Genomic DNA, 115,343 nt, shown 5'->3' with positions numbered 1-115,343 from the left:
CGCCGGCACCAGGTAGTCGAACGGCCGGTCCAGGTGCGCCAGTCCGACATCCACGCAGACGCGCGCGACCGGCGACCCGTCCGCGGGTCGCCGGTCGCTGCGCTTGGTGGCGGTCAGGCTCCCGCGGCCGACTTGAGGTCGGCGGCCCGGTCGGTGCTCTCCCAGGTCAGGTCCGGCAGCTCCCGGCCGAAGTGGCCGTACGCGGCGGTCTGCTGGTAGATCGGGCGGAGCAGGTTGAGGTCCCGGATGATCGCGGCCGGACGAAGGTCGAACACCTCGGTGACGGCCTTCTCGATCGAGGAGACGGGTACGGTCTCGGTGCCGAACGTCTCGATGAACAGGCTCACCGGGTGCGCCTTGCCAATGGCGTAGGCGACCTGCGCCTCGCACCGCTCGGCCAGGCCGGCGGCGACCACGTTCTTGGCAACCCAGCGCATCGCGTACGCGGCCGAGCGGTCCACCTTGGACGGGTCCTTGCCGGAGAACGCGCCGCCACCGTGGCGGGCGTACCCGCCGTAGGTGTCGACGATGATCTTGCGGCCGGTCAGCCCGGCGTCGCCCATCGGGCCACCGATCTCGAACCGGCCGGTCGGGTTGACCAGCAGCCGGTAGCCGTCGGTGTCCAGGCCGAGGCTCTCCAACTCCGGGGCGATCACGTGGTCGCGCACGTCCGGAGTGAGCAGCGAGTCCAGCGAGATGTCGGCGGCGTGCTGGCTGGACACCACCACGGTGTTCAGCCGGACCGGGCGCAGCCCCTCGTACTCGATGGTGACCTGGGTCTTGCCGTCCGGCCGCAGGTACGGGATCGTGCCGTCCTTGCGCACCGCCGAGAGGCGGCGGGCCAGCCGGTGGGCGAGCGCGATCGGCAGCGGCATCAGCTCGGGCGTCTCCGAGCAGGCGAAGCCGAACATCATGCCCTGGTCGCCGGCGCCCTGCGCGTCCAGCGCGCTCTCCGACGCCCCGGTGCGCAGCTCGAAGGCGTTGTCCACACCCTGCGCGATGTCCTCGGACTGCGCGCCGATGGAAACGCTGACCCCGCAGGAGGCGCCGTCGAAGCCCTTCTTCGACGAGTCGTAGCCGATGTCGAGGATGGTCCTGCGGACGATCGTCGGGATGTCGGCGTACGCCTTGGTGGTCACCTCACCGGCGATGTGCACCTGACCGGTGGTGATCATGGTCTCCACCGCCACGCGGCTGTGGGGGTCCTCGGCCAGCAGCGCGTCGAGGATGCCATCGCTGATCTGGTCAGCGATCTTGTCCGGGTGGCCTTCCGTGACCGATTCGGACGTGAAGAGACGGCGTGTCACGGCACTCCTAAGCGTGTGAGGTCGTTCCGCGGCAGTCTAATCACCACTGCGGCCGGTGTCGGGATCGGTCGCGCCCTGTTCCACCCGTCAGGAGTGGCCGGGCAGCCGCGCCACGACGAGATCCCAGACGGCGTCGGCCACAGCTTCCTTGGCCTGCTCGGGCAGCCGGCTGACCGAACCGTCCGCGCCGATGACCGTCACCGTGTTGGTGTCGGCGCCGAAGACCAGGTCCGGACCGACCTCGTTGATCACGATCAGGTCGGCCCGTTTCCGGGCGAGTTTCGCCCGGCCGTTGGCCTCGGCATCGCCGGTCTCGGCGGCGAACACCACCAGCACCTGTCCTGGTCGTTTGCGCTGGCCAAGCTCCGCCGCGATGTCCGGGTTCGTGATGAGCTCGATGGTGGGTGCGACACCGTCGTCCGACTTCTTGATTTTGCCAGTCGCGTACGTCGCGGGCCGGAAATCGGCCGGAGCCGCCGCCATCACCACCGCGTCGGCCTCGACGGCGGCCTTGACGGTCGCCTCCCGCAGCTCGGCGGTGGTGCCCACCCGGACCAGGTCGACGCCGGCCGGGTCGGCGAGGCCGACGTTGGCCGCGATCACTGTGACCCGGGCACCCCGGGCGACCGCCGCGCGGGCGAACGCGTACCCCTGCTTGCCCGACGAGCGGTTGCCCAGGAAACGCACCGGGTCGAGGGGCTCGCGGGTGCCACCGGCGGTGACGACCACCCGGCGACCGGCCAGATCGGCGGGGGCGGAGTCGCCGCGGGCCAGGAGCCGAGCGGCGACGGCGAAGATCTCCGCCGGGTCCGGCAGTCGACCCTTGCCGGTGTCGGCGCCGGTGAGCCGGCCGACGGCGGGCTCGATGACCCGGACCCCCCGGGAGCGCAACGTGGCGACGTTGGCCACGGTGGCGGGGTGCTCCCACATCTCGGTGTGCATGGCCGGGGCCAGCAGGACCGGGCAGCGGGCGGTCAGCAGGGTGTTGGTCAGCAGGTCGTCGGCCAGGCCGTGGGCGGCCTTGGCGAGCAGGTCGGTGGTGGTCGGCGCGACCACCACCAGGTCGGCCTGCTTACCGAGCCGGACGTGCGGCACCTCATGGACGTCGGTCCAGACGTCGTCGGCGACCGGTTGACCGGAGAGCGCGGCCCAGGTCGGCGCTCCAACGAAGCGGAGCGCCGACGCGGTTGGCACGACCCGAACCCGGTGACCCGATTCGGTGAAGAGTCGCAGCAGCTCGCACGCCTTGTAGGCGGCGATGCCGCCACCGACCCCGAGGACGATCGAGGCGGACATCGGCCAGCGGGGGCTTACGGCTGGTCGGTCGGCTCGGCGGTGAGCAGGCCCGAGTTGATCTCGCGCATGGCGATCGAGAGGGGCTTCTCCTGCGGAGTGGTCTCGACGAGCGGGCCGACGTACTCCAGCAGACCCTCACCGAGCTGGCTGTAGTAGGCGTTGACCTGGCGCGCGCGCTTGGCGGCGAAGATGACCAGCGCGTACTTCGACGTCGTCTTCTCGAGGAGCTCGTCGATCGGCGGGTTGGTGATGCCTTCGGGGTTGGCGATGGATCCCACGAATTAACCTCTGCGTCTTTCGAGCCGCGCGGACGCGGTGCTGAGTCTCAACGGCGGCCGACCGTCAGCCACGCACGCGCGACCAGGCCGGATCCGGATAAGAAGAACCGAGTAAGCCTACCAGCTCCTCGACCACCCGTTCGGTGTGGTCGTGGGTCAGCGCGTGCTCGACGGTGGCGGCCACCGTGGCGTCGGGCGCGTACCCGGGTGGGCTCAGCAACACCAGCCGGGCATCGGGCAGTCGCGCCCGGACCAGTGGGACGCCGCGCAGGTCGAGCGGGAGCAGCACCGGCTGCCCGGCGTCGAGCCGGGACCGCAGCGGCGGGTACGGGGTGCCCCGGCGGTGCGAACCGATCCGGGACCACTCCAGCAGCTCGCCGTCGACGATCCGCCGATCGAACTCGGCGGGGGCGAGGAAGACGCGGTCCACCCCGTCGATCTCCGACTCCCGGCGCGGCCTGGTGGTTGCCGCGACCGGGATCCACACGGACGGAGAACGCGCCCGGACGAGCTCGACGACACTCTCCCTGCCGGAACCCGAAGGTCCAGCCAGGACAGTGAGCCGAGCCGCCGGGCGCGCCTCGTCATCCGTGCTCACTGCTTGTTTCTACACGCTGCCAGGTTCAGTTGGCGGCGAACTCTCCAAGCAGTGCCTTGCGCTGCTGCTCGCCGAGGCCACGCAGGCGACGGCTGTCGGCGATCTTGAGCTTCTCCATGATCTGGGTAGCCCGGATCTTGCCGATGCCCGGCATGGCCTGCAGGACGGCCGACACCTTGAGCTTGCCAACGACGTCGTCGCTCTCGGCCCGCTCGAGGACGGCACCGAGGGTGGTCTTGCCCTGCTTGAGCTGCTCCTTCAGCTGAGCACGGGCCTTGCGGATCTCCGCGGCCTTCTCGAGCGCGGCAGCGCGTTGTTCGGGGGTCAGTGACGGGAGCGGCACCAGTTCTCCTCAGGTCCCTATCGCGGCGGGCGGGGCGCACCGCCGCATCTGTGAAACGTGGTGTCGCTGTGAACCAAGGGGTCCATGGTTCCCAGCGCGGGGAAAACTAGCGGCCAACGGAGCTTTCGGCAACGTGGGGGCCGCATGATCACCGTAGAGTGACCGACCCGTCAGTCAGTCACCGGGCAGGCAGAACGGCCCGGCAGTCGACCAACACGCGGTCCGCGGCGGCCCGCAGCGCGGCCACGTCAGGGCCTGCCGAGAGCACTTCCCGGGAGTACGACGGGAGCACCGAGGCGAGGCTCGAACCGAAGACGGTACGCAGATCGGCTGCGCCGGCACCCTGCGCGCCGAGCCCCGGAGCGAGCAGTGGGCCGCCCACACCGGAGAGGTCGTGACCGGTGTCACCGATGGTCGCGCCGACCACCAGACCGAAGCTCCCGAGCGGGGACGCACCCCTGTTGAGCTGGGAAATCTTGTCGATCACGGTTTGCGCCACGGTGCGGCCGTCGGCCGTGACGGCACGCTGCACGGCCGCGCCCTCGGGGTTGGAGGTGAGGGCCAGCACGAAAACCCCGCCGCCGTGCTCGGCGGCCAGCTCGAACATCGGCGCCAGCGAACCGACCCCGAGGTAGGGGCTCGCGGTGACCGCGTCGACATACACGGGGCTGGATGGATCAAGGTACGCGGCGGCGTACGCGCTCATCGTCGAGCCGATGTCGCCGCGCTTGACGTCGAGCAGAACGAGCGAGCCGGCATCTCGTAACTGTCGGATAGTTGACTCAAGAACCGCCACACCTCGGGACCCGAACCGCTCGAAAAAGGCCGACTGAGGCTTGACTACCGCAACCCGGTCACCGAGGGCTTCCACCACGGTCCGGCTGAACCGGTCGAGCCCCTGAACGTCGTCCGGGAGGCCCCACTGGGCCAGCAGACCGGGGTGCGGGTCGATGCCCACACAGAGTGGGCCCCGCTCGGTGATCGCCCGGTGCAGCCGGGTACCGAAGCTCTCCATCGGAGTGTTCCCCTCTTCTCGTCCGGGCGGCTGACCCGCCCGGGTAACCCGTCGACCCGGTGGCCGGGCCGACTCAGCCAGCCGCCACCGCCGCCGCCACCCCGGTCGCGATCCGGGCCAGGTCGACGTCGTCGGTGACGTACGGCGGCATCGTGTAGATCAGGTCGCGGAACGGACGCAGCCACACCCCCTGGGCGACCGCGGCCGCCGTCGCCGCGCCGAGGTCGACCTCGTGATCGAGCTGGACCACGCCGATCGCGCCGAGGACCCGTACGTCGGCCACGCCCGGCGTGCCGCGCAGCGGCTCCAGACCGGCACGCAGGCCGGCGCCGACCCTGGCGACCTGGCCGGCCCAGTCACCGGCCCGCAGCAGCCCGATCGAGGCGTTCGCCACCGCGCAGGCCAACGGGTTGCCCATGAACGTGGGCCCGTGCGCCAGCACGCCGGTCGCCGAGATGCCCCGGGCGACCTCCGCGGTGCACACTGTCGCCGCGAGGGTCAGGTACCCGCCGGTCAGCGCCTTGCCCACGCAGAGCACGTCCGGCGTCACCCCGGCGTGCTCGGCGGCGAACATCTCGCCGGTACGGCCGAACCCGGTGGCGATCTCGTCGAAGATCAGCAGGATCCCGTGCGCGCGGGTCACCTCGCGCAGCACCCGCAGGTAACCCGGGTGGTGAAAGCGCATCCCGCCGGCGCCCTGGACGACGGGCTCGACGATCACGGCGGCCAACTCGTCGGCGTGCCGCTCGACCGTCTCCACCAGCGCTGCCACGTACGCGTCGTCGGGCGGGTCGGTGAAGCCGCCCGGCGGCACCGGGGCGAACACCTGCCGGGGCAGCACGTCGCCCCACAGGTGGTGCATCCCGCCCTCCGGGTCGCAGACGCTCATCGGGTGGAACGTGTCACCGTGGTAGCCGCCCCGCCAGGTCGCCAGCCGGCGCCGCTGCGGCCGCCCGACGGCCCGCTGGTACTGCAGGCACATCTTCACCGCCACCTCGACGCTGACCGAGCCGGAGTCGGCCAGGAACACGTGCTCCAGGCCGTCCGGGGTCAGCTCGACCAGCGTCCGGGCCAGCTGCACCGCCGGCTCGTGGGTGAGCCCGCCGAACATCACGTGGCTCATCCGGCCGAGCTGGTCGGTCACCGCCGCGTCCAGTACCGGGTGCCGGTATCCGTGGATCGCCGCCCACCAGGACGACATCCCGTCCACCAACTCCCGCCCGTCGGCCAGGGTGAGCCGTACCCCCTCGGCGCTGCGCACCACGTACGGCGGGTTGGCCGGCGGCAGCGCGGCGTACGGGTGCCAGACGTGCGCCCGGTCAGCGGCCAGGATCTCCTCGGGTGTCACGCGTACTCCTCTGTCCGGCACGGACGTGCCGGGCCGTGGTGGTCAGGCGGCCGGGTCGGGCGGTTCCCTCTCCGCCTTTGCTCTGCTTCATCGGACGCAACGCCCAGTGTCCGGATATCGGACGCCGACCCGTGCGTGGGTTGAAGCAGAGCAAAGGTGACGCGAAGGGGGTGGGCACCCCGGCCTGGATCCGGCTCGGCCCAGAGCCGGCCCGGCGCGGTCCGGCTCGGCACTGAGGGCCGGGCCGGCACCGGGCCGGGGCCGATCACCGGCCGGCGACCGGATCCGGTGCCGCCGTTGCGGCCGCCGCGCGGGCGGCGGCCCGGACCAGGGCCGGTCCTCGGTAGATGAAGCCCGTGTAGAGCTGCACCAGGGCGGCGCCGGCATCGAACATCCGCGCCGCGTCGTCCGGGTCCAGCACCCCGCCGACGCCGATGATCGGCAGCCGGCCGCCGGTCTCGGAGTGGACGAAGGCGACCACGTCGCGGGCCCGCCCGGTGAGCGGCCGACCGGAGAGGCCACCGGCCTGCCCGCCACGCTCGACGTCGACGCCGGCCAGCCCGTCCCGGGACAGCGTGGTGTTGGTGGCGATCACCCCGGCGGCGCCCCGGGCCAGGCAGACCTCCAGCAGCTCGGCGATCGCCGCCTCGGTCAGGTCTGGTGCGATCTTGACCAGCACCGGCTTCTCCCCCACCAGCGCGCCGAGCAGCGCGTCCAGGTGGGCACGGTCCTGCAACGACCGCAGACCCGGGGTGTTCGGCGAGGACACGTTCACCGCGAAGTAGTCGCCGTGCCCGCGCAACGCCCGGTACGAGGCGAGGTAGTCCTCGACCGCCTCGTCCAGCGGGGTCACCTTGGACTTGCCCAGCGAGATGCCCAGCGGCACCCCGAGCGGGCGCGGCAGCGCCGCCAACCGGGCGGCCAGCGCGGCGGCCCCGGCGTTGTTGAAGCCCATCCGGTTGACCACCGCCTCGCTGGCCGGCAGCCGGAACAGCCGCGGCCGGGGGTTGCCCGGCTGGGCGTGCGCGGTGACCGTGCCGACCTCCACGAAACCGAAGCCGAGCGCCGGCCAGGCCGGCAACGCCGCGCCGTCCTTGTCCATACCCGCGGCCAACCCGACCGGGTTGGGGAACCGCACCCCGAACACAGTGCGCGGCGCGTCGACCGCGTAGCGGGCCCGCAGCGCGGCGAGCGCGGCCGGCCGCCGCGACAGGGCCGCCAACCGCCGCAGCGTCCACTCGTGCGCCGCCTCGGCGTCCCCGCCACCGAGCCGGAACAACCACGGCCGTACCGCCTGCTCGAACAGGGTCACCGGGCCGCCCGCAGGATGGCGTGCAGGTCCTGCAGCGGGCGGACCTGCATGTCGCCGCGGATCCGCGCCTCGATGCCCATCACCGCCGCGGCGGCGCCGGGGACCGTGGTGATGCAGGGGATGTCCGCGGTGACGGCCGCGCTGCGGATCTCGTAGCCGTCGGAGCGGGCGCTGGCACCCGAGCCCTGCGGCGTGTTGATCACCAGCGCCACGTGGCCGCCGCCGATCAGCGACACCGCGTCGTCTCCCGCACCGGCCTGGTAGTGCTTACGGATCTGCTCACAGGCGATGCCGTGCCGGCGCAGCACCTCGGCAGTGCCCGCGGTGGCGACGATCTCGAAGCCCAGATCGGCCAGCCGCTTGATCGGGAAGATCATGCCGCGCTTGTCCCGGTTGGCCACCGAGACGAAGATCTTCCCGGCAGTCGGCAGCGACCCGTACGCGGCCGACTGGCTCTTGGCGAAGGCGTGCCCGAAGTTGGTGTCGATGCCCATCACCTCGCCGGTCGACTTCATCTCCGGCCCGAGCAGCGAGTCGATCCCCTTGCCCGCGCGGGTCCGGAAACGCTTGAACGGCAGCACCGCCTCCTTGACCGCGACCGGCGCGTCGGCGGGCATCGTGCCCCCGTCCCCCGTCGCCGGCAGCAGACCCTCGGCGCGCAGCTCGGCGATGCTCGCACCGAGCGCGATCCGGGCCGCCGCCTTGGCCAGCGGCACCGCCGTGGCCTTGGAGACGAACGGGACGGTCCGCGACGCGCGCGGGTTGGCCTCCAGCACGTAGAGCACGTCGTCCTTGAGGGCGTACTGCACGTTGAGCAGGCCACGGACCCCGACGCCACGCGCGATGGCCTCGGTGTAGCGGCGGACCTCGACCAGGTGCGAGCCCGCGAGGGTGATCGGCGGGAGCGCGCAGGACGAGTCGCCGGAGTGGATGCCCGCCTCCTCGATGTGCTCCATCACGCCACCGATGTAGACCTCGCCGTCGGCGTCGCACAGCGCGTCCACGTCGATCTCGATGGCGTCGTCGAGGAACCGGTCCACCAGCACCGGGTGGTCCGGGGAGATGTCGGTGGCCCGGCCGATGTAGTCGCGCAGCGTCGGGTCGTCGTAGACGATCTCCATGCCCCGCCCGCCCAGCACGTACGACGGCCGGACCAGCACCGGGTAGCCGATCTCGTCGGCGATCGTCTTGGCCTCGTCGTACGAGGTGGCCATGCCGTGCGCCGGCGCGCGCAGTCCGGCGCGGGCCAGCACCGCGCCGAACGCGCCGCGCTCCTCGGCCAGGTGGATCGACTCCGGGGAGGTGCCGACGATCGGCACACCGGCGTTCTTGAGCCGCTGCGCCAGCCCCAGCGGAGTCTGCCCGCCGAGCTGGACGACCACCCCGACCACACCCGGCCCGCCGGCTGCCCGGCCGGACGAGTCCTCGGCGTGCCAGACCTCCAGGACGTCCTCGAAGGTCAACGGCTCGAAGTAGAGCCGGTCGGCGGTGTCGTAGTCGGTGGAGACCGTCTCCGGGTTGCAGTTGACCATGACGGTCTCGTAACCGGCCGACCGCAACGCCTGGACGGCGTGCACACAGGAGTAGTCGAACTCGATGCCCTGCCCGATCCGGTTCGGGCCGGAGCCCAGGATCAGCACCTTCGGCCGGTCCGACGGCACGACCTCGGTCTCCAGGTCGTACGTCGAGTAGTGGTACGGCGTGGTCGCCTCGAACTCGGCCGCGCAGGTGTCCACTGTCTTGTAGACCGGACGCACGTCGAGGCGGTGCCGCAGGGTCCGGACGCCGTCCTCGGCGGCCAGCTCCGGGCGCAGCGCGGCGAGCTGCCGGTCGGACAGACCGGCCCGCTTGGCGCGGCGCAGCAGCTCGGCGTCGAGCACCGGCGCGTCGACGATCTCGCCGCGCAGCTCGATCAGCGCGGCGATCTGGTCCAGGAACCACGGGTCGATCCCGCCGGACGCCTCGGCCACCTCCGCGATCGACGCCCCGAGGCGCAGCGCCCGCTCCACCGTGTACAGCCGGCCGTCGTGCGGGATCCGCAGCGCGGCGAGGGTGTCCGCCAGGGTGACGCCCGCCGGGTCCGGCACACTCCAGAAACCGGCCGACTTGGTTTCCATCGAGCGCATCGCCTTGTTCAGCGCCTCGGTGAAGTTGCGCCCGAGGCTCATCGCCTCGCCCACCGACTTCATCGTGGTGGTCAGCTCCGGGTCCGCGCCGGGGAACTTCTCGAACGCGAACCGGGGGATCTTCACCACCACGTAGTCGAGGGTCGGCTCGAACGCCGCCGGGGTCTTCAGGGTGATGTCGTTGGGGATCTCGTCGAGGGTGTAGCCGATGGCCAGCTTCGCGGCGATCTTCGCGATCGGGAAGCCGGTCGCCTTGGAGGCCAGCGCCGAGGACCGCGACACCCGGGGGTTCATCTCGATCACGACGATCCGGCCGTCGACCGGGTTGACCGCGAACTGGATGTTGCAGCCGCCGGTGTCCACCCCGACCTCGCGCAGCACGGCGATGCCCAGGTCACGCAGGCGCTGGTACTCCCGGTCGGTGAGCGTCATGGCCGGGGCCACTGTGACGCTGTCGCCGGTGTGCACACCCATCGGGTCGATGTTCTCGATCGAGCAGACCACCACCACGTTGTCGTGCCGGTCGCGCATCAGCTCGAGCTCGTACTCCTTCCAGCCGAGCACGCTCTCCTCGATGAGCACCTCGTGCACCGGGCTGGCGGACAGGCCGTCACCGGCGATGCGGGCCAGGTCCTCCGGGGTGTGCGCCATGCCGGAGCCCAGGCCACCCATTGTGAACGACGGCCGGATCACCACCGGCAGGCCCAGCTCGGCGACGGTCGCCTCGACCTCGTCCATCGAGTGGCAGACCCGCGAGCGGGGCACCAGCCCGGTCGGGTCGTCGACACCCAGCCGTACGCCGGCCTTCGCCACGATCTCCTTGAACAGCTGCCGGTCCTCGCCGCGGTTGATGGCGTCGATGTTCGCGCCGATCAGCTCCACGCCGTACTTCTCCAGGACGCCGGCCTCGTGCAGGGCGACGGCCGTGTTCAGCGCGGTCTGCCCACCGAGGGTCGCGAGGATCGCGTCCGGGCGCTCCTTGGCGATGACCAGCTCCACGAACTCCGGGGTGATCGGCTCGACGTAGGTCGCGTCGGCGAACTCCGGGTCCGTCATGATCGTCGCCGGGTTGGAGTTGACCAGGCTGACCCGGATCCCCTCGCTGCGCAGCACCCGGCACGCCTGGGTGCCGGAGTAGTCGAACTCGCAGGCCTGTCCGATGACGATCGGCCCGGAGCCGATCACGAGGATGTGCTTGAGATCGGTCCGCTTAGGCATTGCTGCGCCCCTTGCTGTGGGTCCGGCCCTCGATGAGATCAGCGAATCGGTCGAAGAGGTAGTCCGCGTCGTGCGGGCCGGCCGCCGCCTCCGGGTGGTACTGGACGGTGAACGCGGGCAGGTCCACGGCCCGCAGCCCCTCGACCACGTTGTCATTGAGGCAGACGTGCGACACCCGTACGCCACCGAAGTCGGTGTCGATCACCTGGTCGGGGACGACCGCGCCGTCGCCCGAGCCGGGGACCTGCACGGCGAAGCCGTGGTTGTGGCTGGTCACCTCGACCTTGCCGGTGACCCGGTCGAGCACCGGCTGGTTGATCCCCCGGTGGCCGTAACCCAGCTTGTAGGTGCCGAAGCCGAGCGCCCGACCGAGGATCTGGCTGCCGAAGCAGATGCCGAACAGCGGCACCTCCCGCCGCAGCGCCTCCCGTGCCAGCGCCACCGGGGCGTCGGCGGTGGCCGGGTCGCCCGGGCCGGGCGACAGGAAGATCGCGTCGGCGCCGGTGGCGAGCATCTGGTCGATGCTCGAAGACGCCGGCAGCACGTGGGTGGTCACCCCTCGGGTGGCCAGCCGACGCGGCACGTTGCGCTTGATGCCCAGGTCCAGGGCGGCCACTGTGAACCGGTGCTCGCCCAGGGCCTCGACGACGTACGGCTCGGCGGTGCTCACCTCGGCGGACAGGTCAGCGCCGACCATCTGCGGCGCCTGGCGGACCCGGGTCAGCAGGCTCTGCGGGTCGTTGTCGATGCTGGAGATGCCCACCCGCATGGCGCCCCGCTCGCGCAGGTGCCGGGTCAGCGCCCGGGTGTCCACCCCGCTGATGCCCACCACGCCCTCGGTGGCGAGGCGGTCCTCAAGGCCACCGGTGGCCCGCCAGTTCGAGCCGATCCGGGCCGGGTCGCGCACCACGTAGCCGGCCACCCAGATGCGACCGGACTCGTCGTCCTCGCCGTTGACGCCGGTGTTGCCGATGTGCGGCGCGGTCTGCACCACCACCTGACGGTGGTAGGACGGGTCGGTCAGGGTCTCCTGGTAACCGGTCATGCCGGTGTTGAAGACCGCCTCGCCGAAGGTCTCTCCGACGCTGCCGTACGCCTCGCCGGGGAACGTGCGCCCGTCCTCCAGGACCAGGATTGCGGGTCTGCGCTTGACCATTACTTGACTGCCTTTCCGTCCAGGACCGTCGGCTCGCCACGCAGGAAGGTCGCCACGATGCGACCTGGCAGCGTCATGCGGGCGTACGGGGTGTTGCGACTGCGACTGGCCAACTCCGCCGGCTCGATGGTGCGGCGGGCGGCCGGGTCGATCAGGGTCAGGTTGGCCGGCACACCCGGCGCGGGGTCGACGCCGTGCCCGGTGAGGCCGGCGATCCGTGCGGGGGTGCGCGACATCCGCTCGGCGATCAGGTCCCACTCGGGGCCGAGCACGTCCAGCGCGATGGAGAGGGCCGTCTCCAGACCGAGCATCCCCGGCCGGGCGTACGCCCATTCGCACTCCTTGTCCTCCACCGCGTGCGGGGCGTGGTCGGTGGCGATCACGTCGATCACCCCGTCGGCGAGGGCGGCACGCAGCGCGGCGATGTCCGCGGCGGTGCGCAGCGGCGGGTTCACCTTGAAGACCGGGTCGTAGGTTTCCGCCCGTTCGTCGGTGAGCAGCAGGTGGTGCGGGGTCACCTCGGCGGTCACGCGTACCCCGCGTGACTTTGCCTGGCGCAGCACCTCGACGCTGCCGGCGGTGGAGACGTGGCAGACGTGCAGTCGGCTGCCCACGTGCTCGGCGAGCAGCACGTCCCGGGCGATGATCGCCTCCTCGGCGACCGCCGGCCAGCCGATCAGGCCGAGCCGGGTCGAGACCTCGCCCTCGTGCATCTGGGCGCCCTCGGTGAGCCGGGGCTCCTCGGCGTGCTGGGCGATGATCCCGTCGAACGCCTTGACGTACTCCAGGGCTCGGCGCATCAGCTTCGGGTCGGCGACGCAGTGCCCGTCGTCGGAGAAGATCCGCACCCGGGCCGCCGAGTCGGCCATCGCGCCCAGCTCGGCCAGCCGCTCGCCGGCCAGCCCGACGGTGACAGCGCCGATCGGCTGCACGTCGACCAGGCCGGCCTCCCGGCCGAGCCGCCAGACCTGCTCGACCACGCCGGCGGTGTCCGCCACCGGGGAGGTGTTGGCCATCGCGCAGACCGCCGTGTAGCCGCCCAGCGCCGCCGCCCGGGAACCGGACTCGACGGTCTCGGCGTCCTCCCGACCGGGTTCACGCAGGTGGGTGTGTAGGTCGACGAGGCCGGGCAGGGCGACCAGGCCGGTGCCGTCGACGACTGTGGCGTCCGGTGCGGTAAGGCCGGGACCGACCTCGGCGATCACGCCGTCGCGGATCAGCAGGTCGGTCGGCGCGGCGCCGACGACACTCACGCTGGTGATCAGGTACGCGGTCACCGGTTGTTCCCTCCGAGCAGCAGGTAAAGGACAGCCATCCGTACGGAGACCCCGTTGGTGACCTGTTCGACGATGGTGGAGCGGGGTGAGTCGGCGACCTCGGGGGTGATCTCCATCCCCCGGTTCATCGGGCCGGGGTGCATGACGATCGCGTGCTCGGGCAGCCGGCGCATCCGCGGGCCGTCCAGCCCGTAGCGGCGGGCGTACTCGCGCGCGGAGGGGAAGTAGGAGTCGTTCATCCGCTCCCGCTGCACGCGCAGCATCATCACCACGTCGACGTTCGGCAGGACGGAGTCGAGGTCGTAGGAGACGTCGGTGCCGGGCGCGAGGGCGCCCGCGATGTCGACCGGGATGAGGGTCGGCGGGCCGACCAGGGTGACCTTGGCGCCGAGGGTGGAAAGCAGCAGCACGTTGGAGCGGGCCACCCGGGAGTGCAGCACGTCCCCGACCACCGCTACCGACAGGCCGGCGAGCCGGCCCAGCCGGGCCCGCATGGTGTACGCGTCCAGCAGCGCCTGGGTGGGGTGCTCGTGGGTGCCGTCGCCGGCGTTGACCACCGACCCGTCCACCCAGTTGGCCAGGCGGTGCGGCGCTCCGGAGGCGGGGTGTCGGATGACCACGGCGTCCGCGCCCATGGCCTGCAGGGTCAACGCGGTGTCCTTCAGGCTCTCACCCTTGGTGACGCTGGACCCCTTCGCGGAAAAGTTGATCACGTCGGCGCTGAGCCGCTTCGCCGCCGCCTCGAAGGAGATCCGGGTACGCGTGGAGTCCTCGTAGAAGAGGTTCACCACGGTCCGTCCGCGCAGCGCGGGAAGCTTCTTGATCTCCCGGCCGGCGACGGTGGCCATCTCGGCGGCGGTGTCCAGGATCTCGGTGGCGGTGTCGGCGTCCAGGTCCCCGCCGGAGAGCAAGTGTTTGATCATGAGGCAGTTCCCCCGTAGAGCTTGACCTCGTCCGTCCCGTCGATCTCGGCGAGCGTCACCTTGACGCTCTCGGCGAGCGAGGTCGGGATGTTCTTGCCGACGTAGTCGGCGCGGATCGGCAACTCCCGGTGGCCCCGGTCGACCAGGACGGCGAGCTGCACCGAGGCCGGGCGGCCCACGTCGTTGAGCGCGTCGAGCGCGGCCCGGACGGTGCGGCCGGAGAAGAGCACGTCGTCGACCAGGATGACCCGTTTGCCGTCGATCCCGCCGGGCGGCAGCTCGGTCGGACCCACCGCGCGGGTGGCGTGCCGTCGGAGGTCGTCGCGGTACAGGGTGATGTCGAGCACACCGACCGGAACGGCGACATCCTCGAAGGTGCTGATCCGGTCGGCGAGCCGCCGGGCGAGGGGGGTGCCCCGGGTGGGAATCCCGAGCAGCACCGTGTTGGCGGCGCCCTGGGTCTTCTCCAGGATCTGGTGGGCGATGCGGTCGACCACGCGTTGCACGTCGGCGCTGGCGAGGATCACCTTCACCGAGGGTTGTCGCGGTGGTGACGAACGGGCAGCCGGTGGGTATGCCACGGCGGACCTCCTTCCCCGCCTCACGGGACGGGTCGTTAAAGGATGTCGGGCACCTCCGGCCGGACCGCTCAGCAGACCTGGGCCGGGGCTTCCGCCACGTTACCAGTGGTCACCGGGGTGATGGACGGCGGCCGCTGACCACCGGGTCAGGCGCCGGAAAAGGGGAAAACTCCCCGGACGCTCCGCAACGGTAGGGGCACGACCACTTGACCACGTGTCGCATTCCCCGTACCGTCACGCTCCGTAGCGATCGACGGGAGAACCCCGAGCAGCACTGGGAGTGTCCGAATGCCCTCTGAATACGCCAAGTCTCTGGGCGCCCGCCTGCGCTCCATCCGCCAGCAGCAGGGTCTCTCCCTGCAGGGTGTGGAGGAGAAGTCGAACGGGCGGTGGAAGGCCGTGGTGGTCGGCTCGTACGAGCGTGGCGACCGGGCCGTGACGGTGTCCCGTCTGGCCGAGTTGGCCGAGTTCTACCGCGTACCCGTCTCGGAGTTGCTGCCTGACGGCAGTGGCGTCCGTCACGAGCCCACCAGCAAGATTGTCCTGGACCTGGAGCGGCTCTACGACGAGGCCTCCGAGGACCTGGCCTACGTCGCCCGCTACGCCCGCGCCATCCAGCAGCAGCGCGGCGACTACAACGGCCGGGTGCTCTCCATCCGCGCCGACGACCTGCGGGCGCTCGCGATCGTCTACGACGCCTCACCGTCGGGGCTGATCGAGCGGCTCACCGAGCACGGCGTGCTGGTGGCCGACCCCCGGGCGTTCTTCGCCTCCTGATCTGCCGCTCCACCTGATCTGCCGCTTCACCGAAAGGGCCCGTGCCAGTCGGCACGGGCCCTTTCGGATTGCGGTGTTCGGTGCGGACGCTCAGCGGGTGGCGTACTCGGCGATCCGGCCGAGCACCCCGTTGAGGAAGCGCGGCGAATCGTCGGTCGACATCTGCCGGGCCAACTCCACCGCCTCGCTGATCGCCACCGCGTCGTCGATCTCATCGACGTAGAGCAACTCGTAGACGGCGATCCGGGCGAGATTACGGTCGACGACCGGCATCCGCTCCAGCGTCCAACCCTCGGCGTAGCTGGCGATCAGCTCGTCGATCCGGTTGAGATGCTCGGCAACCCCCTCGACCAGGCCCACCGCGTAGCCGAGATGCTCCGGTCGGGGCTGCTCGATCCGCTGCACGTAGCCGGCGAGCACCTCCACCGGAGGCTTGTCCCGCAGGTCGGCCTCGTAGAGGACATCCAGCGCCCGCTTGCGCGCCTTGCGGCGCGCCGGCATCTGCTGCTTGGAACCCTCAGCCATCAGGCGCGGCCGAGGTAACGGCCGTCGCGGGTGTCGACCTTGATCTTCTCGCCGGTGGTGATGAACAGCGGAACCGGCACCGTGGCGCCGGTCTCCACGGTCGCCGGCTTGGTGCCGCCGGTCGAACGGTCGCCCTGCAGGCCCGGCTCGGTGTAGGTGACCTCCAGCACGACGCTGGTGGGCAGCTCGATGTAGAGCGGAACACCCTCGTGCTGGGCGACGGTCGCCTCCGCCTCGGGCAGCAGGTAGTTGGCTGCCTCACCGACGGTGCCACCGGGCACGGTGATCTGGTCGAAGGTCTCCAGATCCATGAAGACGAAGTCCTCGCCGTCGGCGTACAGGTACTGCATCGTGCGCTTGTCAACGGTCGCGGTTTCGACCTTGGTGCCCGCGTTGAAGGTCTTGTCGACCACCTTCCCGGACAGCACGTTCTTCAGCGTGGTGCGCACGAAGGCACCACCCTTACCGGGCTTGACGTGCTGGAACTCGACGACGGCCCAGAGCTCGCCGTCCAGGTTGAGTACCAGGCCGTTTTTGAGGTCGTTGGTGGAGGCCATTTCCTGCCTTGATCATCAATTGGCGGACAGACCTGGCAAGTCTACAAGCTGCGTCGAATCGGACGGCCCCCCGTTCGGAGCGCCCTATCGACGGGCCCTCAACGGGTGGCCAGATGGTGCAGAGCGAGACGATAGCCGTCGATGCCCAGACCGCAGATCACTCCGGTCGCCACCGCCGAGACCACCGAGTGGTGGCGGAACTCCTCACGGGTGTGGATGTTGGTGATGTGCACCTCCACCAGCGGCCCCCGCAGCATGGCGCAGGCGTCCCGCACCGCGTACGAGTAGTGCGACCAGGCAGCCGGGTTGAGCACCACGGCGGCAGCCTCGTCAGCGGCGGTGTACAGCCAACCGAGCAGTTCGTGCTCGGCGTCGGTCTGCCGGACCGTCACGTCCAACCCCAACTGCTTGCCGGTGTGCTCGCAGACCGCCACCAGGTCGGCGTAGGTGGTCGCGCCGTACACGTCGGGCTCGCGGGTGCCCAGCCGGCCCAGGTTCGGCCCGTTCAACACGTAGACCTTCACGGGCTCGCCACCTCCCGATAGGCGGCCTCCAGCAACCCGTCGTCCGGGCCCTCCAACATCGCCGGGCGGGCCAACCCGTCGAGCACCACGAAGCGCAGCCGAATGCCCCGGGCCTTCTTGTCCACCCGCATCGCGGCCAACAGCTGCGGCCAGGCGTCGACCGGGTAGCTCACCGGCAGGCCCAGCGCGCTCAACGTGACCCGGTGCCGGTCGGCGGTCGGAGCGTCCAGCCGGCCGGCGAGCCGGGCCAGCGTGGCCGCGTACACCAGACCGACGGCGACGGCGTGGCCGTGCCGCCAGCGGTAGCCCTCGTTCTGCTCGATGGCGTGGGCCAGGGTGTGACCGTAGTTGAGCACCTCCCGCAGGCCCGACTCGCGCAGGTCGCCGGCGACCACGTCGGCCTTGACCCGGATGGCCCGTTCGATCAGCTCCCGGCTCACCGGCCCCCGGGGGTCGGTGGCGGCCTCCGGATCATTCTCGATGAGGTCCAGGATCGTCGGGTCGGCGATGAAACCGCACTTGACGACCTCGGCCAATCCGGCCGCCAGGTCGACCGCCGGCAGGCTGTCCAGAGTGGCCAGGTCGGCCAACACCCCGACCGGCGGGTGGAACGCGCCCACCAGGTTCTTGCCGGCGGCCGTGTTGATGCCCGTCTTGCCGCCCACCGCGGCGTCGACCATGCCCAGCAGCGAGGTCGCCACCGGCACCCAGCGCACTCCCCGCAACCAGCAGGCCGCGACGAAGCCGGCCAGGTCGGTAACCGCGCCGCCGCCCACCCCGACCACCGCGTCGGTACGGGTGAAGCCGGCCGCTCCGAGCCGGTCCCAGCAGGCGGCGGCCACCTCGATGTGCTTGCCCGACTCGGCGTCGGGCACCTCGATCGGCAGTGGCTCGACGCCGGCGGCGCGCAGGCGCTCACCGAGCGCGTCCGCGAGGGACTTGAGCGGAGGCGCGTGCAGCACCGCCACCCGGGTCGCGCCGGGCAGCAGGCCAGGCAGCGCGCCCAGCAGGTCACGTCCCACCAAGACGTCGTACGGCCGCTCGCCGCCGACCGGAATCCGGGTCACCTCGTCCATCGCCGGCAGCCTAGTCCAGCGGGCGGCGCGGCGAGGGCGGCTGTCCACCTGCTGGCCGAGCGGCCCAGTCCGCCAACCGGCGGGCGTGTTCGGCCACCGCGGCGCGCAGCGCGTCCGGGTGCCGCACGGTGAACGGACAGCCCAGCCCGGCGAGCAGCGCCGCCATACCCGGCAGGCTCTCCGCTCGGGCCCGCAGCAGCACCCCGTCGGTGGTGGCGGTCAACTCGGCCACGCTCGGGGGGATGCGGCGGCGGGCGGCGACCAGGTCGGTCTCCAGCACGACCTCCACCTCGTGCGTGTACGGCACGCCGGCCAGCGACCGGGTCACCCACGCCACCGCCTCGAAGCCGTCCGGCACGGTGAACGTCGCCACGCCGGGCGTCACCGCGCCGATCCGGTCCAGTCGGAAGGTGCGGATCTCCCCGCGCCGGTGGTCGTGGCCGGTGACATACCAACGGCCGGCGTGGAAGACCAGCCCGTACGGGTCGAGCTCGCGGTGTGACTGCTCGCCCCGCCAGGAGCGGTAGCCCAGCGCCACCCGCTGCCGGTGTCGGGTGGCCGAGGCCAGCGCGAGCAGGGTGCCCGACGCCGGTCCGCGCTCCGGCTCCGGGCGACGCAGGGTGAACCCCAGGTGCTCCTGGACGGCGGCGAGCCGGTCGCCGAGCGTCGCCGGCAGCACCCGGCGGATCTTCGCCAGCGCGGTGGCGGTGGCGGGCTGCTCGGTGGCGAGCCCGACCCGTTCGGCGACGACGAGGCCGAGCAGCACGGCCACCGCCTCGTCGTCGGTGAGCATCAGCGGAGGCAGCTTGTAACCGGAGTGCAGCCGGTAGCCGCCGTAGCGGCCCCGGTCGGCGGTGACGGGGATGCCCAGCTCGACCAGCGTGGTCGCGTACCGGCGCACGGTGCGCTCGTCCACGCCGAGGTGGCCGGCGAGTTCGGCGGCCGTCGAACGGTGCCGGGTCTGCAGCAGTTCGAGCAGGGCCAGCACCCGTCCCGCGGGATGTGACACGGGCCACTCCTTCAAACCGGGCGGATCCTGTCCGGAATCGATCGTACGGTCTGTCGGTAACCGAGAGAAGGAGCCACAGATGGCGACATTCGTGCTGGTGCCGGGATTCTGGCTGGGTGCCTGGGCGTGGCGGGACGTGACCGTCGCGCTGCGGTCGCAGGGGCACGAGGTCTATCCGATGACGCTGACCGGGGTGGCCGAACGCGACCACCTCGCCGGGCCGGAGGTCAGCCTGGACACGCACACCACCGACATCGTCCGGCTGATCGAGGTCGAGGACCTGCGCGACGTACTGCTGGTCGGGCACTCCGGCGCGGGGATGCCGGCCGCCCAGGCGGCGGACCGCGTCCCGGACCGGATCGCCCGGATCGTCTATGTGGAGAGTGGGCCGTTGCCGGACGGCACTGCGCAGTTCGACACGGTGCCGCCGGAGGAGCAGCAGCGGCTGCGGGCCGCGATCGGCAATGGGCACCTGCTGCCGCCGCCGGCCTGGGACCCGGCCGCCGACCCGACCAACCTGGCCGGCCTGGACGAACCGACGCTCGCGCTGCTGCGCACCCGGGCCACCCCGCAGCCGCTGCGGGCCGCCACCGACCCGGTCCGACGCACCGGTGGGCGCCCGGTGCCGACCGCGCTGGTCGCCAGCACCTTCCCGCTCAGCGTGGTGCAGCAGATGATCCGGGAGGAGCATCCGTTCTTCACCGGCCTGGCCGACGGCCCGCTGCATGAGCTGCCCACCGGGCACTGGCCGATGCTCAGCGAGCCGAAGGCTCTGGCCGACGTCCTCGACCTGATCGCCCGCAGCTGAGGACCACCCCGCTGCGCCGATCTTGCAGTTTCCGGTTGCCGAGATGCGGGGAATGCCCCCTACGTCGAGGCAGCGACTGCAAGATCGGCGGGGCGGGGCGACGTCAGCGCGGGAGCAGGGCGGCGATCTCGGCGACGACCTGCGCCGGGGCCCGGCCGTCGGTGACCACCGTCTCGGTGGCCACCTCGGCGTAGAGCGGCCGGCGCTGGTCCATCAGGTGCTTGAGGGTGGCCCGTGGGTTGATCGCCAGCAGCGGCCGGCCGGCGCCGAGCCCGACCCGCCGCACCGCGTCGGGCAGCTCGACCGAGAGGTGCACCACCCGGTGCCCGATCAGGGCCGCCCGGGTCTCCTCGGCCAGCACCGCGCCGCCGCCCAGGGCGAGCACGCCCGTGCCGCCGGCAAGCGCCGCAGCCACGGCGGCCCGTTCCAAGGTACGGAAGTGCGCCTCACCCTCGTCGATGAAGATCTCCGGGATCGGCTTCCCGGCCATCTGCTCGATGTCGGTGTCGGTGTCGCGGAACTCCACTCCGAGGGTGGCGGCGAGCGCCCGCCCGACGGTGGTCTTGCCGCAGCCGGGCGCGCCGACCAGCACGACGACCGGTGCCATCAGCGGATGACCAGCGCGTCGAGGTACCCGGCCAGGTTGCGGCGGATCTCGGCGATCGAGTCTCCGCCGAACTTCTCGGTGGCCGCCTCGGCCAGCACCAGCGCCACCATCGCCTCGGCGACCACCGCCGCGGCGGGCACCGCGCAGACGTCGGAGCGCTGGTTGATCGCGGTGGCCGGCTCACCGGTGGTGACGTCCACGGTGGCCAGCGCCCGGTTCAGCGAGGAGATCGGCTTCATCGCGGCGCGGACCCGTAGCGGCTCGCCGGTGGTGATGCCACCCTCCAGCCCGCCGGCCCGGTCGGTGACCCGGCGGACGCCGGTGGCCGACGGGATGATCTCGTCGTGCGCCTCCGAGCCGCGGGACCGGGCCTGCTGCCAGCCGTCGCCGATCTCCACGCCCTTGATCGCCTGAATGGACATCAGCGCGGTGGCCAGCCGGGCGTCGAGCTTGCGGTCCCACTGCACGTGGCTGCCCAACCCCGGTGGCACCCCGTACGCCAGCACCTCGACCACACCGCCGAGGGTGTCGGCGGCCTTCTTCGCGGCATCGACCTCGGCGACCATCAGGGCGCTGGCCTCCGGGTCGAGGCAGCGCAGCGGGTCGGCGTCGATCCGGGCCGTGTCGGACGGAGTGGGACGCAGCCCGGGCTTCGCGGCCACCGGGCCCAGCTCGACGACGTGCGAGACGATCTCGATGCCGAGCGCCTGACGGATCAGCGCCTTGGCGACCGTGCCGACGGCCACCCGGGCTGCGGTCTCCCGTGCGCTGGCGCGTTCCAGGATCGGCCGGGCGTCGGTGTGGCCGTACTTCTGCATGCCGGCCAGGTCCGCGTGGCCCGGCCGGGGTCGGGTCAGCGGGGCGTTGCGGGCCTGCCGGGCCAGCTCGTCGGGGTCGACCGGGTCGGCGGCCATCACGGTCTGCCACTTCGGCCACTCGGAGTTGCCGACCCGGATCGCCACCGGGCTGCCCAGGGTCACGCCGTGTCGCAGGCCGCCGAGCAGCTCGACCTCGTCCCGCTCGAACGCCATCCGGGCACCCCGGCCGTAGCCCAGCCGTCGACGGGCCAGCTCGTCGGCGATCTCGGTGGTGGTCACCTCGATACCGGCCGGCACCCCCTCCAACATCGCGACGAGGGCGGGACCATGCGATTCACCTGCAGTCAACCAGCGCAACACAGCGATCAGTCTGTCACGGCCGGTGGCCGGCCCGCCGCACCGCCCGCCGCGTCCCGCCCTGCGGACGCGAAGCTCTTTTCAAACAAAGTGGATCTGCTCTTGTCTCTATTGAGCCATGCCAATAAGTTGTTCAACAGCAAGTAACGGCGGCCGCACGGGGAGTTTGGTCGTCCACCTTGCCCGCCGTCCATGAGGGTGCCCGCGCGTCGGCCCCTCATCTCTTTGTCCGCTCCCAATTCCCGCCCGGCCCCCGGTCTGGCGGCGAACCTACCTGCGCGTTTCACGAAGGTGTGGCTCGGCTCGATGTTCGGCGGGACCTGCCCGTCGAATGACCATAGGGAGAGTATGTGAGATCTACCGCGGTACGTATGGGGGTGGCGTTGGCGGTCACCGCCTCGTCAGTGCTGGTAGCAGTGCCGACGCAAGCGGCTCCGGCCGCCGCGACGTCGGCTCGGACCGCAGTCGCGCCGGTGGTGTCGCCGCGCTCCGGCTCGAACGTGTGGTTGTTCAAGGCGGGGGCCACTCCGGCCGCCGCGGCGGCGGCGCCGTCGGTGCCGAAGGGCACCGGCCCGGTCCGCAACGGCACCTTCCTCGACTTCTCGCTGACCGACCGCCTCCAGGCAAAGGTCAACGTCGGCTCCGGCAACCTGGTGCTGACCAGCACCGAACTGACCCTGCCGGGCATCGCCGAGAACGTCACGCTGGGCGCCTCGTTCAACAGTCTCCTGCTCGGCAGCGGCATCGCCAACGGTGCCCACGGGCCGGGGTGGCGGACCCGGTCCGGCATCGACGTCCGGGTGTTCCCCGCCGACGACGGCTCGGTGACCTACGCGGCGGCCGACGGCGTGGTCGGAAAGTTCACCGCCTCCGGCTCCGCCTACACCTCGCCGGGCGAGTTCAAGGCCAAGCTGGCCAAGAACGGCACCGGGTGGATCCTCACCGAGAACGACAGCGGCAAGGAGCTGTTCTTCACCTCCGACGGTCTGCTGGACAAGACCGAGGACCGCAACGGCAACGTCGTGGACTTCGCCTACAGCAGCGGCAAGATGACGACAGTGACGTCCAACCGGGGCGTCGGGTCGGTGCGGTCGGCCGCGGTCACCTACACCGGCGACCGACTGACCCGTTACCGGCACACCGGCAGCGACGGCAACTGGCGGGACGTGTCCTACGAGTACGACTCCGCCAACCGGCTGAAGACCATCCAGAGCGCCACCTGGCGCAAGGTGCAGTTCGAGTACAACTCGGCCGGTGACCTGACGAAGATCGTGATGGAGGACAACACCTTCGCCACCATCACCTACGACGGTCAGCACCGGGTCACGTCGTTCACGCAGGTGACGGACAACGCCACCATGCAGGGCGCGACCACGCGCCTGGCGTACACCAGCTCGACGGTGACCGACGTCGCGGACCCGCGCCAGGACCTCTCCCAGCCGGTCACCTCGGTGCCGCACACCACCTACACGGTGAACTCCGAGAAGCGGATCACCAAGGTCACCGACCCGGCGGGCAACAGCCGCAGCAAGACGTACACACCGTTCAGTGACGTCGCGACAAGCGTCTCGGCCGAGGGCGGCACCAGCACCAACACGTACGGCGCCAACGGTGGTCAGTCCCAGACGAAATCGGAGGCCCCCACCGGCGCCAGCGGATCGGCCGCCTACGCCAACACGCCGACGTCGACCAACCCGACCGCGAACTTCCAGCCGTCGTCGTCGATCAACGCGCAGGGCAACAGTTCGACGTACACCTACAACGGTGCCGGCAACAAAACGTCCAGCAAGGACGCCCTGGCCGCCGAGGCGAAGGTCGACTACAACAGCGACGGCACGCTCAAGTCGTCCACCGACCCGGGCAACGGCACCAACGCCACCACCTACTCGTACGACTCGAACAAGCAGCTCACCACGCTGACCCCGCCCACCGGCAACAGCCTGTCGGCGAAGACCTTCACCTACGACAGTTACGGCCGGCTGCGCACCGAGGTCAACGGCGGCTGCACCACCACCTACGAGTACAGCCTCGAGGACCGGTTGATGAAGACCAGCTACTCCGGCTGTGCCGCCACGACCGCGGTCACCTACGAGTACGGCGGCTCCGGCAACCTGCTCATCCGCACCGACGCCACCGGCACCACCACCTACGAGTACGACCAGCTCAACCGGCTGCACAAGCGCAACCCGCCCACCGGGCCGCAGCAGATCTACCGGCACGACACGGCGGGCAACCTGGACGAGCTGGTCGACGGCCGGGGCACCACGAAGTACTACTACAACACGCGCAACTGGCTCGTCCGCATGGACACCGCCGGAGGCACCCGCTACAACTTCGAGTACGACAAGGACGGCAATCGCACCAACACGTGGTTCGCCGCCAGCGCCACCAACAGCACCTGGGCGCTGAAGACCACCACCACGTACGACAAGTCCGACCGGCCGCTGCGCATCACCGCCACCCGCAACTCGGCGAGCCCGGCGACCGTCTTCGACGTGACCTACTGCCACGCGAAGTACGTCTCCGGCCAGGCATGCTCGACGGCAAAGGCCGACGACACCGGGCTGCGTCAGTGGCAGAAGAACGAGATCAACGGGCAGATCACCCAGTACACCTACGACAAGGGTGACCGGCTCACCAAGGCCGCCAACCACAACGGCAAGACCTACGACTACACGTACAACACGAACGGCAACCGCGAGACGGTCAAGGTCGACGGCACCACGACCCAGACCCTGGCCTACAACAGCGCCAACCAGGTCACCACCACCAACAACACCTACGACACCCGGGGCAACCAGACGAAGACCAGCGTCCCGGCCGTCAGCGGCATCGGCTACAACGCCGCCAAGCAGATGACCACCGCCACCACCAGCGGCACCACCACCTACGGCTACGCCGGCACCGATCAGGTGGAGTTGGCTCAGGCGGGCGGCATCAGCCTCACGTACGGCCGCGACGACCAGCACGGCATGCCCTGGCTGCAGTCGTGGAAGAACGGCGCCAACGCCAATGTCTACGTGGAACGTGACGGGCTCGGTACCCCGCTCGGCGTGCGCATCGGCACCACCGATCACGCGTACGTCCTGGACGGGCTCGGCTCTGTCGTCGCGCTGGTGAAGGCGGACGGTTCCGCCTCGGCCAGCTACACCTATGACCCGTACGGCAACGCGCTCACGGCGTCCGAGACGGGCCTGGGGCAGACCAACCTCATCCGCTACGCCAGCGGCACGTACGACTCGGCGACGAAGTTCACGAAGTTCGGGCAGCGGTGGTACAACTCGGACCAGGGCCGCTTCACCCAGCAGGACAACCTGAGCTTCATTGGGAACCCGCGCAACGGCAACCGCTACGCTTATGCCGGCAACAGCCCAATTAACTACATCGATCCCACCGGCATGGATGACGAGGATCCCTTCCTCGATGCAATCGACGTGGGAGGAAAGTTTGGTGGAGCCGGCGTTCTCATAGGCGGCGGAGTGGGTTGCGCCATCGGCGCTCTCGCCGCCGGTATCGGATGCCTGGCCGGCGGCGCCTTCGGCGGCATCTTCCTCGGGTTCTTTGGGTTCTTTTTCGGCGTAGGATATGCACTAGGTTCCGATTAGGAGGTCTAATGTTGCGACGTCGGCCGTCGGCAAAAGCATTCGGGGTTCTGGTGATCCTGTTTGCATTACTCTTCATCGCCGCCGGGTATCTGAGCGGAGCCGTTGGCCTAGGGCAGGTGGGAGCGCTGGCCGTCATGGCCGGCATCGGACTGGTGGCTCTTCCGACGTTACTGATCGTAGCCCCACAGATATCTAGGAGATCGGACCGATAGTCCCAACGGGGTGGAAGAGGGGCAAGCGCAGTGCCCTTCTTCCACCCCTACGCCGGATGCGATTCGCCAATTGGATCGACCCACTGTCCAGAGCATCTGCCCTCGACCATCAGGCAGCGGTCTACGCCCTCTACGCGGTGGCTTTCAATGCCCTCTCGGCGCACGGAGGGATTTGACCCTCAGTGCAGCGTCTTCCGCGTTCCGGCCATGCCGCCGGACGAACCAACGAGGCTCGCATGCAGGATTTTCCTAGGATCGACTCTCAAACTGGTTAGCGTCGGGCTGGTGTGCAGCACCCGTGCGTTTCGACGTAGTCGAGCAGGCGGACACTGTACACATCGGCGCATTCGCCCCGCGGCCGTACTGCTCGTGCAAGTAGCAGCTTCCCCCGGCGGAAATGACGACAACGCCTGCTGAACGGTAAGACAAGCCGGGCTGCCCGTCCCGATACCGTCGGGCAGGCCCATCCGCTCAGCGGTTCCGAATCGCGATGATCGATTTCGTCAGGCCCGCTAGACGCTCATTACGAATGGTTGCGTCAGGGAACAGGTACTTGAGTTCGGCGCGACCAATCAGTTCGGTAGTCAGGACCTGCCTCATGGCCGCCTCGTACGACTTGCCGGGGTTGTACGCCAGCGGCCACCGGCGCGCCATCACCACTCGTGCCGACACCGGCAGGAACTGCATCCCCGGGGCCACCCAGTGTGGCTCGACCGGGAAGTACCGGTACGGGGTCTGCACCCAGTACGCGCGCCCCAGCTCACGGACCGCGTCGGCCATCCGCTGACGGCGCTCGTGGCCACCGACGTGTTCGAGGACGCTGTTGCTGAAGACGAGGTCGTACTTGCGGCTGAGGATGCTCTTGGGCAGTTCGCAGGCGTCGGCGTGGTCGGCCTCGGCCCACTCGGGCAGTTCCGTGGGCAGCGGCTCCAGGTTGACCACGTGCACGTGGGCCGGCCGGACGGGGACGCGCGCCCAACTGTCCACCCGACCGCCCAGGTCCAGGACGGTCATGTCGGCCAGGTCCGGGAAGGTGTCCGACAGCCAGGCCGCGCGCCGCGCACGCCGTTTCGCGCCGAGCGAGGTCGGCGAGTCGACGAGACGGAACCTGAGCGAGTGAAGTCCCATGAATGGTTGTCCTTTGATCAGCTGTTGGCTCGTTGGGGGATGCGGTGCGTCGTCCGGGCTCGGTCAGATGCCCCGGCCACGCTTGTGCAGCGTGCGCAGCACCGCGTCGGCCCGGACCACCCGCCCGGCCACCGCGAGTGCGAGGTAGGCGCGCGGCTCCCGGGGGTTCCGCCGCAGCGTCCGCCGGGCCCAGCGCAGCGCACCCCGGCGGTCACCGGAGGCGGCCCGTGCGAACGCGATCTGCCCGGTCACCCGGGCCTCGCCGGCCGGCTGGCTGGCGAACTCCGGGTAGCGCTCCAGCAACCACTGCAACGCCTCGGAGATGGTGTCCCAGCGTTGCGCGAAGTAGGACCGCTTGTGCCACCGCACCAGCACCGACGGGGTACGCAGGCTGAGCAGCGGCGCGCTGCGCGCGGCCCGCAGCAGGAACTCGTAGTCCTCGGCGTAGCTGCCGGGGATCTCCTCGTCGACCAGCCCGAACCCGTCGCGCAGCGCGCCGGCGCGGATCAGGAACGTGGACGGGTGCAGCTCGGTCATCCGGTCGCGCAGCAGGTCGTCGAGGGTGATCCGGTCCTTGTCCAGCACCCGGTCGACTGTGGTGCCGTCGTAGCTGACCCGGATGCCGCAGCAGACGAACTCCGCGTCCGGGTCGGCGGCGAGCGCTCTCACCTGCGCGGCCAGTTTGCCGGGCAGCCACTCGTCGTCGTCGTCGCAAAAGGCGATCAACTCGCCACCGCTGGCGAGGGTGCCGCTGTTGCGGGCCCCGGCCAGGCCCGGTGTACGCGTGTTGCGGATGACCCGGACCACGCGGTCCGGGTCATCCGACTCGGCCAGGGACTCGTCGGGCACCGACTGGTCATGGACCACCACCACCTCGAGCGGCCCGGCGTACTCCTGGGTCAGAATCGCGCGCACCGCGGCCCGCAGGAGTTCCGGGCGGTCCCGGGTGGGCACCACGACGCTGACGCTCGGCTGCCGGGTCAACGGGTCTCCTCCGCACCGCGGCGGAGCCGCGCCCACACCCGCCGACGCGGCGGGCGCCGCGCCGATCGGGCCACCAACTCCTCGACGATCGCCCCTACCCGGGCCACCGCCGCGACCTGCGCCCGGTGCGCCTGCGGGTCCGCCGCCACCGCGTACCGGGACGGGTCGTTCAGCCCGGCGTCCAGCGCGTCGTACAACTGCTCCCGGGTCTCGCAGAGCACCACCACGCCGGCCGCGCCGAGCCGGCGGGCGAAGAGCTGCTGGTGGTCGTCCACGTGCTCGCCGCGCTCCGGGTCGCGGGGCACCACGATCGGCAGGTGGCCGTGCCGGCGGGCCTCCAGGATGGTCGCCGGGCCGCCGTGGCAGACCACCAGGTCGGCGCGGGACATCGCCTCCTGCAGGGCGGCGTGGTCGAGGAACGACACCGCGCCGGGCACCGCCGGCGCCCGGGTGTGCCCGTGTTGCAGGGTCAGGTCCACCGGTCCGGCAGTCTCCGCGTGCCACTGCGTCAACCAGTCGACGAGCCGACCGAAGGGATGCTTGTCGGTGCCGACGGCGACCAGCACCCGCAGCTGGTCGGTCGACGCCGTGTCACGTTGCCGCGGCAGGCGACCGTGCTCGGCGTCGGTGCTCGGCTGGGGTTCGGGGGGCAGCGGACGCCGGGCGGTGCCGGTCGTCGCCTCCCCGCTCACAACAGCGTCCCGACGACTGTGGCCTCCGGGTACTGCCGCCGCTGCTCATCCCACTGCACGAGCATGGCGGACAGGAACGGACGACACAGTCGGGCGGTCAGCGTCGGGGTGTCGATCCGGTCGTACACCTCGATGTAAATGGTCGGGATGCGCCGCAGCCGGGCCAGCACCACGAACGGCACGGCCACTCCGGCACCCGTGGTGACGACCGCCTCCACCCGCCGCTCGCGCAGCACCCGCCAGGCGAGCACCGCGTTGCGTAACAGGTTCGGCACGTTACGGGTGGTCGGATGGTGCGCCGGCACCAGGTCCTCACCAGCGAGCAGCGACACCGCCTCCGGTGTGTCGAAGGTGACCCAACAGCGCCGCCGGCTCTCGTACCAGGGCCGTAGGGCCAACAGTTGAGCCAGGTGCCCGCCGCTGGATCCGACCAGTAACAGAACCGGCGGTTCTTCCGCCTCGATTTTCGTGTCCACGCGACTCCCCACAAGTCCGCTTGGAATTACGGTCCACGCCACGCATGAGCAGATCACACGTTTGCCGGTCGCTGAATAGCGCGACCGGTCGTTTACCTGCTCACACGCGAGGTGGTCGGTCTCACCAGCCGCCCGAATCCATCGACGATCGTCACGACCTGCGTCTTTCTCGTCACTCTGCGGTGCCGCCCCCAGCACCACCCTCAGCGATTTCCCCCGATCAGCCGCTATGTCGTTTTTCGATGACGTCCAACAGCGCGGGGTGCAGCGCGGCGTTCCAGCCCGCGCCCGCGTCCGCCAGCCGCCAGGTCCGCAGCCACATCTCGACCAGGTAGCCGTCGGCCACCAACCGACGCTGCGCCGGGCCCAGCCCGAGCCGGTCACCGTGCCGGTCCAGGTACGCGTCGACGGCACCGGCGGCCACCGCGGCCGGATCGCCGCGCAGCACCAGGGCCCGCTGGAACGCGTCGTGCGCCAGGTCGAACCCGACCGGCACGTCCGGGCCACTGTGCTCCCAGTCCCAGGCGACCAACCGTCCGGCGTGCTCGCCCAGGTTCCACGGCACCCAGTCACCGTGCCAGTGCCCGAACTCCACCTTGGTGCCACAGTGCCGCCGGGCCAACGCCCGGACCGCGTCGACGGCCCGAGCACCGGCGGCCCCGCTGGCGGCGGCGCGCCGGGCCTGCGCGGTCAGGCGTGCCAGGAACGCCGACCCGGCAAGCGGTCGCAGCGGCGTCCCCGGCCCGCCGCGTCGGGCGACCGCGAGCAGCGCCGCGATCCGGGGCGGGTCGTCGACCGGCACCCCGCGTACCGCCGGTGGTAGCGGCTCGATCACCGCGACCACCTGGTCGGCCCAGGTCAGCTCGGCCAGCAGGCCCGGTGGTACCGGATGGTCGGCCGCGCCGGCAATGGTCCGCAGCGCCCGCAGCGCGTCCGCCTCCGCGCTGACCAGCGCGCGGGTCGCGTCGTTCCAGCCGATCTTGGCGTACCCGCGCGGGCGGCCGTCGGCGCTGAACAGTTGCAGGGTGGGCTTGTGGTTGGGATCCGGTGGGCGGACGCCGAAGGCGGCCAGCAGCGGGGTGCCACCGAGCGCCTCGGCGAGCCGTTCGGTCAGCAGCAGCTCGGCCGCGGGCACCCCGGCGGGCACCGAGACTGTCAGGGTCGGGAACGGGGCCAGGCCCACCGCGCCGAACCGGGCCAGCCCGCCGACCGCGGCCCGCAACGCCCGCACCTTCGGAGGTCGCAGCGCGTTGTACGCCAGCAGGGACGCGGCCGCGGCGCGGGGCGCGCCCAGCGGCACCAGGAACCGGGCCCGGGCCGGTGAGGGTACGACGGCGTAGTGGGCCACCGCGCGATGGCCGACCGGCGGGTCGCCGCCCACCGTCAACGCGACCCGACGGTCGGGGAAGACGGCCCGGCTCACCCAGCCCAGGCCGTCCGTCCGTGACCGGGGATCCGCCGTCGCGTCGACCTGCGCAGTCACGCCGCCCGGTCCGCCCAGTCGAGTTCCAACCCGAGCCGCTGGCGCAGCGCGTCGTTGTACGGCCGGTAGTACTCGGTCAGCTCGGCACGTACGGCCGGATCCAGCGCTGCCGAGCGCCGGTCGTTGTAGACCTTGAAGTCGGGCAGGTCGTACGCCGGCAGCCCCAGGAAGTCCAGGGTCCGCCGGTAGGTGCCACGCGCGTCGCGGTAGAGGTCCTCGCTGGGCAGGAAGAGAATCTGGTCGGAGTCGAAGCGCTCCAGCCACGGCTCCAGGTGCTCCAGGTAGCGCCCCCGGGCCCGGTAGGTGTACCAGTCGTACGGCTCGCTGAACGACTCCGGCTCGGCGATCAACCGTTCTCGCTCCCCCGCCGTACGCTCCGGCTCGGCGGCCAGCGCGGCGGCGAAGTCCAGTGGCTCGATGCCGTGGGTGCGGCGCTCCTTCCAGTGCGAGTACGCCCGCTCCACCGGGTCGCGCAGCAGCACGATCAGCTTCACGGCCGGCATCAGCCCCGCGACCCGCTGCGCGGCGAGCGGGTGGAACATGTACAGCGGCGCGGCCTCGCCGACCCGGACCGGCCCGCCGTGCCGCTTGGTCAGGGCCGCGCGCTGGCGTTCGGTCGGGAAGTGCGAGCGGTACCACGCCTCGCCGCGACCCCAGTGCTCCTCGAAGTAGTGCGCCGACTTGGTGTTCCAGGCCGGAAAGAGTCGGGGCACCAGCGGGTGCTGGACGAGGTAGTTCCACAGCGAGGTGGTGCCGCCCCGCTTGGTGCCGATGATGAGGAAGTCCGGCAGCGCCCGACGGTCGCTGGTCCGTACCCCGTAGTCGACCAGGGAGTCCTTCAACCGGTTCGTCACCTGGGTCGGCACGAGCTGTTTCACCCGATCTCGGATGGACGACACAGCGTTCTCACCTGTCCTTCGTCGACGTCGCGGCGGCGGCGACCGGCGCCGCCGTCCGACCGCTACGGAACTGCCTCATGGTCACCCGGATGCGCCGTCGTACCCCGGGCACCGTCAACAAGCCGACGCAGCCGGTGACCAGCACGATCAGCGCCACCACCAGGCCGGCGATCCCCCGACCGCCGGTGAACACTCCGGCCAGCGCCGCGAACCCCACCCCGACGACGACCGCCGCCGCCGCCCGTGCCAGCGCCGCGTCGACGAGCGGGTGGCCGATCACCACCCGGGCGCAGACGAAGGAGATCAGGTTCTCGGTGACGATGCCGACCGCCCAGGCCGTTGCGGCACCCGTCACCCCGTACTGCGGGATCAGCCACAGTCCGAGCGAGACGGTGACCGCCAGCCCGGCCACCGTCGCGACCAGGTGCAGGCCACTGCGCCCGCTCATCAGCAGCAGGGTCTGGACGTTGCCCACACCGGTGTTGACCAGCATGGCCAGGGCCAGCACGGTGATCGCGGTGGCTCCTGCGGTGAAGCCCGGTCCGAAGAGTTGCAGGAACGCCAGCCCGAACACCGCGAGCAGGAGGTAGACCGGCCACGACAACACCAGTGCCCAGGTGGTCATCTGCCGGTGCACGGCCGCGGCCGCGGCCCGCTCACCACCACCGAGCAGGCGGGAGAGCTGGGGCGACACCGCCACCCGCAAGCCCTGCATGGCGAGTTGTCCGGCCAGGATGTACCGCCCGACCGCGCCGAACACGCCGGCGTCGGCCTGCCCGGCGAGCACCGAGGTGAGCAGCACGCCCACCCACACGGCGCTGGCGTCGATCGCGGCAGAGGCGGCGCGGGGCAGCGCGAAACGCCAGAACGCCGACCAGTCGGCCCGCTCGGGGCGCAACGCCGAACCCCGGCCGACGCCCAGCGGGCCGGTCACCAGCACGAGGCAGACCACGACGGCGATCGCCGCCGGGACCACCCAACTGATCATGCCGGCCAGCACGCCACCGCTGCCAACGGCAGCCACGGCGACCAGCAGCGGCCGGGCCACCGGCACCAGGACGGACTGCACCCCGACGTACGCGCGGATCGGACGGACGCAGCGCAGGACGGCCAGCAGCAGCGTCATCGCCACCACCACCGGCACCGCGGCGAAGCTGACAGCGAGCAGGGTCGTGTCGGTGCCGCTGCGCCCATCCAGGAGGTGGGGTGCGAGTGCGCCGGCGGCGAACACCCCGCCGACGGCGACGACGGCGGCGGCCACCAGCGGAGGCAGCAGCGCCACCGGGAGCACCCGTGCCGCGTCGCCTCCTCGGCCGACACGCCGCCGGGGCAGCGTCCAGATGAGCCCGGTCTCCGCACCCAGGGTGCAGACGGCGGCGGTCACCGTGACAACCCCGATCGCCGCGAAGAACGCGCCCGAGCCGACGGTGCCGTAGCTGCGGGTGATCACCACCGCGAGCAGGAAACCGAAGAGCCCGTTGGTCGCGGCCCCGGCAAGCCCCGCCAGGCCGGTACGGGCGCTGCGCCGCACCTCCGCCGTACCGTCGGCACCGGTGCCTACGGTGGCGCGGGTCCCGGTGGTCATGCCGCCAACGCCTTCGGGCCGCGGACGGGGTGCTTTGGACTGGTTCCCGCCTCCCGCTCGGCGAGCGCCATCGCGGCGGCGATCCCGAAGTACGCGATGGTGATGGTGGGGTCGGCCATGCCGTAGAACGGGATCTGCACCAGGCAGATCACCGGGACCACCGCCAGCCACTGCCCGGGCGCCGAACGGGCCCTGGCACTCTTCAGCGTGACGATCACGAACCAGGCGAGGAACAGGAGCAACGCCGGTATCCCGTGACTGAACAACACCGTCCAGAGCTGCCCCTGGGTGCCCACCGGCACCTCTGCCGTGACCGTGTCCACTGTGACGGGAGCGCCGTACCCGAGCCACGGTGAGTCCGCGATGCGACGGAGGACCTCGGCGTAGAGGGAGAACCGATCCGTGTTCGTGTCGGTCGACTCGACCCGATTGTTGATCAACTCGGCCACCGGGATCAGCAGGCTGGTCAGCCCGCCGATGACCAGAACCCCGACGACCGACGCGCCCACCCGGACGTTCCCGCGCACCGCGGCCCGCACCCCGAGCACGGCCAGGCCCACGCCCAGGCTCGCGAACATGGTCCGGTTCAGGGTGAGGAAGGCCGGCACCAGCGACAACGGCAGCGACACCAGCAGCGCCCAGCGCAGGATCCCGCGTCGGCGCAACATGGTGAACGCCACCACGCAGGGCAACGTCATCGCCCACGCGCTGCCATAGTTGTTGGTGTAGGGAAAGGGCGCCGCCGGCCGATAGATCGGGGTGAGCGCCACCTTGCTGTACTCGCTGGCGGTGCTGTGCACCAGGTCCTGCATGTACGGGTGGCCGGCCACACCCCCGGGCAGCAGCATCTCCACCGGAGTGGTCAGCGCGAAGCGCGGCGCCAGCACACCCAGCCACCCCAGCGCGACCAGGCCGAACCAGAACGCGCACATCGGGACCAGCGCGGCGGCCACGTCGGCCCGCTCGCGCACGTACACGTACACGTAGACGCCGAGGACGAGCGCGGTGACGTAGTAGCCCAGCCGCAGGCCGAACGGTATGAGCGAGACCGGCGAGGGCAGTTGGGTGGCGCTGAGCACCACGAGGGCGAGAAACAGCAGCCAGGTGCCGCTGGCCGGCGGCAGCGGCACCCGCCCCCGGACGATCAGCAACGCCAGCAGCACCGCGCCGAACAGCGGCCAGATCAGGTAGAACGCACCGGCCAGCCACCACAGCGGAACCAGACCGAACATGATCAGCAGCGGCCAGCGGGGCAGCCGAGGTGGTGGCGGCGCGGAGACGGCCGACGGTCCGCGCCTGTCCGGCTCGCTGCTGGCCAGGGCAACAGCGACGGACACCGTCAGCCCCGTCCGCTGCGGGTGAGAACGAAGCCCAGCGGGGTAACGCCGGCCGCGATCAGCCGCTCGGTGAGCCGACGCAAATCGATCTGCCGGGTCCGGTCCTGTTCCACCACCACGACCGCGGTGCCCTGACGAGCCGCGGCGACGCCACGCTCGTCGGCCTCGGAGGGGGGCGCGTTGAAAAGCACGACGCCGGTGGCGGTGCGCTGGCGCCACGTGCCGAAACGCACCCCGCCGGCGCCCACCGGCACCTTCTCCGCGCTGTTCGCGACCATGTTCATGTCGCTCGAGGCCGCGCTCAGGCTCGTTCGCGGCAGGGTCATGGTGGCGTCCGGGTCTGCCGACGGGTAACTGCCGACCGGGTACGGAGAAGGACGCCGGGCCGGGATCGGCTCGGCGGCGTCGGTGCCGCTGACCGAATCGGCACCTCGGGGCTTCGGGACGATTGGGCGTGCCGGGTTGGCCGTCGCGGGCAGTTGCTCACGGTCCGCCAGCACCGCGGCACGAAGCCGCTCAAGGCGCCCACTGTCGTCGGCCACGTAGACGTCCCGGCCGGTCGCGGCGAGCGCCACCGCCAGACCGGCGGTGACGGCGGTCTGGTCCTCGCGAGTGGTCAGCAAAGCCACCCGGGCCGGTTCACGGACCCGCTCGGCGATGGCCATCGCCGCGTACCGGATGTCGGCGTCCACCGCCTTTCTTCGGCCGCGAACTCGCCGGCCACGCACCGTACCGAGCAGCGGCAGGCCGGTGACATCGCGTCCGTCGTGAACCGAGCGGACCCGGCGGTCCGCGGACTCCCAGGCGTACGCCAGCACCACCCCCAGCAGTACGCCGCCGAGCAACCCGGCCAGAACGTAGAGCAGGAGGTGTCCGCCGGAGGAGACCAGAACTTTCTCCGCGCTCTGCGTGATCCAACCCGGATTGACGTCGACGGCCGCGATCTCGGTACGCGACGACTTCAACTGGGTCAGCTGATTGTTGATACCGCCCAGTTCGGCGATGCCGGCGTCCAACGAACCGTCCCGGGCGCTGGCGATTCGCCGCTGCAACAGATCCTGCTGCCGCTCCACCTCCGCGACGGTCTCGTCGTACCGCTTCAGCATCTCGGCCCGCTGCTTCTCGTACATCATCCGGCGTACGTCGAGGTAGGTCTGGGCGGCGAGATTGGCGTTGTTCACCGCCTCGTTGGCGGAGCGACCGGTGTAGGAGAAGCGCAGGATCTGACCGCCGGTCGGCACCTCCACCTCGAGGGCGTCCCGCACGTCGCGCGGGTCCCCGCCCTCGTCGGCCAGCCGCTGCACCACCTCCGTCCCGGTGGCGATGCCGCTCTCCACGTTCATGTTCACCGCTCGGTCGGCGGCGGCGCCGCTCGGGGTGAACGCGTCGGTGACGACCGGACGGACCGCCACCACGGCGCTCGCGGTGAAGGCGCTCGGCATGACCAGGACGTACCCGAGGGCGGCGAGTAGACCGAAGGCGGCGACCGCCCCCACCAGCCGGATCCGGTGCAGAGGGACGCGGAGCAGGTCCATCAGTGTGACTGTCCGGGCCGGCGTGCCTCCACCGCCGAGTGCGTCGGCGGACCAGGAACCGGGAGGTGCATCAGCCATGAAACTTCACCGTCTGTTGTGAGTTGCCTGGACGTGACGACGCCTGCCGCGACAGGTGCCTACGTCTCCGTTGACGCTTCGGGCCGACGACGTGGTCCGCCGCCGGCCCGATGGTGAGCTATCGATTCTCCGTGACGACAGGGCCCGTCGTCACTGCACGGAGAAGAACATCCGCGGCGTGGACCAGGTCAGGTCACCGCTCGCCGGTGCGATCACCGTGCTTGTCGCACCGTCGACGACCAGGTCAGCGGTGGGATCGAACGACACGCTCCGTAGCGTACCGTCGGTCGCGCCGTACACGATCCGGCCGTTGACCCAGGCTATGCCTCGCACCGACGACCAGGTGACTCCGCTCGTCGGCAGAGCGAACTCGGTGGCGCCGAGATAGTTGCCGTCGATCTCGAAGTAACGGTAGTAGAGCGCGTTCGCGCCGCTGCGGGTGTAGTAGAGCCGACCGTTGAGGTAGAACGCGCCGGTCAAGCTCGCCGCGTTGAACCAGTCGTTGAACCCGGACGACTCCCACGGGACACCGATGGCACCACCGTTGAACATCGAGATGTCGAGCCGACTGCCGGTGGGAGTACCGGCCACCGTGTGCGCCCAGTAGATGCGGTCACTCACCCGCCAGGTCGCCCCGGCGTTTGTGTAGTTGGGCTGACTGACAGTGGTGGGGGCACCGACCGCCGAACCGTTGAACGTGGCTTTGGCCAGCTGGCCCTCACCGGTGCCGAGGTACAGGTTGCCGGTGGCCGCGGTCGGCGGGTTCTTCGGGGCGAAGGTGCGACCGCCGGCAAGCGGGAACATGCCGAGCCGGCCGTGATACTCGCTGCCCATCCCGTCGGAGTTGTGCCCGAAGTAGAGCCCGTCGCTGCCCCGCCAGAGCACCGGGACCTGCGAGCCCCAGTTGCTGGTGCCGGCGGGCATGGACGCGCTGCCGCGACGGCCGGGGTTCCAGGCGACCGGCAGACCGGTCGCCGGGGTGACCGCGGCGACGCCGAGCCGATCGATCGCGCCGTTGCCGGCCGCGTCGCTGGCATTCGGGTTGTTCAGCCACCGGAAGTGGCCGCCCAGGTAGATGACGTTGTCCGCCACCTCCACCGAGGTGATGGTGTCGTTACCGGTGTAGTCGACCCAGGTGCCCAGCTTGCCGCTGCCCCGGTCCGCGGTCTCGAACCTGATCAGTGCGTCGCAGTAGGCCGCCGGCCAGCCGGCGCCGCCGTTGGTGCCGACGACGAACCAGCTGCCGTCCGCGCCGAACTTCAGGTCCTGCACGTAGTGCACGAAGGTCTCCGGCGCGGCGCACGGCGCGACGAACTTCTCGGTGCTCCAGTCCAGCACCGTCGGCGTGCCCGACAGGTCGATCATCGCCATCTGGTTACGGGACAGCCCGTTCACCAGGGTGAAGTTCCCACCGGCGATCATCGTCTGCCCGTCCGGGGTGACATCGATCGTCCAGCCGTACGAGCCGGTGCCGTGCCGCCCGACGGTGGCGTTGATGTTGAAGGTCGGATCGATCGCGCCGGTGGTGGCGTTAAGTCGACCAAGTCCCGAGTGCGAGGTGCCGTTCAACCAGTTGAAGGCGCCGGCGACGTAGAGCCAGTTGTCGCGCAGCACCATGTCCCGAATCATGCCGCCGTCCGACCGACCGGCCCAGCTGCCGATGGTCGCGCCGGTCGCGGGGTCCAGGGCCACCAGGTTCAACCGGGCCACGCCATTGACGTTCTTGAACCCGCCGCCGACGATGAGGGTGCCATTCGGGCCGGCGATCAGGGAGTTGACCGGGCCGTCGAGAACCGGCAGGAACGTGGTCGAGATGGTTCCGGTGGTCCGGTCGTACGCGAACAGGTAACTCCGAGTGACCCAGGCGGCGCTGGCATTCTGCCGGATCTGGGTGAAGCTGCCTCCCACATACACCTGCGAGCCGACCTGGGCGAAGGCACGGGTCTCACCGTCGCGGCCGTGCGGGGTGTTGTCGGCGGGATTGGTCGACACCAGGGTCGCCGTCTCCGGGGCCGGCACCACGGCGGCCGAGGTGGCGGAGGGAGCAATCAACACCGCGGCGACGGTCATCAGACCGATCGCGGCCACGCGGACACGGAATCCGGCAGACGACCGAGAGAGCGGAACTTTGGGCACGCTGCGCCTCCAAGTTGGACGAGAACCCGCGTAGCGTGCCTCGCCGATCATATTTTGCGATATCCGCCGAGTGGGCTGTCGCCAGCCCCACGCGGCGACGATGGACGGCTTTTGTATCAGGTGTCAGACCACCTCGGCGTACCGCTGTCGAACTGCGATGCGGAAACCGATCAGGTGGTGCTGGTCACCGCGACGGGAGTCTCGTCCGCGGACCGAACCGGCGGACGCACCCGACTCTCGGCCACCAGCAGGGTCAGCACCATCACACCGAGCAGCAGGACGGCGAAGATCCAACCACCGATCACGTCGGTGAACCAGTGCCGCTCGGCGTAGATCCGGGTGTAGCCCTCCACGGAGACCAACACGGTCAACGCCGTCGCCATGGCGATCCGGCCGCGTCTCGGGATGTTCCAGGTCAACCCCGCCAACACCGCGATGATGCCAAAGGTGAGCATGACCCGGGCGCAACCGCCGGAGGGGTAGGTTCCCAGGTCGGTGGGCGGGTGGCCGCGGTTGACGGTCAGCGCCAGGATCTGCTGGGTGTACTGCTCGACGACGAACTGCAACGGCATCGCGACCAGCGGAATCCACCATCGGCGGCGTCGCCAGGCGATGGCGAAGCCGATCGCCGCGACCACCGTCACCCACTTGAGCGGGTAACGGTCCCCGATCGCGGTGATGAACGAGTTGATGTCGGCCCACGTGTCGACACGACGGGCGTGCACGTAGTCGAAGACCGCGTGGTCGACGGAGGGTTCCAATTTGGACAGCAATTCGCCGAGAGGCCAGCAGATCGCCACCACCGCCGCGCACCCGGCGAGCAGGACGACCAGGGCGGCCCCCAGCCGGCCGAAAGCCTCGGTGAGCCCGGCCACCGCGACCCACAGTCGGTCGGCCATCCGGCTGGCCCGCACGGCCGGCACCCAACGGGTCGCCACCACCGGCACCAGCAACATCGGTACCAGCACCGACAACGCCCCAAGAGCATAGATCAGGGCCACAGCCGGACACCGCCGTCCGGTCGACCGACGGCTGGGCCCGCCACGTCCGTGGCGCACAGCCCCCTGATGTTCGCCGACGTCATCGGTCCCCCTTCACCCGGGCACCGAGCACCGACCCCGTTCAGGATCCGCTGGCACCACCGCATGGCGTTCGAGGTGACACGTTAGGGGACTGGGACGCTCCGCGAAAGCCGCCGTTCTGTCTGCTCCCCGTCAACCCTCCGTTCTGATCTCGGCAATCTTCGGGGCCGCGCCATCGACCGAACTTCACCATTGGGTTCGAGTCACAGTTACGACAGTGGCGAATTTCGGCCGGCAGCATCTGGGATGAAGAATCGTCGCCACTCCGGCGGTCGTCAGCGACTCCCCCCGGTCGGCTGCCGCAGGTAAGGGTCCTGGCCCGCCTGCGCGAAGCCGGCCACCGCCGAGGAGTCGTGATTCATCGTCATGTCGCAGGTCGACGTGCGGCTGGTCATACCAGCCGAGTTGAAGTAGATCGCCGCCTTGATCTTCGGGTGCGCCTTCAGCGCCGCCGGGAACTCCTGGAACCAGCGCTGCTTGGCACCCAGGTCGGCCGAGTTGAAGTTGGTGCCGAACTCGGCGAGCATGCGGGGCTTATTGGCGCCGATGCCGTTGTCGTCCAACCAGCGGTAGAAATCGCCAATTGTCGTTTTCGGGCTCTTCCACACAGTGCTGCCATTGCAGACGTGGAAGTTGTACGGGTCGTAGGCCACCCAGTCGACGTACTGGTCACCGGGGTACAGGCCGGCGTACCGGGAGTGGTGCCCGGACCAGCCCATCATCGTCCAGACCCAGACCGCGTTTGTCGCGCCGGCGCTGGCGAACCGATCGTGGACGTAGCGCCAGGCCCGGACGAAGTCGGCGTCGCTGCCCTTGGCCGGCTCGTCCTCCGGCTCATGGTCGAAGCCCATGAAGACCGGCACACCGGCGGCGCGGATCCGGCCCGCGACTTCGTCGATGGTCTTGTCGTGCCGGCCGCTGTAGACATCCGACCACTTGAGGGTGGTGCCGGCGGAGAAGTCACGGGACTCCCAGGCGAAGAACATCAGCCGGCCCTCTCGCATCTGCTGCTGCTCGTACACGTCGGGGAAGGCGCCGTTGCTGCCGGCGTTGGAGAAGTCGTGGTAGCGGTGCACAATGTCGAACTTGCGCCCCACCTGCGCCTCCACGTCCGCGACGGCCTTGCCGTGGTTCCAGCCGCCGGCCGCGGCGGTGGGCGTGTACATGCCCCACCAGGCGCCACAGGACGGAACGAGCTTGTCCGAGACGGACCCACACTTGCCGGACGGGAGGGTGCCGCTGGCGCTCGGGGTCGCCGTCCGGGTCGGGGCGATCGTCGGCGACGGCTTCGGCGCGGCGGTGGTCGGCGATCCGCTCGGCGACGGCGGCGGTGCCGGCCGGGTTGGCGCCACCGTCGGCGGGGTCCCGAGGTCGTAGCTGATCACCAGGCTGGGACGCAGGTCCGGGTTGCGGTTCTCGACCGACGCCCAGTAGATCCGGCTCTCCAGGCCGCTCTGCGCCAACGAGACCGTCCAGGTGCCGTTGCCGGTGACCAGCTTGGAGACGTCCCACTCGTTGAAGCCCTTGGACACAGCGGTCACGCTGTCCAGTGCGGCGCCGGCCGACGTCACAGGAGGCCGCGACTCGCGGGCGCTCAACGGCGACGCGTGCGCCGTCACCGTGGCGGCGAACTGCTGCCAGGCGTGCACCCGCAGCGTCGCCCGGATGTTGACCGCGCTGGCCGGCACCGTGGTCACCGCGAACTCGATGACCGCCTCGCGGCCACCGCGCGGGTTGCCGTCGCAGCGCGTGGCGCAGGTGGCCAGCGTCGACTTGGCCGCGTTGTCGCCGTCCTGCGACACCGCGGTGGCGGTGGTGTCGGCCGCCGCCCGGATCGACAGGTCGTCACTGGCCAGCAGCGGCATCATGGTCGCCACGATGCCGGCCACCACCGAACCACCGACAACGCCGATGGCGATCGCCTTGCGTCGCGGGCTGTTGCGGAGCCGGGTGATGCGGTGCAGTCCGTGCCTGGTCAAGGAAACTCCCTGTGTCTGCGGCCGTAACGGTGAGCAGCGTATCGATGACCAGGGCACGTCGCGGGTAGGACAGTTTTCCGTAAGCGCGTCTTAACCGTCAGCTAAGAAACCGCCTCGGGGAAATCAGAGGGCTCTGGCCGCAGGTGCGACCGAAGCCCGCCACACACCTTGCCCGGGGAGCACGCGCGGAGTCAACGGGACGCGTTGGAAGCCGCTTCCGGAGCCTGTCGCGGCTACCGGCAACCGCGTCGGGTCCATCTGTCCGGACCGTCCGTTCGGTCGGTCAGCCGGCGCGAGCGGCAGCCAGCGCGGCGGCCATCGCCGCCCTCGGCGCGGTCACGCCGGTGAACTGCTCGAACTGCCCGACCGCCTGGGCCAGCAGCAGGTCCAGACCGGAGACGATCCGGCAACCGGCCGCGTCGGCGGCCGTCGCCAACGGCGTCGGCCACGGGTCGTAGAGCGCGTCGAAGAACACCGCGCCCGGCTGCCAGGTCACCGCGCCGGCCAGCGGGTCGGCGACCCCCTTCGGCACCGTGGAGACGACCACGTCGACGGTGGAGAGTTGCCGGGGCGCATCGGCCCATGGGGCGGACGTCAGCGCGACACCCAGCGCGCCGGCCACCGGACGCAACTCGTCGACCGCCTCGGGTCGGCGGGCCACCACCGTCACTGACGAGCAGGCGAGCTGCGCGGCGGCCGCGAGCGCGGCGCGGGCCGTCCCGCCGGCGCCGAGCACCGTCACGGCGGCACCGGCGGTCACACCGGCGTCGGTGAGCACCCGCACCATGCCGGCGACGTCGGTGTTGTCCGCGTACCAGGAGCCGTCGAGACGGCGTACCAACGTGTTGGCGGCCCCGACGGCGGCGGCGACCGGCGACGCGGCGTCGGCCACGGCGAGCGCCGCCTCCTTGCCCGGCATGGTCACCGACAACCCGGCCCACTCCGGGCCCAGGCCGGCGACCAGATCCGGCAGCTCCGCCGCCGCGCACTCGATCCGGGTGTACGACCACCCGGTCAGCCCGGCGGCGACGTAACCCGCAGTGTGGATCACCGGGGAGAGGGAGTGGGCGATCGGCTTGCCCAGCACCGCGGCCCTACGGGTCGACACGATCACCGCCGATTGCCCTCGCCACGGTCGACACCATCTCCCCGCTCCCCGACGCACGTAGGAATCGACCCTACCCAGCATCCCGGCCTGGACACCAGAGAAACGAAACGCAGCCACCTTGGACGATCGGGCTGCCATTCGACGCTTCTCGATGCGAGGAGAGGCCACTCCGGGACGGTACGGCCGAATTTGTGGTCGCCCTCGCCGCCACGAAGCAGCGCCACTTCCGCGGCGGCGACCCAACGCCGTTGAGAGAGGTGGCAATCTCGGCCCACCTGCGACCCTAAAGAGAGGCTGCAACCACCTCTGCCATCATCCCGCATATATCAAGTCCAGGAGGATCGCAACCCTTGATCCACGTCAATGATATCGGTAAATTTGTAGCACGGTCGGCCAACCGAGGGGCTGCGGCACAAACCGCTGTCCCTAAACAATGCGCTGCTCATCTCGGCAGAAGGGGCAACATGACTCTCAAGCGGCGAATGATAACCGCCTTATGTGTCGCCATAGCACTTCTGATTCCCGGCTCGCCCAGCATGGCAAAGGCTGAACCCGCGGGCATGGAAATTACGGTTACGGCCGCCGCCGCCTGGGACTGCCCGGTCGGCGACTTGTGCATCTGGTCCAACGATGATGGGACGGGCTCGCGCTGCAATTGGGCCAACAGCGACAGTGACTGGCGCTCGACCCCCGTCACATGCTCCTGGTCAGCCACCAAGCCCGTGAAATCCATGTTGAACCGTGGAACCAGCTCTAGCTACGCGGCGGTCGCGCTCTATAGAAACTCTGGTTACGGCAGCCTCTGGGGCTGTCTTGGGCAGAATGGTGGCAACTGGACGGGACTCGGCGTCTATCTTCGTTCACACCGATGGGTTTCGAACACCTGCCACTGAGGCACTGCCGACTAGAGAACCTTAGCTGTCACAGATACTGACGTCACCCTCGCACCCCTTGCGCACCTTGACGGACATCCGTCAGCGCAAGGGGTGCGATTTGTCATGTACTTAGGAGCTCGTTCGCGCTTGAGCGAGGGAGCGCTACCTTTCACACAGGTGTCACCCTGCACGAGCCAGTGACCGCGGCCGGGTGGCAGTCCAACGCGACCCAACCGGTCAGATGATGCCGGCCTCCTTGGCCTTGTTCTCGTTGCGCTTGTGCTGCTCGTACGTCTCGGCGAACTCCGAGTGGCCCTCCTTGTCGATGGCCACGAAGTAGAGCCACTTGCCGGTCGGCGTGTCCATCGCCCCTTCCAGGGCCTGCTTGCCCGGGTTGTTGATCGGGGTGGGGATCATGCCGGGCAGCTTGCGGTTGTACGGGTTCTTCGGGTCGTCCAGCTCCGCTGCGGTCATCTGCTTGGACGACTTGGTCGGCTTGCCGATCGACTCCAGGTAGTAGTTGACAGTGACGTCCATCTCCAGGCAATTGCACGGGAACTCGCCGTACACACGGTTGTAGGCCACCCGAGCGACCTTGCCCAGGTCGTCCTTGTTGCCGGCCTCGGCCTGGGCCAGCGACGCCACGATCAGCGCCTCGTACGGGCTGACCTTGCGTTCCTCCTGCACCCGGTCGGCGAACTTCATCTCCCCGGTCACCGAGAGGAAGCGGTTCACCATCAGCTTGAGGATGCTCTCGGCCGTGGACTTCGGCGGGATCTCGTACGTGTCCGGGAAGAGGAAGCCTTCGACGGACTTGACGACCTTCTTGCCGTCGGCGCGCTTGAACCACCAGTCCGGGACGCCGAGCCCCTCCGGGTCCTTCGCGGCGGCCTGGAAGTCCTTGACCGGGATCTTGGTCTTCTCGGAGAGCAGCTTGTAGATGTTGAAGCTCGTGCGGCCCTCGGGGATGGTCAGCCCGTTGACGATCTTGTTCTTCAGGTCGAGCATCGCCGTCACGGCGCTCGCGCCGCTCATCTGCTTGCGCAGCTTGTACGTGCCCGGCTGGATGTTCTTGCTGCGCGAGTTGGCCTCGGCCGCTTCGATGAAAGCCTTCTGGCTCTTCACCACGTCGGCCGCCACCAGGGCGTCGGCCATGTCGGCGAGCAGCGCGCCGCTCTTGATCTCGACGGTGATCTCACCGGCCCCGCCGCCGTCGTAGTCGGGGGTGACGAAGTAGTTCTGGATGCGGTCGAAGCCGTAGAACGCGCCGCCGCCGATGCCGCCCAACAGGAGCAGGGCCATCAGCAGAGCCAGGAAGGTCTTGCCCCGGCCGCCGCCGGACCCGCCCTTTCGCTTGCGGAAGCCGCGCCGGTGCCGACCCTTCTCCCCCCGCTCCGGCTCGTCGAACCCAAGGTCCAGATCGTCGATCATTACGTCCGCCTCCGCTGCGCGTCCAGCCAGCTCTGCAGGATCTCCACCGCGGCCGCCTGATCGACAACCGCACGTTGACGTTTACCTCGGACGCCACGCTCGGCAAGCCTACGAGAAGCGACCACGGTCGACATCCTCTCGTCAGTGAGCGTTACCGGGACAGGCGCTATCACATCGACCAGTCGGTCAGCGTACGCCTTCACATGGACGGCCGCAGGACCGTGCTTGCCGGCGAGATTGACCGGAAGACCGACGACAACCCCGACGGCCTCGTGCTCGGCCACCAACGCGGCCAGCTCGGCGAGGTCGCTCGGCACCGCGTCCGGCGCCGCAGTGAGGTCGCGAGCCAGGGTGACCAGCGGCGTTGCCAAGATCCCGTCCGGATCCGAGCGGGACACGCCCACCCGCACCTGACCGACATCCACACCGATCCGCACACCACGCGTCAACTCAGCCACCGACGGTCACCACCGGCCGGGTACGAACCAGGGCGGACCAGACGGCCCGCCCTGACTCACAGTAATGATCTATCACGCCTCGGTGATCGCCTTCTCGACGGTGAGCAGCAGGTTCGGCGCCTCGGCCGCCGGCAGACCGCCGCCCTGGGCCAGATCGGGGCTGCCACCGCCGCGCCCGGAGAACGCCGCCTTCACCAGATCCGACGCGGCCAGGCCTCGGCTGCGCGCCGCCGCGTTGACCGCCACCACCAGGGACGCCTTGCCGTTCGACCGCGCCGCCACCGCGACGACCGCCGGCCGCGCCGGATCGATCTTGCCGCGGATCTCCTGGGCCAGGGTGCGCACGTCGTTGCCGGCCGCGCCCTCCGGCGCCTCAGTGCCCACGTACGCGACCCCGCGCACGTCCTTGGCCTGCGCCGCGAGCGCCGCCGCGCCACCCAGCACCAGCTGGGCGCGCAGCTTCTCCAACTCCTTCTCGGCGTCCCGAAGCTGGGTGACGGTCTGTTCCACCCGGTCGGCGACCTGATCGTTGGGCACCCGGTACAGCTCGGCCAGCCGGGAGACCAACAGGTGCTCCTTGGCCAGGAAGCCGAAGGCGTCCATGCCGACCAGCGCCTCGACCCGGCGGACACCGGAGCCGATCGACGACTCGGAGAGGATCTTCACGAGGCCGAGCTGGGCCGAGCGGGCCACGTGCGTGCCGCCGCACAGCTCCCGGGCGTAGTCACCCACCTCGACGACCCGCACCTCCTCGCCGTACTTCTCGCCGAAGAGCGCCATCGCGCCGATGCGCCGCGCCTCCTCCAGCGAGGTGATGAAGGCGTGCACCTCCAGGTCGGCCAGGAGCACCTCGTTGACCTGCTGCTCCACGTCGCGCAGGACGCTCGGCGACACCCCGGTCGGGGTGTTGAAGTCGAACCGGAGCCGACCGGGGGCGTTCAGCGACCCCGCCTGCGTGGCCGACTCACCGAGGAAGTTGCGCATCGTCTGGTGCACCAGGTGCGTGGCGGTGTGCGACCGGGAGATCGCCCGACGCCGGGTCGTGTCGATCTCGGCGAAGCCGGCCTCACCGGCGCGTACCTCACCCCGGATCACCCGGGCGCGGTGCACGATCAGACCGGGCACCGGCTGCTGCACGTCAAGCACCTCGACCTGCCCGCCACCAACCGTGATCATGCCCTGGTCGGGCTGCTGCCCACCGCCCTCGGCGTAGAACGGGGTGGTGTCCAGCACCAGCTCGATGGTGTCGCCCTCGGTCGCCGCCTGGCGCGGGCCGTCGGCGCCGAGCAGCGCCCGCACCGTCGACTCGCGGGACACCTCGCTGTACCCGGTGAACGTCACCGGACCACCCGCGTCGAGCACCGACCGGTACGCCGACAGGTCGACGTGCCCCGTCTTGCGGGCCTGCGCGTCCGCCTTCGCCCGGGTCCGCTGGTCGGCCATCAGCCGCCGGAACCCCTCGTCGTCGACCGCGAGGCCCTGCTCCGCGGCGATCTCCAGGGTCAGATCGATCGGGAAGCCGTAGGTGTCGTGCAGCTGGAACGCCTTCGCCCCGGACAGCGCCGAGCCGCCCGCCGTGCGGGTCTCCGCGATCGCCGTGTCCAGGATCGTGGTGCCGGCCCGCAGGGTGGACAGGAACGCCTCCTCCTCCGCGTACGCGTAATCCGCGATCCGGTCGAAGTCGGTCGCCAGCTCCGGGTACGACGGCGCCATGCAGTCCCGGGCCACCGGCAGCAGCTCGGGCAGCGCCCGGTCCTGCCAGCCCAGCAGCCGGATCGACCGGATCGCCCGGCGCATGATCCGGCGCAGCACGTACCCGCGACCCTCGTTCGACGGGGTCACGCCGTCGCCGATCAGCATCAGCGCCGTGCGCACGTGATCCGCGATCACCCGCAGCCGGACGTCGTCCGGGTGCGACTCGCTGGCCACATGCCCGGAGTGCGCGCCGTAGCGCTTACCGGTCAGCTCCGCCGCCCGGGCCAGGATCGGCCGGACCTCGTCGATCTCGTACAGGTTGTCGACGCCCTGCAGGATCGAGGCCATCCGCTCCAGGCCCATGCCGGTGTCGATGTTCTTCGCCGGCAGGTCACCCAGGATCGGGTAGTCCTCCTTGGTCGTGCCCGGACCCCGCTCGAACTGCATGAAGACGAGGTTCCAATACTCCATGTACCGGTCCTCGTCGACCGCCGGGCCGCCCTCCCGGCCGTACTCCGGGCCCCGGTCGTAGAACAGCTCCGACGACGGACCGCACGGCCCGGGAATGCCCATCGACCAGAAGTTGTCCGCCTTGCCCCGGCGGACGATCCGCTCGGCCGGCACGCCCACCGACCGCCAGATCTCGTACGCCTCGTCGTCGTCGAGGTAGATCGTCGGCCAGATCCGCTCCGGGTCCAGCCCGTAACCACCCTCGGCGATCGGCTTCGTGGACAGTTCCCAGGCCAGCGGGATCGCGCCGGCCTTGAAGTAGTCCCCGAAGGAGAAGTTGCCGTTCATCTGGAAGAACGTGCCGTGCCGGCTGGTCTTGCCGACCTCGTCGATGTCCGGGGTGCGGATGCACTTCTGCACGCTGACCGCCCGTTGGTACGCGGGCGTCTGCTGACCCAGGAAGTACGGGACGAACTGCACCATGCCGGCGTTGACGAACAGCAGGTTCGGGTCGCTGATGGCGGGCAGCGGAGCGGACGGCACCACGGTGTGGCCATTCGCCTCGAAGTGCGCGAGGTACCGCCGCTTGATCTCCGCCGTCTTCATCGCTGGTGTTCCTCCGGAAAGATTTCTCGATCGCCGATCCGCGGGTCTTCCCGCAGGTCGGCGAACTTATCGTCGAACGCCTCACCCTGGGCGAACGCGTGGTGGATCTCCTGCTCGCGTTCGGCCATCCCGACCCGGACGTCCTCCACGAAACTACGCAGCGACTCGACGAGCCCGCCAGCGGATTCCGTCAGCGAGCTGGCGATGCCCGCCGGCGTGTACGCCTGCGCGGTCCGGGTCGCCTTGCGGACCACGATCACACCGACGGCCACCCCGATGCCGAGCCAGAACAAGCGCCTCATGTCCCGCTACCTCCTGGTGCGCCGGGCGGTCAGCTGTTGCCGCGTCGCGCGGCCCGTCGCTGCTGCTTGATGGTGTCGCGTACCTCGCGCTCGGTCTCGGCGTGCCGGCGGCCGGCGGCGGCCTTACGCACGCCGTAGCCGAACGCGGCCACCTTGACCAGCGGGTTGGCGGCCGCGGCGGAGACGACGGTGGCCAGGTTGGCGACGTTGGCGGTGACGTTCTGTGCGTGGCTGGTCATGGTGTCGACCTTCGCCAGCTGGAGGTTCACACCGTCGAGCGAGGTCTGCACCTGCTCCAGCGCGGTGTTGACGTTCTTCACAGTGGTGTTCACGTCACCGAGTAGCGGTGCGGTCCGATCGTTCAGGTCGTTGATCATGCGGGTGGTGGCGTCAACCGTGTGCCGCAGCCGCAGGATGGGCAGCGTCAGGATGAGCACCAGCACCGCGAACGCGGATGCCGCGATCAGCGCCGCGATCGCTCCAATGTCGCCCACGCCTGTCCTCCTCAAGCAGAGTTCCGCAGGACCCGACGTCCCCGGAACGCACAACCATGCCACCCGTACCGGCCGCCGAGCCGTCGGCGGTCACCGGTAGCGGGCGTGCCCGCCAGCCCCAGACCCTACCGTCCGTGATGGAGACCGGCTCAGGACGGTGAGGGTGTCAGCTCACCCAGCGGATCCGCGCTGACCGTCGGGAACGGATCCTCACCGGTCAGTGACGGGTCGGTGGTCGGCTGCGGCCTGGTCCGCTCGTCGTCGATCGCGTTGCGCACCTTCACCGACACCAACGAGCCGGTGCACTCGGTCGCAGCGGCCGACGGGTCGGCGGACGGCACGACTGCCGGCTCGCCGTCCACCGGCGGCGGCACACAGGTCGGCTCGCGTACCCACAGGTCGAGGGTCAACTCGTCGCGACGCCAGCAGGTGTAGCTGCCCTTCGTCTGCTGCTCCGGGCAGCGGCTCACCTTCCACGGCTGCCACCCGTCCCGGCGCAGCGCGTCCTCGTAGACCTGCGCCGTCTCCTTGGGCGCCTTCTCCGAGGTCACGGTGCGCTCACGCAGCCGGCAGTCGAGCAGACACCAGCGGCTGCCGCTGACGTCGTCGACCGTCTTCGCGGCCGCCCAGGCGGGCACGCCGAGCTGGTCCAGGTTGTCGAAGACCGGGTCACGGCTCAGCGTCCGGATCCCGAAGAAGAGCGGCACCGCGCCGAGCAGCACGACGCTGACCAGCACCAACACCGCCGCGCGCAGTCGGCGTCGTTCACGGGTCTGCCGGCGTTCCTCGGAACGGGCACCCGGTGCGGCGTCGTCGTCCGGCGCGTCCTGGCCGGCCGGGCGCAGCGCCGGCCCGTCGGAGGGCTCCGGTTCCGGCCGGTCCATCGGGCCGGACACGGAGGGCACCACGGCGGCGGCGCGGGCCACGCCGACGGGCTCGCCGGCGCGTCCGGGCGGCGGCACGGGCGCGACACCGCTCGGCTCGGGACGACCGGGTTCCCGATTCGGAGGCAGGGCACGTCCGGCGGCACGGTCGGCAGGCGCGGGTCGGCCGGCCGGCGCAGCGCCACGGGCCGGTCCGGCCGGCCCCGGGTCAACGGTCGTCCGGTCGTCGGTGGGCAGCGGCCCGCCGGGTGGGCGGACGGCGGCACGAGCCGGACCATCCGGACGCGAACGTGGCGGACCATCCACGCCCGGCGGCACCGCCGCACGAGCCGGACCATCCGGACGGGTCGCGTCCCGGGGTGCCGCCTCGCCACCCGGGCCGGGGCGCAGTGGCCCGTCAGCGCCACGGCGCCCGGTGCCGGGTGCCGGGGCGTCGCCGGGGATGGGTCGGGCCCGGCCGGGTGGGGCGGAGCGGGCGGCGCCCCGCGCCGCGGGACCGGCGCCGGGTCGACCACCGGAGTAGGGGTCGTCGCCGTGGTCGCCCGCGGGCCCGGGTCGACCGGGGACAGCCGGACCGTCGGGGCCCTGCTCAGCCGGTGGACGACGTCGTCGGCCGGTCGGGTCCGGGGCGGGCGGTGCGTCCGCGCCGGGCCCCGCCACGGCACGGCCGCGCTGGCCGGTGGGGTCAGGTGTGGGTACCGCCGCAGCGCCCCGCCCACGGGCGGGCCGGTCACCGGGCGGCGGCGGGTAGGTCAGCGCCTGCTCTCCAGTGGATCCCGACGCGTCGGGCCGGACGGCGCGACGACCGGTCGGTGCGTCCGCGCCCGGGTCGACCGGCGGGCCGGCGGGCCGGCGGGCGGCGGTGCGCTCCGCGGCCGGGTCGGGCACGGCGAGCCGACCGGACGCCTGGTCGGTGAGGTCTCCCGGCCCGGTGGGCGGCGCCGGACGGCGACCCCCGGCCGGCGGGCTGCCGTCTCGGCGGTTGACCACCGGCAGGCCAGGGTCGGTGTGTGGCAGGCGGCCGGCCTGGCGGAGCCAGTCCGCGGGCCGCTCCGGCCGGTCCAGGCGGGGTTCGCCGCCGGGTGGCGTTCGGCGTTCCGGTTCACCGGAGACGACCCGGCGGCGACCGGTGCCGTCGGCGGGGCCGGTGGTGGGCAGGGCGCCGCTGTGCGCGCCGGTCGCCTGGGGCACCGACGACGCGTTCCCCGAGCGGGGCACGGGTGGCGCGTTGCCGGAGCGCGGCACCACCGGCTCGTCGGGTTCCGCGGCCCGGCGACGCCCGCCCGCTGCCGGACGGGGAGCCTCGGCGGCGCGCCGCCCGGTGGGCTCGGGTGCGCCGGGGTCGGCCGGGCCGGGACGACGCCGGGCGGTACGCGGGTCACCGTCGATGGCGGGGTCGGGACGAAGGCCATCCGCGGTCGGCGGCACGACGCCAGCCGGTGCGCCGTCGAAGCGGGCCGGCCCGGGGGCGGCGGCTGCTCCGGCGGCCCGCGCCGGGTCGGAGGTCGGGCCGGCGGCGCGTCGACCGACGGGGGCGCCGTCGGCGGGGGGCCGGGCACGGCCGGGCTCGACCGGCTGCTCCGGGCCGGGTCGGTGGGTCGGCGGGCCAGCGTCCGGACGGCGCAGCGGCGGCATGGCGTCGGGATGACCGCCGGGCGCGGCGGGGTCCTGATGACGGCCCGGCGGAACAGCGGCGTCCGGCCGACGGCCCGGCGCAGCGGCGGCCTCCGGACGACGACCGGCCGGGGGGCCTGAGGTCGGTGGGCCCACGGGTGGGCCGGGAGGTGCCGCAGCACCGCGAGCACGGGCCGGGCCGCCGGGCGCGTCGGGTGCCGGGCGCGGCCCCTGCGGGCCGGCCGGGTCACCCCCGCCCGGGCGAGCGGCGGGCGGCGACGGCGGCACGGCAGCGCGGGCGCCGGGCACCGGCTGCACGCCGCGGCGCGGCGGCTGCCCCGGAGCGCCGGGGCCGGCGGTGGGTGGCCGGTCATCCGGGCGACGACCCGCTGGTGGCGTCTCCCCCGGCCAGGGGCCGTCGACCGGTCGACGGGCGGCGGCGCCGCCCGGTTCACTCTGGCGCGGGGCCGGTGGCGCCGAGGACTCCGGCCCGCTGCCGCGCACACCGGCCGGCTCTGCCGGCGTACGCGGGGCGGGTTGTGCCGGCGGTCCAGCCGGGTCTGCCGGCGGCATGCCCCCACGGGGCCGGTTCGGCTCCGCCGGTGCACCGTCCGGGCCCAGCTCGGTGCGTTGCTGCTTCGCCGAGCGCAGGTCGTCGATCCAGCCGAACTCCTCGCCGGCGACCGGCTCCTCCGGCTCGGGCTCAGCCGCCCGGCCGCGACCCCAACGGCGGGTCTTGGCGCGGGGATCGCGCCGCTCGTCCGGGCCCTCGTCCGGGCGGTCCCCACCACGCGATCTCACTGTTGACCCTCTCCTGCGGCGTCGGTGCCGCTGTCCTGCATCGTGCCGGGGGCACCCGTGCCCGTCGTCGGACGGGCGGCCCCCGGGGATAGCGCTGGCGCGGTCTGCGCCGTTACGGACGGCTCGGCTGTCCGCGTCTCCGGGCGGGCGGCCGGCGCCGGCAGACCACGCACGATCCGGCGCAGCAGCGGCAGGCGGCTGGCCACCGACCGCTCCGCGCCGTGCGGGCTGGGCTGGTAGTAGTCGGTGCCCACCAGGTCGTCCGGGACGTACTGCTGGGTGACCACGCCGCGCTGGTCGTCGTGCGGGTAGCGGTAGCCGGTCCCGTGGCCCAACCCACGGGCGCCGGCGTAGTGCGCGTCGCGCAGCCCTCGCGGCACCGGGCCACCGCGACCGGCCCGGACGTCGGCGATCGCGGCGCCGATGGCGGTGGTGGCCGAGTTCGACTTGGGCGCGGTGGCCAGGTGAATCACCGCCTGGGCGAGGTTGAGCTGCGCTTCGGGCAGCCCGACGTACTCGACCGCGTGCGCGGCGGCGGTCGCCACGCTCAGCGCCCCGGGATCGGCCATGCCCACGTCCTCGCTGGCGAAGATGACCAGACGACGGGCGATGAACCGGGCGTCCTCACCGGCGACCAGCATGCGGGCCAGCCAGTGCACCGCCGCGTCCACGTCCGAGCCGCGCATGCTCTTGATGAAGGCGCTGACCACGTCGTAGTGGGCGTCGCCGTCACGGTCGTAGCGCACCGCCGCCACGTCGACCGCCTGCTCGGCGGTGGCAAGGTCGATCCGCCCGCCGCCGAGAGCCGTGGCGGAGGCCGCCGCCGCCTCCAGGGCGGTGAGTGCCTTACGGACGTCACCGGCGGCCAGCCGGACCAGGTGATCCTCGGCCTCGGTGGTCAGGGCCAGTGCGCCGTCCAGGCCACGCTTGTCGGCGACCGCGCGGCGCAGCAGGCCCCGCACCGCCTCGTCGTCCAACGGTTGCAGGGTGAGCAGCACGCACCGCGACAGCAGCGGTGAGATGACCGAGAAGTACGGGTTCTCGGTGGTCGCCGCCAGCAGGGTGACCGTACGGTCCTCGACGGCGGCGAGCAGGGAATCCTGTTGGGTCTTGCTGAACCGGTGCACCTCGTCGATGAAGAGCACGGTCTGCGGGCCGCCGGAACGGCGCTGGCGGCGCGCCGCCTCGATCACCGCCCGGACGTCCTTCACGCCGGCGGAGAGCGCCGACATGGCGACGAAGCGGCGGTCGGTCGCCCCGGCCACCAGGTGCGCGATGGTGGTCTTGCCGCTGCCCGGCGGGCCCCAGAGGATCACCGACATCGGAGCCCCGCCGGAGACCAGTTGCCGCAGGGGTGCGCCGGGGGCGAGCAGGTGCTCCTGCCCGACCAGCTCGTCGAGGGTCACCGGGCGCATCCGGACGGGCAGGGGCGAATCGTCGGCCACCGCGGTGAAGCCGTCGACACCGGCGGGACCGTCGGGCGCGCTGCGCGACCCGGCGGGTTCACCGAGGGAGAAGAGGGCGTCGGACTCCATCACGAAGACAGTACCGGGCCGGGCCCACGACGCCGGAATCGCGCCGCGGGCCCGCCACCGGTGATCGGTTCCGGTCAGCCACGCCCGGGGCGACGGCCCCGGTACCAACGGCCGCCGCCACCGCCGCCGCCGCCGCGCGGGCCGCTGCCCACGCCGGCCAGGTAGAGCGAGAGGAGGAGCAACCCGATGAGTACGAGGGTGTTCCAGTTGAACAGGTCGGGTGCGCCGAAGTTGGTGTCGAGCAGGTCGAGCAGCAGGGCAAAGCCAAAGACGATGGCCGCGAGAATGGCGAGCATGTCGGTCCTCCGGTGGGGGTTCCCAGTAGGTCGGCGCGTGATGTACCCAATCGGTCGACTCGCCAATCTCCACCGTGGAGACGGCCACGCCGCGACGGCCCGGCGGAGGCATTCGACCCCCGGCTCCTAGGCTGGACGCATGATCATCGACGACCAGGTGCTCCAGGACCGGAGCGCCATCCTGGCCGCCGTCGGCCATCACCCGTTCGCCCGGCACGCGCTCGGGCGGGCCGTGCCGGCGCGCGCGTACCGGCGCGATGGCGCCGTGCTGTGGCTGGTTCCGCCCGAGTACGGCCCGGCCGGTTGCGCGATCGGCCCGGCCGAAGCGGCGCTGGAGATCGGTGTCGCGCTCGCCGCCGACGGGATGCTCCAGCCCGGACAGCGGCTGCACCTGCCTCGACACGATCGCGGTCGGCTGGTCGACCGGTTGGCGGTGGCCGAGCACAGCGACTGGGACTTCCACTGGACCGACACGGCGCCACCGGCCCAGCCGGACGAGCAGCCGGTGGTACGCCTCACCGACGCCGACCAACCGGCGCTGGCGGCGCTGGTCGAAGAGTCGTTCCCCAGCAGCACCTCCCGCCCGGGCGACCCACGGGTGGTGGACTGGTACGGCATCCGGGCCGGCGACCGGTTGGTGGCGTGCGGCGCGGACCGAAGCCAGGGTGACATCGGCTTCCTCGCCGGCCTGACCGTCGCCCCCGACCAACGAGGTCGGGGGCTGGGCGCGTCCCTGACCGCGGGGATGACCCGGGCGCTGCTGACGCGCCACGACATGGTTGGGCTCGGCGTCTACACGCACAATGTCGGTGCGGCACGGCTCTACCGTCGGCTCGGGTACACCAACACCCTCCCGCTCAGCTCGATCCGCCTCGCCTGACCGCCGGGAGAGGGCCCCTTGCGCACCAGGGGCCCCCTCCTCAACGATCGGCGGCGGACACCGGGACCGCGGTCGGCTCGACGGCCGGGACGGCCCGACGGCCGGCCAGCCAGGCGGGCAGGTAGAGCGGTGCGGCGACGGCCAACACCACCGCGCCGACCACCATCGCGGTGCTGACGCTGGTGGCGGCGGCGAGCGCGGTGAGCACCACCCCGCCGAGCGCGCCGGCCGGCTGCGCCATCATCGAGTTCAGCGAGAGCACGCTGGTCCGGTACGGGCCGTCGACCTGCCGGTGCAGCAGCCCACTGTGCAACGGGTTGGACGCGCCGTGCACGGCGTAGCAGGCCAGATACGCCACCAGGACGCCGACCGGCCCGGCGAACAACCCCATCCCGACCACCGTCACGCCCTGGAGGATGCGAAGCAGGGCCGCACCCGGCGCGGCGCCGAACCAGCGCAGCAGCAGTGGGGTCAGTGCCGCGCCGGCGGCCGAGGCGAGCCAGGCGGCCGAGTTCGCCGGCCCGAGCAGCGCCGCGGCGCGTTCCGGGTCGCCGATCACCTCGGCGAGCCGTACCGGCAGCAGCGACTCGAAGGTGACCATGCCGAAGCCCCAGAACAGCTCGACGGCCACCAACGCCAGCAGCACCCGGGAGCGACGCAGCAGCCCGACGGCCTGGCCGATCATCCGGGGTGCCTGGACCACCGAAGCCCGCAGCGCCGCGACCCCGGTGGCCGGCCGCTCTTCGACCAGCAGCACGACCAGCGCGACGAGCGCCGCCGCCTGCGCGACGATGGCGGCCAGCACGGGGACGGTGAGCGCGGTGACCGGCCCGATCGGGCCGAGCGCGATGAGACCGCCGCTGAGCAGCGCGCCGGCGCCGATGGCCCCACCGACGACGGTGCCGGCATACCCGAGGCCGCGCTCGTACTCGGCCTCCGCGTCGGCGGCCAGGGTCGCGTCGACGTACCAGGACTCCAACGGGCCGCTGTCCAACGCCCGGTAGATGCCTTGCAAGGCCCAGACCAGGAAGAACAGCCAGAACGAGTCGGCCACCGCGAACAGCGCCAGCGAGGCGAGGTTGAGCACTCCGGCGGCGAGCAGCACGGGTCGGCGGCCGAGGGCGTCGGCGAGCCCGCCGGTGGGCAACTCCAGCGCCAGCACCAGCAGCCCCTGCGCCGTGCCGACCAGCCCGATCTGCGGCAACGACAGGCCGCGCTCCTGCATCAGCAGGACCATCACCGGGATCATCAGACCCGTGGGCAGCCAGCGCAGGCCGTAGAGCGTGAGGTAACGACGCCGGACCTGGCGTACGGTCAGCGCGCTCACGATGCCACCTCCGTTCGCGACTGCGGGGCTCGCAGACCCGGCTCACTCCTCGCGCTCACTGGAGGCCCTCGCGCAACGGGTAGGCGGCCAGGAACACCTGCACCGGGCGGGCCTCCGGGTCGGTGGGGGCAGCGGGCTCGGCCTCGCCGTGATACCGCTCCAGCACCTGCCACACCTCCGCCTTGAGCTCCTCCAGCCGGGCCGGCGGGATGGTCATGAAGATGTCGCTCATGCCGAACCCGTCCCGCCAGGCGGCCGACCACTCGTGCTGGGTGGCGAACCAGCGATCGGCGGTCTCGGCGAGGAGACGCACCTGGTCGCCCTGAATCCACTCGATCGCGGCCCGGGCGTCGGGGTCGTCGTCGAAGTCGCTCGGATCCCAGTTGGTCACGTCGTGCGCCGCCTGCCACCAGCGCTGCCGCCCGCTGCCCCGGTCGGGATCCTCGATGACCAGCCCTACCTCGGCGAGTTGTCGCAGGTGGTAGCTGGTCGCGCCGGTGTTGGTGCCGAGCAGTTCGGCGAGGGTGGTCGCGGTAGCGGGCCCCTTCACCCGCAGCGCTCCGACCAACCGCATCCGCAGCGGGTGCGCCAGCACCCGGACCTGTCGTTTGTCGATCCGCACCTCACGCGGCGCCGGCCGCGAGACTCCTTCGTCGTTCTCCATGGCTGCACACTATCTCTGCACACTTCCTGTGCACAAGAGTTGTGCATAGGAAGTGTGCATGTGCCGTGCTCAGCGGGCGAGGACTTCGCGTACTCCGCGCAGCCGGGTGCGCAGCAGGGCGGTGGCGCGCGCGGAGTCGAGGCGTACGTCCGTGGGGCGGACCAGGCCGGCGGCCGCGCTGGTGGTGGTCTTCAACCCGGCCGCGTCCAGGCCGTACCGCTCGGCGACCAGCAGACCCAGCTCAGCCCGGCTGACCGCGTCCGGGCCGGCCACGTTCAACAGACCGGCGTACGTCGAGGCGACCAGCTCCAGCACGGCGTCGGCCAGGTCGGTGACGTCGATCGGGCAGCGCAGTTCGTCGCTGAACAGGGTGGCCCGGCCGTCGAGCGCGTCCCGGCAGAGCTGGATCTGCTTGCTGCCCTCCCCCATGACCAGGGAGGTCCGCACCAGCGCCGCGCCCGGGTCGATCGCCCGCACGGCGGTCTCGGCCGCGGCCTTCGCGGCACCGTACGCGTGCACCGGCGTGGGTGGTTCGTCGTCGGCGTACGGCACGGGTCGTCCCGCGTGCAGCGCGTCGCTGGACACGTGCACCAGCCGGGCACCCGCCTCGGCTGCGGCGAGCGCCACGTGCGCTGCCCCGTCGGCGGTGACCGCCCAGTCCCCGTACCGATAGGGGGTCCCTACCACGGCGTCCGGCCGCACCTCGGCGACCAGGGCGCGCACGGCGGACCGGTCGGTCACGTCCAGCCGCCGTGCCGCGACTCCCGGCACGGCGATCTCACCGGAGTGGAACGTCCCGACAACCGACCAACCAAGCCCGAGGCCCCGCCGACAAACCGACCGCCCCAGTAACCCACTACCCCCGACAACAAGCACCCGCATCCCAGCCCACTCCCCTGCCACCGCCGCCGCCGATCATGAGGTTAACGAGCGACACGCCGTGGCGCGGGCCCGTCAACCTCATGATCGACGGCGCGAAAGGGGTCAGACCGGGTCTGCTACCGGGGCTGCGGGGCCGGCCGTTCCCGTGTGGGCCGTCGCGGCGGGCTTGGGCTTGGCGTCGATGCCGGCCTCGGTGCGCTGCTGGGCGGTGATCGGGGTGGGGGCACTGGTCAGCGGGTCGAAGCCACCCCGGGTCTTCGGGAAGGCGATGACCTCACGGATGGAGTCGGCACCGGCGAGCAGCATGCAGACCCGGTCCCAGCCGAAGGCGATGCCGCCGTGCGGCGGGGCGCCGTACTTGAACGCCTCCAGCAGGAAGCCGAACTTGTCCTGCGCCTCCTCGGGAGTGATGCCGAGCAGGTCGAAGACCCGCTTCTGCACGTCACCCCGGTGGATACGGATCGACCCGCCGCCGATCTCGTTGCCGTTGCAGACGATGTCGTACGCGTACGCCAGGGCCCGGTCCGGAGCCTCCTCGAACCGGTCGACCCAGTCGGCGTTCGGCGAGGTGAACGGGTGGTGCACTGCCGTCCAACCGCCCTCGTCCGTTCGCTCGAACATCGGCGCGTCGACCACCCAGCAGAACGCCCAGGCGCTCTCGTCGATCAGGCCGGACCGCTTGGCGATCTCGACGCGGGCCGCCCCGAGCAGCTCCTGTGCCTCCCGGCTGGTGGCGCTCGCGGCAAAGAAGACCGCGTCACCCGGCTTGGCGCCGACCGCGTCGGCGAGCCCACCCAGGTGCTCGGCGGAGAGGTTCTTCGCCACCGGACCGCGCGCCTCGCCGGTCTCGGCGTCCAGCACCACGTACGCCAGGCCACGGGCGCCACGCGCCTTCGCCCAGTCCTGCCAGCCGTCCAGCTCCTTGCGGCTCTGCGCCGCGCCACCCGGCATCACCACCGCGCCGACGTAGCCGCCCGCGTCGATCGCCCCGGCGAAGACCCGGAACTCGGTCCCGCGCAGGTACTCGGTCAGCTCGGTCAACTCGACGCCGTAGCGCAGGTCCGGCTTGTCCGAGCCGTAACGGGCCATCGCGTCGTGCCAGGTGATCCGCGGGATCGGTCGGGTGATCTCGTGCCCGGCCAGGTTCTTCCACAGCGTCGAGACGATCGCCTCGCCGAGGTCGATCACGTCGTCCTCGGTGACGAACGACATCTCGATGTCGAGCTGGGTGAACTCCGGCTGCCGGTCGGCGCGGAAGTCCTCGTCGCGGTAGCAGCGGGCGATCTGGTAGTACCGCTCCATGCCGCCGACCATCAGCAGCTGCTTGAACAGCTGCGGCGACTGCGGCAGCGCGTACCAGCTGCCGGGCTGAAGCCGCACCGGCACCAGGAAGTCGCGGGCGCCCTCCGGCGTCGAGCGGGTCAGCGTCGGCGTCTCGATCTCCAGGAAGTCCCGCTCGTGCAGCACGCCCCGGGCGAGGTGGCTGGCGCGCGAACGCAGCCGCAGCGCGTTCGCCGGGCCGCTGCGGCGCAGGTCCAGGTAGCGGTACCGGAGTCGGATGTCGTCGCCGGCCTCGATCTGGTCGTCCACCGGCAGCGGCAGCGGCGCCGCCTCGGAGAGCACCTCCAGCTCGACGACGGTCACCTCGACCTCGCCGGTGGGCAGCTCCGGGTTCTCGTTGCCGGCCGGGCGGCGGGTCACCTCGCCGACGACCTTCACGCAGAACTCGTTGCGCAGCGCGTGCGCATCTTCCTCGCGGAACACCACCTGGACAACACCGGAACCGTCGCGCAGGTCGACGAAGATGACCCCGCCGTGGTCGCGGCGGCGGGCCACCCAGCCGGCGAGCGTCACCGTCGAGCCGGCGTCCGCGGCGCGCAGGCTTCCGGCATTGTGGGTACGGATCACGGCTGGCAACTCCTCATCGTGGAACAGTCCTCACCCCGCATTCTGTCAGGGGTGGCCGCCCCGCCTCCGGGCACCCGTCGGGTCGGCCGCGCTGGGCGAACCCGACTCAATCGGCCATCTCGCCGGTTAACGTGGCGAAATGCGCGCCGTACCGAACTGGGCCGTCGCCACGGCGGCGACGGCGCCCGTGCTGCTGGTGGGCGGTTGGACGGTGGCCCAGGCCCGACAGCCCGTCGGGTACGACCCGGTCCGGGACACCATCAGCGAGCTGGCAGGGCAGGACGCCACCGACGCCTGGATCATGGTGGTGGCCCTGGTGCTGCTCGGCTGCTGCTACCTGTCGGTCGCCGCCGTCCTGCACGCGGCCGGGCTGCCCAGCCGATTCCTGCTCGCGATCGGTGGCGTGGCCACCATCGCGCTGGTCGCCTTTCCCCGGCCGCCGGTCGGCGGCTCGCTCAGCCACGGCATCGCGGCGACGGTGGCCGTCCTCGCCCTGGTGCTCTGGCCGGCCGGCTCGGCGCTGCGGCTGCCCCGCGGCCACGACACCGAGCACCCCACCCGACCGGAGCCGCCCTGGGCGTTCCGCCGGGCGGTGGGGCTGAGCGCCACGCTCGTGCTGCTCGCGCTCTTCGGCTGGTGCGCGTTCGAGGTGACCAGTGGGTCCCGCACCGGGCTGGCCGAGCGGGTGACGGCGGTGGCGGTCTCCCTCTGGCCGCTGTTGGCGGTCCTCTCCGCCCGGCGGGCGCACCTCGCCTGGTCGGCCGGCGGCACCGTACGCGTCGGCCCGGACCTGCCGACCATCGGCGTCGTACCCCCGGATCCCCTCGGACCACCGAGCGGGCCCACTCCCGGGCGACCCGACCGGCTGTCATGAGTCGTCGCCCCGCCTGATCTGGCCGCGTCGTCCCCGCCTGCTCCGGCGTCCGCGCCGTCGGTGCGTCGGCCCCTGGCGCGCGGCCCGGGAACTCCGCCGGTCGCACCGCTACGATCGCCCGATGTCAGCCGTTCCCCGTTGGGCCCTGCTGTCGGCCGGTGGCGCACCGCTGTTCCTCGTCGGTGGCTGGACACTGGCGCAGGCCGCCCAGTCCGACGGATTCGACCCGGTGCGGCAGACCATCAGCGCACTTGCCGCCGCGGGCGCGGACCATCGCTGGATCATGACGATTGGGCTGGCCGGCCTGGGCCTCTGTCATCTGACGACCGCGCTCGGCCTGGTCAGCGCCGCGCCGACGGGCCGAGGGCTGCTCGCGCTGGGTGGGCTGGCGACCCTGGTGCTGGTCGCGTTCCCGCAGAACCCGGACGGTGACTCGACGACACATGCCGTGGCCGCCGGGGTGGCGTTCGGGGCGTTGGCCGTCTGGCCGGCCTTGGCGGTGCCCCGTCGAGCCGCGCCGTCCCTCGGCCGGGAGCACCGGCACCCGCCGGCTGCCGTACGCCGGGTGGCGCTCGCGGCGGCGGTGGTCCTCCTCGGGCTGGTCGGCTGGTTCGCCGTCGAGTTCTTCACCGACGGGGCGTGGATCGGGCTGACGGAGCGGCTGGCGGCGGCGGCCGAGGCGGGCGTACCGCTGGCCGCTGTGCTGGTCTCCCGGCGGCGGCCGCGACCGTCCGGGCCCGGCTGAGCGCCGTCGCATTCGCCCGCTGTCGGCGGGGTTCGGTGGCCGTCAACGCGACGCGGGCCGCCGGAGTGTTCCGGCGGCCCGCGAGCGGTGCGTGGATCAGAAGACGCTGACGCCGTAGCGGCTGAGCGCCTCGGTCACCGGCTGGAAGAAGGTCGTGCCACCGGTGCGGCAGTTGCCGCTACCACCGGAGGTCAGACCCAGGGCGGTGCCGCCCGCGAAGAGCGAGCCGCCGCTGTCGCCCGGCTCGGCGCAGACGTTGGTGCGGATCAGACCGGAGACCGAACCCTCGGCGTAGTTCACCGTGGCGTTGGTCGCGTTCACCGAGCCGCTACGCAGGCCGGTGGTGCTGCCGGAGCGCTGCACCGACTGGCCGACGGAGGCGTTGCCGGAACCGGTGATGTCCCGGAAGCTGCCGTTGTAGAGGGAGACGTTGCCGGCGGCGTTGGCCGAGTTGTTGTGCCGCACGATGCCGTAGTCGTTGCCCGGGAAGCTGGTGCCGGTACGGGTACCGAGCAGCGAGGTCTGGGCGGAGTTCGAGTACCAGCTGGCCGAGATGTTGGTGCAGTGCCCGGCCGTCAGGAAGTAGTAGGTGCTGCCACTGCGCACGTTGAAGCCGAGCGAGCAACGCCCGCCCCCGCCGGCGTAGATGGCCTGGCCGCCGGAGATCCGGGTGCTCAGCACGCCGGCCTCGGCCTCGACCCGGACCGCGCCGTTGGCCCGCGCGGCGGCGGCCTTGACCCGCTCCAGCTTGGCACCGGTGACGGTGCTGTCGACGGAGACGACGACCTGGTTGGTGACCGGGTCACTCCACCAGGCGGTACCCGGGATCTTGGCGGAACGCTCCAGCTCGGCCGTGGCCCGGTTGAGCTCGGCGGCGCCGCGGGTGACGTAGCGGACGACGGCGCCGGCCTTGCTCGCCTTGCTGGCGGCGGCCGCGTCGGTCACGGTGACGACGGATTTGCCGCTGGCGTCGATGTACGAGCCGGCGGAGCGGTCGCCGAGTTCCGCGGAGATCGCGGCGGCGGCGTCGGGCGACGCGGCAGGAGCGGCCTGGGCGGGCGCGCCGATGAGCGAGCCGACGACCAGGGTTCCGGAAACGGCGACTGTGGCCGCAACGCGGAATGAGGACCTCGTGGGTCGCATGTAACAAACCTCCTGGGCGGGGGAGCGGGTCTGCCGGGGGCGGCTGACCCGAGGGCAACCCGGCCGATCTGGGGAAACCGGCCGGATGAGACTGAAGTATTCACATACTTAAGATCATTAACAAGGCTTGAATTCGCCCGGATTCACCGACCTCGGTTGGTCGCACGGCCGCAACACCCCCGACACGCTGGCGAACAGCCACCGTCACACCCCACCGACATCCGACCCACTTTTGACGCGCACGATCATCGATGTCTCCCCGCGCCGGGTGTCGGGTGCACCGCGCGCCGGGACGGCACGGCGCCGCCCGCCGGGCACCATGCGACGGGCGCCGGACGTCAGGGTGCGGCGTGCGACGTTCGACGGGCGGCAGGGGTGCGGCGGGCGACGGGTCAGGGGGTACGACGACGAGCGCCGGGGCCCGGGCTGGGCACCACGTCGCGTGGCCGGCCCACGTCGTGCCCGCCGGCGCAGCGCAGTTCGGCGCGCACCTCGGCGCCGCAGTCGCGGTGCGTGACACTGAGCGGCGGGCCCTCCGCGTCGGCGAGGTACCGGTCGCCCCAACCGAGGACGGCGACCAGCACCGGCCACAGATCCAGGCCCTTCTCCGTGAGCCGGTACTCGTGGCGCAGCCGACTGCCGGGCTCCCGGTAGGGCTCGCGACTCAGCACGCCCTGCTCCACCAGGCTCGCGAGGCGATTGGTCAGCACCTGGCGCGGAATGCCGGTGCGTACCCGCATGTCGTCGAAGCGGCGTACGCCGGTGAACACCTCGCGGAGGACCACCAGGGTCCATCGCTCACCGAGGATCTCCATCGCGCGGGCGATGGTGCAGTTCTCCACTGACCAGTCCAGAGCCGCGGGTCGCATCGGATCAGGCTAGATCTCGTTGACAGACTCAGCAACCTGCTGCCAGGCTGCGTCCATGACGCAGACGCAGGAACCAGTGCGCAGCCGTACCTTCACCTGGGCGGACCCGTCGGTCAACGCCGCCCAGGTCGGTCGACGCGGCGGCCTGGACATGCTCCGGGCGATGATCGCCGGCGAGTTGGCCGCGCCGCCGGTGATGCACCTTCTCGACATGACCCGGATGGAAGCCGACGAGGGTCGGGTCGTCGTCGAGCTGATCCCGCAGGAGTTCCACTACAACCCGCTCGGCAGCGTCCACGGTGGCGTGCTCTCCACCCTGCTGGACACCGCCGCGGGGTGCGCCGTGCACACCACCCTGCCCGCCGGCGTCGGCTACACCTCGCTGGACCTCAACGTGAAGTTCCTCCGCCCGGTCACCGTCGACAGTGGCACCCTGCGCTGCGAGGGCACCGTGCTGCAACGCGGCCGCCGTACGGCCCTGGCCGAGGCCCGCATCACCGACGCCACCGACCGCCTGATAGCCCACGCCACCAGCACCTGCCTCCTCCTCCCCCTCCCCTAACCCCGCCCCCCACTCCCTCTCCCTCTCCCACTCCCACCCATCCACCCACTGCGTTGATCATGGGGTTAGCGGGCGATTCGAAGATCGATCGACCCGCCAACATCATGATCAACAAGGGCTAGAGGGGTGGGGTGGGGATGGGGTGGGACGGGGCAGGGGTGGGGTTTAGCGGAGGGCTAGGCGGGCGGCTCGGGCGTCGCGCTTTTCCTCGAAGCGGCTCGCGGCGCGGTCCAGGTCCTCCAGCTGGGCGGCGAGCTGCTCGCGGGCGGCTTCGCCGTCGGCGTTGAGGCCGGTCACGTTGAAGACGTCCCACTGACGCAGGACCGGCTGAAGCACCTCGTCGCGGTGCTGGCGCAGGTCGTAGATGCCGGCCAGGGCGATCGCCACCGACTTGCGGGCGAATCCGTCGATGCCGCTGCCCGGCATCTGGAAGTCGGCCACCACGTCGGCGACGGCCCGCATGGCCTGGCTCGGGGCCAGCTCGAACGCGGCCGCGAGAAGGTTGCGGTAGAAGACCATGTGCAGGTTCTCGTCGGCGGCCACCCGGGCCAGCAGCGCCTCGCAGGTGGGGTCGCCGGTGGCCTTACCGGTGTTGCGGTGCGAGATCCGAGTGGCCAGCTCCTGGAACGAGACGTACGCCAGCGAGTGCAGCACCTCGTCGCCGTGGGCGTTGGTGTAGCCCTCCGACATGTGCGTCATCCGGGCCCGCTCCAGCGCCACCGGGTCGACCGCCCGGCTGACGGTCAGGTAGTCGCGGATCGCGACGCCGTGCCGACCCTCCTCGGCGGTCCACCGGTGCACCCAGGTGCCCCACGCGCCGTCGCGACCGAACAGGGTGGCGATCTCGTGGTGGTACGAGGGCAGGTTGTCCTCGGTCAGCAGGTTCACGATCAGCGCGGTGCGTGCCACGTCCGGGATGGTGGAGTCGGTCGGTGACCACGCCTCGCCGCCGAGCGGCCCGTCGAAGGTCCGCCCTTCGCTCCACGGCACGTACTCGTGCGGGAACCACTCCTTGGCGAGCGAGAGGTGGCGGTCCAGGTTGCGTGCGACAACCGGCTCCAACTCGACGAGCAGCGCGGTCTGGCTCACTGTGGTGCTGACGGTCACGAGAAACTCCCTACGGTGGCGTAACTTACGCTACCGTAGGTCCCCGCGGCCGTCAGCGCCAGTGGGGACACTCAACCGACAGTGGGTTTGAGGTCTCCCAGGGGTGGCGTCCACTCCCCCGCACCGGCCGTGACCTGCTCACCGGAGCGGATGTCCTTCACCTCGTCCGGCGCTCCCTCGGCACCGGGGAACCAGACGTACGGGATGCCGCGCCGCTCGGCGTAGCGGATCTGCTTGCCGAACTTCGCCGCGCTCGGCGACACCTCGGTCGCCACCCCGCGCCGCCGCAGCGCCTCGGCAACCCGGTTGCTGGCCGTACGCTGCTCCTCGCTGGTCACCGCGACGAGCACGGCGGTCGGCACCTCCCGCGAGACCGACAGCTCCCCCGCGCCGAAGAGCAGACCGAGCAGCCGGGTCACGCCGATCGAGATCCCCACGCCCGGGTACGAGACAGCGCCGGCGCTGGCCAGGTTGTCGTACCGGCCGCCGGAGCAGATCGAGCCGAAGCGCTCGTAGCCGCGCAGCTGGGTCTCGTAGACGGTGCCCGTGTAGTAATCCAGGCCACGGGCGATGCGCAGGTCCGCCACGCAGAGGCCGGGCGAGTGTTCGGCGGCGGTGTCCACCACCCGGACCAGCTCCTCGATGCCCTCGTCGAGCAGAGGGTCGCTCACCCCGAGCGCCCGGACGGCGTCGGCGAACGAGGCGTCCGGGGCGGAGATCTCGGCCAGCGCCAGGCACGCCTTGGCCTGCGCCTCGCTCGCCCCGGCGGTCTGGGCCAGCAGCTCGGCCACCTTCGCCGGGCCGATCTTGTCGAGCTTGTCCACGGCGCGCAGCGCCGCCTCCGGGTCGGTCAGCCCGATGCCCCGGTAGAAACCCTCGCAGATCTTGCGATTGTTGACCTGAATCGTCACCGGTGGGATCGGCAGCGAGCGCAGCGCGTCCCCGATGACCAGCGGCATCTCCGCCTCGTGGTGCGCGGCCAGGGTGTCCCGGTCGACGATGTCGATGTCGGCCTGGACGAACTCCCGGTAGCGGCCCTCCTGCGGCCGCTCGCCCCGCCACACCTTCTGGATCTGGTAGCGGCGGAACGGGAAGCTCAGCTTGCCGGCGTTCTCCAACACGTACCGGGCGAACGGCACGGTCAGGTCGAAGTGCAGGCCGAGCTGATCGTCGCCACCGGCACCCTCGGCGTCGGCGTGCAGCCGCCGGATCACGTAGACCTCCTTCGAGGTCTCGCCCTTGCGCAGCAACTGGTCCAGCGGCTCCACGGCGCGGGTCTCCAGCGGCGCGAAGCCGTACAGCTCGAAGGTGGCCCGGATCTTGTCGAGCACGAACTGCTCGATCATCCGCTGGCCGGGGGTCCACTCCGGGAAGCCGGAGATGGGCGTGGGCTTGCTCATCGGCGTACTCCTTGCGGTTCCGCGCCGGTGGCGCGGTGGTGTCGTGGGTCCGCGCGCGGCGCGGACGAAAGATCTAGAGGCCCCGGGTGGGAGCGGCCGGCGACGTGCCAGCCACCTCGATGAGGTACGGGTTGCTGGCGCGCTCGCGGCCGATGGTGGTGCTGGGGCCGTGGCCGGGCAGCACGACGGTGTCGTCGGCCAGCGGAAGGACCTTGTCGCGCAGGCTGGTGAGCATGGCCGGCATGCTCCCGCCCGGCAGGTCGGTGCGGCCGATCGACCCGGCGAAGAGAACGTCGCCGGAGAGGCACAGCTCGTCAGCCTCCCAGCCCGACCCGGCGCCCGGCAGCCGGAACAGCACCGACCCGCCGGTATGGCCCGGGGCGTGGTCGACGGCGATCTCCAGGCCGGCGAGCGTGAGGGTGGCGCCGTCGGTCAACTCCGCCACGTCCTCCGGCTCCGTGTAGCTCAGCCGGCCGCCGAAGAGCGACGTCAGGTCGGTCGACAGGCCCTTGGACGGGTCGGCCAGCATCTCCCGGTCACCGGGGTGCACGTACGCGGTGATGCCGCGCGCACCACAGACCGGCGCGACCGAGAAGGTGTGATCGAGGTGGCCGTGGGTGAGCAGCACGGCGGCCGGATGCAGGCGGTGCTCGGCGAGCAGCGCGTCGAGCTGGTCGAGCACCCCGATGCCGGGGTCGACCACCACGCACTGCTCCCCCGGCGCGGTGGCAACCACGTAGCAGTTGGTGCCGAAGGCGTCCGCGGGAAAGCCGGCCACGAGCACGGGCGCTGTCCTTTCCGTCGAGCAGCTGTCGTCCTGCACAGCAGCCTATCGGGCGGGCCGAGCGAGTTTGCCGCGTCCGTCCCACGGGCCCCGTGGAGCACAGTGACAACCTCCGATAAGCGCTGCTCGGGACGGGGTGGACCTCGTACACCACATTCCCAGTCACTAGCCGTACACTCTGGCGGGCGTGTGGCGCGGCACACGTGACGCCCGGACGGGCCGGGGCGACCGGCCGCCGGCGACGACCAGGTAGAGGAAAGGGGAGCACGGGTGGCTTCCAGCAGGGACCGGCAGCGCAAACTGGCGCGGGCCAAGCTCGACCGGCAGTTGGCTCGCCGGGCCGCCTCTACGCGGCGCCGACGGCAGATCCAGGCCGGAGTTGGCGCCGCTCTGATCCTCGTGTTGGTCGTGGCCGGCTCAGCCTGGGCGCTCGGTGCGTTCGACTCCGACCCGAAGCAGAACACGGCCGCGGAGGACACCTGCCTCTGGACGCCGCAGGACGCGACGGCCAACACCAACCTCAAGGACGTCGGCACGCCGGCCACCAAGGATCTGCCCACCGACGGCACCCGGGCGATGACCGTGACCACCAACCAGGGCGCGCCGATCACCGCAGAGCTGAACCTGACCAACTCCCCGTGCGCGGCGGCGAGCATCGCCCACCTGGCGAGCCGGTCGTTCTACGACAACACCAAGTGCCACGAGATCACCGCCGAGGGCGCGCTGCGCTGCGGCGACCCCAGCGGCACGGGTCTTGGTGGGCCGACCTACTCGTTCTACGACGAGGAGCTGCCGACCGTGCCGTCGGCGTCGCCGTCGGCCACCCCGGCCCCCGGCCAGCCGCCGACGTACCCCAAGGGCACGGTCGCGATGGTCTCCAACCCGCCGGGCAGCAACGGCAGCCAGTTCCTGGTCTTCTTCAAGGACTTCACCACCGCCGACCCGAAGTACCCGGTCATCGGCCGGGTCACCGGCGGGCTGGACGTGGTGGAGAAGATCGGTGCCCTCCCGACCGTGGACAATGGGACCGGGGCGAAGGTCAAGCCCAGCACCGATGTGACGATCCAGAGCCTCACGGTCGGTGAGCCGGTCACCGGTGCCGCACCGGCGCCGTCGGCCTCCGGCACCCCGGCCAGCAGCCCGAGCGCCGGCTGACCGGTCGCCCTACCCATTCACGCGGCACCCAGCAGCAGATAGCCAGGAGGATCCAGGCGTGACGTCCACCAGAGAGCGGCAGCAAGCGGCGGCACGACGCGCCCGGCTTGAGAAGGAGATGGCCGAGCGCGCGGCCAAGGCCCGCAAGCGCCGGCAGACGACGGCGATCATCAGCGCGGGTGCCGCGCTGGTGCTCGTGGTCGCCGGCACCGTCTGGCTGGCGGTGAGCCTCGGCGGCGACGACGACAAGCCCGACACCACCACCGCGGCGCCCGGTGCGTCCGAGTGCGTGTACAACGCGCTGCCCACCGAGCAGCGGCCCCCGCAGATCAAGGATGTGGGGCTGCCGAGCAACCAGCAGTCCGGCACCGGCGTGCAGACCATGACGATGGACACCAACCTCGGCCCGATCACCGCCAAGGTCGACCGGTCGTTGGTGCCGTGCACGGCGGGCAGCTTCACCTACCTCGCGGAGAAGAACTTCTTCGACAACACCAAGTGCCACCGCCTGGTGACCGAGGGCATCAAGGTGTTGCAGTGCGGTGACCCCAGCGCCACCGGCAACGGCTGGCGCCCCACCGACGGCCAGGGCGGCCCGAGCTACCGCCTGCCCGAGGAGAACCTGCCCACCGACAAGCGCCCGCCGTACCCGGAGGGTGTCATCGCGATGGCCAACTCCGGCCAGCCGGGCAGCACCGGCAGCCAGTTCTTCATCGTCTACGGCGACTCGCCGCTGGACCCGGCGTACACCGTGCTGGGCACCATCACCGGCGGCCTGGACCTGGTCAAGGACGTGGCCAAGGCCGGCGACGACGGGGCGTTCGCCCAGCAGGCCGGCGGCGGCCACCCGAAGAAGGAGGTCATCATCAAGGACCTCACGATGAGCAACCCGCAGGGCTGACCCCCGCACGCACGACGAAGCGCCCGCCGGCTGAGCCGGCGGGCGCTGTCGTGTTCTGGGGTACGCGTCGAGCCTCGGAACTGATCCGGTGGGTGCTCAGGCCCCGGAGGTGACCCGGTAGGCGTCGAAGACGCCGTCGACCTTGCGGACCGTGGCCAGCAGGTGGCCCAGGTGCTTCGGGTCGGCCATCTCGAAGCTGAACCGGCTCACCGCCACCCGGTCGCGGGTGGTGGTGACGGTGGCGGAGAGGATGTTGACCCGCTCGTCGGAGAGCACCCGGGTGACGTCGGCCAGCAGCTTGTGCCGGTCCAGAGCCTCGACCTGGATGGCGACCAGGAACGTCGAGGCGGAGGTGAGCTTCCAACTCACCTCGACGACCCGCTCGGCCTGCGCGCGCAGGTCCTCGGCGTTGGCGCAGTCGTCGCGGTGCACGCTCACCCCGCCGGAGCGGGTGACGAAGCCGAACACCGAGTCCGGTGGGACCGGGGTGCAGCAGCGGGCCAGCTTGATCCAGACGTCGCTGACGCCCCGGACCACCACGCCCGGGTCGCTGCTGCTCTGCCGGCTGCGCGGCGGCCGGGTGGCGACGGCGGTCTCGGCGATGTCCTCCGCCGCGCCCTCCTCGCCGCCGTACGCGGCCATCAGCTTCTGCACCACCGACTGCGCGGAGACCTGGCTGTCGCCGACCGCCGCGTAGAGCGAGGCCACGTCGGCCAGGTGCAGGTCCCGGGCGATCGCCATCAGCGCGTCGGAGGTGAGCATCCGCTGCAACGGCATGCCCTGCTTGCGCATCGCCTTGACGATCGCGTCCTTGCCGGCCTCGATCGCCTCCTCGCGCCGCTCCTTGTTGAAGTACTGCCGGATCTTCGTCCGGGCGCGCGGGCTCTTGACGAAGCCCAGCCAGTCCTGCGTCGGGCCGGCCGTCTCGGACTTCGACGTGAAGATTTCGATCACGTCGCCGTTGGACAGCGTCGACTCGAGGGGCACCAGCTTGCCGTTGACCCGCGCCCCGATGCACTTGTGCCCCACCTCGGTGTGCACCGCGTACGCGAAGTCCACGGGTGTCGACCCGGTCGGCAGCGGGATGACGTCACCCTTGGGGGTGAAGACGTACACCTCCTGGCTGGACAGGTCGAAGCGCAGCGCGTCCAGGAACTCGCTCGGGTCGGCCGCCTCACGCTGCCAGTCGAGCAGCTGCCGCAGCCAGGTCATCTCGTCGATGTGCGCGGGCGGGCCGACGATCTGGGTGCCCTTGTGCTCCTTGTACTTCCAGTGCGCGGCGATGCCGAACTCCGCGGTGCGGTGCATCGCGTACGTGCGGATCTGCATCTCCACCGGCTTGCCGGTGGGCCCGATGACCGTCGTGTGCAACGACTGGTACATGTTGAACTTGGGCATCGCGATGTAGTCCTTGAACCGGCCCGGCACCGGCTGCCAGTTGGCGTGGATCACACCCAGCGCCGCGTAGCAATCCCGAACCGTGTCGACCAGGATCCGAACGCCGACCAGGTCGTAGATGTCGTTGAAGTCGCGACCCCGCACGATCATCTTTTGGTAGATCGAGTAGAGGTGCTTCGGCCGCCCGGTGGTCTCCGCCTTGATCTTGGCGGCCTTCAGGTCGGTGCCGACCTTCTGCGTCACCTGCCGCAACAGCGACTCGCGCTGCGGCTGGTGCTCCCCGATCAGCCGGTTGATCTCCTCGTAGCGCTTCGGGAACAGCGTGCCGAAGGACAGATCCTCCAGCTCCCACTTGATCGTGTTCATACCGAGCCGGTGCGCCAGCGGCGCCAGGATCTCCAGCGTCTCCTTGGCCTTCTGCTCCTGCTTGGGGCGGGGCAGGAAGGTCAGGGTGCGCATGTTGTGCAGCCGGTCGGCCAGCTTGATCACCAGCACCCGCGGGTCCTTGGCCATGGCCACGACCATCTTGCGGATCGTCTCGGCCTTCGCCGCGTCGCCCAGCTTGACCTTGTCGAGCTTGGTGACGCCGTCGACCAGCAGGGCGACCTCGCCACCGAAGTCGGCTCGCATCTGGTCGAGGGTGTACTCGGTGTCCTCGATGGTGTCGTGCAGCAGCGCGGCGACCAGCGTGGTGGTGTCCATTCCCAGGTTGCCGAGGATCGTCGCCACCGCGAGCGGGTGGGTGATGTAGGGGTCACCGGACTTGCGGTACTGCCCGGAGTGCCACCGTGCGGCCGTGTCGAAGGCGCGCTGGAGCAGTCGGGCGTCCGCCTTGGGGTGGTTGTCCCGGTGGCTGGCGATGAGCGGCTCCAGCACCTCGCTGACCTGGGAGGTCTGCCAGGGCGCGTTGAACCGGGCCAGCCGGGCCCGGACCCGCCTACCGGTGGGTGCGTTGGACAGCCCGAAGCCACCGCTGGGCGACGAGTCGATGCCGGAGTCGGTCGGGAACGGCACCACGACGCCATCGGCGCCCGGGGACGCCTCGGCGCTCGGCGGGCCGCTGGTAGGACGCACCGCGCTCTCGCCGGAGCCGTTGGCGGTGCCCGTCACCCGGGCCGGCGCGTCGCCTGTCCGGTCGGTCACCGAGCCGTCAGCGTCGCCTGTCGGGTGCACCGTGCCCTCCGCCGGAGGGACGACATCGTGGGACACCGGCCTCCTCACCGCTCGCCGGAAACACGCCGGCCGAAGATCGGCCGACCTGGTCTCGCCCGCCGGACGGGTTACCGCCGGCGTCAGCAAAGGGCAATGCTACCCGCACGGACGGTCCCCTGCCGCTCCGCCGGACGGTCGGTGCGGGTGCATCCGACGGGTCCGGGATCAAACGGTCAGCAGAGTATTGACCGGTTCAAACGGTCAACAGGGCGTGGACGGGACGCGGCGCCAGTCGCTCACGCCCACCCAGGAAGCCGAGCTCCAGCAGCACGGTGAAGCCGCTGACGGTGCCGCCGGCCCGCTCGACCAGGTCCAGCGTCGCCTCGGCGGTGCCGCCGGTCGCCAGCACGTCGTCGACCACCAGCACCCGGTGCCCGGCGGTGAAGGCGTCCTCGTGCACTTCGAGGGTGGCCTCGCCGTACTCCAACTCGTAGGAGACCGAGTGCGCCGGGCGGGGCAGCTTGCCGGCCTTGCGCACCGGCACCACGCCCACGCCGGTCGCGTACGCGATGGCCGCCGCGACGACGAACCCGCGCGCCTCGATGCCGACCACCACGTCGAAGGTGTCCCGCCCGTGGTACGCGACAATCTCGTCGATCACCTCACGGAAGACCTTGCCGTCGGCGAACAGTGGCATCAGGTCCTTGAACATGACGCCGGGCTTGGGAAAGTCGGGCACGTCCAGCACCCGACTGGCGACCAGTCGGGCGACCTCCGGGCCACTGTCCCCGTGCGCTGCGGCGCTGTGGGTCTCCGTCACGGCTGTTTCGCTCTCCTTCGACGACGAACGGCGTCCGGCAACAGCATGCCGGACGCCGTTCGGGTGTTTACTGTCGGGTCAGCGCCGCTTGGCGCCACCCGGCCGGTTGCCGCCGCCACCCGGGCGACCGCCCCGGGCACCGGTGGGCCGCTTGCCCGCCGGCCGGGCACCCACCTTGGGGGCGGCACCGGCCAGCGCGGCGGCGTCCTGGTCGACCGGCTCGTCGGTCGCGTCGGCCTGGGCTGCCGGGCTCGCGACGCCCTTACCGACGACCTCGCCGCGGGCGACCGCGCCCCGCCGGGTCAGGACGCGCTTGTTGTGCGCCTGGATCCGTGGGTCGTAGTTCTTCAGCAGCGCCAGCAGCGGGGTGGCCACCAGGATGGAGGTCAGGAACGCCACCGCCATACCGACGAAGAGCACCAGGCCGAGGTCCTTCAGCGTGCCGGCGCCGAGCAGGCCGGCACCGATGAAGAGCAGACCGCCGACCGGCAGCAGGGCGACCACCGAGGTGTTCAACGACCGCATCAGGCTCTGGTTGACGGCCAGGTTGGACGCCTCGCCGTACGTCTGGTTGTTGTTGGCGGTGATGCCCCGGGTGTTCTCCTGGACCTTGTCGAAGACCACCACCACGTCGTAGAGCGCGAAGCCCAGGATGGTGAGGAAGCCGATGATCGTCGACGGGGTGACCTCGAAGCCGACCAGCGAGTAGATGCCGGCGGTGAGGATCAGGTTCGTGATCAGCGAGGCGACCGCGGCCACGGCCATCCGCCACTCGAAGCGCAGGATCAGGTAGACCATCACCAGCGCGATGAAGATGACCAGACCCAGCACGGCCCGCTCGGTGACCTGGCTGCCCCACGCCTCACTGACCTGGTTGCCGCTGATCTGGTCGGCGTTGATGCCGAGGTCCTCGGCGATCTGGGCCTTGACCGAGTTGGCCTGCTCGACGGTGAGCTGCGGCGTGCGCAGCTCGTAGGAGTCGCCGCCGGTGCCGCCGACCTTCTGCGCGGTGGCCACCTCGACGCCGGTGTTCTCGCTGGCGAGGGCCGAGTTGACCTCCCGCTCGGCGTCGTCCAGGGTGCCGACGCTGGCCGGCACCTGGAACGAGTTGCCGCCGGCGAACTCGATGCCCAGGCTGAACCCACGGATCGAGAAGCTGAGGATCGCGATCAGGACCAGGACCCCGGCGACGCCGAACCAGAGCTTGCGCCGGCCGACGATGTTGAGACCGGCCTCGCCGTTGTAGAGGCGGCTCGCCAGACCGTTTTCAGCCATCTCAGGCCTCCTTGGCGCGCGGGTTGCGGGGCTGAGTCGGCTGGTTGCGGGCCGGAAGTGCCCGGCCCAGACCGCTGACCCGCGGGGACAGGAACGCCCGGGTCCGGGCGAACATCGTCATGATCGGGTGCCGGAAGAGGAAGACCACGACCAGGTCCAGCACGGTGGCCAGACCGAGGGCGAACGCGAAGCCCTTGACCGTGCCGACCGAGACCACGTAGAGCACCACCGCGGAGAGCAGGGTGATCGCGTTTGCCGAGATGATCGTCCGGCGGGCCCGCATCCAGGCGCGGGGCACCGCGCTACGCGGGCTGCGCCCCTCCCGGATCTCGTCTTTCAGTCGTTCGAAGTAGATGACGAACGAGTCCGCCGCCACACCGAGTGAGACGATCATGCCGGCGATGCCGGCGAGGGTGAGCGTGAAGCCGATCTGCCGGCCGAGCACCACCAGCGCGCCGAAGACGAGCAGCGCGGAGAGGATGAGGCTCAGGAAGATCACCGAGCCGAGCAGCCGGTAGTAGAAGAACGCGTAGATGATGACCAGCAGCATGCCGATGCCGGCAGCGAGCAGGCCGGCGCGCAGGTGGCTGGCGCCCAGCGTGGCGGTGACGTTCTGCGCCTCCTGCTGCTCGAAGGTCACCGGCAGCGCGCCGTAGCGCAGCTGGCTGGCGAGCGTGCTGGCGTCCTTCTGGACGAAATTGCCGGTGATCTGGGAGTTGCCGGTCAGCACGCCCTGGATCTCCGGGGAGGAGACAATCTTGTTGTCCAGCACGACGGCCACCCGGCACTTGCCGTCCTGACCCAGCGCGGTCGCGTCGCAGGCCTGGCCCTCGTTGTTGAACGCCTCACGGGTCAGCGAGGTCCACTTGCCCTGGCCATCGCCGGTGAAGTCCAGGCTGACCACCCAGGCGTTGGTCTGGTCGAGCACCGCGTCGGCGTCGGACACGTCGGTGCCCAGCACCTTGGCCTGGTCGAGCAGGTACTTCGAAGCACCGTCCTCGCAGGAGACCACCTGCTGCTTCGGGTCGGAGATCGACGCCGGGGGGCGCTGGTCGAGCTGCGCGCAGCCGATCGTCGGCACATTGAACTGCATCTGGGCCGACAGCACCGCGACCTCGCGCGGTGACAGCGTGGCGAACGGCTTGAGCTTGTCGGCCAGCGACGGGTCGGCGGTCAGGTCGGCCGGGGCCTGCAGCCCGTTGGCGGCCTGCCACGCGGCGGCGCCGACCTTCTGCTCGACGACCTTGCGCTGCTCCTCGACGCTGGCCGGCACCGGCTCGGCGCTGGCGCTCGCCGTGGGGGCGGCGGCACTCGGCGAGGCGGACGCGGACGCCGACGGGGTCGGCGTGGCGCTCGGCGACGCCGGAGCCATTCCGCCCTGACCGCCGCTGGGTGACGAGGTCGCCTTCGGCGCGCCGCTGCCCGACGGGGTCGGGACGGCGCTGCCGGACGGGGCCGGCGTGGCGGCCGGCGGCGGCACGGCAGCCGTCCCGCTGCCGTCGGCAGCCTTGAGCACCTTGCGGAAGCGCAGCTCGGCCGCGCTGCCCACGTCGGTGAGGTCCCGGTTCTCACCGGGCAGGGAGATGACGATGTTGCGGTTGCCCTCGGTGACCACCTCGGCCTCGGCCACGCCGAACGCGTTGACCCGGCTCTCGATGATCTCGCGGGCCTCTTCGAGGTTCTCCGCCGTCGGGGGCTTGCCGTCGACGCTGTTGGTCGCCTCCAGTGTCACCCGCGTGCCGCCGATGAGGTCCAGGCCGAGCTTGGGCTCGAGCCGGTCCTTCCAGCTGCCGCTGGCGCCGGCGAAGAACACCAAAAGATAGAGGACCACGAAGATGAACCCGAGCACGGCGAGCTGCCGCCCGGGGCGCATCTGTCCCTGAGGTGGTGCCACGGCTGTCCTGTCTCCCTGTACGGTCGCGCCGCTGTCGCAGCGGCGGCGGTGTCGGGCCGGGGGTCCCGCCCGACGGGGTCTGCCTTGAGCCGACGGAATGCCGACACGAGGACCAGGCACCCCCGGCGCGGAACGCCGACGGTCACGGGAACGTGCCGACGCCCGGCGTCGACCCAACTATCCAGTTTTCACGTCTCGCCCGCTGCCCCGTCGGGGCGCGACGACCCGGAAGCCGGCCGACCGGCCGTACGCCGGACTCGCCGCTCCCGAGGGGAGGGGTCAGTCCTTGGCGGTGTCCGCGTCCTCGGTGACCGGCTCGCTCGGCAGCTCCGCGCGGGTGACCACCCGCGCGATGGCCGGGCGGGCGTAGCGGGTCTGCACGCCCGGGGCGACCTCGAGCAGGACACTGTCGTCCTCGATGCCGGTGACCGTGCCGTAGAGCCCACCGATGGTCACGACCTCGTCGCCGGGGCCGAGATTGGACTGCATCGACTCCGCCTCTTTGCGGCGCTTCTGCTGGGGCCGGATCATCATGAAGTACATGACGCCAAAGAGCAGGGCGATCATCAGGATCGGCGTGAAACCGCCGGCCCCGCCACCCGCTGCTGCCAAATGCACGGTTACTGACCTTCCCATTGGCCACCTGCCCGGCACCGTGGGTGCCGGAGCGGAGGCGGATTCTCACGTCCTGTACAGACCGCGGCGAAGTCTAAACCCTGCACCTGAGAACGCCGAATGCGGCACAGATCACGTTCACATCACGGCTGATCGACATCCAAGGAGAACAAGTCGGGCACAGGTGGACCATCCGCACCAAATGTACCATTCGGCGGCGTGCGCCCCAGATGCCGCCAGGCTGCCTCGGTCGCCACCCGACCCCTGGGCGTGCGGGCCAACAACCCAGCCCGTACCAGGAACGGCTCGCAGACCTCCTCGACCGTGTCCGGCTGCTCCCCCACCGCCACGGCGAGGGTGGACAACCCGACCGGGCCGCCCCGGAACGAATCGACCAACGCGGTCAGCACCGCACGGTCCAACCGGTCCAGGCCCAGCGCGTCCACGTCGTACACGATCAGGGCCGCGCGGGCGGTGTCGAGATCGACCACCCCGTTCGCCCGGACCTCGGCGTAGTCGCGGACCCGGCGCAGCAGCCGGTTCGCGATCCGCGGCGTGCCCCGGGACCGACCGGCGATCTCGGTCGCGCCCTCCGGGGTGATCGGCACCCCCAGGATCCGCGCCGAACGGTGCAGCAACGTCTCCAGATCCGCCGGCGCGTAGAAGTCGAGGTGCGCGACGAAGCCGAACCGGTCCCGCATCGGCCCGGTCAACAGGCCCGAACGCGTCGTCGCACCGACCAGGGTGAACGGCTCGACGTCCAGCGGGATCGCCGTCGCCCCCGGCCCCTTGCCCACCACGACGTCGACCCGGAAGTCCTCCATCGCGCTGTACAGCAGCTCCTCGGCCGGCCGCGCGATCCGATGGATCTCGTCGATGAAGAGCACGTCGCCCTCGCCGAGGCTGGTCAGGATCGCCGCCAGATCCCCGGAACGCTCGATCGCGGGGCCGCTGGTCACCCGGATGCCCGCGCCCAGCTCGGCGGCGACGATGTTGGCCAGACTCGTCTTGCCCAACCCGGGTGGGCCGGAGAGCAGGATGTGATCCGGCGGCGACCCCCGCCGCATGGCGCCCTGCAACAACAGGTCGAGCTGGTCGCGTACCCGGTCCTGGGCGATGAACTCGGCCAGCCGCCTCGGCCGTACCGTGGCCTCCGCGTCCCGGTCGGCGTCGCTGACGTACGCCGAGATGAGCCCCTCGGTCTCGCTCATCGCGCGGCCCGCGCGGTCATCGGGTGCGGCCCAGCAGTCGGATGGCCTGCTTGAGCAGGACCGGCACCGGCGGGGTCTCACCCTCGATCGACTCCGCCACCGCGGCCACCGCCTGATCGGCCTGACCGGCCGTCCAGCCCAGCCCCACCAGCGCCTGGCGGACCTGGTCGGGCCAGCTGCCGCGGGTCACCCCGGCCACCCCGTCGGCGCCGATCGGCACCGGGCCGATCCGGTCACGCAGCTCCAGCACCAGACGCTCCGCGCCCTTCTTGCCAATCCCGGGTACGCGGGTCAGGGCGGCCGTGTCGGCGTTGGCGATCGCCTTGCGAACCGCGTCCGGGGTGTGCACCGCCAGCACCGCCTGGGCCAGTCGCGGGCCGACCCCACTGGCGGTCTGAAGCAGCTCGAACAACGACTTGGCGTCGTCGTCGGCGAAGCCGTAGAGGGTCAGCGAATCTTCCCGCACGATCAGGCTGGTGGCGAGCCGGGCGACCTGGCCGACCCGCAGCTCCGCGAGCGTCCCCGGGGCGCAGTGCACGGCGAGCCCGACCCCACCGACCTCGATCACCGCCTGGTCCGGACCCGTCGCGGTCACCGTGCCGCGCACGCTGGCGATCATCGTGCTCCTCCTCGTCGTGCCCGGTCGGCCGCCGCGGCCAGCTTGGAGCGGGTCCCGCCGCGCCACACGTGGCAGATGGCCAGGGCCAGCGCGTCGGCGGCGTCCGCCGGCTTCGGCGGCTCGGCCAGCCGCAACAGCCGGGTCACCATCGCGGTCATCTGCGCCTTGTCGGCCTGACCGGACCCGGTCACCGCCGCCTTCACCTCGCTCGGGGTGTACGTCTGCACCGGCAGCCCGGCCCGCGCCCCGGCCAGCACGGCGATGCCACTGGCCTGCGCGGTGCCCATCACGGTACGAACGTTGTGCTGGCTGAACACCCGCTCGACGGCGACGCTCTCCGGTTGATGCTCGGCGACCAGCTTGTTCAGCGACCGGTCCAGGTGCAGCAGCCGCAGCGCCAGGTCGTCGGCCGGGTCGGTGTAGACCACGTAGTAGGCGACCAGGGTGCAGGGCCGGCCGGGAACACCCTCGACCACGCCCACCCCACACCGGGTCAACCCCGGGTCCACACCGAGCACGCGCACGCCGCCCCCTCCCCAGCCGTCAGCAGTACGTGTGTTCGACACCCTAACCGGCGCCCTTCCCACCAGCCCCACGGGACACGCCCTCCGCACCCCGCACCCCGCACCCCCACGCCCTCGCCCTCGCCCTCGCCCTCGCCCCAAGATCGGCGCAAGTTCCGGATGTTGCTGCCTCCGACGCGCGAGAGACAGCAACATCCCTGATATTGGGCGGATCTTGACGACGAACTCCGTGCCGACTGACCGGGAGCGGCCTTCGGGCGCCCACCGCTGTCAAGGTCACCCTCGATCCTGGATGTAGTGGCCACGACGAGCCGGGATGCCACTACATCCAGGATGTTGCGCGATCTTGCGGCGCGAGGCGCGGCGGGAGCGGGTGGAGGGGGCGGCGGCGGGGTGGCAGGGGCGGTGGGGCCACACAGCTTTCGTATGGAGTATGTGTCGCTGGCCCATGTGCCGGGGGGCACACAGCTCGTAACTTCTTGCGCCATGACGGCAGAACCCGTGGTGGTCCCCCACGTCGTACAGGTCGACCTCTCCGGTCGGACCGCCCTGGTCACCGGGGGCGGCGGCGGCATCGGGCGGGCGTGTGCCCTGCGGCTGGGCGCGGCCGGCGCCAAGGTGCTCGTGGTGGACCGCAACCTGGAGGCGGCCAAGGCGGTGGCCGCCGAGGCCGGTGGCCGGGCCGAGGGCGTGGACCTGTCCGACGCCGCGGCGGTGGATTCGCTCGACGTCGACGTGGACATCGTGGTGAACAACGCCGGGCTCCAGCACGTCGCGCCGTTGCAGGACTTTCCGGTCGAGCGGTTCGAGTACATCCAGCGGGTGATGGTGGAGGCGCCGTTCCTGCTGATCCGCCGGGCACTGCCGCACATGTACGCCCGGGGCTGGGGGCGGATCATCAACATCTCCTCGGTGCACGGGTTGCGCGCCTCGCCGTACAAGGCGGCCTACGTCTCGGCCAAGCACGCGCTGGAGGGGCTGTCGAAGGTGGTCGCGCTGGAGGGCGCCGCACACGGGGTCACCGCCAACTGCATCAACCCGGCGTACGTGCGTACCGCCCTGGTGGAGAGCCAGATCGCCGACCAATCGGCCAGTCACGGCATCGACGAGGCCGAGGTGATCGAGAAGATCATGCTGGCCCGGGCCGCGATCAAACGGTTGATCGAGCCGGAGGAGGTGGCCGAACTGCTGGCGTACCTCTGCTCGCCGCCGGCGGCGTTCATCACCGGGGCGTCGATCGCCCTCGACGGGGGCTGGACGGCCAACTAGTGGGGCTGAGCACAATGTCGACCATGTCTTCGCCGGTGGAGTTCCTGGAGCTGCTCGCTCGAGAGGCCGCGGCGGTCGAGTTCGAGGGACCGCTGGTGGCCGCGCGGGCCGCCGGGCTGCCGCCGGACCGGCTGGCCGAGCTGGAGCAGGCCAAGTCGGTGGCGTTGCGGGTCCGCGCGCTGTTGGAGCGTCGTCGCCGCCGGGAGAGTGAGCTGTCCGGCCTGTACGACACGGTCAGCGACCTGGCCGGGCTACGCGACCTGGACGACGTGTTGCGGGCGATCGTGCACCGGGCCCGTCACCTGCTCGGCGCGGACGTGGCGTACATGACGCTCAACGACGACGAACGTGGCGACACCTACATGCGGGTGACCGACGGGTCGGTCTCGGCCCGTTTCCAGCGGCTGCGCCTGCCGATGGGCGCCGGTCTCGGTGGCCTGGTGGCCCAGTCCGGCGCCCCGTACGTCACCGCGAACTACGGCGAGGACGCGCGCTTCCACCACACCGGCGAGATCGACGCCGGGGTGGGCGAGGAGGGGCTGGTGGCGATCCTGGGGGTACCGCTGCGGCTCGGCTCGACCTCGATCGGGGTGCTCTACGCGGCAAACCGTTCGGCCCGGCCGTTCGTCCGGGAGGAGGTGGCGCTGCTGGTGTCGCTGGCCGCCCACGCCGCGGTGGCGATCGACACCGCCCGGCTGCTGACCGAGACTCGTTCGGCGTTGGCCGAGTTGTCGGCGGCGAACACCACCATCCGGGCGCACAGCAGCTCGGTGGAGCGGGCGGCGGCGGCACACGACCGGATGACCGCTCTGGTGCTGCGCGGCGGCGGCGTGGAGGACGTGGCGGCGGCGGTGACGGAGGTGCTGGGAGGCGCGCTCCTGGCGCTGGACGCCGAGGGCCGCCTGCTGGCCCGGGTGGGTGAGATCGAGGAGCCGGACCGCGCGGACATCGTTGAGGCGGTGGCCGCGTCCCGGACCGAGGGGCGCAGCGTACGCCGGGGTCCACTCTGGTACGCGGCGGTGGTGGCTGGCGCGGAGAACCTGGGCGCTCTGGTGCTGCGCCCGGATGACGAGTTGGTCGACGCCGACCAGCGCATCCTGGAGCGGGCAGCGTTGGTGACCGCGCTGCTGCTGCTGTTCCGCCGGACGGTCGCGGAGGCGGAGGGGCGGGTGCGTGGCGAATTGCTGGACGATCTGATCGCCCGCCCGCTGCGCGACACCGACGCGCTGCGCAGTCGGGCCCGTCGGCTCGGGGTGGACCTGGACGCGCCGCACGTGCTGGTGGCGGTGGGCGACGACGCGATCGCCGCGACCGGCTCGGCTCGGCAGCGGGTGCTGTCCTGGGCCACCACGTACGCCTCGGCGCGCGGCGGACTGGCCGCGGCGCGCGACGGCCGGGTGGTGCTGATGCTGCCGGGGTTGGACGCGGGCGGCAGCGCACGCGCGGTGGCCCGGGACCTGTCCCGGGTGACCGGTCGACCGGTGACCGCCGGGGCGAGTGGCCCGTCGAACACGCCGGCGGCGCTGGCCGGGACGTTCCAGGAGGCGGACCGGTGCCTGACGGCGCTGGGCGCGCTGGGCCGCGCCGGGCAGGGCGCGAGCACCGTGGAGTTGGGCTTCGTCGGGTTGTTGCTGGGCACGGTCGGCGACCGGGGTGAGAAGGACGTGACCGAGTTCCTCAGCGCCACCGTCGGGCCGGTGCTCGACTACGACGCCCGGCGCGGCACGGCTCTGGTGAAGACGCTGGAGGCGTACTTCGGGGTGGGTGGCAGCCTGGCCCGGGCCGCCGAGCAACTGCACGTGCACGTCAACACGGTGACCCAGCGGTTGGAGCGGGTCGGGCAGTTGCTCGGCGTCGACTGGCAGCGGCCCGAGCGGGCGCTGGAGGTGCAGCTCGCGCTGCGCCTGCACCGACTGCGCGCACCGGCCGGCTGACCGACGCCGGCCGGCGGGCACGAACGCCGCCCGACCCAGCGCCCGACACCAGCAGGCACGAACGCCGCCGACCGAGCACCCGACACCAGCGGACACAACAGCCGCCGACCGAGCGCTCGGCGTCAGCGGGCCTGGATGCCCTCCAGCACGGCGTCGACGACCCGTTCGGGCAGGGACTGCTCGTCCAGGTCCGGATTCCACTGGAGCACCCGCTGGATCAGCATCGGCCCGGTGAGCAGCGCCATCGTCACCTCGACGTCGATGTCGGCGCGGAGCACCCCCTCGTCGATGCCGCGCCGCAGCACCTCGCGCATCAGCTGCCGCCTCGGCGAGATGATGTTCTGGTAGAGCTGGAACTGGTCGGCGCTGCGGTTCACGGCGGGCGCCAGGCAGGGCATGATCTTGGCCGCTCGCGGGTCGACGTTCTTGCCGATCGCGCCGACCAGCAGCACCAGGTCGTCGCGGACGGAGTGGCCCGCCGGCTGGGCCAGGACGCCCTTGAGGCGGCGCAACGCGTCCAGCAGCAACGCGTCCTTGCCGGCCCAGCGCCGGTAGATGGTGGCCTTGCCGACCCCGGCGCGGGTGGCGATCGCCTCGATCGAGAGCGCCTCGATGGTGCTGCCCTCGGCGAGCAGGTCGAGGGTGGCCTCGATGATCGCCTCGTCGGCGCGGATGCTCCGCGGTCGCCCGGGCGACCGCGGAGCATCGGCAGTGGACGTCATGTCCGCCATTCTCCCCGAACCTATGCCGTGCCGGCCAGCTCAGGCTCGGCGACCGGCGCCGCCGGGGCGACGCTCGTGTCCTCCTTGCCCGGCATCCAGCGCAGCACCACGATGATCCCGAGTGCGGCGATCACCGCGGAGAGCCCGGCCGCCCAGTGCATGGCGGTGACGAAGGCGTCGTTGGCCGCCGAGATCAGCGCCGGCGCCGCCGGGCCGAGCTGGCCCGCCGCCGCGTACGCCCCGGAGATCGACTCGTTGGCCGCGTCCTGGGCCTGCGTGGGCAGACCGGTCAGCGCGTCACCGATGTCGCTGCGGTAGACCGCGGAGAGCACCGAGCCGAGGACGGCCACGCCGAGCGCGCCGGCCACCTGGCGGATGGTGTTGCTGACCGCGGAGCCCACCCCGGCCTTCTCCCGGGGCAGCGCCGACATGATCGACTCGGTCGCCGGCGGCATGATGTTGGCCATTCCGGCGCCCTGGATGAGGAAGACGAGCAGCACGACCCAGATCGGGGTGGAGGCGCCGATGAAGACGAACGCGCCGAGTGACACCACGGTCAGCGCCAACCCGACGGTGGCGACGGCCTTACCGCCGTAGCGGCGGACCATCGCGGCGCTGCGCGGCGCGAAGACCAGCTGGGCGCCGGCGAAGGGCAGGAAGAGCAGGCCGGTCTGCAACGGGCTGTAGTCGCGCACGAGCTGCAGGTAGAACGAGCCGAAGAACATCGAGCCCATCGCGGCGAAGAACACCAGGCCGACGATGGCGACCGGCGCGGCGAACCGGGGCACCCTGAACAGTCGGACGTCCAGCGACGGGTGGTCGCTGCGCCGCTCGTGCTGCACGAACCAGCCCAGCACCGCGATACCGACCAGGATCGAGCCCCAGGCCACCGGGCGGTCGAAGCCGTGCTCGCCGCCGTCGATGATGCCGTAGGAGAGGGCGACCAGGCCGACCACGGAGAGCAGCACGCCGAGCACGTCGATCCGGCCGGGCCGCGGGTCACGCGACTCGGGGACCAGCAGCGCCACCAGGACCACGCCGGCAACGACCACCGGCACGTTGATCAGGAAGACCGAGCCCCACCAGAAGTGCTCCAGCAGCGCGCCGCCGAGGATCGGGCCGATCGCAACGGCGAGACCGACAGCGCCGGCCCAGACACCGATGGCCCGACCACGCTCGCGCGGGTCGAAGACGTTGGAGATGATCGACAGCGTCACCGGCATGATGGCCGCGCCGCCGACCCCCATCAGGGCGCGGGCCGCGATGAGCTGTCCGGGGCTCTGGGCGTACGCGGAGAGCAGCGACGCCAAGCCGAACAGCACCAGACCGATCATCAGGAAGCGCTTGCGGCCGGCGCGGTCGCCGAGCACCCCGAAGGTGAACAGCAGCCCGGCGAAGACGAGCGTGTAGGAGTTGATGGACCACTCCAGCTCGCCCTGACTGGCGCCGAGGCCGTGCACCGGGTCGGCCAGGGTGCGCAGAGCGACGTTGAGGATCGTGTTGTCGAGGACGACCACGAGGAGGCTGATCACCAGCACCCCCAGGATCGCCCACCGCCTCGGGTGTCCGGTGTTGTTGTGCAGCTCCATGCCTTGCTTTCCCCCCACGCTGATCACCCGCGACGAAATACGATACGGGTCAGACTCGTAACGCGGGTCAGCCTACGACGCGTATTAACGATACGGCACCGATCCGTATCGTATGTGGTGGGCATCACGCCCGGGCACGACCGCCAGGCAGGCATTGCGGGCCTCCATCAACGTGCCGAGACGGACCGCCGGACGGCCGAGCGGCTCGATCCAGCCCGGCCCCGCGCCGTATACCCGAAGGAGCGGAAAGTCCCGGGCGAAGCGCACCAGGCGGTACGCGCGGCCGGTGAGCGGCGTCTGCGACCAGAGCACGACGGTGCGCGGGCGGGCCCGGTACACCGCGCTGGTGAGCGCGGACCAGGGCAGCGAGGGGCCGAGGTTCAGACAACCGCGGCCCTGCTCGCGCAGCGCGGCGGCCAGCGCGAGCAGACCCAGGCTGTGCGCCTCCTTCTCGGCGCCGGCCAGCAGCACCCCGCCGACGGGCAGTGACCGACCCGGCTCCCGGCGGTACGCGTCCAACCCGACCCGGATGCCCTCGAAGAGGGCGTGCTCGACGACGACCTCGGCGGCGGTACGCCCCGACAGCCGGGCCAGCAGCGGACGGCAGACCTGCTCCCAGAGCGCCGGCACACCCCACGCCTCGACCAGCTCCAGCAGCACCGAGGCGACGCCGTTGGCGTCCAGGTCCTCGGCCGCCAGCGAAACCTGCTTGTGCGCGATCTCCACGGCCTCCGCCGGCATTGGATCGGTCAGCACCAGACGTACCCCCGGGTAGACGTTCTCTACCCGGGGGTTCGCTCGGAGGGCACGTGGCGGATGCGCCTTCGTGCAATTTCAGCGCCGGCGGGCCGCCAGCCGGTGGGCCAGCGCGGCGACGCTGCCCCAGATGCCCCGCCGGAACAGCACCACGACGAGGACGAAGATGCCGCCGGTCACCAGGCCGATCGCCTCGAACCCGGAGAACGACAACCAGTCCTCCAGCCGGACCACGAGGGCGGCGCCGAGCACCCCACCCCAGAGGGTGCCGATACCGCCGAGCACCACCACGATGACCGCCTTGCCGGAGGTGGTCCAGTGCAGCACGTCCAGCGAGACGAACCGGTGGCCGACCGCGAACAACCCGCCACCGAGGCCGGCGATGAACCCGGAGAGCACGAACGCGGTGAGCTTGTAGCGGTGCACCGGGTAGCCCAGCGCCCGAGCCCGGGCGGGGTTGTCCCGGATGCCGACCAGCACCCGACCGAACGGTGAGTGCACGATCCGCCAGGCGGCGGCGAGCCCGAGCAGCACGATCGGCAGGATCGCGTAGTAGAAGAAGTAGTCGTCGGTGAGGTCGAGGCCGAACAGCTCGCGGGGCACCCCCTGGAGGCCGTTCTCGCCCTGCGTCACCGAACGCCACTCGTTGGCGACGTAGTAGACCATCTGCGCGAAGGCCAGCGTCACCATGGCGAAGTAGATGCCGGTCCGCTTGACCGCCAGGTACCCGATCGGCACCGCCAGCACGGCCGCGGCGAGGGCCCCGGCCAGCACCGCGAGCGGAAACGGCAGGCCGGCGTGGATGGCCACCAACCCGGTGACGTACGCGGAGGTGCCCCAGAACGCGGCGTGACCGAAGGACATCAGCCCGGTGAAGCCGAGCAGCAGGTCCACCGCCACCGCGAACAGCGCCCAGCAGAGGATGTCCACAGCGACCGCCGGGTAGAGGCCGTTGGGCAGCCACGCCGCGACGGCCAGGCCGACGGCGAGCAGCGCGTACCGGACCCAGCCGGGGGCCCGGGCCACGGCGATCAGCCCGGACGGTGGCGTCGAGCGGGACGCGTCGGTAGGAGTGTCCACGGTGTTGGTCATGCGGGGGCCTCCTCCCGACCGAACAGGCCGGCCGGGCGCCAGAGCAGCACGCCGGCCATCACCACGAAGACGATCGTCTGCGAGACGAGCGGGAAGTTGGAGAGGTACGCCTCACCCCACGCCTGCACCAGCCCGATGCCGAAACCGGCGGCGACCGACCCGAAGATCGAGCCCAGCCCACCGATCACCACCACCGCGAACACCACGATGATCAGGTCGGCGCCCATCAACGGGTTGACCGCGCGCATCGGCGCGGCCAGCACACCGGCGAGGCCGGCCAGCCCGATGCCGAAGCCGAAGACCGGGGTCACCCACCGTCCGACGTCGATGCCGAACGCACGGGTCAGGTCCGGCCGCTCGGTGGCCGCACGGACCACCATGCCGATCCGGGTCTGGGTCAGCACCCACCACACCGCGACGCAGAGCAGCACCGCGAAGCCGAGGATGAACACCCGGTACGTCGGGAAGTCGAACAGCCCGAAGTCGACCGACCCGCTCAGCAGCGACGGTGTCTCGTACGGGCTGGACTGCACGCCGTAGCGCAGTTTCACCAGGTCCTGAAGGATCAGCGTCAGACCGAAGGTGAGCAGGAAGTTGTAGAGCGGGTCCAGTTTGGTCAGCCGGTGGATCACCGCCCGTTCCAGCGCCATGCCGAGCAGACCCAGCCCCACCGGCATGATCACCAGGGCGGCCCAGAACGGCACGCCCGCCTCGCTGAGCAGCACGTACGCCCCGAACGCGCCGAGCATGTAGAACGCGCCGTGGGCGAAGTTGACCACCCGCAGCATGCCGAAGATGACAGCGAGCCCGAGGGCGAGCAGGGCGTAGAACGCCCCACTCACCAACCCGTTGAACGTGTTCTGCGCGAATCCGCTCATAGTTTGCAGTCCGCCGAGGGCGCGCGGAACGCCTCCGCGGCGGGGATCGTCTTGAGCACCTTCACGTAGTCCCACGGCTCGGCGACCTCGGACTGCGGCTTCACCTGGGCCAGGTACGCGTCGTGCACCACCCGGTGGTCCTCGGCGCGGATCTTCCCGTTGCGCAGGAAGACGTCCTCGACCGTCTTGCCCTCCAGGCCCTTGACCACGGCATCCGCGTCGTCGGTGCCGGCGGCCTGCACCGCCTCCAGGTACTGCAACGCCGCGGAGTAGTTGGCGGCGTGCGCGAAGGTCGGTCGGGTGCCGGCCTTCTGCTGGAAGCGGTCGGCGAACTCCCGGTTCTTGGCGTCGAAGTTCCAGTACCAGGCGTCGGTGTACGTGGTGCCGGCCAGCGCGGCCGGGGTGAGCGAGTGGATGTCGGTGAGGAACATCAGTCCCACCGCCAAGCCGACGCCCTTGTCCCGCAGCTTGAACTCGTTGTACTGCTTCACCACGTTGACCAGCTCCGCGCCGGCCTGCATGGTGCCCAGCACGTCCGGCTTCGGGTTCAGGTTCGGCGCCTTGAGCAGGAAGGTGGAGAAGTCGCCGCTGGTGTTCGGGAACGGCGCCCCGTCCTTGCCGACGACAGTGCCGCCGGCCGCCGTGATCGCGGTGGAGAAGCTCTTCTCCATGTCCTGACCGAAGGCGTAGTTCGGGTAGAGGATGTACCAGTTCTTGCCGATCTGCTCGGTGGTGGTCTTCCCGGTGCCGTTGGCCAGCATGTACGTGTCGTACGCGTAGTGGAAGGTGTACTTGTTGCAGCTCTTACCGGTCAGGTCGGTGGTCGCCGCACCGATGTTGAAGTAGAGCTTTTTCTTCTCCTTCGCCACGTCGGCGACCTTCAGCGCGGCCGACGAGGTGGGCACGTCCAGGATCAGGTCGACGCCCTTGCGGTCGTACATCTCCTGGGCCTTGGAGTTGGCCACGTCCGGTTTGTTCTGGTGGTCGGCGGTCTCCACGGTGATGTCAGTGGTCACCGCCTTGTCGCCGTACTTCGCGGTGAAGTCGGCGATGGCCATCTCCACCGCCGCCACCGAGTTCTTCCCGGACAACTCCGAGTACGCCCCGGACTGGTCGTTGAGCACGCCCAGCACGATCTTGTCGCCGGTCAGCTTCTGGTCGCCACTCGACTGAGGGCCACCGCCGCCGCATCCGGCGACCAGCACCACCACGGCCGACGCCGCGGCCACACCCATCGTCCTGCGCATGCCCACTCCATCCATCCCGCGCGGCGTCGCGCGGGTCGTCGTTGAGAGAATTCAGATCCCGAGGTACGCGAGCAGTTCGCGTTCGCGCGAACGCACCTCGGAGTTGTCCATCGCCTCGGCAATCCGGCCCTCGGCCAGCAGGTAGTGCCGGTCGGCGACACCGGTGGCGAAGTGCAGGTTCTGTTCGACCAGCAGCACGGTCACCCCGTGCCGTTTGGCCTCGCGCAGCAGGTCGCCGACCTGCTGCACCAGCAGTGGCGACAGCCCCTCGGTGGGCTCGTCGCAGAGCAGCAGCCGGGCGCCCATCCGCAGCACCCGGGCCAGCGCGAGCATCTGCTGCTCGCCGCCGGAGAGCATGGTGGCCGCCGAGTCCCGTCGGGTGTACAGGGCCGGGAACGCCTCGTACACCCGCTCCAGCGACCACGGATCGGGGCCGACGGTGGGTGGCAGCGTGAGGTTCTCGGTGACTGTCAACGTGGCGTAGCTGCCCCGGTCGTCGGGCACCCAGCCCAGACCCAGGCGGGCCCGCTTGTGCGCCGGCAACCTGGTGATGTCCCGCCCGTCCAGTTCCACCGTGCCGCGCTGACCGGGGTGCAGCCCCATCACGCAGCGCAGCAGGGTGGACTTGCCGGCACCGTTGCGGCCGACCAGGGTGACCACCTCGCCTGCGGAGACCTCGAGGCTGACGTCGCGCAGCACCTGCGCCTCGCCGTAGAAGGCGGACAGGTTCTCAATGCGCAGCATCGGCGGCTCCCAGGTAGGCGGTGATCACGCGCTCGTCGGCGCGGACCTGCTCGTACGGGCCCTCGACGAGGACCTTGCCGGCCTGGAGCACGGTGACGGTGTCGGCGAGACGGCCGACCACGCTCATGTTGTGCTCGACCATCACCACGGTCCGGCCCTGGCGGACCCGACCGATCAGCTCGACGGTGCGGTCGACGTCCTCCAGGCCCATGCCCGCTGTCGGCTCGTCGAGCAGCAGCACCTTCGGCTCCAGCGCCAGGGCGATGGCCAGCTCCAGGGCGCGTTTCCGGCCGTACGCCAGGGCCGCGGAGGGGGCGTGTGCCAGCTCGGCCAGCCCCACCATGGCCAACAGTTCGTCGGCCCGCTCGGTGTAGCGGCCCATCAGCTTCGCCGACCGCCAGAACCGCCAGCCCAGCCCGCTGGGTGACTGCAACGCCAGCGCGACGTGTTCGCGGGCGGACAGTTGGGGAAAGAGGCTGGTGATCTGGAACGAGCGGGCCACGCCGAGCCGGGCCACCTGCTCCGGCGGCAACCCGGTGACGTCCTTCCCGGCCAGCTCGATCCGGCCGCCACTGGGTCGCAGGAAGCCGGTGAGCAGGTTGAACAGGGTGGTCTTGCCCGCGCCGTTCGGGCCGACGAGCGCGTGCACACTGTCCGACGCCACGTCGAGGTCGACGTCGTCCACCGCCCGGAAGCCCCGGAAGTCGCGGGTCAGCCCACGGGCCGACAGGAGCGCTTGCCCGGCCATCGCCTCATCCTCCGCACGTCGCGGCGACGGTCGATTCGGTGACCGTGGTCACAGGCCCGTCGCGTGGACGAAACCTACGGCGGGCCGCTGGAGTCGAACCATGTCGATCGACTCCATATTCGACCCGCTGTTGACGTGCGCGAACTCCACTCCCCCGCGCCGTCGACTTGACCGGACCCCCTAGGTTGATGATCCACACAGCCCACCGGAAGGTCCCCACCCCATGCCCGTCGGCTTCACCATGGCGATCGTCTTCGCCGTCGCCCTGGCGGTCAGCGCCGTCGTCGCTCTCGTCGCTCCCGCACGGCCGCTCAAGCGGATGGCCGCCCTCGCGGCGCTCGGCTTCCTCGCCCTCACGCTGGTGGTCGGCATCGCCTCCAGCGCCCACTCGGTGCCCATCCGCTCGGTCGGCATCGTCACCAGCTTCGGCAAACCCACCGGCGAGGTGACCGGCTCGGGCCTGAAGTGGGTGGCGCCCTGGCAGAAGGTCGGCGAGTGGGACGCGGGCCGACAGAAGTACGACCACATCGGCGGCAACAACTGCGTACGCGTACGCACCGGCACCCTCGCCGACGCCTGCGTCGAGGTGCTCGTCGAATGGCAGGTCAAGCCGGAGAACGCGCCGAAGCAGTTCATGGACTACAAGGGCGACTTCGGCAGCTTCCGGGGTCAGCGGGTGGGCGTGCAGCTCGACAGCGCCGTCAACGACGCCTTCGCCGCGTACAACCCGCTGGAGAAGATCGACGCCCAGACCGGCGACCTCAACGTCGACCTGAAGCCGTTCGCCGCGAACATCAAGACCAGCGCGGACACCCGCCTCGCCACCGACGTGGACATCCTCTCGGTGACCATCACCCGGGTGAACCACGACGACAAGACCGAGGGCAACATCAAGGCGTTCCAGGACAAGCTGGCGCAGACCCGCAACCTGGAGCAGGACCGCAAGAACGCCGAGATCTCCAAGCAGATCACCGAGACCAACGCGAAGGTCGACAAGGTGACCCGTTGTCTGGAGATCGCGGAGAAGAACGGCGCGAACCCGGGGCTCTGCATCAACCCGGGCATCGTCACCGGCAAGTGACCGGAAGCCGGCCCACCCGCTACGGGTGGGCCGGCTTGCGCGTCACGGCCCGCCTGGCCGGTATGCGCTGACGGCGGCGCGCGGAGGGTCGAGCGCCGCCTAGGCGAAGCTGAACAGCGGCGGGAAGACGAGGACCACGATCCAGGCCCACGCGGCGTACACCGGCAGATAGCCGGTCTGCCACCGTTCGAGCGTCGCGAACGGCGTGCGCCGACGGATGAAGGACAGCAGCAGCCACGCCGACCACGCGAGGTTGACCAGCAGGATCACGTTCTCGCCGAGCGCTGCCGCCCGGTTGGGCGTGCCGCCGTACTCGTCGGTGATGCGCCCGGTGATCTCCAGCAGCACCAGCACGTCGATGGCCAACGCACTGACCACGAGCGCGAGTTGGAGTTTGTCGAACGGGCCGGGCGGGGCCAGCGGGTCACGGGCCGAGAGTGAGTAGAGCAGCAGCCCCAGCACCACGACCAGCAGGAGGTCGAAGAGGAGCAGCGCCTCCCGCTCGACGTCGATGCCGTGGCTGGTCCAGACGACAGCGACGAGGAAGGCGAGCAGGGCGGCGGTGAAGAGCGGGGTGAACAGCCGGGTGAGGACCGGCGCGATGTTCTCGACGACACTCTGCTTGGCCTCGACGAGCCACCCCGCCACCACGACCGCGGCCGCGGCACCTCCGGGCAGCAGCCACTGCGAGATGAACGCCTCCGGGACGATCCCGATGGCCGCGAAGGTGTTGAACAGGAACGCGGAGAGCACGCCCCCACCGAGGGCCATCAGCACCAGGTAGATGAACCACTCGCCGGTGAACCGGATGAAGTCCATGCGTCGACGGGACGAGCGCCAGTCGTCGGCGACATAGGCCAGGCCGACCACCAGCCACAGAGCGATGGGCAGGTGGATGCTGGTGACGACCACGGACTGCGAATCGTCCGCCAGGGGGTAGGCGTTGGCCGCCACGGCGCCGAGGACGAAGAGCACCGCCAGTGCCGCGATCACCGACCGTCGGGCTCCCCGGCGCCAGGCCAGGAACGCCGCCAGCCAGGGCAGCGCGAACAGTGTGAAGTTCCGCGCGTAGAACGAGCCGTCGTCGGCGAAGCTCAGCCCGAACAGCGCCGGCACCTTGACGGACACCACCGCACCCGCCGCACAGCCGAGCATGACCCACAGGTCCCGGCGGGAGCGCGTGCCGCCGACCGGGCTGCCGGAGTCGCCGGTCAGCACCAACTGCTTCCACAACCGTTCGGAATGTTCCCGGGCGAACTCGCGGGAGAGGTCGTCGAGGCTGCCCATTCGTTTCACCGCGACCAGGAACGCCTCGTCCGGGCTCAGGCCAGCGGCGACGAGCTCGTCGACGGAGCCGCGAAGGTGGTCTTCCAGTTCGTCGGCGTCCACCGCTTGCAGCTCCCGGCGGCGCAGCACGTACTGGCGCCACTGCTCGAACTGCGCTTCCAGCTCCTGCGGCCCCTCGTGCGCCGTCATGCCAGGCCCTCCAACGGGTGCACCGTCAGCGGCGCGCGGTCGTGCCAGATCTCCTTGAGCGCGCCCACCACGGTGTCCCACTGCCGGCGCTGCTCGGCCAGCTCGGCCAGACCCCGGTCGGTGATGCGGTAGTACTTGCGCTTCCGCTCGCCGGCGACCGCCTGCCAGCTCGACTCCAGGTGGCCGAGGCGCTCGAGCCGGTGCAGCAACGGGTACAGCAGCCCTTCGGTCCAGTCCAGCTCACCCCCGGACAGCTCGTTGATCCGCCTGAGGATGGCGTAGCCGTAGCTCTCGCCCTCAGCCAGGATGCCGAGCACCATCGGCGTCGCCGAGGCGGCGACCAGATCCTTGGCGACCTTCACGAAGCCTCCCGCTCCCAAACCTAGAGGTACGATGCATAGTACTGCTAGGTATGACTGCTGGCGCAACGTCAGGGGTCGAGAGGTTGACTGAATCGCCGTTCCGGGCAGCTGTGGTGCCGCGAACGGCATGTTCCGGGTTAGCCTTGGCGCATATGGCTACCTTTCGCAGCGCCTCAGTGCTCCTTTCCTCAGACGGCACCAGGACCCCCGGCACCGCCGCGCTCTTCGCCGAGCCGGCCCGTAGGGGCGGGATTCCGCCCTGGGCAGGCGACTTCCGGCCCGCCAACAGCGCCGGCAACGGCCCCAAGAACGCGGTCGGAAAGACCTTCACCTTGGAGCTGCCCGACGGCAGCACCGGCAAGGTCGTGGTCCAAGGCCTCAAGAGCGGCAAGGGCGGCGTCGTGCTGGCGCTGATGGGCGAGGACGCCCCGCCCTTCTGACCAGTCGCCCGGCTCTCGTCGCCCGGGTGCCCAGGGTTGACCCTTCCCGGGTCGACCCAGGGCACCTGGCCAACCACGCCGGTCGCTCCCGAGAAACCGCTGGGATGTCGATGGCCGTGTCGCGACAATGGCCGTTGTGCCGGAGGTCGAAGTCGTCGTCGCCCATCAGGAACGCGTGACCCTGCGCGTCGGTGACGTGTTCCTGAAGATCGACGCTGATCCGGGGCGCACCGACGTCGAGGCCGAGGCGATGGCGCTGGCGCCGCTCCCGACCCCCGAGGTTCTCTGGCGCAAGCCGCCCGTGCTCGCCCTCGCCGCCCTGCCCGGAACGGCGCTCGGCCGCCTCGGCGAGCCTTCGACCGCGTCTCCGGCGGCGTGGGCCGCAGCGGGCGCCGCCGTGCGCAAGCTGCACGACGCGCCGCTACCGCCATGGCCCGGCCGCTGCCGCGACGAGTTGACATCGCAACTCGACGCCGAGTGCGAGTGGCTCGTCGGCAACGGCGTTCTCCCCACCGACCTGGTCACACGCAACCGCCAGATTGCCGAGGCGGCGCTCCGCCCGTGGACCCCGGTCTTCACCCACGGCGACCTACAGATCACCCACGTGTTCGTCGACGGAGACGAGATCACCGGCGTGCTCGACTGGTCCGAGGCGTGCCAGGGCGACGCCCTCTTCGACCTCGCCACCTTGACGCTCGGCCACGAGGAGCACCTCGGCGACGTCCTCGCCGGTTATCGCGCCGACGTCGACCTCGACGTGATCCGCGCGTGGTGGTCGTTGCGAAGCCTGCTGGCGATCCGCTGGCTCGTCGAGCACGGCTTCGACCCGTCCGCACCAGGCTGCGAGGTCGATGTGCTGAGATCGTCAATGTGCTGAGATCCCGGCTGTGACGAGCCTCAGTCCAGGGTGACCACCCAGCGAGCGCCCTCGCCCCGCGCCAGCCGTTCGAACGCCGCGGGCGCCTCCTCCAACGGAATCGTTCCGCTGACCAGCACACCCAGATCCAGTGCGCTGTCGGCGAGTTCGGCGGCCAGCACCGGCACCTCCCGGTCCGGGTCGGACGAGCCGTACACCGAGGAGCGCAGCGTGCGCGCGGAGTGGAAGATGTCCAGCGCCCCCAGGCTGACCATGTCGTCCTTGGCGCCCATGCCGACCACTGTCACCGCTCCCCCACGCCGGGTGAGCCGCCAGGCAGCCCGGATCGTCGCGGCGCGTCCGACGCACTCGAAGGCGTGGTCGACGCCGCGGCTCTCGGTGCGCGCCCGTACCTCCTTGGAGAGCCGGTCGTCGGAGAGCAGGAAGTCGGTCGCCCCGGCGGCGAGCGCCAGGTCCCGCTTCGCCTCGGCGACGTCGATGGCCAGGATCGTCGTGGCACCGGCCCGGCGGGCCGCGCTGAGCACGGCGAGCCCGACCCCACCGAGCCCGACGACCGCGACCGACTCGCCGGGTGTCACCCGGGCGGTGTTCCGGACCGCGCCGACACCGGTGAGCACCGCACAGCCGAGCAGTGCGGCCTGCTCGGGCGGCAGCCCGGCGGGGATCGGAATGACGGCACGCTCGGGTACCACCACCGCCTCGGCGAGTGCGCCGAGGCCGAGGGTCAGGTGCAGCGGTACCCCGTCCTCGGTCTCGCCGCGCGGCACGGTCGGGGCCGTGGTGTCGGCGCAGAGCCACGGCTCGCCGCGCCGGCACCACCAGCAGGCCCGGCAGGCCGGTGCCCAGTTGAGGACGACCGGTGTGCCGACGGTCAGCTGGCTGCCCGGCCCGACCTCGGCCACCACTCCGGTCGCCTCGTGCCCGAGGACCAGCGGGAACCTCGCGGCGAGGGTGCCGTTGACCATGGACAGGTCGGAGTGGCAGACACCGGCCGCCCTGATGGTCACCCGCACCTCGCCGGGGCCGGGCGCGGGCAGGCGTACCCGCTCGACCCGCAGCTCGGCGCCGGACCCGCGCGCGACCAGCGCGCGAACGATGACCGGCGCGGGCGCCGGCTCGGCGCCGCCGCCCGGCGCGGCCGGGGACAGTTCGGTGCCGCCGCTGGGCGCGGCCGGGGACAGCTCGGGGTCGGTCATCGCTGGATCGCCTTCAGCTCGCAGAACTCGGCCAGCCCGTGCACGCCCAACTCCCGGCCCAGGCCGGACTGTTTGTAGCCGCCGAACGGGGCGAGCGGGTTGAACGGGGCACCGTTGATGTCGACCGCGCCGGTGCGCAGCCGCCGGGCCACCGCGAGCGCCGCGTCGGTGTCGGCGGACCAGACTGCGCCGGCCAGCCCGTACTTCGAGTTGTTGGCGATGGCGACCGCCTCGTCGGTGTCGGCGAACGGGATGACGGCGAGCACCGGGCCGAAGACCTCCTCCTGGGCGAGCGCGCTGTCGGGGTGCACGTCGGCGAAGACGGTCGGGGCGACGAAGTGCCCCCGGGTCGGCACCGGGGCGTCGGGCCCGCCGGCGACCAGCCGGGCGCCGTCGGCGAGGGCCCGGTCGATGTGGCCACGCACCCGCTCGGCCTGGGCGGCGGAGACCAGCGGGCCGAGCCGGGTCGCCGAGTCGAACGGGTCGCCGAGTCGGTAGCCGGCCACGGCCGTGGCGATCAGGTCGAGGGCTTCGTCGTACCGGTCGCGGTGCACCAGCATCCGGGTCCAGGCGGTGCAGGTCTGCCCGGAGTTGAGCAGGGCGTTGCCGACGCCCACCTTGACGGCGGTGGCCAGGTCGGCGTCGGGAAGGATCACGTTGGCGGACTTCCCGCCGAGTTCCAGCGCGACCCGGGCGATCCGGTCGGCGGCGAGCCGCATGATCCGCGCGCCGGTGGCGGTGGAGCCGGTGAAGGAGACCAGGTCGACGTCGGGGTGCCCGGCGAGCGCCTCGCCGACCACCGGCCCGGTGCCGGGGACCAGGTTGAGCACGCCCGGCGGTAGGCCGGCTTCGGTGACCGCGTCGAAGAGCAGGTACGCGGTCAACGGGGTCAGCTCGCTGGGTTTGAGCACCACAGTGCAGCCGGCGGCCAGGGCGGGTGCGAGCTTCGCCATCACCTGGTGCAGTGGGTAGTTCCACGGGGTGATCGCGCCGACCACGCCGATCGGCTCGCGGACGACGAGGGAGTTGCCGATGCTCTCCTCGATCGGCGCGCGGGCGGCGAGCGCGACGTGGTCGCGCAGCACTGTCAGCGGGAGCCCGACCTGCACCCGGGCGGCGAGCTTGAGAGGCGAGCCCAGCTCCACGGCGATGGTGCGGGCGAGGTCGTCGGCGCGGGCGGTGAGCGCCGCGTGCAGCCGGTCGAGGTGGGCGGAGCGCTCGGCGGGGGTGGCGGCCGACCAACCGGGAAACGCGGCCCGGGCCGCGGCCACGGCGCGTTCCACGTCGGCCGGGGTGCCGGCCGGCACCTGACCGATCAGCTCCCCGGTGCTCGGGTTCTCCACGTCGATGAGACCGGCGTCGGCGGGAGGCGTCCACTCCCCGCCGACGTGCAGGTGGCGCCGCAGGCGCAGGGAGTCGGGCAACAGCGACGGCGGGGCGGCGAGGTCCATGTCGTCCCTTCGAGGGTGGGCGATGGGCGATGGCGACGGGGGTCGCGACGGGCGATGAAACTAGCGCTGGGAGTTTGGACGCTACCCGTTGGGCCGGGCGGACTCCACCGTCTCGACGGTGCGGTTGTACTCGGCGGCCAGTCCGTGCAGCAGGGCGTCCAGGCCCAGGGCGAAGGCGCCCTCGTCCACGCTCTGCTGGTGTTCGGCGAGCCGGTGGGCCTGGCGCAGGTGCGGGTAGTGCGCCGCGTACAGCTCCGGGTCCTCGACGAAACCGCGGGCGAACGAGCCGAGCGCCGACCCGGCCACGAAGTACCGCAGCGCCGCGCCGATGTGGGTGGCGCGGGCCGGCGGCCAACCGGCCCGGACCAGCCCGCCGTAGACCGCGTCGGCCATGGCGAGGGCAGCCGGTCGACGACCCGGCCCCTGCGCCAGGTACGGCACGATGTTCGGGTGCGCGGTGAGCGCCCTCCGGTACGACCAGGCCCAGTCCCGCAGCGCGGCGAGCCAGTCCCGGCTGGCGAAGCCGCTGGTGTCGACGGCACCGGTGACCGTGTCGGCGACCGCGTCGAGGATCTCGTCCTTGGTGGCGAAGTGGTTGTAGAGCGAGGGGCCCTGTACGCCGAGCGCGGCGGCGAGTCGGCGGGTGGAGAGCGCGCCGAGCCCGTCGGCGTCGATCAGCGCGAGCGCCGTCTCGACGATCCGGTCGCGGGTGAGCAGAGGCCGTCGAGGTCGGGGCACGTCAGAACTCCTCGGTCTGCGGTGTCCCTCCCCGTGGGAACCACCTGTTCACGCACCCTATCGGGGACCGCCTGCGGGCAGGCGTCACCACGTCGGCCGGAGAAGGGGTCTGGACGAATGAAAACTTACACCGCTAGTTTATGAGGGACCGCTACGGCCGTGGCGGCGCACCACCACGCCGACCGAGGGGGAACCGTGGACTTCGCACTGTCCGACGAGGAACGCGCCGTCCGAGACACCGTGCGCGCGTTCATAACCCGCGAGGTGATGCCCCTGGAAGCGGAGGTGCTCCGCCGGGAACGGGCGCACCAGCCGGGCCTCGACCACTCCGAGGTGCGCGAACTGCAACTCAAGGCGCGCAAGTTCGGCTTCTGGGGCCTGGCCACCCCGGAGGAGTACGGCGGGATGAACCTGCCAGCCGTACTCCAGTCGTTGATCTGGACCGAGCTGGGCCACACGTTCGTGCCGTTCCGCTTCGGCGGCGAGGCGGACAACATCCTGTTCCACGCCACCGAGGAGCAGAAGCGGGAGTTCCTCATCCCGACCATCGAGGGCGAGCGACGCTCCTGCTTCGCGATCACCGAACCGGGCGCCGGATCCGACGCGGCCAACATCCGGCTGTCCGCCCGCCGCGACGGCGACGACTGGATCCTCGACGGCGAGAAGACCTTCATCACCGGCGGTCACGATGCCGACTTCGCCATCGTGGTCGCGGTGACCGACCGGGAGAAGGGCGCCCGCAACGGCGGCGCCACGGCGTTCCTGGTGGACCGGTCGATGGGCTGGCGCTCGGAGTTCATCCAGACGATGGGCGAGGGCGGGCCCGCATCACTCATCTTCGACGGCGTACGCGTACCGCACCGCAACATCCTCGGTGAGATCGGGCAGGGCTTCACGCTCGGCATGGAGTGGATCGGCAAGGGGCGCTACACCATCCCGTCGCACGCCATCGGCATCGCCGAGCGGGTGTTGCAGATGGCCATCGAGTACGCCAACACCCGCGAGACCTTCGGCACGAAGATCGGCACCAACCAGGCCATCCAGTGGATGATCGCCGACTCCGAGACGGAGCTGGAGGCGGCCCGCTGGCTGGTGCTGCGCTCGGCGTGGACTGTCGACGCGGGCCTGGACCCCCGGCACGCCTCGTCGATGGGCAAGCTCTACGGCGCCGGCATGGTCAACCGGGTGGTCGACCGGGTGCTCCAGATCCACGGCGGCATGGGCTACACCCGAGAGCTGCCGATCGAACGCTGGTACCGGCAGGTCCGGCTCTACCGGATCTTCGAGGGCACCGACGAGATGCAGCGGCTGATCATCTCGCGGGACCTGCTGCGCGGCTACACGAAGATCGGTGGCCACCTGGCCTGAGCCCACGTGTCCGTTCCCTGACTGACGTGCAACAGAGCGGCGTGGCGAGACGTGTATCGCGTACCACCCGTCCGATCAGCCAGAGGGGGATACGCATGTTCCTACGAAGCAGAGCCGCCACGGTGGCGATGGCCGTCGCCACCGCCGGCGCTGTCGTCATCGCGGCCGCGCCCGCGTCCGCGAGCGTCAGCCAGGGGTACGTCGCGGGCTCGGGCACCTGGACCGACGATTGGAACGACGAGGGCCCCATCTCCGCGTCGACCCGGTCCTACAACAACGTCGTCGCCATGTGGCAGAAGATCCTGCTGGCGGACGGCTACCTTGCCGCCTCCGGCCTCGACTGCCGGTTCGGCGCGGCGACGACGGCCGCCACCAAGCGGTGGCAGCGCGACCGGGGCCTGGTGAGCGACGGCATCGTCGGCCCCAGGACCCTCGCCAGGGCGGCAACCCGCCTCAGCACGTACGAGGGCGACAACTGGTTCTACTACGACGGGCTCGGCAGCAACTTCATCTACTTCGGCCGCCTCCCGAACGGCAGGTGGGACATGAGCCTCGGGCCCGATCTGGAGTGGCAGCCTCTCGCGTACACGGGCGCGACCTTCAGCATCTGCTCCTGACCGGTCGGCCGTGCCCGCAACGGGCGCGGCCGGCCTACCCGGTCAACGCGGTCAGCGCGGCGTCCACGTCGGCCTCGGTGGAGTAGATGTGGAACGAGGCCCGGACCCGTCCGGCGCGCACCGCCGCCCGGATGCCGGCAGCCGCGAGGCGCTGCTCCGCGTCGGGCACGTCCACGCTGACGATGGCGCTCTCCCCCGGTGCCCGGCCCAGCCCGGTCAGGAACCGGTTGGCCAGTGCCACGTTGTGCGCCCCGATCGCCGACACGCCGATCTCGGCGACCACCTCCAGGGCGGGCGCCGCACCGACCCAGCTGAACCAGGCCGGTGAGATGTCGAACCGGCGGGCGTCGTCGGCCAGCCGCAGCGGCGGGCCGTAGTAGGAGGCGTGCGGGTCGCGGCCCGCGTACCAGCCGGCCGCGTCGGCGCGCAGCCGCTCGCGCAACCCGGGGGCCAGATAGGCGTACGCCGTCCCGCGCGGATTCATCAGCCACTTGTAGCCGCCCACCGCCACCACGTCGGCCCGGCTGCCGTCGAACGGCAGCCAGCCACACGCCTGGGTCGCATCCACCGCCACCAGCGTGCCGTGCGCGCGGGCCGCGGCCACGATCTCGTCGTACGCCGCGACCGCCCCGTCGGCCGACTGCACCAGGCTGAACGCCACCAGATCGGTATCGGCGTCGATGGCGTCGACCAGGGACTCCAGCGGCACCGTGCGGACCTTGACGCCACGCTCCTCCTGAACCAGCCAGGGGAAGAGGTTCGAGGTGAACTCGACCTCGGGGACCACCACCGTGGCACCGGCCGGCAGCGCCGCCGCGACCGGCGCGAGGAGCTGGGACACCGCCGCGCCGACCGCCACGTCACCGACCGGCACCCCGATGAGGCCGGCGAAGGCGACGCGAGCCTGATGCGTCGACTCGCCCCAGCCCTCCCACGACGTACGACCAACCCGCCAGGCGGCGAGAGCCTCCTGCAACGCCGCCCACGCCGGCTCCGGCGGCAACCCGTAGCTGGCCGTGTTCAACCAGCCCGGCTCCGGCTGCCACAGTTTCTGCGCCTGCTCGATCTCCATGCCGTCGACGCTAGGCCGAGCGACGCGCGACGGGCACGGCCAATCGGCGATCGGCGGCCTGTCAGATTCGGACGAAGTCCTGACCGAGCAACGCCCGCAGCTTGGTCAACGCGCGGGCGTTCTGCATCTTGACCACCGACACGGAGACGTCGAGGGTGCTGGCGACTGCCTCGACGCTCTGATCCTCCCAGTGCCGGAGCACCACGATGGCCTGGTCGCGGATCGGCAGGGTGGCCAACGCCTGGAGCAGGGCAACGTGCAGCTCCGTGGTGTCGTCGGGCCGCTGCGGCGACACCTCCGGCAGCTCGGCGAGCACGACCTCGGCGGCGCTGCGCCGCTTGTTCTGGTCGAAGACGGCGTTCATGAGGACCCGGCGGCTGTACGCCTCGAGGTTCGCGGTGCGCCGGATCCGGCCCCAGTTCGCGTACATCTTCGCGAAGGTCGTCTGGGTGAGGTCCTGGGCGAGGTGCCAGTCGCGACACATCAGGTAGGCGGTACGCCGCAGCTTCGGTGCGGTGGTCTCGACGAACGCGGTGAACTCCGCCTGCTGGGCGGTCTGCTCGCGCCGTCGAGCCGCGCCCCAGCGGGCACCCGCCATCAGTCGACCACCGATGCGTCGGTGCCGGCCGGGCAGTCGATGCCGATGATCGCTTCGACACCGGGCAGACGTTCGACCCGCGCGGCCAGTTCCGCGTACTGGGACCGCGCGACGAGCCTGATCCGGAACGACTCCGGCAGTTGGCTGGAAACGATGTGGTCGTCGAGTTCGTGTGCGTCCGGGTACACCTTCTTGAACTTCTTCAGCGCCACCTCGCGACTCTCATACGCCACAGTCCCGACCGCCGGGTCCGCGTCCAGCGCGCGGTTGACCGCACCGCGCTGCTGATCGGTGACCTCCAGGGCAAGGAAGACCGCGGCGTCGGTCGCGGTCTCCCCGGCGGGAGCCCCGCATTCCTTGTTCACCAGCATGCCGAACGCTGCCGGCACCGTCGTCGGTGCCGGCGCCGACCCTTGCGGCGGTGTCGCCACGTTCACCACAGCCACCGTCGCGATGGCGACCAGGGCTGCGGCACCGGTCGCCGCCAGCCGTTGCCGGCGTCGACGCAGGGTGGTGCCGGCGGCCACCGCGTCACCGACCAGGTCGACAAGGGTTAGTTCGGGCTCGTCGGCGACAGCGCGGTCGAAGAGCACCCGCAGGTTCTGGTCCATGTTTCCTCCCGTGGCCCCGGTGGGCTTCCACATGTGTTGACTGGTTGGGGCACCGGATCGGTCACATCGACGCCGGCGACACCGGCCTCACGGCCTACGACGGCGCCCGATCGACTCGTCGGCAGCGGGTGGGCGGATCCGGGCCAGACTGTCGGCGAGGCCGGCGAGCCACCGGTCGACCTCCACCAGGTGCCGGACCGACTGGTGGTCGGCCTCGCCGAGGAGCGGACGGATCCGGTCCAACTGGTTGACGCAGCTGGTCGAGGCCGGCGCCCGGTCCGATGTCCGGCCGTGGGCGACCTCGGCGGCGAGGGCGTCGTACGCCGACCGCAGTCGCCCGACGGAGTCTCGCAGCAGCGCCGCCGCCCCGGGCCAGCCGGCGAGGCAGCCAGGCGGGTTGCGGCGCAGCAGCGACTCCGCGCCAGGCACGACCTGGTGCCCGGCGCTCAGCACGGCGTCCCAGTTCACCTGCTGACGGTGCGGATCGTGCCGCTCCGAGTGGTACTGGCAGTACGACGAGTCGATCAGGACCATGCGGCGACGGACCCGGCCGAGGGCACCGGCAGGCGGCGGAGCATCGCCGAGCATCGCCTGAACCGTCTGTTCGACAGCGTCCGCACTGGCCGCCAGGTAGCGGGTGGCGTTGTGCCGCAGGTCGTGGCCCGCGCCGCGCGGCCAGATCGCCACCCCGGCGAGCACGCCGATCACCGCGCCGAGCAGCACGTCGACGAGGCGGGCCTCGGCGAGCCGCCACCCCTCCGGGCTGAGCTGGGCGAAGACGACTGTCAACAGCACTGTGAACAGCGCCTGCTGCCACACCGGACCGAGCAGGCGGCCGACGCCGAAGGCCAGCAGCAGGGTGACCGGCAGCACGACGGCGTACACGATCGGCTCGTCGACGACGAGCATCACCCCGCCGCTGACGACCGCACCGATGATCGTGCCCAGCACGGCCGGCCGCAGCGCGGTGCGGGTGTCGGCGGCCGAGGTGCGCAGGACCGTGAGGGTGGCCAGCAGCACCCAGAAGCCGTGGGTCAGCTGCAACACCCCGGCGGCCACCCGGGCGATGGCGAGCGCCACGGCCAGCCGCAGTGAGCTGTGCAGGTGGGCCGAGCGCGGCGCCAGGTGGGCGCGGAACTGCCACCAGTACAGCGTCCACGGGCTGCGCCGGACGTACTCGAACAGCGCCGAGGAGGCGTCGTCGCCGGCGAGCCGCGCCCCGGTGGCCACCCGGGAGCCGACGACGAAGACCCGCACCTGGTCCGCGAGGGCCAGCGCGGTCGCGTCCCGGCACAACCGGGGTACGTCCGGCGCGTCGCGGGCCTGACCCTCTGCAATGGGGTACGCCGCCTCGGCTCGTCCGACCGCCACGTCCAGGTCGGCCGGGGCCACCGCCGGGGCACCCGGGGACAGGCTCCGGCCGGCCGCGCGGGTGGTGTCCGCGCAGGAGCGCAGCAGACGCGCCGCCGCCAGGTCCGGGATCGGCTCCGGCGGGGCGTCCGCCGCCAACCGGTCCGCCTCGGCGAGCACCTCCCGCAACGCGGTCGCGCAGATCCGCAACGCCCGATCCTGAGCGCCGGCGGCGGTGGGCGCCCACTCCGGAGGGCTGCGGTTCAGCTCGATCGCCGCCACCACGTCGTACGCCCGCTCGCGCCGCGCGTCCCGATCACCCGCAGCGGCGTGCGGGTCGGTCAACCTCTCGGCGGCGGCGTCGAGGAAGGCGGAAACGCCGTCCGCCGCCTCGGCGAGGCGCTGCCGGTAGGAAACCGGCACCGGGTCGGGCCAGAGAAACACCTCGGCCGCGGCGAGCAGCACGACGGCGAGGGTCACCCCACCGAGTCGCTCCGGCAGGGTGCCCGGCTGGTACGGCGGGAACGACGCCAGGATGTAGAAGAGCTGGAACGCGCTCGCCAACCCCACCAGACGCGGGTTGCCGACCCCGGCGAACGCCACCACGAACCCGACGACCAGCATGCCACCGGCGGCAGCCCAGGTGCTCCACGCCAACAGCGAGCCCAGCGCGATCAGCGCCCACACCACCGGCAGCGACAGCACGAGGATCCGCGCCCGTTGCGGCGCCGGACCAGGTAGCTGCGCGAACGACCCGGCGGCGATCGTGCCGAACAACCCGTACGTGGCGAGCGTCGAGCTGCCCGCCCCGTACCGGCAGCCGTAGAAGACGACGGACGCGACGAGCGTCAGTCGGGCCGCGCGTCGCAGGATGGCGTCACCCGGGTCACGGCGGCGAAGCCGGCCAAGGAGGCTGGTTCCGAGCACGACCGCTCCCCCGGTTTGTCGCAGCACCCCTCCCCGGCCCACCATTCTCCACCGCGCCGCGCGACGGGCGGCGGGTTTGGCGACGAATCACCGCCGGGAGCTGCCGAGCAGCCCGAGCCGGAGGGCCCGGAACAGGGTGCCGGGGCGGCTCAGGGCGGCCGGGTGGTCGAGCATTGTGGTGACCCGACCCAGCCGGGCGTTGAGCACCGGATCGGTCAGCGACGCCCGGAAGAGCAGCTCCCCGAACCACTTGGTGACCTTGTAGCCGGGCGGGTACGGCCCGTCGACGTGCGGCAGCTCGATGTCGGCGGTGGTGGAGATCTGCCAGGCGGCGTCGACCACCACGCGGACCTTGTCGAAGTACGCCCGCGCGGGCTCGTCGTGCGGCTTCGGACCGGACCGCAGGTACTTCGACAGGCAGGAGGCGTGCAGTGTCGCGGAGGTCATGCCCTGGCCGTACACCGGGTTGAAGGAGGCGACCGCGTCGCCGGCGGCGACCAACCCGGCGGGCAGGCGGTCGAGCTTGTGGAAGTCGCGGCGTCGGCTGTCCGCCTGGTGGTACGTGACCACCCCGCCGAGCATCTCCCCGTTTTCGGCGATGTCGCCGAACATCTGCGGGTAGTGCTCCCGGCAGCGGGCGGTGAAGTCGGCGACGTCGCGGCTGGGCCGGTCCCCGTCGTAGCCGGCCACCAACATGATCCAGCGGTCCCCCTCGACCGAGTTGATTCCACCGATCCGGGCGGTACGCCCCTTGCCCGCCATGGTGTGGAAGACCGCCACCCAGGCGTCGCTGACCTGCTCGTCGCGCTTGAAGAGCGCCGTGGCGTAGTTCAGCTTGATGGGCATGCGGTGCAGCGGCGGACGCGGCCACCCGTGCTCGGCGAGCCAGTCGCTCAACCGGCTGGAGCGCCCCATCGCGTCGACCACCAGGTCGGCGGCTTCGACGATGGGCTCGGTACCACCCTCGGGCACGTACCGGGCGCCGGTGACCCGCCGCTCGTCGAAGACCAGGCCCTCCGCCCGCCCGTACACCAGGCGGATGTTGTCGATGGCCAGGGTGCGCCGACGGACCAGCGCCTCCAGGAACGGGCGCGTGGTGATCAGCGCCGGCCCGGTGCCGGTCGCCGCAGGCGGCAGACCCAACATGCCGTTCACGAAGACCTTCGCCGTGCCCGGGTCGCGCGGTGGCGGCGGGGCGCCGAGCGCGAGCGCCTCGTCGGCGATGCCGGGAAACCAGCGCTCCAACTGGACCTGACCGGCGGGCAGCAGCGCGTGCACCTGACTGCCCTGGGGCACGCCCGGCCGTGGCCCGGCGTCGACATCGGACGGATCCCGTTCGATGATCAGCACTTCCTCGGCGTGGTCGCTCAACACCCGGGCCGCCAGCAACCCGGCCATGCTGCCACCGAGCACCACCGCCCGTCGCATGACCACTCTGGTCTCGGCGGGTGGTTCGGCCGTCGCTATCTCGGCGAAGAGCCGGGACGGAGAGGGGGGCATGCGATCACTCCTCGAACGATCGGGAAACCTCGGCATTCACGACCGTAACCATCGCGGTGCCCGCCGTCAGCGCTGAGTTGGCCCGCCATGTCGGGTTGGCGCCCCGGGACGCGGTGGCCAGATCCACGGCGGGCTCCGCTGTCCAGGGTCGCGCCGGGTCCGGCCAGCGGTTATGAATATCGGATGAGTGCGCATGCCGGCGCGACCCGGACCCCACGTGCCCCGGGCCTCCCGGAGCCCGGGGTTGGCAGCCGGACCAGGCCCGTCGCCTGGTGGGGCTTCCTGAGCCTGGTGGTGGTCCTGTCCGCCTGCACGCCGACGGGTGACTCGCGCCAGCACACCACGCCGCCGCCCGACAACGCCGCGCCGTCGACGGGCGCCAGCGGTGGTGGGCCACCCTGCACGCCATCGGTCGACGCGCTGGCGGCACCGCCGACGGGCTACCGGCTGGTGGGCAAGGACGTGGCGGTGCCCGATGCCCGCGTGTTGTCGGCGCAAGATTCCGGGGAGGCCGACCCGGCGGCGCGGCTGTTCGCCAAATGGGGGCTCGTCGTCCGCGCCGGCACAGTCGTCGACCTGCGGGTGGCCCCGGGCTGGCAGGACAAGGCCCGGCTCGGCTGGGGCGGCACCGGCACGCCTGCGGCGACCGTCACGGTGCACGCCTGCGCGCCGGAGGGTGGGCAGGCGCAGTGGATGGCCTTCGTCGGCGGCACCTGGGTGGCGCAGGCCGCCTGCGTACCGCTCATCGTGACGTCTAACGGTCAGGACGACCCCGTCGACCTCGGCATCGGCGTCCCCTGCGACAAGACCACCACGCCCTAGCCCCCCGCGCTCAGCCCGGCTGGGTGGACGGCGGGGTCTACTGTCTACACAGCCTGCGTACCGACTGTTCGCCGGGATCGCTGTTCACCCCCGTCGACGCCCTGGACGATCTGTCGAGAGGTCAACGACATGCTGAAGGCCGAGGATCTTCCCCCGTTTCAGCGTGCCGTGTCCTACGAGTCGCAGCGCGGCCAACGCGTGTACGCGACCCTGATCGCGCTGCGGCTGTCCCTGCTCCTGGTGGCCGCGATCGCGGGAGTCGCCACGTGGAAGCTCGACGATTTCGCCCTGGGCCCGGCGCTCGCGGCGGGCGCCTTCGCCGCCACCTCGATCGTCGAGGTCTTTCTTTTCACCAATCGCCCCAATGAACGCTGGTACGTCGGCAGAGCCCTCTCCGAATCGATCAAGTCGCTCACGTGGCGATTCACCATCGCGGCTGACCCTTTTCCCCGAGCGCAGAGCGACTCGGACAGCGTCGAGGAATTCACCAACCGACTGTTGGGCCTGACCCGAGACATGGCGGCCGCCGGGTTGGCGGCCCCAGCGGTGGCGGGGCAACAGATCACGGAAGGAATGCGGACACTGCGGGCCGCCTCCCTCGAGGAGCGCCGCGCCGCGTACCTGACCGACCGTCTTGAGGCCCAGCGAGCCTGGTACGCCGAACGATCATTGTCGAATCGAGCGCGGGCGACCCGCTGGTCGGTCAGCATGCTCGTGCTGGAGATAGTCGGGGTGACCCTGGCCGTGTCGCGGGCTGCCGGGCTGACCGACGTCGACCTGCTCGGCGTGGCCGCCGCAGCGGTCGCGGCCGGCGCGGCCTGGACGCAGACACGGCAACACGGCGCGGTGGCCACCGCCTATGCCCTGGCGAGTCAGGAGCTTGCCGCCATCGGGTCGCTCGCCACCCGGATCGGCTCGGAGGCCGAACTGTCGCGGTTCGTGAACGACACGGAGACGGCGATCTCCCGGGAGCACACGATGTGGCGAGCACGCCGACGCTGACACCTCCGACCCTCCCCGCCCGGTACCCGAAGATCGACTCGGATTTCAGGAAAGCGCGGTGTCGGGGCCGCTCGGATGCCCCGATTTTCGGGAAACGGAGTGGATCACTGGCAGACGGGGTCGCGGCGGCGCTGCGCCGCCGCGACCCCGGGTCCACGCCGTGACTCAGGCCGGGGCTCCGGCTGGCGCGGCCTGCTTCTCGTCGGGGCGGGGCGCCGCCTCGTCGTCGTCGTGCTCGTCGACCATGGTGGCCTCGTCGAACGGGTCGTTGCCGCTCAGCACGGCGGCCGCCCGCTCCCGGTCGAACTCGCCGGTCCAGGTTCCCACCAGCACTGTCGCCACCGCGTTGCCGGCGAAGTTGGTCAGCGCCCGCGCCTCCGACATGAACCGGTCGATGCCGACGATCAGCCCGACCCCGTCGACGAGGTCCGGCCGGTGTGACTGGAGGCCGCCGGCCAGCGTGGCCAGCCCGGCGCCGGTGACTCCGGCGGCACCCTTCGACGCGATGATCATGAACAGCAGCAGCGAGATCTGCTCGCCGATGGCCAGCGGCTTGCCCAGCGCGTCGGCGATGAACAGCGACGCCATGGTCAGGTAGATCGCCGTACCGTCCAGGTTGAACGAGTAGCCGGTCGGCACCGTGATGCCGACGACCGGCTTGCTCACGCCGAAGTGCTCCATCTTGGCGATCAGCCGCGGCAGCGCCGACTCCGACGACGAGGTCGACAGGATCAGCAGGAACTCCCGGCCCAGGTAACGCAGCAGCGAGAAGATCGAGATCCGGGCCACGAACCACAGCAGCGCGCCCAGGAACACCAGCACGAAGATCAGACAGGTGGCGTAGAAGCCCACCATGATTTGGGCGAGGCTCTTGAGGGCGTCCACGCCGGTCGCGCCGACCACCGCGGCCATCGCGCCGAACGCGCCGATCGGCGCCAGCCACATGATCATGGCGAGGACCTTGAAGACGACCCGCTGGATGACGGTGATGGCGCTGAGCACCGGCTCACCCCGCCGGCCCATGGCCTGGACGGCGAAGCCGACCAGCAGGGCGACCAGCAGCGTCTGGAGCACCTTGCCCTCGGTGAGCGAGGAGAGCAGCGTCGTCGGGATGATCCCGAGCAGGAAGTCGGCAGTACCGGCGGCCTCGTCACCGGCGGCGGCCTTGCCGGAGCCGACGAGGTCCGGGCCGAGGTTCAGGCCGGAGCCGGGGTGGATGAGGTTGCCGACGACCAGGCCGATGGCGAGCGCGACGGTCGACATGGTCAGGAAGTAGCCGAGGGCCAGACCGCCGACCTTGCCGACCTTCGCGGCCTGCCGTACGGAGCCGACGCCGAGCACGATGGTGCAGAAGATGACCGGGCTGATCATCATCTTGATCAGGTTGACGAAGCCGGTGCCGATCGGCTTGAGTTCCTTGCCGAAATCGGGGGCGACCAGGCCGACCACGATGCCGGCGACCACGGCCACGATGACGGCCAGATACAGGTAACGGGTACGGTCCCGGCGGACCGCTGGTGCCGGGGTGGTGGCGGATGCGGTGGTGTCCATGTCGACAATGTGAAGCGCGTCTCACCCGTTGACAGCCTTGCGGTCATTCTGTTCACCGCGTTGGCAGAAACGGTGGCGCGACGAGGAGGTGGTGGAGGTGGCCCGACGCCAGTGGAGCATCGCGGGACAACTCTTCGCCCTCCAGGCGGTGGTGGTGACGCTGCTCGTGCTGGCCGGCGCGGCGGGCGCCGTCTGGCTGGCCCGCAGCGACTCCCGCCAGGCCGCGCAGGAGGAGGTGCTCGCGGTGGCGCAGACCGTGGCCGGCTCTCCCGACGTCCGCGCGGCCCTCACGACCGCCGACCCCGCGAGGGTCCTCCAGCCGTACGCCGAATCGACCCGGCAGGCCACGGGCACCGACTTCGTGGTGGTGATGGCCCCCGACCGCACCCGTTTCTCGCACCCGACGCAGGACCGGATCGGCGAGCCGTTCGTCGGTGAGATCGGGCCCGCTCTGGCGGGCCGCGCGTTCACCACCACCAACGTCGGGACGCTCGGCGAGTCGGTGCGCGCGGTCGTTCCGGTGTACGACGAGCAGCGACGCCTCGTCGGTCTGGTCTCGGTGGGCATCACCACCCGCGAGATCGACAAGAAGCTGCTCGGCCAGTTGCCGGTGCTGTTCGGTGTGGTCGCGCCGGCTCTGGCGCTCGCCGCGACGGGCTCCTGGCTGCTCAGCCGCCGGCTCCGTCGCCAGACGCACGGCCTGGGACCGGCGCAGATGACCCGAATGTACGAGTACTACGACGCCGTTCTGCACTCGGTGCGCGAAGGTCTCGTCGTGCTGACCACCGATCGTCGGGTGGCTCTCGTGAACGACGAGGGCCGCCGGCTGTTGGGGCTCGACGCGGACGCGCCGGTGATCGACCAGCCGGTGGCCGGGATCGACCTGCCGCCCGCGGCGGCCGAGCTGCTCGACTCCGGGCGCGACGCCCGTGACGAGCCGATCGTCGCCGGTGACCGGGTGCTCGTCGCCAACCAGCGGACCACCCGCTTCGAGGGCGCGGTGCTCGGCACCGTGCTGACCCTGCGCGACCAGACCGAGCTGCGCACCCTGGCCAGCGAGCTGGATTCGGTGCGCGCGCTGACCGAGGCGTTGCAGGCGCAGACCCACGAGTCGGCCAACCGGCTGCACACCGTGCTGACCCTGGTCGAGCTGGGTCGCGCCGACGAGGCCGTACGGCTCGGCACCCGGGACCTGGCCCTCGCCCAGCAGCTGACCGACCGGGTGGTCGGCGCGGTGACCGAGCCGGCGTTGGCCGCCCTGCTGCTCGGCAAGTCCGCACAGGCCGGCGAGCGCGGGGTGGATCTGGTCATCGAGCCGGACTGCCGCCTCGACGACAGTCCGCTGCCGACCGGTGACCTGCTCACAGTGGTCGGCAACCTGGTCGACAACGCCCTGGAGGCGGTGGCCGGTACGCCGGCGCCGCGCCGGGTGCGGGTCTTCGTCGGCGCGGCCGACGACGAACTGGTGGTCCGGGTCGCCGACAGCGGCCCCGGGCTGGCACCGGAGCGGGTCGCCGACGCGTTCCGGCGCGGCTGGTCCACCAAGAGCACCGGCCGGGGTCTCGGCCTGGCGCTGGTCGGGCAGGTGGTGCGCCGGCACGGCGGTAGCGCCGAGGTGGGTCGCTCCGATGACGGCGGCAGCCTGTTCACCGTCCGGCTGCCGAGCAGGATCGAACGGTGATGACCGCCATCCGGGTGCTGGTCGTCGAGGACGAGCCGCTGCTGGCCGAGGCGCACAGCGCGTACACCGAACGGGTTCCCGGTTTCGTGGTGGTCGGGGTGGCGCACACCGCGCGGGCGGCGATGGCGGCCCTGCGCGCCAACGGCGGCGGCGACGTGGACCTCGTACTCCTGGATTTTCGGCTGCCCGACCTGCACGGCCTGGACGTCTGCCGGGCGCTGCGCGCGGCCGGCAGCAGCGTCGACGTGCTCGCGGTGACGTCCGCGCGGGACCTGGCGGTGGTGCGCACCGCGGTGTCCCTCGGGGTGACCCACTACCTGCTCAAGCCGTTCACGTTCGCCGCGTTCCGCGACAAGCTGGAGCGGTACGCCGACTACCGCGCCCAGGCGCTCGCCGACGGCGAGGTCGCCGCCCAGCACGAGGTGGACCAGATGTTCGCCACCCTGCGCGGCACCGCGGGGCACAGCCTGCCCAAGGGGCTCGACGCGCAGACCCTCGACCGGGTACGCGCCGCGCTCACCGACGGCACCCGCGCGGAGGTCGGGCTGTCCGCGACCGAGGTGAGCGCGCTGACCGGCATCTCCCGGGTGACCGCCCGCCGCTACCTGGAGTATCTGGTGACTGTCGACCGAGCCGCCCGAACCCCCCGCTACGGCACCCCCGGCCGCCCCGAGGTCGAGTACCGACCCCGCTGACACCTCGCCGATCTTGCGTTTTCTGCTGGGACCATTGCCCGCAGAAGCGACATTTCTTCGACAGCAAGTGCAAGATCGATGGAGGTGGGCCGGAACCTGTGGCGGGGCGACGATCCGTTGTTAGACTCGGCGAGTTGGGTTAGCGGTACGACCAGGGAGACCAGACATGGCGGGTGACGACGACATCTCCGGGTGAGACCGGATGTGTTCGGCCATTGGTTCGGCGCGCCTCCTGCGCAGCCGCCGTGGCCACTTGTCGTTCCACGGTTCCCGTTGTCGTCGGGCGGCTGAGGCACGCCCACCCCACCCTTTGAGGTCACTCGCATGTCTGATGCGTTCATTGTCTGCTCGAACCTGTCCTTCTCCTGGCCGGACGACACCCCGGTCTTCTCGGAGCTGTCCTTCACCGTTCCCGGCGGTCGTACCGGCCTGGTCGCGCCCAACGGCGCCGGCAAAAGCACCCTGCTGCGGCTGATCGCCGGGGAGCTGCGGCCCAGCAGTGGCAGCGTCACCGTCGACGGTGTGCTCGGCTACCTCCCGCAGACGCTCCCGCTGGTCGGCGACCTGAGCGTCGCGCAGGTGCTGGGCGTGGCCGAGCGGATCGCGGCGCTGCACGCCATCGAGGCCGGCGACGCCAGCGAGGCACACTTCGCCACCATCGGCGACGACTGGGACATCGAGGAGCGCACCCGCTCGGAGTTGGACCGGCTCGGCCTCGGTGAGCTGTCGCTCGACCGCCGGCTGCACACCCTCAGCGGCGGTCAGGTGATCTCGCTCGGTCTGGCGGCGCAACTGCTGCGCCGTCCGAACGTGCTGCTGCTCGACGAGCCGACCAACAACCTGGACCTGGAGGCGCGGCACAAGCTCTACGACGTGCTGACCGACTGGTCCGGGTGCCTCCTGCTGGTCAGCCACGACCGGGAGCTGCTGGACCGGATGGACCGCATCGCCGAACTGGACCAGGGCGAGATCCGCTGGTACGGGGGCAACTTCACCGCGTACACCGAGGCGGTGCAGGCGGCGCGGGAGGTGGCCGAGAGCAACCTGCGCAACGCCGAGCAGGAGGTCAAGCGGGAGAAACGGGAGATGCAGCAGGCCCGGGAACGCGCCGACCGGCGGGCCAGCAACGCCTCGAAGAACCTGAAGAACGCGGGCCTGGCTCGGATCGTCGCCGGTGGGCTCAAGCGCAGCGCGCAGGAGTCGGCGGGCAAGGCGCAGGAGACGCACTCGTCCCGGCTCGGTCAGGCCAAGGCCCGGCTCGACGAGGCGGGGCGGGCGGTACGCGACGAGGACCGGATCGTCGTGGACCTGCCGGACACCACCGTCCCGGGTGGGCGCACGGTCTTCTCCGGCCAGGGGATGCGGGCCCGCTTCGACGACCGGGACCTGTTCGGCGGCGACGGCGCGGACCTGGTGATCCGGGGTCCGGAACGGATCGCGCTCACCGGGGCGAACGGCGTCGGCAAGTCGACCCTGCTGCGCCTGGTCAACGGCGACCTGGACCCGGCCGGCGGCGAGATCCGGCGGGCCGACGGGCGGATCGCGTACCTGTCGCAGCGGCTGGACCTGCTGGACCTCGACCGTACGGTGGCGGAGAACTTCGCCGCGTACGCGCCGAACCTGCCGGACGCCAAGCGGATGAATCTGCTCGCCCGGTTCCTGTTCCGGGGCGCCCGGGTGAACCTGCCGGTCGGGGTGCTCTCCGGCGGTGAACGGCTGCGCGCCACCCTCGCCTGTGTGCTCTGCGCCGAACCGGCGCCGCAACTGCTGCTGCTCGACGAGCCGACGAACAACCTGGACCTGGTCAGCGTGGGTCAGTTGGAGAGCGCGCTGTCGGCGTACCAGGGGGCGTTCGTGGTGGTCAGCCACGACGAACGGTTCCTCGCCGAGATCGGCGTGCAGCGGTGGTTGCGGTTGGCCGACGGCCAACTGCGGGAGATCAGCGCCCCCGACCGCGGCTGAGCCCGGCGGTCCGGCCGGCGCACGCCGGCCGGACCGAGGCCCGGTCAGCTCACGTTGGCCGGGCCGAGGACGCTCTTCAGGTCACCCATCAGCGCGGTCGTCGCCGCCACCCGGAACGGACCCAGCCGCAGGGTGGTGGTGCGCCCGCCGTTCTGGAGTTTGACGTGCACCTCGGTGTCGCCGGGGTGCAGCACCAGAGTCTCCTTGAGTTTCTCCACCAGCGGCGGTGTGCAGCGGTGCACCGGGATGGTGAGGGTGACGGGCTTGTTGGTGGCGCTGGTGCTGACGTCCGGCATGGACATGTCCATCGCCATGATCCGTGGGGTGTCGTCGCGGCGGTCCACCCGACCCTTGACCACCACGATGGCGTCCTCGGCGATGTACTGCCCGATCACCTCGTAGGTGTTGGGGAAGAACAGCGCCTCCACCCCACCGGCCAGGTCCTCCAGGGTGGCCGACGCCCAGGCGCGGCCCTGCTTGGTGACCCGGCGTTGCACCCCGGACAGGATGCCGGCGAGGGTGACGACCGCCCCGTCGGGCACCGCGCCCTCCTCGGCCAGGGAGGCGATGGTGGTGTCGGCTGCCGCGTTGAGGATGTGCTCCAGGCCGAACAGCGGGTGGTCGGAGACGTACAGGCCGAGCATCTCCCGCTCGAAGGCCAGCTTGTCGCGCTTGTCCCACTCGCTGTCGCCGATGGTCGGCATCACAGTGGTGCTGCCGGTGTCGGCGTCACCGAAGCCGGCGCCGAACAGGTCGTACTGGCCGACGGCCTCCTTGCGCTTGACGTCGGCGTACGCGTCGATCGCGTCGGCGTGCACCGCGAGCAGGCCCTTGCGGGGGTGGTCGAGGGAGTCGAACGCCCCCGCCTTGATCAGCGATTCGATTGTCTTCTTGTTGCAGACCACCGCGTCCACCTTGGACAGGAAGTCGTAGAAGTCGGCGTACTCGCCCTTCTCCTCCCGGCAGCGCATGATCGAGGCGACCACGTTCGCCCCGACGTTGCGCACGGCGGCGAGGCCGAAGCGGATGTCCTTGCCGACCGGGGTGAACGGCCCGGCCGAGGTGTTCACGTCCGGCGGCAGCACCTGGATGCGCATCCGGCGACACTCGGCCAGGTAGAGCGCCATCTTGTCCTTGTCGTCACCGACGGACGTCAGCAACCCGGCCATGTACTCGGCCGGGTAGTGCGCCTTCAGGTACGCCGTCCAGTAGGAGACCAGGCCGTACGCGGCGGAGTGTGCCTTGTTGAAGGCGTACCCGGCGAACGGCACCAGGACATCCCACACCGCCTGGATCGCCTCGTCGGAGTAGCCGCGCTCGCGGCAGCCGTCCCGGAACGGGATGAACTCCTTGTCGAGGATCTCCTTCTTCTTCTTACCCATGGCCCGGCGCAGCAGGTCCGCCTGACCGAGGGTGTAGCCGGCGAGGATCTGCGCGGCCCGCTGCACCTGCTCCTGGTAGACGATCAGGCCGTGGGTGGGCGCCAGGATCTCCCGCAGCGGCTCCTCCAGCTCCGGGTGGATCGGCGTGATCTCCTGGAGGCCGTTCTTGCGCAGCGCGTAGTTGGTGTGCGAGTCGACGCCCATCGGGCCGGGCCGGTACAGGGCCAGGACGGCGGAGATGTCCTCGAAGTTGTCCGGCTTCATCAACCGCAGCAGGGACCGCATCGGCCCACCGTCGAGCTGGAACACGCCCAGGGTGTCACCGCGGGCCAGCAGCTCGTACGCGGCCTTGTCGTCCAGCGGCAGGCCCAGCAGGTCGAGCTTCCGGCCGTGGTTCAGCTCGATGTTCTTGACCGCGTCGTCGATGATCGTCAGGTTGCGCAGGCCGAGGAAGTCCATCTTCAGCAGCCCGAGTGACTCGCAGGTCGGGTAGTCGAACTGCGTGATGATCGCCCCGTCGGCGTCGCGGCGCGTCAACGGGATGTGCTCGATGATCGGCTCGGCGGACATGATGACGCCGGCGGCGTGCACACCGGTCTGCCGGATCAGCCCCTCGATGCCCTTGGCCGTGTCGATCACCTTGCGGACGTCCGGGTCGGAGTCGTACAGGCCGCGGATCTCGCCGGCCTCGGCGTAGCGGGGGTGCTTGTTGTCGAAGATGCCGGTGAGCGGGATGTCCTTGCCCATCACGGCGGGCGGCATGGCCTTGGTGATCCGGTCGCCGACCGCGTACGGGAAACCGAGGACCCGGGCCGAGTCCTTGATCGCGGCCTTCGCCTTGATCGTGCCGAAGGTGGCGATCTGGGCGACCTTGTCCTCACCCCACTTGTCGGTGACGTACTTGATCACCTCGCCGCGCCGACGCTCGTCGAAGTCGATGTCGACATCCGGCATCGAGACCCGCTCGGGGTTGAGGAACCGCTCGAAGATCAGGCCGTGCTGGATCGGGTCCAGGTCGGTGATGCCCAGCGCGTACGCGACGAGCGACCCGGCGGCGGAACCACGACCCGGGCCCACCGCGATGCCCTGGTTCTTCGCCCACTGGATGAAGTCGGCGACCACGAGGAAGTAGGACGGGAAGCCCATCTGGTTGATGACGCCCAGCTCGTACTCCGCCTGGACGACGTGCCCCTCCGGGATTCCGTTCGGATAGCGGCGGGCCAGGCCGGCGAAGGTCTCCTTGCGGAACCAGGACTCCTCGGTCTCCCCCTCGGGCACCGGGAAGCGCGGCATCAGGTTG

102 protein-coding genes (2 of these 102 only partly in view) are annotated in these 115,343 nt (G+C 71.2%); 22 read left to right on the top strand and 80 right to left on the bottom strand.

What is annotated here, in order from left to right:
* The 14 genes from ACQRWP_RS06260 to pyrR all read right to left on the bottom strand — a co-directional run.
* Nucleotides 1–117 carry the start of a primosomal protein N' gene (locus ACQRWP_RS06260; protein ID WP_430503140.1) on the bottom strand. Its footprint begins 1,857 nt before the window's first position, so 117 of the gene's 1,974 nt are visible here — the first part of the coding sequence; it begins with the start codon at nt 115–117; its stop codon lies off the left edge, out of view.
* A complete protein-coding gene (gene metK, locus ACQRWP_RS06255) occupies nt 114–1,307 on the bottom strand; it encodes a methionine adenosyltransferase (RefSeq protein ID WP_354945685.1) in 1,194 nt (397 codons plus the stop codon). Before metK ends, ACQRWP_RS06260 begins: the two co-directional genes overlap by 4 nt.
* Before the next feature lie 87 nt (nt 1,308–1,394).
* Nucleotides 1,395–2,603 carry a bifunctional phosphopantothenoylcysteine decarboxylase/phosphopantothenate--cysteine ligase CoaBC gene (coaBC, locus tag ACQRWP_RS06250; RefSeq protein ID WP_430501208.1) on the bottom strand — a complete coding sequence of 403 codons (1,209 nt, stop codon included), beginning with the start codon at nt 2,601–2,603 and terminating at the stop codon, nt 1,395–1,397.
* A 14-nt stretch (nt 2,604–2,617) separates the two neighbouring features.
* Nucleotides 2,618–2,881, bottom strand: coding sequence for a DNA-directed RNA polymerase subunit omega (gene rpoZ / locus ACQRWP_RS06245; protein WP_030335666.1), 264 nt, complete (start codon nt 2,879–2,881; stop codon nt 2,618–2,620).
* A gap of 64 nt (nt 2,882–2,945) precedes the next feature.
* The gene (locus ACQRWP_RS06240) at nt 2,946–3,479 is read right to left on the bottom strand and encodes a guanylate kinase (protein ID WP_430501207.1); all 534 of its coding nucleotides are present in this window, start codon (nt 3,477–3,479) and stop codon (nt 2,946–2,948) included.
* Nucleotides 3,480–3,504: 25 nt separating this feature from the next.
* A complete protein-coding gene (gene mihF, locus ACQRWP_RS06235) occupies nt 3,505–3,822 on the bottom strand; it encodes an integration host factor, actinobacterial type (RefSeq protein WP_030335662.1) in 318 nt (105 codons plus the stop codon).
* Between the two features lie 178 nt (nt 3,823–4,000).
* Nucleotides 4,001–4,837 (bottom strand): orotidine-5'-phosphate decarboxylase, encoded by an 837-nt coding sequence (pyrF, locus tag ACQRWP_RS06230; protein ID WP_430501206.1) that lies wholly within the window; start codon nt 4,835–4,837, stop codon nt 4,001–4,003.
* A 73-nt stretch (nt 4,838–4,910) separates the two neighbouring features.
* Entirely contained in the window at nt 4,911–6,185 is a 1,275-nt protein-coding gene (locus tag ACQRWP_RS06225) for an adenosylmethionine--8-amino-7-oxononanoate transaminase (RefSeq protein ID WP_430501205.1), read from the bottom strand.
* Between the two features lie 265 nt (nt 6,186–6,450).
* Nucleotides 6,451–7,497, bottom strand: coding sequence for a quinone-dependent dihydroorotate dehydrogenase (locus ACQRWP_RS06220; RefSeq protein WP_430501204.1), 1,047 nt, complete (start codon nt 7,495–7,497; stop codon nt 6,451–6,453).
* Nucleotides 7,494–10,841 carry a carbamoyl-phosphate synthase large subunit gene (gene carB, locus ACQRWP_RS06215; protein ID WP_430501203.1) on the bottom strand — a complete coding sequence of 1,116 codons (3,348 nt, stop codon included), beginning with the start codon at nt 10,839–10,841 and terminating at the stop codon, nt 7,494–7,496. Before carB ends, ACQRWP_RS06220 begins: the two co-directional genes overlap by 4 nt.
* Entirely contained in the window at nt 10,834–11,997 is a 1,164-nt protein-coding gene (carA, locus tag ACQRWP_RS06210) for a glutamine-hydrolyzing carbamoyl-phosphate synthase small subunit (protein WP_430501202.1), read from the bottom strand. The genes carB and carA overlap by 8 nt, the downstream gene beginning before the upstream one ends.
* A complete protein-coding gene (locus ACQRWP_RS06205) occupies nt 11,997–13,274 on the bottom strand; it encodes a dihydroorotase (RefSeq protein WP_430501201.1) in 1,278 nt (425 codons plus the stop codon). The genes carA and ACQRWP_RS06205 overlap by 1 nt, the downstream gene beginning before the upstream one ends.
* Nucleotides 13,271–14,197: an aspartate carbamoyltransferase catalytic subunit gene (locus ACQRWP_RS06200; protein WP_091401900.1), complete on the bottom strand. Its 927-nt coding sequence runs from the start codon at nt 14,195–14,197 to the stop codon at nt 13,271–13,273. The genes ACQRWP_RS06205 and ACQRWP_RS06200 overlap by 4 nt, the downstream gene beginning before the upstream one ends.
* On the bottom strand, nt 14,194–14,778 hold the full coding sequence (gene pyrR, locus ACQRWP_RS06195; protein ID WP_238671606.1) for a bifunctional pyr operon transcriptional regulator/uracil phosphoribosyltransferase PyrR: 585 nt from the start codon (nt 14,776–14,778) through the stop codon (nt 14,194–14,196). The genes ACQRWP_RS06200 and pyrR overlap by 4 nt, the downstream gene beginning before the upstream one ends.
* Nucleotides 14,779–15,066: 288 nt before the next feature.
* On the opposite strand from pyrR, the gene ACQRWP_RS06190 reads away from it, so the two are divergent.
* Nucleotides 15,067–15,555: a transcriptional regulator BldD gene (locus ACQRWP_RS06190; protein ID WP_007458348.1), complete on the top strand. Its 489-nt coding sequence runs from the start codon at nt 15,067–15,069 to the stop codon at nt 15,553–15,555.
* A gap of 90 nt (nt 15,556–15,645) precedes the next feature.
* On the opposite strand, the gene nusB is transcribed toward ACQRWP_RS06190, so the two are convergent.
* From nusB to ACQRWP_RS06165, 5 genes are all read right to left on the bottom strand, one after another.
* Nucleotides 15,646–16,056, bottom strand: coding sequence for a transcription antitermination factor NusB (gene nusB, locus ACQRWP_RS06185; protein ID WP_184188983.1), 411 nt, complete (start codon nt 16,054–16,056; stop codon nt 15,646–15,648).
* 23 nt (nt 16,057–16,079) lie between these two features.
* Nucleotides 16,080–16,637, bottom strand: a complete 558-nt coding sequence (gene efp, locus ACQRWP_RS06180) for an elongation factor P (RefSeq protein ID WP_007458344.1) — start codon at nt 16,635–16,637, stop codon at nt 16,080–16,082.
* Nucleotides 16,638–16,735: 98 nt separating this feature from the next.
* Nucleotides 16,736–17,161 carry a type II 3-dehydroquinate dehydratase gene (gene aroQ, locus ACQRWP_RS06175; RefSeq protein ID WP_430501200.1) on the bottom strand — a complete coding sequence of 142 codons (426 nt, stop codon included), beginning with the start codon at nt 17,159–17,161 and terminating at the stop codon, nt 16,736–16,738.
* Complete coding sequence (gene aroB / locus ACQRWP_RS06170; protein ID WP_430501199.1) at nt 17,158–18,237, bottom strand: 3-dehydroquinate synthase; 1,080 nt, start codon at nt 18,235–18,237, stop codon at nt 17,158–17,160. Before aroB ends, aroQ begins: the two co-directional genes overlap by 4 nt.
* Nucleotides 18,238–18,247: 10 nt before the next feature.
* Nucleotides 18,248–19,246, bottom strand: a complete 999-nt coding sequence (locus ACQRWP_RS06165; protein ID WP_430501198.1) for a helix-turn-helix transcriptional regulator — start codon at nt 19,244–19,246, stop codon at nt 18,248–18,250.
* A gap of 79 nt (nt 19,247–19,325) precedes the next feature.
* On the opposite strand from ACQRWP_RS06165, the gene ACQRWP_RS06160 reads away from it, so the two are divergent.
* The gene (locus tag ACQRWP_RS06160; protein WP_430501197.1) at nt 19,326–20,054 is read left to right on the top strand and encodes an alpha/beta fold hydrolase; all 729 of its coding nucleotides are present in this window, start codon (nt 19,326–19,328) and stop codon (nt 20,052–20,054) included.
* A 103-nt stretch (nt 20,055–20,157) separates the two neighbouring features.
* On the opposite strand, the gene ACQRWP_RS06155 is transcribed toward ACQRWP_RS06160, so the two are convergent.
* Both ACQRWP_RS06155 and aroC read right to left on the bottom strand, forming a co-directional pair.
* Complete coding sequence (locus ACQRWP_RS06155; RefSeq protein ID WP_203122141.1) at nt 20,158–20,661, bottom strand: shikimate kinase; 504 nt, start codon at nt 20,659–20,661, stop codon at nt 20,158–20,160.
* Nucleotides 20,661–21,839, bottom strand: a complete 1,179-nt coding sequence (gene aroC / locus ACQRWP_RS06150; protein WP_430501196.1) for a chorismate synthase — start codon at nt 21,837–21,839, stop codon at nt 20,661–20,663. Before aroC ends, ACQRWP_RS06155 begins: the two co-directional genes overlap by 1 nt.
* Nucleotides 21,840–22,186: 347 nt before the next feature.
* Here aroC and ACQRWP_RS06145 point away from each other — a divergent pair, with 347 nt between their 5' ends.
* Entirely contained in the window at nt 22,187–25,441 is a 3,255-nt protein-coding gene (locus ACQRWP_RS06145) for an RHS repeat-associated core domain-containing protein (RefSeq protein ID WP_430501195.1), read from the top strand.
* Nucleotides 25,442–26,124: 683 nt separating this feature from the next.
* Here ACQRWP_RS06145 and ACQRWP_RS06140 read toward each other — a convergent pair.
* The 13 genes from ACQRWP_RS06140 to ACQRWP_RS06080 all read right to left on the bottom strand — a co-directional run bounded on the left by ACQRWP_RS06140 (nt 26,125) and on the right by ACQRWP_RS06080 (nt 42,158).
* Nucleotides 26,125–26,781: a class I SAM-dependent methyltransferase gene (locus ACQRWP_RS06140; RefSeq protein WP_430501194.1), complete on the bottom strand. Its 657-nt coding sequence runs from the start codon at nt 26,779–26,781 to the stop codon at nt 26,125–26,127.
* A 63-nt stretch (nt 26,782–26,844) separates the two neighbouring features.
* On the bottom strand, nt 26,845–27,765 hold the full coding sequence (locus tag ACQRWP_RS06135; protein WP_430501193.1) for a glycosyltransferase: 921 nt from the start codon (nt 27,763–27,765) through the stop codon (nt 26,845–26,847).
* The gene (locus ACQRWP_RS06130) at nt 27,762–28,418 is read right to left on the bottom strand and encodes a glycosyltransferase (protein ID WP_430503139.1); all 657 of its coding nucleotides are present in this window, start codon (nt 28,416–28,418) and stop codon (nt 27,762–27,764) included. The genes ACQRWP_RS06135 and ACQRWP_RS06130 overlap by 4 nt, the downstream gene beginning before the upstream one ends.
* Before the next feature lie 35 nt (nt 28,419–28,453).
* On the bottom strand, nt 28,454–28,933 hold the full coding sequence (locus ACQRWP_RS06125; protein WP_210820301.1) for a UDP-N-acetylglucosamine--LPS N-acetylglucosamine transferase: 480 nt from the start codon (nt 28,931–28,933) through the stop codon (nt 28,454–28,456).
* Nucleotides 28,934–29,153: 220 nt separating this feature from the next.
* Nucleotides 29,154–30,416, bottom strand: a complete 1,263-nt coding sequence (locus ACQRWP_RS06120; RefSeq protein WP_430501192.1) for a hypothetical protein — start codon at nt 30,414–30,416, stop codon at nt 29,154–29,156.
* The gene (locus ACQRWP_RS06115; protein WP_430501191.1) at nt 30,413–31,315 is read right to left on the bottom strand and encodes a sulfotransferase domain-containing protein; all 903 of its coding nucleotides are present in this window, start codon (nt 31,313–31,315) and stop codon (nt 30,413–30,415) included. Before ACQRWP_RS06115 ends, ACQRWP_RS06120 begins: the two co-directional genes overlap by 4 nt.
* Before the next feature lie 7 nt (nt 31,316–31,322).
* Nucleotides 31,323–32,900 carry a lipopolysaccharide biosynthesis protein gene (locus ACQRWP_RS06110; RefSeq protein ID WP_430501190.1) on the bottom strand — a complete coding sequence of 526 codons (1,578 nt, stop codon included), beginning with the start codon at nt 32,898–32,900 and terminating at the stop codon, nt 31,323–31,325.
* Nucleotides 32,897–34,237, bottom strand: coding sequence for an O-antigen ligase family protein (locus tag ACQRWP_RS06105; protein WP_430501189.1), 1,341 nt, complete (start codon nt 34,235–34,237; stop codon nt 32,897–32,899). Before ACQRWP_RS06105 ends, ACQRWP_RS06110 begins: the two co-directional genes overlap by 4 nt.
* A gap of 2 nt (nt 34,238–34,239) precedes the next feature.
* Nucleotides 34,240–35,850, bottom strand: a complete 1,611-nt coding sequence (locus tag ACQRWP_RS06100; protein ID WP_430501188.1) for a lipopolysaccharide biosynthesis protein — start codon at nt 35,848–35,850, stop codon at nt 34,240–34,242.
* A gap of 150 nt (nt 35,851–36,000) precedes the next feature.
* The gene (locus ACQRWP_RS06095; protein ID WP_430503138.1) at nt 36,001–37,920 is read right to left on the bottom strand and encodes a hypothetical protein; all 1,920 of its coding nucleotides are present in this window, start codon (nt 37,918–37,920) and stop codon (nt 36,001–36,003) included.
* Nucleotides 37,921–38,156: 236 nt separating this feature from the next.
* Nucleotides 38,157–38,954 (bottom strand): phosphatase PAP2 family protein, encoded by a 798-nt coding sequence (locus ACQRWP_RS06090; RefSeq protein ID WP_430501187.1) that lies wholly within the window; start codon nt 38,952–38,954, stop codon nt 38,157–38,159.
* 389 nt (nt 38,955–39,343) lie between these two features.
* Nucleotides 39,344–41,047 (bottom strand): glycosyl hydrolase, encoded by a 1,704-nt coding sequence (locus ACQRWP_RS06085; RefSeq protein ID WP_430501186.1) that lies wholly within the window; start codon nt 41,045–41,047, stop codon nt 39,344–39,346.
* A 283-nt stretch (nt 41,048–41,330) separates the two neighbouring features.
* Nucleotides 41,331–42,158 carry a shikimate dehydrogenase gene (locus tag ACQRWP_RS06080; RefSeq protein ID WP_430503137.1) on the bottom strand — a complete coding sequence of 276 codons (828 nt, stop codon included), beginning with the start codon at nt 42,156–42,158 and terminating at the stop codon, nt 41,331–41,333.
* Between the two features lie 461 nt (nt 42,159–42,619).
* Here ACQRWP_RS06080 and ACQRWP_RS06075 point away from each other — a divergent pair, with 461 nt between their 5' ends.
* The gene (locus tag ACQRWP_RS06075) at nt 42,620–43,048 is read left to right on the top strand and encodes a peptidase inhibitor family I36 protein (RefSeq protein WP_430501185.1); all 429 of its coding nucleotides are present in this window, start codon (nt 42,620–42,622) and stop codon (nt 43,046–43,048) included.
* A gap of 219 nt (nt 43,049–43,267) precedes the next feature.
* On the opposite strand, the gene mltG is transcribed toward ACQRWP_RS06075, so the two are convergent.
* The 8 genes from mltG to ACQRWP_RS06035 form a co-directional block, all read right to left on the bottom strand.
* A complete protein-coding gene (mltG, locus tag ACQRWP_RS06070) occupies nt 43,268–44,461 on the bottom strand; it encodes an endolytic transglycosylase MltG (RefSeq protein ID WP_430501184.1) in 1,194 nt (397 codons plus the stop codon).
* Nucleotides 44,461–44,919: a Holliday junction resolvase RuvX gene (ruvX, locus tag ACQRWP_RS06065; RefSeq protein WP_112677948.1), complete on the bottom strand. Its 459-nt coding sequence runs from the start codon at nt 44,917–44,919 to the stop codon at nt 44,461–44,463. The genes mltG and ruvX overlap by 1 nt, the downstream gene beginning before the upstream one ends.
* Before the next feature lie 72 nt (nt 44,920–44,991).
* Complete coding sequence (gene alaS, locus ACQRWP_RS06060; RefSeq protein ID WP_430501183.1) at nt 44,992–47,670, bottom strand: alanine--tRNA ligase; 2,679 nt, start codon at nt 47,668–47,670, stop codon at nt 44,992–44,994.
* On the bottom strand, nt 47,667–47,972 hold the full coding sequence (locus ACQRWP_RS06055) for a hypothetical protein (protein ID WP_091401860.1): 306 nt from the start codon (nt 47,970–47,972) through the stop codon (nt 47,667–47,669). Before ACQRWP_RS06055 ends, alaS begins: the two co-directional genes overlap by 4 nt.
* 29 nt (nt 47,973–48,001) lie before the next feature.
* The gene (locus ACQRWP_RS06050) at nt 48,002–48,466 is read right to left on the bottom strand and encodes a DUF948 domain-containing protein (RefSeq protein ID WP_112677951.1); all 465 of its coding nucleotides are present in this window, start codon (nt 48,464–48,466) and stop codon (nt 48,002–48,004) included.
* Nucleotides 48,467–48,615: 149 nt separating this feature from the next.
* Nucleotides 48,616–49,350, bottom strand: a complete 735-nt coding sequence (locus ACQRWP_RS06045) for a hypothetical protein (protein ID WP_430503136.1) — start codon at nt 49,348–49,350, stop codon at nt 48,616–48,618.
* 2,411 nt (nt 49,351–51,761) lie between these two features.
* Entirely contained in the window at nt 51,762–53,300 is a 1,539-nt protein-coding gene (locus tag ACQRWP_RS06040) for a replication-associated recombination protein A (RefSeq protein WP_430501182.1), read from the bottom strand.
* A gap of 74 nt (nt 53,301–53,374) precedes the next feature.
* Nucleotides 53,375–53,596: a hypothetical protein gene (locus ACQRWP_RS06035; RefSeq protein WP_030335598.1), complete on the bottom strand. Its 222-nt coding sequence runs from the start codon at nt 53,594–53,596 to the stop codon at nt 53,375–53,377.
* A 139-nt stretch (nt 53,597–53,735) separates the two neighbouring features.
* Between ACQRWP_RS06035 and ACQRWP_RS06030 the strand changes: the two genes are divergently transcribed.
* Nucleotides 53,736–54,476, top strand: coding sequence for a GNAT family N-acetyltransferase (locus ACQRWP_RS06030; RefSeq protein WP_430501181.1), 741 nt, complete (start codon nt 53,736–53,738; stop codon nt 54,474–54,476).
* Between the two features lie 40 nt (nt 54,477–54,516).
* Here ACQRWP_RS06030 and ACQRWP_RS06025 read toward each other — a convergent pair whose 3' ends face one another.
* The 4 genes from ACQRWP_RS06025 to aspS form a co-directional block, all read right to left on the bottom strand.
* Nucleotides 54,517–55,803, bottom strand: a complete 1,287-nt coding sequence (locus tag ACQRWP_RS06025; RefSeq protein ID WP_430501180.1) for an MFS transporter — start codon at nt 55,801–55,803, stop codon at nt 54,517–54,519.
* A 55-nt stretch (nt 55,804–55,858) separates the two neighbouring features.
* Nucleotides 55,859–56,467 carry a helix-turn-helix domain-containing protein gene (locus tag ACQRWP_RS06020; RefSeq protein WP_430501179.1) on the bottom strand — a complete coding sequence of 203 codons (609 nt, stop codon included), beginning with the start codon at nt 56,465–56,467 and terminating at the stop codon, nt 55,859–55,861.
* 69 nt (nt 56,468–56,536) lie between these two features.
* Nucleotides 56,537–57,349, bottom strand: a complete 813-nt coding sequence (locus tag ACQRWP_RS06015; protein ID WP_430501178.1) for an SDR family oxidoreductase — start codon at nt 57,347–57,349, stop codon at nt 56,537–56,539.
* Nucleotides 57,350–57,451: 102 nt separating this feature from the next.
* Entirely contained in the window at nt 57,452–59,257 is a 1,806-nt protein-coding gene (aspS, locus tag ACQRWP_RS06010) for an aspartate--tRNA ligase (protein WP_430501177.1), read from the bottom strand.
* 139 nt (nt 59,258–59,396) lie between these two features.
* Between aspS and ACQRWP_RS06005 the strand changes: the two genes are divergently transcribed.
* Nucleotides 59,397–60,131 carry a DUF998 domain-containing protein gene (locus tag ACQRWP_RS06005; RefSeq protein ID WP_430501176.1) on the top strand — a complete coding sequence of 245 codons (735 nt, stop codon included), beginning with the start codon at nt 59,397–59,399 and terminating at the stop codon, nt 60,129–60,131.
* Nucleotides 60,132–60,252: 121 nt separating this feature from the next.
* Nucleotides 60,253–60,876: a DUF998 domain-containing protein gene (locus ACQRWP_RS06000; protein WP_430501175.1), complete on the top strand. Its 624-nt coding sequence runs from the start codon at nt 60,253–60,255 to the stop codon at nt 60,874–60,876.
* Nucleotides 60,877–60,972: 96 nt separating this feature from the next.
* Here ACQRWP_RS06000 and ACQRWP_RS05995 read toward each other — a convergent pair whose 3' ends face one another.
* Nucleotides 60,973–62,019: a S1 family peptidase gene (locus tag ACQRWP_RS05995; protein WP_430501174.1), complete on the bottom strand. Its 1,047-nt coding sequence runs from the start codon at nt 62,017–62,019 to the stop codon at nt 60,973–60,975.
* 392 nt (nt 62,020–62,411) lie between these two features.
* On the bottom strand, nt 62,412–62,888 hold the full coding sequence (locus tag ACQRWP_RS05990) for a winged helix-turn-helix transcriptional regulator (RefSeq protein ID WP_430501173.1): 477 nt from the start codon (nt 62,886–62,888) through the stop codon (nt 62,412–62,414).
* A 55-nt stretch (nt 62,889–62,943) separates the two neighbouring features.
* Here ACQRWP_RS05990 and ACQRWP_RS05985 point away from each other — a divergent pair, with 55 nt between their 5' ends.
* Nucleotides 62,944–63,450 (top strand): PaaI family thioesterase, encoded by a 507-nt coding sequence (locus ACQRWP_RS05985; protein ID WP_430501172.1) that lies wholly within the window; start codon nt 62,944–62,946, stop codon nt 63,448–63,450.
* A gap of 165 nt (nt 63,451–63,615) precedes the next feature.
* Here ACQRWP_RS05985 and ACQRWP_RS05980 read toward each other — a convergent pair whose 3' ends face one another.
* The 3 genes from ACQRWP_RS05980 to ACQRWP_RS05970 form a co-directional block, all read right to left on the bottom strand.
* Nucleotides 63,616–64,557, bottom strand: a complete 942-nt coding sequence (locus ACQRWP_RS05980) for an acyl-ACP desaturase (protein ID WP_355430833.1) — start codon at nt 64,555–64,557, stop codon at nt 63,616–63,618.
* Between the two features lie 71 nt (nt 64,558–64,628).
* A complete protein-coding gene (gene hisS / locus ACQRWP_RS05975; RefSeq protein ID WP_430501171.1) occupies nt 64,629–65,957 on the bottom strand; it encodes a histidine--tRNA ligase in 1,329 nt (442 codons plus the stop codon).
* A 73-nt stretch (nt 65,958–66,030) separates the two neighbouring features.
* A complete protein-coding gene (locus ACQRWP_RS05970; protein WP_430501170.1) occupies nt 66,031–66,741 on the bottom strand; it encodes an MBL fold metallo-hydrolase in 711 nt (236 codons plus the stop codon).
* A 270-nt stretch (nt 66,742–67,011) separates the two neighbouring features.
* Between ACQRWP_RS05970 and ACQRWP_RS05965 the strand changes: the two genes are divergently transcribed.
* Both ACQRWP_RS05965 and ACQRWP_RS05960 read left to right on the top strand, forming a co-directional pair.
* Nucleotides 67,012–67,896 carry a peptidylprolyl isomerase gene (locus ACQRWP_RS05965; protein ID WP_410821421.1) on the top strand — a complete coding sequence of 295 codons (885 nt, stop codon included), beginning with the start codon at nt 67,012–67,014 and terminating at the stop codon, nt 67,894–67,896.
* A 58-nt stretch (nt 67,897–67,954) separates the two neighbouring features.
* Nucleotides 67,955–68,797 (top strand): peptidylprolyl isomerase, encoded by an 843-nt coding sequence (locus ACQRWP_RS05960; RefSeq protein WP_430501169.1) that lies wholly within the window; start codon nt 67,955–67,957, stop codon nt 68,795–68,797.
* Nucleotides 68,798–68,893: 96 nt separating this feature from the next.
* Here the strand turns inward: ACQRWP_RS05960 and ACQRWP_RS05955 are convergent, their stop codons facing one another.
* The 8 genes from ACQRWP_RS05955 to ruvC all read right to left on the bottom strand — a co-directional run bounded on the left by ACQRWP_RS05955 (nt 68,894) and on the right by ruvC (nt 78,305).
* Complete coding sequence (locus ACQRWP_RS05955; RefSeq protein ID WP_430501168.1) at nt 68,894–71,404, bottom strand: RelA/SpoT family protein; 2,511 nt, start codon at nt 71,402–71,404, stop codon at nt 68,894–68,896.
* Nucleotides 71,405–71,600: 196 nt separating this feature from the next.
* Nucleotides 71,601–72,167, bottom strand: a complete 567-nt coding sequence (locus tag ACQRWP_RS05950) for an adenine phosphoribosyltransferase (RefSeq protein WP_238679793.1) — start codon at nt 72,165–72,167, stop codon at nt 71,601–71,603.
* 78 nt (nt 72,168–72,245) lie between these two features.
* The gene (gene secF / locus ACQRWP_RS05945) at nt 72,246–73,442 is read right to left on the bottom strand and encodes a protein translocase subunit SecF (protein WP_430501167.1); all 1,197 of its coding nucleotides are present in this window, start codon (nt 73,440–73,442) and stop codon (nt 72,246–72,248) included.
* A 1-nt stretch (nt 73,443) separates the two neighbouring features.
* Nucleotides 73,444–75,336 (bottom strand): protein translocase subunit SecD, encoded by a 1,893-nt coding sequence (secD, locus tag ACQRWP_RS05940; RefSeq protein WP_430501166.1) that lies wholly within the window; start codon nt 75,334–75,336, stop codon nt 73,444–73,446.
* Between the two features lie 279 nt (nt 75,337–75,615).
* Complete coding sequence (gene yajC, locus ACQRWP_RS05935; protein WP_430501165.1) at nt 75,616–75,972, bottom strand: preprotein translocase subunit YajC; 357 nt, start codon at nt 75,970–75,972, stop codon at nt 75,616–75,618.
* Between the two features lie 122 nt (nt 75,973–76,094).
* Entirely contained in the window at nt 76,095–77,162 is a 1,068-nt protein-coding gene (ruvB, locus tag ACQRWP_RS05930) for a Holliday junction branch migration DNA helicase RuvB (RefSeq protein ID WP_430501164.1), read from the bottom strand.
* A 16-nt stretch (nt 77,163–77,178) separates the two neighbouring features.
* Entirely contained in the window at nt 77,179–77,781 is a 603-nt protein-coding gene (ruvA, locus tag ACQRWP_RS05925; RefSeq protein WP_091401818.1) for a Holliday junction branch migration protein RuvA, read from the bottom strand.
* The gene (gene ruvC, locus ACQRWP_RS05920) at nt 77,778–78,305 is read right to left on the bottom strand and encodes a crossover junction endodeoxyribonuclease RuvC (RefSeq protein ID WP_112584546.1); all 528 of its coding nucleotides are present in this window, start codon (nt 78,303–78,305) and stop codon (nt 77,778–77,780) included. The genes ruvA and ruvC overlap by 4 nt, the downstream gene beginning before the upstream one ends.
* 486 nt (nt 78,306–78,791) lie before the next feature.
* Between ruvC and ACQRWP_RS05915 the strand changes: the two genes are divergently transcribed.
* Both ACQRWP_RS05915 and ACQRWP_RS05910 read left to right on the top strand, forming a co-directional pair.
* Complete coding sequence (locus ACQRWP_RS05915; RefSeq protein WP_430501163.1) at nt 78,792–79,574, top strand: 3-hydroxybutyrate dehydrogenase; 783 nt, start codon at nt 78,792–78,794, stop codon at nt 79,572–79,574.
* Between the two features lie 14 nt (nt 79,575–79,588).
* Nucleotides 79,589–81,508 (top strand): helix-turn-helix domain-containing protein, encoded by a 1,920-nt coding sequence (locus ACQRWP_RS05910; protein WP_145795539.1) that lies wholly within the window; start codon nt 79,589–79,591, stop codon nt 81,506–81,508.
* A gap of 122 nt (nt 81,509–81,630) precedes the next feature.
* Here ACQRWP_RS05910 and ACQRWP_RS05905 read toward each other — a convergent pair whose 3' ends face one another.
* From ACQRWP_RS05905 to ACQRWP_RS05870, 8 genes are all read right to left on the bottom strand, one after another.
* A complete protein-coding gene (locus ACQRWP_RS05905) occupies nt 81,631–82,239 on the bottom strand; it encodes a TetR/AcrR family transcriptional regulator (protein WP_145795537.1) in 609 nt (202 codons plus the stop codon).
* An 11-nt stretch (nt 82,240–82,250) separates the two neighbouring features.
* Nucleotides 82,251–83,819: an MFS transporter gene (locus tag ACQRWP_RS05900; protein WP_430503135.1), complete on the bottom strand. Its 1,569-nt coding sequence runs from the start codon at nt 83,817–83,819 to the stop codon at nt 82,251–82,253.
* 84 nt (nt 83,820–83,903) lie between these two features.
* Nucleotides 83,904–84,575, bottom strand: coding sequence for a transcriptional regulator (locus ACQRWP_RS05895; RefSeq protein WP_430501162.1), 672 nt, complete (start codon nt 84,573–84,575; stop codon nt 83,904–83,906).
* Nucleotides 84,576–84,653: 78 nt separating this feature from the next.
* On the bottom strand, nt 84,654–85,667 hold the full coding sequence (locus ACQRWP_RS05890; protein ID WP_196922277.1) for a branched-chain amino acid ABC transporter permease: 1,014 nt from the start codon (nt 85,665–85,667) through the stop codon (nt 84,654–84,656).
* The gene (locus ACQRWP_RS05885; RefSeq protein ID WP_430501161.1) at nt 85,664–86,545 is read right to left on the bottom strand and encodes a branched-chain amino acid ABC transporter permease; all 882 of its coding nucleotides are present in this window, start codon (nt 86,543–86,545) and stop codon (nt 85,664–85,666) included. Before ACQRWP_RS05885 ends, ACQRWP_RS05890 begins: the two co-directional genes overlap by 4 nt.
* Entirely contained in the window at nt 86,542–87,792 is a 1,251-nt protein-coding gene (locus ACQRWP_RS05880) for an ABC transporter substrate-binding protein (RefSeq protein WP_372471847.1), read from the bottom strand. Before ACQRWP_RS05880 ends, ACQRWP_RS05885 begins: the two co-directional genes overlap by 4 nt.
* A gap of 51 nt (nt 87,793–87,843) precedes the next feature.
* The gene (locus tag ACQRWP_RS05875; protein ID WP_430501160.1) at nt 87,844–88,536 is read right to left on the bottom strand and encodes an ABC transporter ATP-binding protein; all 693 of its coding nucleotides are present in this window, start codon (nt 88,534–88,536) and stop codon (nt 87,844–87,846) included.
* Nucleotides 88,523–89,284 carry an ABC transporter ATP-binding protein gene (locus tag ACQRWP_RS05870; RefSeq protein WP_430501159.1) on the bottom strand — a complete coding sequence of 254 codons (762 nt, stop codon included), beginning with the start codon at nt 89,282–89,284 and terminating at the stop codon, nt 88,523–88,525. Before ACQRWP_RS05870 ends, ACQRWP_RS05875 begins: the two co-directional genes overlap by 14 nt.
* Nucleotides 89,285–89,507: 223 nt before the next feature.
* On the opposite strand from ACQRWP_RS05870, the gene ACQRWP_RS05865 reads away from it, so the two are divergent.
* Complete coding sequence (locus ACQRWP_RS05865; RefSeq protein WP_430501158.1) at nt 89,508–90,365, top strand: SPFH domain-containing protein; 858 nt, start codon at nt 89,508–89,510, stop codon at nt 90,363–90,365.
* Between the two features lie 99 nt (nt 90,366–90,464).
* Here ACQRWP_RS05865 and ACQRWP_RS05860 read toward each other — a convergent pair whose 3' ends face one another.
* Both ACQRWP_RS05860 and ACQRWP_RS05855 read right to left on the bottom strand, forming a co-directional pair.
* Nucleotides 90,465–91,841: a permease prefix domain 1-containing protein gene (locus ACQRWP_RS05860; RefSeq protein WP_430501157.1), complete on the bottom strand. Its 1,377-nt coding sequence runs from the start codon at nt 91,839–91,841 to the stop codon at nt 90,465–90,467.
* Nucleotides 91,838–92,203 (bottom strand): PadR family transcriptional regulator, encoded by a 366-nt coding sequence (locus ACQRWP_RS05855; RefSeq protein ID WP_091401794.1) that lies wholly within the window; start codon nt 92,201–92,203, stop codon nt 91,838–91,840. Before ACQRWP_RS05855 ends, ACQRWP_RS05860 begins: the two co-directional genes overlap by 4 nt.
* 176 nt (nt 92,204–92,379) lie before the next feature.
* On the opposite strand from ACQRWP_RS05855, the gene ACQRWP_RS05850 reads away from it, so the two are divergent.
* Entirely contained in the window at nt 92,380–92,643 is a 264-nt protein-coding gene (locus ACQRWP_RS05850; RefSeq protein ID WP_091402229.1) for a hypothetical protein, read from the top strand.
* 127 nt (nt 92,644–92,770) lie between these two features.
* Nucleotides 92,771–93,520: a phosphotransferase family protein gene (locus tag ACQRWP_RS05845; protein WP_430501156.1), complete on the top strand. Its 750-nt coding sequence runs from the start codon at nt 92,771–92,773 to the stop codon at nt 93,518–93,520.
* 20 nt (nt 93,521–93,540) lie between these two features.
* Here the strand turns inward: ACQRWP_RS05845 and ACQRWP_RS05840 are convergent, their stop codons facing one another.
* The 3 genes from ACQRWP_RS05840 to ACQRWP_RS05830 form a co-directional block, all read right to left on the bottom strand.
* Nucleotides 93,541–94,716 carry an alcohol dehydrogenase catalytic domain-containing protein gene (locus ACQRWP_RS05840; protein WP_430501155.1) on the bottom strand — a complete coding sequence of 392 codons (1,176 nt, stop codon included), beginning with the start codon at nt 94,714–94,716 and terminating at the stop codon, nt 93,541–93,543.
* Entirely contained in the window at nt 94,713–96,167 is a 1,455-nt protein-coding gene (locus ACQRWP_RS05835) for an aldehyde dehydrogenase family protein (protein ID WP_430501154.1), read from the bottom strand. Before ACQRWP_RS05835 ends, ACQRWP_RS05840 begins: the two co-directional genes overlap by 4 nt.
* An 81-nt stretch (nt 96,168–96,248) precedes the next feature.
* Nucleotides 96,249–96,905, bottom strand: a complete 657-nt coding sequence (locus ACQRWP_RS05830; RefSeq protein ID WP_430501153.1) for a TetR/AcrR family transcriptional regulator C-terminal domain-containing protein — start codon at nt 96,903–96,905, stop codon at nt 96,249–96,251.
* Between the two features lie 195 nt (nt 96,906–97,100).
* Between ACQRWP_RS05830 and ACQRWP_RS05825 the strand changes: the two genes are divergently transcribed.
* Complete coding sequence (locus ACQRWP_RS05825; protein ID WP_430501152.1) at nt 97,101–98,273, top strand: acyl-CoA dehydrogenase family protein; 1,173 nt, start codon at nt 97,101–97,103, stop codon at nt 98,271–98,273.
* A 95-nt stretch (nt 98,274–98,368) separates the two neighbouring features.
* Complete coding sequence (locus ACQRWP_RS05820; RefSeq protein WP_430501151.1) at nt 98,369–98,890, top strand: peptidoglycan-binding domain-containing protein; 522 nt, start codon at nt 98,369–98,371, stop codon at nt 98,888–98,890.
* Between the two features lie 34 nt (nt 98,891–98,924).
* Here ACQRWP_RS05820 and ACQRWP_RS05815 read toward each other — a convergent pair whose 3' ends face one another.
* The 6 genes from ACQRWP_RS05815 to ACQRWP_RS05790 all read right to left on the bottom strand — a co-directional run bounded on the left by ACQRWP_RS05815 (nt 98,925) and on the right by ACQRWP_RS05790 (nt 105,075).
* Nucleotides 98,925–99,962 carry an aminotransferase class V-fold PLP-dependent enzyme gene (locus tag ACQRWP_RS05815; protein WP_430501150.1) on the bottom strand — a complete coding sequence of 346 codons (1,038 nt, stop codon included), beginning with the start codon at nt 99,960–99,962 and terminating at the stop codon, nt 98,925–98,927.
* Nucleotides 99,963–100,023: 61 nt separating this feature from the next.
* Nucleotides 100,024–100,560, bottom strand: a complete 537-nt coding sequence (locus tag ACQRWP_RS05810; protein WP_430501149.1) for a SigE family RNA polymerase sigma factor — start codon at nt 100,558–100,560, stop codon at nt 100,024–100,026.
* On the bottom strand, nt 100,560–101,171 hold the full coding sequence (locus ACQRWP_RS05805; RefSeq protein WP_430501148.1) for a permease-like cell division protein FtsX: 612 nt from the start codon (nt 101,169–101,171) through the stop codon (nt 100,560–100,562). Before ACQRWP_RS05805 ends, ACQRWP_RS05810 begins: the two co-directional genes overlap by 1 nt.
* A gap of 87 nt (nt 101,172–101,258) precedes the next feature.
* Nucleotides 101,259–103,448 carry an FUSC family protein gene (locus ACQRWP_RS05800; RefSeq protein ID WP_430501147.1) on the bottom strand — a complete coding sequence of 730 codons (2,190 nt, stop codon included), beginning with the start codon at nt 103,446–103,448 and terminating at the stop codon, nt 101,259–101,261.
* Between the two features lie 87 nt (nt 103,449–103,535).
* Entirely contained in the window at nt 103,536–104,948 is a 1,413-nt protein-coding gene (locus ACQRWP_RS05795) for an FAD-dependent oxidoreductase (protein ID WP_430501146.1), read from the bottom strand.
* Between the two features lie 4 nt (nt 104,949–104,952).
* Nucleotides 104,953–105,075, bottom strand: coding sequence for a hypothetical protein (locus ACQRWP_RS05790; protein ID WP_430501145.1), 123 nt, complete (start codon nt 105,073–105,075; stop codon nt 104,953–104,955).
* A gap of 56 nt (nt 105,076–105,131) precedes the next feature.
* Here ACQRWP_RS05790 and ACQRWP_RS05785 point away from each other — a divergent pair, with 56 nt between their 5' ends.
* Nucleotides 105,132–105,770: a hypothetical protein gene (locus tag ACQRWP_RS05785; protein WP_430501144.1), complete on the top strand. Its 639-nt coding sequence runs from the start codon at nt 105,132–105,134 to the stop codon at nt 105,768–105,770.
* 129 nt (nt 105,771–105,899) lie between these two features.
* Nucleotides 105,900–106,772, top strand: a complete 873-nt coding sequence (locus ACQRWP_RS05780; protein WP_430501143.1) for a DUF4231 domain-containing protein — start codon at nt 105,900–105,902, stop codon at nt 106,770–106,772.
* A gap of 165 nt (nt 106,773–106,937) precedes the next feature.
* On the opposite strand, the gene ACQRWP_RS05775 is transcribed toward ACQRWP_RS05780, so the two are convergent.
* Nucleotides 106,938–108,323 (bottom strand): cation:dicarboxylate symporter family transporter, encoded by a 1,386-nt coding sequence (locus tag ACQRWP_RS05775; protein ID WP_430501142.1) that lies wholly within the window; start codon nt 108,321–108,323, stop codon nt 106,938–106,940.
* Nucleotides 108,324–108,420: 97 nt separating this feature from the next.
* Between ACQRWP_RS05775 and ACQRWP_RS05770 the strand changes: the two genes are divergently transcribed.
* From ACQRWP_RS05770 to abc-f, 3 genes are all read left to right on the top strand, one after another.
* Nucleotides 108,421–110,004, top strand: a complete 1,584-nt coding sequence (locus tag ACQRWP_RS05770) for an ATP-binding protein (protein ID WP_430501141.1) — start codon at nt 108,421–108,423, stop codon at nt 110,002–110,004.
* Entirely contained in the window at nt 110,004–110,699 is a 696-nt protein-coding gene (locus tag ACQRWP_RS05765; RefSeq protein WP_430503134.1) for a response regulator, read from the top strand. Before ACQRWP_RS05770 ends, ACQRWP_RS05765 begins: the two co-directional genes overlap by 1 nt.
* 324 nt (nt 110,700–111,023) lie before the next feature.
* On the top strand, nt 111,024–112,661 hold the full coding sequence (gene abc-f / locus ACQRWP_RS05760) for a ribosomal protection-like ABC-F family protein (protein ID WP_430501140.1): 1,638 nt from the start codon (nt 111,024–111,026) through the stop codon (nt 112,659–112,661).
* Nucleotides 112,662–112,705: 44 nt separating this feature from the next.
* Here abc-f and dnaE read toward each other — a convergent pair whose 3' ends face one another.
* Nucleotides 112,706–115,343, bottom strand: partial view of a DNA polymerase III subunit alpha gene (dnaE, locus tag ACQRWP_RS05755; RefSeq protein ID WP_430501139.1) — the 3' portion only. Its footprint extends 893 nt past the window's final position; only the last 2,638 of its 3,531 coding nucleotides appear in the window; its start codon lies off the right edge, out of view — the gene reads right to left on this strand; the stop codon is at nt 112,706–112,708.

Source organism: Micromonospora trifolii, from assembly GCF_050516465.1.
Lineage (GTDB): Bacteria > Actinomycetota > Actinomycetes > Mycobacteriales > Micromonosporaceae > Micromonospora > Micromonospora trifolii.
The sequence above is the reverse complement of the archived record's forward strand: the minus strand, read 5'-3'. Positions and strand labels throughout refer to the sequence as shown.

Bases quoted from the DNA above. Each gene is read 5' to 3' on its own strand.
- coaBC (WP_430501208.1), bottom strand. From the start codon at position 2,603: ATGTCCGCCTCGATCGTCCTCGGGGTCGGTGGCGGCATCGCCGCCTAC.
- pyrF (WP_430501206.1), bottom strand. From the start codon at position 4,837: ATGGAGAGCTTCGGTACCCGGCTGCACCGGGCGATCACCGAGCGGGGC.
- carB (WP_430501203.1), bottom strand. From the start codon at position 10,841: ATGCCTAAGCGGACCGATCTCAAGCACATCCTCGTGATCGGCTCCGGG.
- carA (WP_430501202.1), bottom strand. From the start codon at position 11,997: ATGGTCAAGCGCAGACCCGCAATCCTGGTCCTGGAGGACGGGCGCACG.
- ACQRWP_RS06200 (WP_091401900.1), bottom strand. From the start codon at position 14,197: ATGATCAAACACTTGCTCTCCGGCGGGGACCTGGACGCCGACACCGCC.
- ACQRWP_RS06190 (WP_007458348.1), top strand. From the start codon at position 15,067: ATGCCCTCTGAATACGCCAAGTCTCTGGGCGCCCGCCTGCGCTCCATC.
- nusB (WP_184188983.1), bottom strand. From the start codon at position 16,056: ATGCCGGCGCGCCGCAAGGCGCGCAAGCGGGCGCTGGATGTCCTCTAC.
- efp (WP_007458344.1), bottom strand. From the start codon at position 16,637: ATGGCCTCCACCAACGACCTCAAAAACGGCCTGGTACTCAACCTGGAC.
- aroB (WP_430501199.1), bottom strand. From the start codon at position 18,237: ATGGACGAGGTGACCCGGATTCCGGTCGGCGGCGAGCGGCCGTACGAC.
- ACQRWP_RS06160 (WP_430501197.1), top strand. From the start codon at position 19,326: ATGGCGACATTCGTGCTGGTGCCGGGATTCTGGCTGGGTGCCTGGGCG.
- ACQRWP_RS06155 (WP_203122141.1), bottom strand. From the start codon at position 20,661: ATGGCACCGGTCGTCGTGCTGGTCGGCGCGCCCGGCTGCGGCAAGACC.
- ACQRWP_RS06140 (WP_430501194.1), bottom strand. From the start codon at position 26,781: ATGGGACTTCACTCGCTCAGGTTCCGTCTCGTCGACTCGCCGACCTCG.
- ACQRWP_RS06110 (WP_430501190.1), bottom strand. From the start codon at position 32,900: ATGACCACCGGGACCCGCGCCACCGTAGGCACCGGTGCCGACGGTACG.
- ACQRWP_RS06100 (WP_430501188.1), bottom strand. From the start codon at position 35,850: ATGGCTGATGCACCTCCCGGTTCCTGGTCCGCCGACGCACTCGGCGGT.
- ACQRWP_RS06095 (WP_430503138.1), bottom strand. From the start codon at position 37,920: ATGACCGTCGCCGCGGTGTTGATTGCTCCCTCCGCCACCTCGGCCGCC.
- ACQRWP_RS06075 (WP_430501185.1), top strand. From the start codon at position 42,620: ATGACTCTCAAGCGGCGAATGATAACCGCCTTATGTGTCGCCATAGCA.
- mltG (WP_430501184.1), bottom strand. From the start codon at position 44,461: ATGATCGACGATCTGGACCTTGGGTTCGACGAGCCGGAGCGGGGGGAG.
- alaS (WP_430501183.1), bottom strand. From the start codon at position 47,670: ATGAAGACGGCGGAGATCAAGCGGCGGTACCTCGCGCACTTCGAGGCG.
- ACQRWP_RS06055 (WP_091401860.1), bottom strand. From the start codon at position 47,972: ATGAGGCGCTTGTTCTGGCTCGGCATCGGGGTGGCCGTCGGTGTGATC.
- ACQRWP_RS06045 (WP_430503136.1), bottom strand. From the start codon at position 49,350: ATGGACCGGCCGGAACCGGAGCCCTCCGACGGGCCGGCGCTGCGCCCG.
- ACQRWP_RS06040 (WP_430501182.1), bottom strand. From the start codon at position 53,300: ATGGAGTCCGACGCCCTCTTCTCCCTCGGTGAACCCGCCGGGTCGCGC.
- ACQRWP_RS06035 (WP_030335598.1), bottom strand. From the start codon at position 53,596: ATGCTCGCCATTCTCGCGGCCATCGTCTTTGGCTTTGCCCTGCTGCTC.
- ACQRWP_RS06030 (WP_430501181.1), top strand. From the start codon at position 53,736: ATGATCATCGACGACCAGGTGCTCCAGGACCGGAGCGCCATCCTGGCC.
- ACQRWP_RS06020 (WP_430501179.1), bottom strand. From the start codon at position 56,467: ATGGAGAACGACGAAGGAGTCTCGCGGCCGGCGCCGCGTGAGGTGCGG.
- ACQRWP_RS06015 (WP_430501178.1), bottom strand. From the start codon at position 57,349: ATGCGGGTGCTTGTTGTCGGGGGTAGTGGGTTACTGGGGCGGTCGGTT.
- ACQRWP_RS06005 (WP_430501176.1), top strand. From the start codon at position 59,397: ATGCGCGCCGTACCGAACTGGGCCGTCGCCACGGCGGCGACGGCGCCC.
- ACQRWP_RS06000 (WP_430501175.1), top strand. From the start codon at position 60,253: ATGTCAGCCGTTCCCCGTTGGGCCCTGCTGTCGGCCGGTGGCGCACCG.
- ACQRWP_RS05995 (WP_430501174.1), bottom strand. From the start codon at position 62,019: ATGCGACCCACGAGGTCCTCATTCCGCGTTGCGGCCACAGTCGCCGTT.
- ACQRWP_RS05990 (WP_430501173.1), bottom strand. From the start codon at position 62,888: ATGCGACCCGCGGCTCTGGACTGGTCAGTGGAGAACTGCACCATCGCC.
- ACQRWP_RS05985 (WP_430501172.1), top strand. From the start codon at position 62,944: ATGACGCAGACGCAGGAACCAGTGCGCAGCCGTACCTTCACCTGGGCG.
- hisS (WP_430501171.1), bottom strand. From the start codon at position 65,957: ATGAGCAAGCCCACGCCCATCTCCGGCTTCCCGGAGTGGACCCCCGGC.
- secF (WP_430501167.1), bottom strand. From the start codon at position 73,442: ATGGCTGAAAACGGTCTGGCGAGCCGCCTCTACAACGGCGAGGCCGGT.
- yajC (WP_430501165.1), bottom strand. From the start codon at position 75,972: ATGGGAAGGTCAGTAACCGTGCATTTGGCAGCAGCGGGTGGCGGGGCC.
- ruvB (WP_430501164.1), bottom strand. From the start codon at position 77,162: ATGAGCGAGACCGAGGGGCTCATCTCGGCGTACGTCAGCGACGCCGAC.
- ruvA (WP_091401818.1), bottom strand. From the start codon at position 77,781: ATGATCGCCAGCGTGCGCGGCACGGTGACCGCGACGGGTCCGGACCAG.
- ACQRWP_RS05915 (WP_430501163.1), top strand. From the start codon at position 78,792: ATGACGGCAGAACCCGTGGTGGTCCCCCACGTCGTACAGGTCGACCTC.
- ACQRWP_RS05910 (WP_145795539.1), top strand. From the start codon at position 79,589: ATGTCGACCATGTCTTCGCCGGTGGAGTTCCTGGAGCTGCTCGCTCGA.
- ACQRWP_RS05905 (WP_145795537.1), bottom strand. From the start codon at position 82,239: ATGGCGGACATGACGTCCACTGCCGATGCTCCGCGGTCGCCCGGGCGA.
- ACQRWP_RS05900 (WP_430503135.1), bottom strand. From the start codon at position 83,819: ATGGAGCTGCACAACAACACCGGACACCCGAGGCGGTGGGCGATCCTG.
- ACQRWP_RS05890 (WP_196922277.1), bottom strand. From the start codon at position 85,667: ATGACCAACACCGTGGACACTCCTACCGACGCGTCCCGCTCGACGCCA.
- ACQRWP_RS05885 (WP_430501161.1), bottom strand. From the start codon at position 86,545: ATGAGCGGATTCGCGCAGAACACGTTCAACGGGTTGGTGAGTGGGGCG.
- ACQRWP_RS05880 (WP_372471847.1), bottom strand. From the start codon at position 87,792: ATGCGCAGGACGATGGGTGTGGCCGCGGCGTCGGCCGTGGTGGTGCTG.
- ACQRWP_RS05875 (WP_430501160.1), bottom strand. From the start codon at position 88,536: ATGCTGCGCATTGAGAACCTGTCCGCCTTCTACGGCGAGGCGCAGGTG.
- ACQRWP_RS05870 (WP_430501159.1), bottom strand. From the start codon at position 89,284: ATGGCCGGGCAAGCGCTCCTGTCGGCCCGTGGGCTGACCCGCGACTTC.
- ACQRWP_RS05865 (WP_430501158.1), top strand. From the start codon at position 89,508: ATGCCCGTCGGCTTCACCATGGCGATCGTCTTCGCCGTCGCCCTGGCG.
- ACQRWP_RS05860 (WP_430501157.1), bottom strand. From the start codon at position 91,841: ATGACGGCGCACGAGGGGCCGCAGGAGCTGGAAGCGCAGTTCGAGCAG.
- ACQRWP_RS05845 (WP_430501156.1), top strand. From the start codon at position 92,771: ATGGCCGTTGTGCCGGAGGTCGAAGTCGTCGTCGCCCATCAGGAACGC.
- ACQRWP_RS05840 (WP_430501155.1), bottom strand. From the start codon at position 94,716: ATGACCGACCCCGAGCTGTCCCCGGCCGCGCCCAGCGGCGGCACCGAA.
- ACQRWP_RS05835 (WP_430501154.1), bottom strand. From the start codon at position 96,167: ATGGACCTCGCCGCCCCGCCGTCGCTGTTGCCCGACTCCCTGCGCCTG.
- ACQRWP_RS05820 (WP_430501151.1), top strand. From the start codon at position 98,369: ATGTTCCTACGAAGCAGAGCCGCCACGGTGGCGATGGCCGTCGCCACC.
- ACQRWP_RS05815 (WP_430501150.1), bottom strand. From the start codon at position 99,962: ATGGAGATCGAGCAGGCGCAGAAACTGTGGCAGCCGGAGCCGGGCTGG.
- ACQRWP_RS05810 (WP_430501149.1), bottom strand. From the start codon at position 100,560: ATGGCGGGTGCCCGCTGGGGCGCGGCTCGACGGCGCGAGCAGACCGCC.
- ACQRWP_RS05805 (WP_430501148.1), bottom strand. From the start codon at position 101,171: ATGGACCAGAACCTGCGGGTGCTCTTCGACCGCGCTGTCGCCGACGAG.
- ACQRWP_RS05795 (WP_430501146.1), bottom strand. From the start codon at position 104,948: ATGCCCCCCTCTCCGTCCCGGCTCTTCGCCGAGATAGCGACGGCCGAA.
- ACQRWP_RS05785 (WP_430501144.1), top strand. From the start codon at position 105,132: ATGAGTGCGCATGCCGGCGCGACCCGGACCCCACGTGCCCCGGGCCTC.
- ACQRWP_RS05780 (WP_430501143.1), top strand. From the start codon at position 105,900: ATGCTGAAGGCCGAGGATCTTCCCCCGTTTCAGCGTGCCGTGTCCTAC.
- ACQRWP_RS05775 (WP_430501142.1), bottom strand. From the start codon at position 108,323: ATGGACACCACCGCATCCGCCACCACCCCGGCACCAGCGGTCCGCCGG.
- ACQRWP_RS05765 (WP_430503134.1), top strand. From the start codon at position 110,004: ATGACCGCCATCCGGGTGCTGGTCGTCGAGGACGAGCCGCTGCTGGCC.
- abc-f (WP_430501140.1), top strand. From the start codon at position 111,024: ATGTCTGATGCGTTCATTGTCTGCTCGAACCTGTCCTTCTCCTGGCCG.